This window comes from Pantoea septica (assembly GCF_002095575.1).
GTDB lineage: Bacteria > Pseudomonadota > Gammaproteobacteria > Enterobacterales > Enterobacteriaceae > Pantoea > Pantoea septica.
The window spans coordinates 1-115343 of the sequence record NZ_MLJJ01000003.1 but is presented as its reverse complement, the minus strand read 5'-3'; the positions used below and the strand labels follow the sequence as shown (position 1 = coordinate 115343).

Below are 115343 nucleotides of genomic sequence, written 5' to 3'. Positions count from 1 at the left end.
CCGCGCTTCATAGCGCTGCAGCGCATCTTCAATGCCCAGCGAGTGTGCAGCGAGAGAGGCGGCCAGCACCAGCGCATCCTCCATCGCCGCGCAGCCGCCCTGACCAATGTCTGGCGTGGTGCTGTGCGCCGCATCGCCCAGCAGCGCGACGCGCCCGCTGACGAAGCGGCTAAAGGGGTCGATATCGTGGATTTCGACGCGGTTGGTGGTGGTGGGATCGATAGCGTCGATAAGGCGCTGCACCGGCTGCGCCCAGCCCTGGAAGTAGCGGCGCAGGTCCGCTTTTACCGTGCTGCGGTCTTCCGCGAGGCCTTTCGGCAAAGGCACGTCAAAAAAGAAGTAGAAGCGGTTGCCGCTCACCGGCATCAGCGAGACGCGTTTGCCTTCGCCGACGAAGGTGGTCCACTGATCGGCGGGCGCCAGCGCGGCATCGATTTCCACCAGGCCGTTCCAGTTGACGTAGCCGGCATAGCGGCGTTCGACTTTTTCGCCCAGCACGCTCTGGCGGATAACCGAATGCGCGCCGTCGGCGGCGATCAGCAGATCGCCCTGCGCGGCGGTGCCATCTTCGAAGAGAGCGGTCACGCCGTGCTCATGCTGTTCGACCTGCGCTACGCGTTTGCCGAAGCTGACGCGTTCGCGCCCGTAGCTGTCGATCAGCATCGCCTGCAGTTCGGCGCGCGCCACCGGCGAGGGATATTCCCCGACCTGGCGCACCAGGGGCTCCATACTAAAACGCGTCAGGGTCGCGCCGCTGGCGAAATCCTGATAGGCCATAAAGGCCATATTGCCGCTCAGGGCGCGCAGCTGCGCTTTCAGCCCCAGCGCGTTCAGGCACTTCACGCCGTTCGGCCAGACAGAGATTGCGGCGCCCACCGGCTTCATCTCTTTTACCGCTTCAAACACCGCTGTTTCGATACCCGCTTTTTCCAGCGCGAGCGCCGCGCTCATACCGCCAATGCCGCCGCCAATTACAATTGCTTTCATACCAGTCTCCTTTTCGACAGGAAAAAAGCTGCAACTTTTGTACCAACCCGGCAGCCCCCGTCAGGCGGGATTTTGACAGCGGCAACGGGGCGAGGGCGCGCCAGCATGAGACAGCAGGGCAGCAAAAATGCTTCATTTTGGTGCTTTAAAGGTCAGGTGAATCTTTCGTTTCAGACCGGCCGCTGAAATGTGACCGCCTGGCGCTTTTACGTGCGCGGCGCAGACGTATGTCCGTTCGCCAGCCATACTTAACCGGTATCGAACCCGGGGGAGTGAAAAATGAAAAGTCGTTACATCATACTGTTGCTCACCGCTTTACTGCTGGGACAGAGCGCTACCGCCCAGCCGACGGTGTCGTCAGCGCTGTTTAGCGGGCGGGCGCCCATCGCTCAGCTGACGCCGGTTGCGGCGAAGTGCGACCTCGCCAGCTGCCAGCAGAACTGTTACGTCGAGCGTTCGCACTGCAATACGCGCGGCAACGGCTCCTGCAGCAGCCAGACGCAGATCTGCGTGCAGAACTGCGCCAGCCAGTGCAGATAACGCCCGAAACGGCAAATCGACAGGTTTGCCGTTTATTGATTCAGGTTAAACCGGCCTGCCGCCGTTTCCCTTTCCTGCTGGCCATCACCTAAAATAGCTCTTTTGTGCTGCCTGAACCGGCGCTGCTGCCGGACATTCTCCGCGCCTCTTAGGGATGTTATGACTTACGTTTATCTGTTTATCGCCATCGTGGCGGAAGTGATCGCGACCAGCAGCCTCAAGGCTTCGGAATCCTTTACCCGACTCTGGCCCGCCGTAATGACGCTGGCTGGCTATGCCATCGCTTTCTATTTCCTGACGCTGGTGCTGCGCACCATGCCAACCGGCATCGCCTACGCTATCTGGTCGGGCGTCGGCATCGTGCTGATTTCCGCCGTCGGCTGGGTGGTGTTCAAGCAGAAACTCGATCTGCCCGCTATCATCGGCCTCGGGCTGATCATCGCCGGCGTGCTGGTGGTCAATCTTTTTTCCAAAACGGTGGGGCACTAAGGTAGTCTGTTTCACCTTTATCGACGGGAGATAAACGTGAAAAAACAGCTCACCGAATCGGATATTCATGAGGTGCAGACACTCCTGCAAAACCCCTGGTTTAGCGTGCGTAAAGCGCGTATCGCCCTCAGCGAAGGAGAGCCACGGGATTTCTACGCCGTGCATCATGCGCGTCCTGCGGTCGGCATTGTGGCGATGCAGGAGGAGAAGATCCTGCTGATCCGGCAGTATCGTTATCTGATCGATCGCGTGGTGTGGGCCATTCCCTCCGGCGGCGTCGACGCCGATGAGCCGCCCGCCTGCGCCGCACGGCGCGAGCTGCGGGAAGAGAGCGGCTATTACGCCGGCAGCGTCCGCGAGCTTATCCGCTACAACCCCTCCTATGGCAGCAGCGACCAGCTGTTTATTACGTTTGTCGCCACCGATCTGGAATTCGTCGGCTTGGACGAAGATCAGGATGAGGTAATGACCACCGGCTGGTTTACCCGCACCGAAATCCGGCAGCTGATCGCCGACGGCGAAATACCCGACGGGCTGTCGCTAGTGCCGCTGCTGATGCTGCTGGGAGAGCCCGCGCGCTAAAAGGGCGACCGGCGCGTGCTACTGCGCCGCGCGATACTCCGCGATCAGGGTGTTAACCAGCTCCGCCGCCGCTATTTCCCGCGCGCGCGGTGCGCCCTGGCCCGCCCACTGCGCGCCAAAGCCGTGCTCGCCCTGCGTCGCGGCCGCGGCGGCGAGCGCTTTGCCCAGCGAGTAGGCCAGCGGATAGTCCGGGATCGCGTCCCGCGAGACGTCTCGCGTCGTCCGGCAAAAGGCGTTGCTCAGGCAGCGCGACGGGCGGCCGGAAATCGCGGCGGTCATTTCGGTCTCCTGGGCCGCGTCGCTTTTCAGCGCCGCGCGCCAGGCGGCGTTGGCGGCCGACTCGGGGCAGAGCAGGAAGGCTGTTCCCAGCTGTACGCCTGCGGCGCCGAGCTTCATCATCGCGGCGATGTCGCTGCCGTCCATAATGCCGCCAGCGGCAATGACGGGAAGATCGCACTGATTGCGGATTGTCTGTACCAGCGTCCGGGTGTTCATCTGCGCATCCGCCTGTTCAGGATCGAAAATGCCGCGATGGCCGCCTGCCTCAAAACCCTGCGCCACCACGAAATCGATGCCTGCAGCGGCAATCTGGCGCGCCTCCTCAACGGAGGTGGCGCTGGCCAGGGTCAGAATGCCTTGTTTTTTCAGCCGATCTATCACCCTTTGTTCCGGCAGGCCGAAATGAAAACTTACCGCGGCGGGCGCAGCCTCAAGGATTGGCTCCAGCAGCGGGGAGCCGGCGTCGAACGTCGGGTATATTTCAGTTAGCGCGGGCGGCGGCGGGGCGCCATACTGCGCAAACAGCGGCGCAAAGCGCTCCAGCCAGGCGCGTTCGCGTTCGGCATTGCGCTGCGGTGGGGCATGACAAAAGAGATTCACGTTTATCGGCGCGGCGGTAAGCTGCCGCAGGCGCTCTAGCATGGCGTAGGCCTGAGCCGGGGTAGCGGCGCCGAGGCTGATCGAGCCCAGCGCGCCCGCGTTGCTCACCGCGGCGGCCAGTTCGGGGGTAGAGACGCCCGCCATCGGGGCCTGAATTAAAGGAAAAGCTATCTGTAACGCGCGGCAGAGTGGATTATCCATCTTCGCTCTCCTGCTGGTGGAATCGTTAGCGGGCAGCATCGCGTCGCCGCAAGGGAAACGCAACTCCGGCGCTCAACTCTGCGCGTCAGGCTGCAAAAACCAGACTGCAGCAGCTTCTGCGCCGGCGAGAGACAGCAGATGCCATAGCGAGCATAGAGAGTTTATTAGCGCTTTTAGTTACAGCATACGTAAGGCTCCTGTATAAAACCCATCATTAACCTCCATGCAAAAACCTGTGGTCTTACAGATAAAAGGGCGGTTGGCTTACCCATCCGGAAGCGCAGGGCTCCCGGATGGTTGCCACCTGTCAGACGCCATGCTCCAGCCACGCCGTAATCTGCGTCACCATTGCCTGCGTCGAGATGCCGTAGCGATCGTGCAGCGTCGGCAGCGCGCCCGCGTCGAGAAAGGCGTCGGGCAGGGCGATCTGCCGGAAACGGGGCGTCACGCCGCGGCGCAGCAGCGTCGCCGCGATGGCTTCGCCCAAGCCGCCGGTAATCGAGTGGTTTTCCGCCGTGATCACCAGCCGTCCCGCGCTGACCGCTTCGCCGGCCTCGCGCAGTATCGTCGCCTCATCCAGCGGCTTGATCACCGGGGAGTGCACCACGCCGACCTCAATGCCGCGGCTTTCCAGCTGTTCAGCCGCCTCCAGCGCGCGCATCGTCATTAAGCCGCTGCTGATAATCACCGCATGTTTTCCTGAGCGCAGCCGCTGCGCTTTTCCGTGCTGATAGCGGTAGTCATACTTGTCCAGCACCAGCGGCACCTTGCCGCGCAGCAGGCGCATATAGACCGGCCCCTGATGGTCAGCGATGGCCGGCACCACCTGGCTGATTTCCCGCGCATCGCAGGGATCGATAATCGTCAGGTTAGGCATACCGCGAAATATCGCCAGATCCTCGGTCGCCTGATGGCTTGGACCGTAGCCGGTGGTGAGCCCGGGCAGCGCGCAGGCGATTTTCACGTTCAGGTTCTCTTCGGCGATCGCCATGCAGATGAAGTCATAGGCGCGACGCGAGGCGAACACCGCATAGGTGGTGACGAAGGGCGTAAAGCCTTCGCGCGCCATACCGGCAGCGGCGCTCATCAGCAGCTGCTCCGCCATGCCCATCTGAAAGAAACGGTCGGGGAAGGCGTCGGCAAAGAGGTGCAGATCGGTATATTTGCTCAGATCGGCGGTCAGGCCGACGATATCCTGACGCTGACGCGCCAGCTCGACCAGCGCGTGGCCAAAAGGCGCAGCCTCCGTCGGCTGGCCCTCCGCGGCAATCGAGGCGATCATCGCCGAGGTAGTCAGGCGTTTTTTTAACGTTGAAGTGCTCATCTTATTCTCCCTGTTCCAGCGCAGTAAGGGCTTTATCCCACTCATCGGCGTCGACGCGGATAAAGTGGGTTTTCTCCCGGGTTTCCAGGAAAGGCACGCCTTTGCCCATTCGGGTATCGCAAATAATTACGCGCGGCTGCGCTTGCGGCCAGTCGCGCGCGGCGTCAAAGGCGGCGACCAGCGCATCGATGTCGTTGCCGTCCACCCGCTGCGCATACCAGCCGAACGCCTGCCAGCGTTCGACGATGGGCTCAAACGCCAGAATCTCGCTGCTGTGGCCGTCCGCCTGCTGGTTATTGACGTCGATAATCGCGATCAGATTATCGAGCCGCCAGTGCGACGCCGACATGGCGGCCTCCCAGGTCGAGCCCTCATTCAGTTCACCGTCGGAAAGCAGGTTATAGACCCGCGAGGTTGAGCCCTTACGCTTCAGCCCCAGGCAGGCGCCAACCGCAATGCCCAGACCGTGACCGAGCGAGCCGCCGGTGATCTCCATACCGGGCGTGTAGGCCGCCATGCCCGACATCGGCAGCCGACTCTCGTCGCTGCCGTAGGTTTCGCGTTCCGCTTCGGGAATGACGCCCGCCTCCAGCAGCGCCGCATAGAGGGCGATAGCGTAGTGGCCGATCGAGAGGTAGAAGCGATCGCGGCCTTCCCATTCGGGATCCTCGGCGCGATAGTTCAGCGCGTGGAAATAGCTCACGGCGAGCAGATCGGCGGCGCCCAGCGCCTGGCCGATATAGCCCTGGCCCTGAACCTGGCCCATCAGCAGCGCATGGCGACGAATGCGCGCGGCGCGCTGCCGTAGGGTCAGCGGCGCCGACGAAGTAAGGGTATGCATAGAACCTCCTGATTAACGATTAACGTCCGCTGCCCGAATACGCAGCACGCAGAGCGCGCCGAGCAGCAGAACCGCAGCGATAAAGTACATGCCCGACGCGGGCGAGCCGGTCAGCGTGGTAATCGAGCCGATAAGCCAGGGCGAAAAAAAGCCGGCGAGATTGGCGATGCAGTTCACCGCCGCGATGCCCGCGGCGGCGGAGACGCCGCCCAGCAGATTGGTCGGCAGCATCCAGAACAGCGACGAGGCGGAAAGAATGCCCGCCGCCGCGAGGCAGAGAAAGAACAGGGACAGCGTGACGCTGTGGCCCAGCAGGGTCGCTATCGTCAGGCCTACCATGCCGAGCACCATCGGCACGATAAGGTGCCAGCGCCGCTCGCGATGACGATCGCCGCTGCGGCCCGCCATCAGCATAAACACGATGGCGCACAGATAGGGCAGACTGGTGAGCAATCCGATATGCAGCGGCTCGCGGATGCCGGCATTTCTTACCAGCGTCGGCAGCCAGAAGGTCAGGGCGTACTGACCCATCACCACGCAAAAGTAGATCGCCGCCAGCGTCCAGAGGCGTTTGTCCGCCACAAACTCTTTAATAGTGCCGTGATGCGACTTTTGCTGGTTGTCCTCATCCAGATCGGCGCGCACCATGCGCTTTTCGCCTTCATCGAGCCAGCTCGCCTGTTCGACGCGATCTTTCAGCACCACCAGCACCACAAACCCCATTAGAATGGTCGGGATCGCCTCCAGCATGAACATCCACTGCCAGCCGGCCCAGCCGTGCGATCCGGCGAAGGTTTCCATAATCCAGCCGGATAGCGGCCCACCGATCATACCGGAGAGCGGAATGGCGACGAACCAGAGCACCGTCATGCGCGCCCGACGATGGGCGGGAAACCAGTAGGTGAGATAGAGCAGCAGTCCGGGCGCCAGTCCGGCTTCGGCAACGCCAAGCAGGAAGCGCAGCAGATAGAACTGCCACGCGGTTTCGACAAAGGCGAAGGCGCCGGAGATCAGGCCCCAGGTGATCATAATGCGGGCGATCCAGCGGCGCGCGCCGACGCGATGCAGGATCAGGTTGCTGGGCACCTCAAAGAAAAAGTAACCGAGAAAAAAGATCCCGGCGCCGAGGCCGTAGACCGTTTCGCTCAGCGAGAGATCGTCCATCATCTGCAGCTTAGCGAAGCCGACGTTGACGCGATCCAGATAGGCGCAGAGGTAACACAACATTAAGAACGGCATCAGGCGCCAGGCGATTTTGCGATAGGCGCCGTCGCGCGCAGCGACTGCCGCACCGATATTCAGCGTTGTCATGGTTATCACTCCGGGAGTGAACCAGCAGCCTGGCTGCTGGAGAAAAGGGGGACGATCAGTGGATCAGCATGCCGCCGTTTACGTCTAAGGTGACGCCGGTGAGGTAGCTGGAGAGATCGCTGGCGAGAAACAGCGCGGCGTGCGCCACGTCGTCAGCCGCGCCGAGACGTCCGAGCGGAATCGAATCGATAATGGCGTGACGGCGCTCGTCGTGCAGCAGTCCGCCGGTGATATCGGTCTGGATCAGGCCTGGCGTCAGGGCGTTGACGCGGATCTGATCCGGCCCGAACTCGCGCGCCATCGCTTTGGTCAGGCCCAGGACGCCCGCCTTCGCGGCGCTGTAGTGCGGACCGCCGAAAATGCCGCCGCCGCGCTGCGCCGATACCGACGAGAGGCAGACGATGCTGCCGCCGCCCTGACGCTGCATCGTGGGGATGACCGCCTGCGACATCAACAGCGTGCCGCGCAGGTTGACATCCAGAATGCGGTTGTAGTCTTCGAGGCCGATCTCCAGCGTTTTCACCGGCTGCGTAATGCCGGCGTTATTCACCAGCACGTCGATGCGGCCATACTCCTTCAGGACCTCAGCAACGGCGCGCTGAATCGCCTCGGCGTCGGTGACGTTGGCCGCAAGGCCCAGATGGCCCGATCCCAGCTCCAGCGCGGTGCGCTGCGCTGCCGTTTCATCAAGATCGAGCACCACCACGCGGGCGCCGTGGTGAGCGAAGCAGGCGGCCGTAGCGCGTCCGATACCGCGCTGAGACGCGGCGCCCGTGATAATCGCAACTTTCTCTTTCAGCAACATAACTGACTCCAGATTCTTTTTTTATAGGGTTCGGTATCACTACCGGCAGGGTTCATCCTCAGCATCAGAAATAGCGCGCAAAGTGGCAATGCAAAAAAATTCATTTGATGCTGAATGAAATTGTTGGTTTGATGTAGTTAACATTTTTCAATGTTTGAAACGGACATAAATCACAGAATTGTGAGCGGGAATAGTTATGGAAAAGCCAGTCAGCCAGCTTCCTTCATTAAAATCGCTGCGCGTCTTTGAAGAAGTGGCGCAATCAGGAAACGTGGCGCGCGCGGCGGAAAAATTAAATATCACCCCCTCGGCAGCGAGCCACCAGCTGGCGAAACTGGAAAAAGAGCTGGGCTCGATTCTGTTTCACCGATCGGCGAAAGGGGTAGCGTTAACTCTGGCGGGCGAGCGCTATTTAGCGGAGATTCGGCCGCTGATCCTCAGCCTGACGCAGGCGACGGCGCGGCTGCGCAATGAGAAAGATCGCAGCGCGCTGCGCATTCACTGCGCGCCCAGTTTTGGGCTGTTATGGCTGCTGCCGCGTATTCATCAGTTTCGCGAAGCGCACCCGGACATACAGGTTTCGCTCTCCTGCTCCTATGAGAACTTATCCTTCAGTCGCGATAATATTGATATTGCGGTGCGCCATGGATTTCCGGAATGGAAGGCATTTGAAATAAAGACGATTCGTCATGAAAAAATGTCGGTGCTGGCATCACCCGACTATCTGGATAAATATCCGCTGCGCACGCCGGACGAATTAAATAATCACGCGCTGATCCTTTCTGAATCGCCGTTAATTCAGTGGCCGCAGTGGTTCGCCACGCAGCAATTGCCGCAGCCGACCCAGGAGTGGCTGTTTCGCTTCGACCGATCCTATATGAGCCTGGAGGCGGCGATGCTCGGCCACGGGCTGATCTTCGAAAGCGAACTGCTGGCCGCCGACTATCTTCGCAGCGGCAAACTGATCAGGGTATTTGACGACGCCATGAGTCTGCCGGTCAGCGCCCATCACCTGGTGTATCCGCGCGGCTATGCGCAGTTCCCGCGCGTCAGTTACTTTTTACAGTGGATACAGGCGCAGCTCGACTCCTGACGCGCGGTGCTAGCCGCGATATCGGATTGCCTCGACAAAAGCGGCGAAGGCGGACGAGGTGTTGCGTCGGTTGGGATAGTAAAGGTGATAGCCTTCGAACAGCGGGCTCCAGTCGGCGAGCACTTCAATCAGGCGGCCCGCCTCGATATGGGGACGCGCCATATGCTCCGGCACACAGGCCAGGCCAATACCGTCCAGCGCGCCGTTCAGCACGTGAATAATACTGTTGGACAGCAGCGGACCGTTTACCCGAATCGTTAACTTGCGGCCCGCTTTTTCAAACTCCCACGCGTAGACGCTGCCGCCCGGCGAGTGACGGATATTAATACAGCGGTGCGCCGTGAGATCCTGTGGAACCACCGGAACCGGATGCGCCTGAAAGTAGGCGGGCGTACCAACCACTGCCAGCCGCCAGTCGGGTCCGAGGCGCACCGCAATCATATCGCGGCTGATCGATTCCCCCAGCCGAATGCCGGCATCGAAACGTTCAGTGACGATATTGGTAAAGCCGTAGTCGATGCAGATTTCCACGCTAATATCGGGATAGCTGGCAAAAAAAGCGGGCAGCGCAGGGCGCAACAGGATCTCGGCGGCGTCGTCGGAACAGGTGATGCGTATATTGCCGGCCGGGGTATTGCGTAATTCGCCAATGCGCGCAATTTCGCTGTTGATCTGTTCGAACAGGGGCGCCACGGACTGCAGTAGGCGTTCGCCCGCTTCGGTCGGCGCGACGTTGCGCGTGGTGCGCGCCAGCAGGCGCACGCCGATGCGCTCTTCCAGATTGCGAATGGTATGACTGAGCGCAGACGGACTCACACCCAGGCCAGCCGCTGCTTTGGTAAAGCTCTGCTCGCGCGCCACAGCAATAAATGCCTGAATGTCGTTCATCTTATCCCGTCCTTATTTATGATTTTAATTCACAGCGATCGGAAAATTAGCCTATTCAGGACAGGGAATCCAACGGCATTTCGCTAATCGCACGGATCATTAAAATCCACAATGCGCTGATAAAGGGCGCGGTGCGGGCGTTTTGCTAATTAATGAATTTTATTCAGCAGCATATGCGGCGAGGGCCGGTTAATCATTCCACTCTTCTCTGTAAGGATAGGGCGAAAGCAAACGCCATGAAGACCGGAGCACTATGGACATTCAGATAAATAATAAAACCGTTCAGGTCGATGCCGAAGGGGACACGCCGTTACTCTGGGTAATACGCGACGATCTGGGCATGACGGGAACGAAATATGGCTGCGGTCTGGCGCAGTGCGGCGCCTGTTCGGTCATGATCGACGGACAGGTGGTGCGATCCTGCGTGACGCCAGTCGATAAGGTCGCCGGAAAGCAGATTACCACCATTGAAGCGATCGAGAGCGACGATATGGGCAAGCGCGTCGTGGCGGCCTGGGTGAAGCATCAGGTGCCGCAGTGTGGCTACTGCCAGTCGGGGCAGGTGATGGCGGCGACCGCGCTGCTCAAGCAGAACGCCCATCCCTCAGACCAGGAGATCGCGGCGGCGATGGTGAATCTTTGCCGCTGTGGTACCTATAACGCCATTAGCGCAGCCATCCACGAGGTGGCGGGTCAGGGAGGCGACCAGTGAGAGAACAGCCCGCGTTATCGGAATTTTCCCTCGGCGAAGAGCCCGCCAACCTGTCGCGCCGCCGCTTTTTGCTGGCGTCGGGCAGCGTAGCAGGGGCGCTGGTGCTGGGCATCGGCCTGCCTGTAGGCCAGGCGCGCGCTCAGGCGGCGCAGCAGCCCCTGCCGCCCGGCACGCGCGTCCCCGCCTTTCTTGAAATCCGTCCAGACAGCAGCGTGCGCTTTCTGTCGCCGTTTATCGAAGGCGGACAGGGGATCTTTACTGCCATGGCGCAGATCGTCGGCGAAGAGCTGGATGCCGATCCCGCCACCTTTGTCGTAGAGAACGCGCCGGCCGGCGACGAGTATAAAGTTATGGAAAGCGGCATGCGCATCACCGGCGGCAGTCAGTCGGTGCGTACCAGCTACACCACTATGCGCCGTCTCGGCGCGCTGGCGCGTCATATGCTGCTGCAGGCGGCGGCCACCGCGCTGGCGGTGCCGCTCGCCTCGCTGCGCACCGAGCCGGGGAGGATAGTACACGACGCTTCAGGGCAGACGCTGACCTACGGCGAGCTGGCCAGTCGCGCGCGCGATCTGCCGGTTCCGCCTGCTGACGCAGTCAGCCTGAAAGATCCCGCACAGTTTCGCTGGATCGGCAAGCCCGTCAAGCGCCTCGACGCATGGGAAAAATCAACCGGGCAGGCCGTTTACACCATCGACTGCCGCGTCGACGATATGCTGCATGCGGCGGTGCAGCACGCGCCGCGTTTTGGTATGACGCCGGGCGCATTGCGCAACGAGGCGCAGGTCAGGGCAATGAAGGGCGTGCACTCGGTGCACCGGCTGCCGGACGCGGTGGCAGTGGTCGCAGAGCGTTGGTGGCAGGCGAAACGCGCGGTTGAAGCGATCCAGGTAGAATGGCTGGCGCCTTCCGACGCCGGGCTAATGCCGGCGAATTTCTCCTCCGACGATTTCGCCCGCAGTCTGGCGAACGAACCGGGCGACGGCCAGGAGGCGGAGGTCAAAGGCGACCTGACCGCCGGCATGTCGGCCGCTAAAACCACCCTCAGCGCCACCTACCACAGCCAGTATCTTAACCATGCTCAGCTGGAGCCGCCTTCGGCGCTGGCGCGCTTTAACGCTGACGGCACGCTGGAACTCTGGATCCCTAACCAGGCACCTGAAATGTTTCAGGGCGAGGTGGCGAAGCGCACCGGGCTCGACGCCAGCAAGATCCTGATTCACTCACCGTTACTGGGCGGCTTTTTCGGGCGTCACTTTGTTTATGACGGGGCGATGGCCTGGCCGCAGGCGGTTGAGCTGGCGAAGGCGGTCGGCCGTCCGGTTAAGCTGATCTGGAGCCGCGAAGAGGAGTTTCTGCGCGACACCCATCGCCCAATGGCGGCGGTGCGCTTTCGCGCCGGGCTGGATGACGAGGGCTATCCGCTGGCGCTGGAAGCGGTCAGCATCTGCGAAGGCCCGACCGAAGGCATCTCCGGCAAGCAGGGCGATAAGCTCGATCCCACCGCCACCGAAGGATTAACCGGCAAGTCCTATAACATTCCCCATGTGCGCATTGCGCAGATCTATAAAAAAGGGCCGGTGAAGCTGGGCTACTGGCGCTCGGTCGGCAACTCGATGAACGACTTCCTCTACGAGTGCTTTCTCGACGAGATGGCGGACCACGGCAAGCTGGATCCCTTTGAGCTACGTTTGCGGCTGCTGAAGGGCAATGCACGCCTGACGACGCTGCTGCACGCGGTGGCCGATCTCTCCGGCGGCTGGAATCCGGGCCCCTATACCGCCGAAGATGGCAGTCGGCGCGCCCGCGGCGTGGCGATGGCGTCGCCGTTCGGCACCGAGGCGGCGGCGATAGCGGAAGTCTCGATTGAGAACGGGCAGGTCAGGGTGCATCGCATCTGGGAGGCAATCGATCCCGGCAGCATCGTTAATCCGGCTATCGTCGAGGCGCAGGTCAACGGTGCGGTCGCGCTGGGACTGTCGCAGGTACTGCTGGAAGAGGCACAGTTTGAGAAGGGGCAGCCGGTAGCGCGTAACTTCGATCTCTATCCAATCCTGCCGCCGTCGCGCATGGCGCAGGTCGAGGTGCGCATTATCGAGAGCGGCGCCAAAATGGGTGGCATCGGCGAACCGCCGCTGCCCGCTGTGCCGCCAGCGGTGGCGAATGCGGTCTATCGGCTGACCGGTCAGCGAATCCGCTCTATGCCGCTTTCACGCTACAACTTTACCTGAGCTGCAGGTTCTTAAGGAAAACATCATGACCAGGAAAAGGCTTTGCCTGCTGCTGATTGCAGCGCTCATCATCGTGGCGGGTGCGCTGCTGTGGATGCTGCGCACGCCCGCGTCGCCTTTTGACAATGAAGCAAACGCCGGGGCCGCTGCGCAGCCCGAGCTTATCCAGCGTGGCGAATATGTCGCGCGTCTGAGCGACTGCGTCGCCTGTCACAGCACGCCAGAGAATGCGCCGTTTTCCGGCGGTCTGGCGATGGCGACGCCGGTCGGGAAAATCTATACCACCAATATTACGCCCGACCGGGAGAGCGGTATTGGCCGCTATTCGCTGGCTGACTTCGATCGCGCGGTGCGTCAGGGCATAGCGCAGGACGGACATCGGCTCTATCCGGCAATGCCGTTTCCCTCTTATCAGAAGCTGAGCGATGAGGATATCCGCGCGCTCTATGCTTTTATAATGCACGGCGTGCAGCCCGCCTCGCGGAAAAATCAGCCGTCAGAGATCCCCTGGCCGCTCAATATGCGCTGGCCACTGGCGCTGTGGCGCGCCGCTTTCGCCAGCGGCCAGCCCTGGCAGACGGTGGCGAACCGCGACGCGCTCTGGAACCGCGGCGCCTACCTGGTGGAGGGCCCCGGCCACTGCGGCAGTTGCCATACGCCGCGCGGCCTGGCCTTTAACGAAAAAGCGCTGGATGCGCGCAGCCCGGACTACCTGGCGGGCGCGCTGCTTGACGGCTGGTATGCGCCCAGCCTGCGCGGCGACGCCAGCACTGGGATAAGCCGCTGGAGCGAAGAGGAGGTGGTAACGTTTCTGAAAACCGGACGCAACGCCCACGCCGTGGTGTTCGGCTCGATGACGGATGCGTTCAACAACTCCACCCAGTTTATGCGCGACGACGATCTGCGCGCCATCGCGCACTACCTGAAGTCGCTGCCGCCGGGCAGCAACGATAACGGCACCGCCTGGCATTACGCGACGAGAAGCGAACAGGGCGCGCGCCATCCCGGCGAGCAGACCTTTATCGCGCGCTGCAGCAGCTGCCATGGTGCCGACGGACGCGGACAGGCGCCGTGGATCCCGCCGCTGGCAGGCGCCACCTCGATGCAGGTCGATGCCTCTTCAGCGATCAATATCGTGCTGAACGGCTCCGCCCGTGTGGTTGCCGGTGGCGTGCCGGACGCCTATCGTATGCCGCCATACCGCAAACAGCTTTCCGATCGAGAGACGGCGGAGGTGCTCAACTATATTCGCTCCTCCTGGGGCAACAGCGGCGCGCAGACAGAGGCGAAAACGGTAGCGGAAATGCGGCGGCATACCGATCCCGCCAGCAGTAACCCCATTATTTTGCAGATGCGTTAGGCCTTACCGAGGAGCGCCATTTGGCTTCACAAGGACGCTCCTCGGCTATTAATGAATTTTATTCACAATTACATACAGTTTATCCAGGTTAATTCAGGCTGACAGTTTGGGTAGCATCTTACGGCATTGAAACTCATGGATTAACGTATGACGACTATTACAACGCACTCTGCCTCGCGTTCCCACGCCGCGTGGGGCGCTATCTTCTCTATGGCGCTCGGCGTCGTGGTGCTGATCGCCTCGGAATTTATGCCCGTCAGTCTGCTGACGCCGGTGGCGCAGGATCTGGGCATTAGCCAGGGGCAGGCGGGTCAGGCGATCTCCGTCAGTGGTTTTTTCGCCGTGCTGACCAGCCTGCTCAATACGCCGTTAACCGGCCGCTTCGACCGCAAAAAAGTGCTGATCGCCTTTACGCTTTTACTGACAATTTCCGGTCTGACTGTCACATTTGCGCCAGACGGACTAGTTTTTATTGTCGGACGCGCGCTGCTTGGCGTGGCGATAGGCGGATTCTGGTCGATGTCGACGGCGACCATCATGCGCCTCGCGCCGCCGCATGCCGTGGCGAAAGGACTGGCGCTGATTAACGGTGGCAACGCGCTGGCGGCCACCATCGCCGCGCCGCTGGGCAGTTTTCTCGGTCAGTATATCGGCTGGCGCGGGGCATTTTTTATCGTCGTGCCGCTGGCCGTCGGTGCCTTTATCTGGCAGTGGCGGGCGATTCCGTCGCTGCCTGCGCAGGGCGATAACCACACCGCGAACCCGCTGCGCCTGCTTGGCTTGCCGCACGTCGCGGCGGGCATGGCCGCGCTGCTGACGCTGTTTATGGGGCAGTTTGCGATTTTCACCTATCTGCGCCCGTTTATGGAGTCGGTGACGGGAGCCAGCGTCAGCGAGCTTTCGTTTATTCTGCTGCTGTTGGGCGCAGCGGGACTGGTGGGAACCTGGTCGGTCGACCAGCTGCTGCAGCGACATCTGTTTCGCTGGCTAATCCTGATCCCGCTGGCGATGGCGGCGATGGCGGCGCTGCTGATCTGGCAGGGGCATTCGCTGTTGATCACGGGCGCGCTGTTAGCCGCGTGGGGCCTGATCTCCACGCCTGCGCCGGTCGCATGGGGGTTATGGCTGAGCCGCGCGCTGCCGGAAAACGCGGAGGCGGGCGGCGGCCTGATGGTCGCCGTGATCCAGCTGGCGATCACCCTGGGCGCGGCGCTGGGCGGCGAACTTTTTGACGCAGTGGGTTGGTGGAGTCCCTTCGCCTTTGGCCTGGCGCTGCTGCTCTTTTCGGCGATCTTTGCCGTGCTGGCGAGCCGCCGCGATCGTTACCGACATGCCGTACGCTAAGGCGACATTGTCGACTTTATTACCGCCAGGGCAAGCGCCCTGGCTTAACCGTTGCCGGAGGCACAAGGTCATGCACAACCTTGATATGCAGGTATTAAAAGCAGGATTGCAGTGGGTTGACGCGCATGAAGTATGGCTTTGTACGGTGCTCTCTACCTACGGATCGTCGCCGCGGCCGCCCGGCGCGATGATGATTATCCGTAAAGAGGGGCATCACTGCGGTTCGCTTTCAGGCGGCTGCATTGAAGAGAGTTTTATCGAACGCATCGATCGCAACGCCTTCCCGGACGCCAGCCAGGTGGTGCGCTACGGCGAGGGCGGATTTGAGCCGGACAGGGCGCTGCCGTGTGGCGGCGTACTCGATATTCTGGTGGAAAAGCTGTCGCCCGGCGCTCAGAGTCGCGCCTATTTGCAGAGAATGCACGATGCGCTGGTCGCCGCCACGGCGGTGAAAAAGAAAATTATTCTGCCGCATCCCTGTCATGTGCTGGAGCCAGCCGCCTATACCAACAGCACGCTGACTTACCGCGACGGCGCCGCTATTACCCTGACGCTCTCCACCGCGCCCAGGCTGGTTATCGGCGGACTTTCCAGCGTCGCGGTGTTCTGCGCCAATTTTGCCGTCGCGCTCGGCTTCGAAACCATCGTGTGCGAACACCGGGACGAAGCGCTGGAGAATATGGCCGCTCTGCTGGACGCGAACGTCAGGCTGGTTAAGCAGTTTCCCGCCGTTTATCTGGAGCGGGAAGGTTGCCATGCCGGGACAGCAATCCTGTCGCTTACCCACGATCCGCGCATTGACGATCTCACCATGATGGAAGCGGTCAACCTGCCGGCGTTCTATATCGGCGCGATGGGATCGAAAAAGAACAGCCTGAGAAGAAAAGCGCGGCTGGGAGAGTATGGCGATCTCACGCCGGATCAGATCAATCGCATTCACGCGCCGGTCGGGCTCGATATCGGCAGTAAAACGCCGTCGGAGATTGCGCTGTCGGTGATGGCGGACATCGTGCGCTACAAAAACGGCTGCGTAGAGGCGGTTGAGCCGGCCCTGGCAGAGCCGTGGGAGCAGGGCAGTTTGATATGAGAATCGCCATTCTGGTGATGGCGGCCGGCTTCAGCCGCCGCTTTAAAGCGAGCGGCGGGGAGCATAAGCTGCTCGCCTTGCTGAACGGCAAGCCGGTTTTGCAGCACACGCTGGAGCGTGTTGCCGCCACAGGGCTTGACGTTTTCGTGGTGACGCGGCCGGAAGACAGGGCAATTCATGCGCTGATTCCCGCTGGCTGTGCGGTTATCTGCCGCAGCGCGGGCATCGGCGACTCTATCGCTGCGGGCGTGAAAGCCGCAGCGGAATACGACGGCTGGATGATTACGCTGGGCGATATGCCGTTTTTAACCGTGGAGAGCCTGCTGGCCGTGGCGGATGCGCTGCATCGCGCGCCGCTGGTTCGGGCGGAAGTCGAAGGCGTGCCTGGGCATCCGGTGGGATTTCAGCGCGCGTTCTTTTCCGCGCTCGCCAGTCTGAGCGGTGACAGCGGCGCGCGCGCGGTGCTTAACAGCGCGCCGTGTCAGGCGGTGACGTTAGCGGATAAGGGATGTCTGCTGGATATTGATACCCGTTCAGATCTTCAGCGTAGTGCTGCGCTGTAATCGCTCAGCCAGCGAGTGGAGCGGGGCAAAGAACGATAAGGTTTTTCATGCAATCAATAAGTCTGCAAAACAGATATCGCTCGACAAATGAGAACACTCTCGCAACCTGGGCGAAAAACGCAGGAATTGGGGAGATCCGCGAAGAAAACTACTACGACCCCGTAAAACTCTCGCTTGCAGCAGGAATAAAGCCGCCTGTTTCCCGCTATGTATCACGCCTTATTGATGAATTGAACGACATTACAAAAGACGATCCATTAGCCGATACGCTGCCAGCGCACGGCTTTCATTTTACTTTCCTGCCTTTGACGCTGCCGCTTTATCACCTGAACGAGCAACTACCGACAAAAATAGAGCAATTAACAACTATCTGGGGTGAATTCGATGCGAAAATGATTACTATCAGGCATCTTCGGTTAGTTGCGTTGCCTGGTCAGCTGTTGCTTGCGGGAATTCCTGAGCGGCCTGCAGTCGCTATGCGTCAGACGTTCTGCGAGAGGGTTCTAAATTCTCAATGGAAAAATGAGTTGCTGATGCGTCATGACAACATCTCATTGCCAGCGCCATTCTGGCACAGCACGGTTCTACGCTACGGCGCGTCTTTTTTACCTGAAAGGCTACGTCAGTTTTTTTTGGAACGTCAGGCGATTAATTTTGGCGATGCTGCTGGCGAGCTGATATTGGCAAGGTGCAACTATAACTGGACAACATGCTTTTCATTGGAAAGTTAACCAAGGCAATATGGCGAGGAATGCCCAAAGCAGACAGGATGATTAAGCAACAGGTGTGTTATGGTAAATTAGGCCTCAATGGAGCTATACAGGATAGGATACTCAGGATGAGTAAGCGATCAGATATTATTGATGGTAGAGATGCAAGCGCAGCTAAGTACGGAATAGTTTATACGGAAGTACTTGGCTGGGTGGACTTGGGGCATGCCCAAGGGACAGATATTCGAGAACTTTTGAGATTAATGTTGCAGGGTGAATCATCGAAAAATGAATTTTATGATGTCAGGTATGCACAGGGAATGACGTCTCCCTTTGGATTGCTGCGATCAGGTAAAGTTATGACTTGGCGCATTCGTAAAGGGCGGCCTTACTGGGAACAGAAAAGCATAGCTCTGGCGATGATGATGGCTATGGCTCGCAAGTTTGAGGCATTCCAAGGGGTATTTCCCAATAATTTAGTGACGGATAGTGGCTTCAGCGGTGAGGATTTGGTCTCCGATTTGTTGGGGTTTTATCGTGCAGTATCGATTCAGAATCCTTTCCCTCAGCTCCGGCCTGTTAGCAAGGAGGAAGCCCTTAAGCGCTGGGACTACTATGGTAAAATCGGCAATTGGAAGAATGAGACGTTTCAGCCTCTACTATTTCCTGATCCGGAAAAGTTTCCGCACACTCGCCCCCGTAAAGGAGTATTACCGCCGTTTATGCGAACGGTAGTCCCCTATAACGATTTTTTGTGCGGGAACGTGATTCTGCCGCAGCATGATGGGACGTTTGTGATACTTGGTGCCAACAATGGCAGGATGGGATTATGAGGAAAGCCATCGTCGCCCTAATTAGTGTGGTTGTCATCGCGGGTATTTCGCTAGTTGTCGGCTGGCCGTATGTAAGGATGGAGTTTGCCAGCAGCGCATATTATACCGAGCAAAATAAACGGGCGTATGAATATTACACACCAGAATTATTAAAGAAAATACCAAGAATATCAAAAAATTATAGTTTTGAATTTGGAAGGATTACGGGTACGGAAGCTAATGTTTTTACCGTAAAGTTTTATGGGGCTAGTGAAGCTCGTAGTATTAGGAACTACCTAAAATCAGAGGGGTATGAACTTCAAGCCTCTTGTGACATTGAAGCCGAGTGTTGGAAAAGCCGAGTGACCAATGATGAAGTCACGGTCGGTAATATTCACTCTCAAAAAGGAGTGTTTGTGCAGATATATCGACGTTTATATTCGAGCCAATAATCTGGGTGCAGATAAAGATCCTCCCTGAGCGGTATTGAGGGGAATGGTCAGAAAAATCAGTGCTTTTACTGGTCGGGCTATCCCTGTGCTGGTTTGGATTATTCTGGCATCCGATGTCTCACAAATCGCGTTCTGCACGGTTAAAGATTGCAACCGCATTGCCAAAGGAGATGACAAGATAGGGTAGACATTGTCGAAAAGCGTATTTATGAGCTTGTTAAACCGTGGAATGTTACCGCCTTTTATGCGCACGGTAGTTCCTTATAACGATTTCCTGTCTGGAAACGTCATTCTACGTCCGCACGATAAGACTTTTGTTGTTTTAGGCTCTGGTAACAACAGGATGGGGTTATGAGGCGAAATTTAGTTAGTGTCGAAATTTATCGACGTAAGCATGCTGACTAAATCGATATGCTCATTGAGTCTGCCTGAGCTGGCCGCGGTTGTATGAATGATTCACGCCGGAGGGCTGCTTTTCGCTCTCTGAGCCATTGGTGCACATAATGTATATTATGTTAAATTAGATATTGCTGATGATCAGGATGCTAAGCTCATACGGTTTCTCTCTTCCCTCTTTTCTTCTTATAAGTTAAACACCGCAAATCTGCCACAGCGCCGTTCGTGATGTCGGCTATTGCCCTTGATAATGCGCCTGCAGACCACCGCGTATTTTTGTGAGCCGCCTCGGCTGCTACGCTTTTCTCACTTCCGCACGCCATAGACGACTGTTAAGGTCCGGCAGATAAAAAGCTGGCCGAGACTTCAGGATGAAGCGAACTTGCACGCCGCATGATGCGGTCTTTAAAACCTTTCTGGCGCACCCGAGAACCGCGCGCGACTTTTTAACGCTGCATCTGCCGCCTGAGCTGCTGGCGCTCTGCGACTTGTCGACCTTGAAACTGGAGTCCGGCAGCTTTGTCGAAGATGATTTACGTCCTTACTACAGCGATGTACTTTACTCCCTGAAAACGCGCGCCGGCGATGGCTATCTGCAGGTGGTGATCGAGCATCAAAGCTCTCCGGACAAACATATGGCCTTTCGCCTGATGCGCTACGCTATCGCCGCGATGCAGCGCCATCTTGATGCCGGACATAGCAAATTGCCGCTGGTGATCCCCGTTCTTTTCTATCAGGGCAAACGCAGCCCTTATCCCTACTCTTTGCGCTGGCTCGATCTCTTCTGCGAGGCTGAACAGGCAGCTGCGCTCTATAATGGGCATTTCCCCTTGATTGATGTAACTATTATCCCGGATGAGGAGATTATGCAGCACCGCAGCATGGCGGCGCTGACTCTGCTGCAAAAGCATATTCGCCAGCGCGATTTAACAAGCCTTATCGCGCGTCTGGCCACCCTGATGCAGACCGAATTTATGACCGGACAGCAACTAATGTCGCTGGTAAACTATATGCTTCAGGTCGGCGAAACGCCGGATATGGAACTCACGCTAAGCGAACTGGCGCGTCATGTGCCGCAGCATAAGGAGACATTCGTGACCATTGCAGAACAGCTTGAACAGCGAGGCATGGAGAAAGGACGCCAACTGGGTAAACATGAAGCCTGCCTGGAAATGGCTAGAAAAATGCTAAAAAACAACCTGGATCGCGTTTTGGTGATGAAAATAACCGGCCTCACTGAAGAAGATTTACAGCAAATTCAGCGCCGCTAACCGTTAACAGGAACCGCCGCCTGGGCGGTTCTGCTTATTTGCCCGCTACTGCTTGAAGCTGACGATACTCACCCAGTTTGCCCCCTTGCCGACCGGCGCTTCAGCGACCCTTTGCAGCTCCCCGCTCTCTTTAGCGATGGCATAGCTGCCGATCACCGCGCTCTTCTCGCCGCTGGCTATCAGCCAGCGCCCGTCAGGCGTAATGGCGATGCCGCGCGGCTGCTTTTCAACCGGCCAGCTGTTAATCAGCTGCAGCTTTCCATCCTGCGGGCTGACGCGATAGCCCGTTACCGTGCTGCTGGTCCGCTCCGTCACGTAGAGAAAGCGCCCGTCTGACGTCATTTTGATATCGGCCGCCCAGATGCGCGGCGTGGTGTCGCTGTAGCTGGCGGTGCGCTCCACGCCGTGCTGCAGCTGATATTTCTGCGCGACCGCGCTGGGATAGTCGGCGACCTTTGTCAGCGTGCCATCCGGCTGCCGCGCGAACTGCACGATAGCGCCGCTCATTTCGCCAACGTTATACAGGAAGCGATTATCCGGCGACAGCGCCGAGTGTCGCGGCCCGTTTTTCTCTGCTGTAGCAACGAAACCGTCGCCCAGCGGCGTCAGCTGGCCATCCTGGTGCAGCGCCAGCTGCAGAATGCGATCGGTGCCCAGCACGCCGACGTAGGCGGCGCGATTCGTCGCATCAACAATCACCGAATGCGCAGCGTGACCCGCCTGTACCTCTGACACGAAAGGCGTCGTCACCTTCCCGCCTGACCCGAGGCGATAAACATGCACCAGACCGCTATCATAGGAAGCCGCCAGCAAAAAGCGCCCTTGCCTGTCCAGGCTGATATAGGGATAGCTTGCGGCGGCCGCGCTCTCTGACGCCGGCGTCAGCGCACCGGTTTTGCTGTTGATGGACCAGCTGACCAGCCGCATCGGCCTGCTGCGCACGGCGGCGTAAAGGGTCTGTTTATCCGGGCTTATCGCCATCGGCATCACCTTGCCCCCCGCCGGCGTTTCGCCCAGCGGCTTTAGCGCGCCGGTCCGATCGTTTAAGGCGTAACGCGCGATTTTTCCATCCTCCGCCGCCGAAACGTAAACAAAGGTCTGCGCCAGCAGCGAACCGCTAAAGGCCATGCCCAGCAGGAGAATCGCCCGGCGCAGCGCCAGAGTGTTATTCATGTGTCACCTCAGTAGGTTGAGAGTTGCCGCTTCAGGTATACGCAGCCGGACGCGCCGTGGTTATGTGTAGCTGCCTGAGGCCTGTTGGGAAATTGCCCAAAACGCCAGCGCATTCATATTGTTACATAGTTGTTATGTTTTACCATTTATTCAGAAATGCGCGCTGGCTCACTGCCGGATTGCCCGCTAATCCTCTGAAAGACCTCAGGTTGCCGGGAATGACCAATGCGGTTAAATCTGGCCCTGCCCGAACCTGCTACTCTTAGCCTCCACATCTGGAGGATCCATGAATTCACTAATTGATATTTTTACCAGCCATAAAAGCGAACGCAGTTTTACCGAGCAGCCGATTGACGACGCGATTCTGGATCGCATTATCAGCACCGCCTATCGCGCGCCGACCTCGGTCAACTCGCAGCAGGTTTCTGTCGTTGTAACCCGCGATGCGGCGAAGCGTAAGGAGATCTCCCAGATCGCCGGCGGCCAGCCGTGGATCGCCAAAGCGCCGGTGTTTTTGACCTTCGTGCTGGATATGCATAAATCGCGCGTGGCGATAGAGGCGATCGGCCGCGAGCAGATCGCTCAGCAGAGTATCGAGAGCATCGTTTCCGGCGCCACCGATGTGGGCATCGCGCTGGGCTCCGTGATGGCCTCCGCGCGCGCGGAAGGTCTGGGCATCGTGCCGATCGGCGGTATCCGCCGCGATCCCGACGCGCTGATTAGCCTGCTGGAACTGCCGGAATATACCTTCCCGGTTGCGGGCGTGGTGATTGGCTATGTCGATGAGCCGTCGCATCAGAAACCGCGCCTGCCGCTGGAAACCTTCCGCCATGAAGAGGCCTACCGCACTGCCGGGCTGGAGGAGAAGATCGCCGCCTACAATCAGGAGATGGTGCAGCACTGGCAGAACATCGGCCGTTCCGACGGCGAGAGCTGGAGCGAAAGCGTCAGCGGCTATTATCAGAACATCTACTTCCCGCACGTGCTGGGCGCGCTGAAAAAACAGGGCTTCGGCACCGACAAGTAACATCCGCCGCGCTCAGGCAGCTTGCCTGAGCGTCGCCCTTCTCTTCGCTCACTCTTTTTTGCCCTCCGCCTTTCGCAATCATCAGCATTCTGCTACGGCAGACGCGCGATTCTTAACTACGCTTAATGGTTGCTATATCCCTATTAAAATGGAGAGAACCATGAGCAATGATGAGCGTAAACCGACAACTACGGATGCCGGTATTCCCGTCGCCAGCGACGAGCATTCGCTGTCGGTCGGCCCTGACGGCCCGCTGGTATTGCACGATCACTATCTCATTGAGCAGATGGCGAATTTTAACCGCGAACGCATCCCGGAGCGTCAGCCGCACGCTAAAGGCAGCGGCGCGTTCGGCTACTTTATTGTGACCGATGACGTCAGCAAATATACCAAAGCCGCCGTGTTCCAGCCCGGCACGCGCACCGATGTGCTGCTGCGCTTCTCAACCGTAGCCGGCGAGCGCGGCAGCCCCGACACCTGGCGCGACCCGCGCGGTTTCGCTCTGAAGTTCTACACCACCGAAGGCAACTACGACATGGTGGGCAATAACACGCCGGTCTTCTTTATTCGCGATCCGATGAAGTTCCAGCACTTTATCCGCTCGCAAAAGCGCCGCGCCGATAACAACCTGCGCGATAACGATATGCAGTGGGACTTCTGGACGCTGTCGCCGGAATCGTCGCATCAGGTCGCCTGGCTGATGGGCGACCGCGGCATTCCTAAAACCTGGCGCCATATGAATGGTTACTCCAGCCATACCTATATGTGGGTGAACGCCGAGGGCGAAAAATTCTGGGTGAAATATCATTTTCACACCGACCAGGGCATCGAGTTCCTGACGCAGGAAGAGGCCGATGCCCTTGCCGGGAAAGATATCGACCACCATACGCGCGATCTCTACTTCTCTATCAAGGAAGGCAACTTCCCGAGCTGGACGCTCTATATGCAGATCATGCCGTTCGCCGAGGCGGAAACCTACCGCTATAACCCGTTCGACCTGACCAAAGTGTGGCCGCACGGCGACTATCCGCTGATTAAAGTGGGCAAGCTGGTGCTTGACCGCAACCCGACCGACAACCATGCGCAGATCGAACAGGCAGCCTTCGAGCCAAACAACCTGGTGCCGGGCATCGGTCTTAGCCCGGACAAGATGCTGCTGGGACGCGTCTTCTCCTACGCCGACGCGCACCGTCACCGCCTGGGCGTCAACTATAAGCAGATCCCGGTCAACGCGCCGCAGTCGCCGGTTAACAGCTACAGCAAAGATGGCGCGATGCGTATTCATCCGGTCTCCGATCCTGTCTATGCGCCGAACAGCAAAGGCGGCCCGGCGGCGGACGGCGAACGCTACCCAACCGACTCTACCTGGCAGGCCAGCGGCGAGATGGTGCGCGCGCCCTACACGCTGCGCAAGGATGACGACGATTTCGGCCAGGCGAATACGCTGATCAATAAAGTCATGGACGACGCGGCGCGCGAGCGGCTGGTCAGCAACGTGAGCGGCCATCTGCTTAACGGCGTAGAAGAGCCGGTGCTGTCGCGCGCGTTTGAGTACTGGCGCAATATCGATCAGGCGATTGGCGACAAAATCGCGCTGAAAGTGCTGGAAGAGCGCTCGAAACGGCAGGCTCAGCCATAATCCAGCATAAAAAAAGCGCCCAACTGGGCGCTTTATCTTTTTCTTCGCGAGGTGCAGGCACGCCGTTATTTCAGGCGGAACGCTACCACGCTGTCGCCGCTTTTGGTGCCGAGCGAACCGTGGCCGCCAGCGGCAATCACCACATACTGCTTGCCATCTTTACCCATAAAGGTCGACGGCGTGGCCTGCGCGCCCGCGCTCAGCTCGGTCTGCCACAGCAGCGCGCCGGTGGTGCTGTCATAGGCGCGGAAGAAGTTATCCGCCGTCGCACCGTGGAACACCACGTCGCCTGCCGTCACCAGCGGACCGCCGTGCGCCACCATTCCCATCGGGAAGCCAATCGGGAAACGTCCCGGCAAAAATGAGGTATTGAGGTTTTTGGTGGTGCCGATGCGGCGCAGCCATTCGGTCTTGCCGGTTTTCAGATTGACGCCCACCATACGGCCCCACGGCGGCGCGATACAGGGTATGCCCAGCTCTGACGCGAACTGCTGAATATGGATAGCGTAATCGCCGTGAAAGTTTTCATTCCAGTAAGGCGAACCATCTTTCGTGAACATGCGCTCGGTGGCGGTCGCTGGCGTACGCTTAATCAGGTTGTACTTATAGGCCAGACGCACCGGCGCGGCGATCAGCAGCTGACGTTCAGGATCGACCGCCACCGAGCCCCAGTTAAATACGCCGATATTGCCCGGGAAAATCAGCGAGCCCTTCTCGGTGGCCGGCGTCCACGGGTTGCCGTCATAGCGCAGCTCGCGGAACCCCATGCGGCAGCTCATCTGGTCGAACGGCGAAATGCCCCACATCGCTTTTTCCGTCAGCGGCTGCGGAATGAAGTTCAGGCTGGAGACCGGCTGCGTAGCGGCGAACTTCTCGCCCTCAACGCCGCCTTCGGTCGAGACCTTCACCTGATTAACCGGATAGATCGGCTGACCGGTCAGGCGGTTGAGCACGAACAGGTTGCCGGTTTTGGTCGGCAGGATGACCGCCGGCTGTTGGCTGCCCTGATAATCGATATCCACCAGCGACGGCTGAGACGGGTTATCGCGGTCCCAGAGATCGTGATTGGCGCTCTGATAACGCCATTTAAAGGCGCCGGTTTTCAGATCCAGCGCCACCAGCGCATCGCGGAATTTCTCCGTGTTGCTGTTGGGATCGCGCTCGATGCCCACTTCATCCGGCGAGGCGTTGCCGAACGGCACATAGACCAGGCCGTTTTTCAGGTCGGCGCTCAGCGTCGCCCAGGCCACCGGGGTGTCCTGCGGATAGGTCGCATCCGCCGCAATCGGCTGGGTCGCCTCCGGCTGGGCCGGGTCGAAGTTCCACACCAGACGGCCGGAAACGGCGTCCCAGGCGCGGATCACGCCGGACGGGTTTCCGCGGTTAAAGCCGTTGTCCATTACCGAGCCGCCGACAATCACCAGATTGCCCGCCACCAGCGGCGCAGAGGTTTGCATCAGCGCATGCGGACGCACTTCGCCCATATTGGCATGCAGGTCGACCACGCCGTTTTGGCCGAAATCGGCGCAAGGCTTGCCGCTGTCGGCATCCAGCGCCACCAGCTTCGCATCGGTGGTCGCGTTGAAGATACGCTTGCGGCAGAGCGCAGGCTGCGCTGCGCTGCTGTCCGTCGCCGGGTTGCCGGCGTCATAGAAGCCGACGCCGCGGCAGGTCTGGTGCTGCTGCATATAGGAGCGATCCTGCGGCGGCGCATATTTCCATTTCACCGCGCCGGTTTCCGGATCGAGCGCATGCACCTCGTTATGCGGCGTGCAGAAGTAGAGCATGCCGTTCGCCTTGAGCGGCGTCGCCTCAAAGGTGTATTCGGTCGCGTCGTCGCTCTGACGCAGGTCGCCGGTGTGGTAGGTCCAGGCGACCTCAAGATCTTTCACGTTATCTTTGGTGATCTGATTCAGCGAAGAGAAACGCAGCGCATTGCTGGAGCCGCCGTAGGCCGTCCAGTCGTTGCCGGCGCCGGTCGAGGCGGACGGCGTGCGCGCATTGGTAATGGTTCCCTGCTGCGGCAGCGGATCGTAAAAGCAGAGGCCGATCACCAGGGCGATCATCACCACCACCGTGGTGCCGAGGAAAGGATGGAACTTGCGCTGGGTCAGCGGACGCACCACCCAGGGCAGCGCCAGCCAGACGCCGAACAGACCAAACAGGTCGCCGCGCGGGATCCACTGCCACTTGTCGAAGCCCACTTCCCAGATAGTCCAGAACAGGGTGATCCACATCAGCAGCGCGTACAGCGACAGCGCGCTGCGTTTATTCAGAAACAGCAGTATCGCGGTGAGCAGTAAGCCTACGGCCATCAGCGCATAGAACGCGCTGCCCCCCAGCAGCAATAGCTTCCCGCCCATATACAGCATCGCCACGGCGACAATCGCCATTACGATACTGGTTAGCTTGTTAACCATGATCCTTCTTTTCCTCATTCAAGGGACGAAATAAAATAAATACACATAACTTCAACGTTATTTTAACTTAGGTAAATTTTTCGTAAAAACACAATATCTTGCGAGTGGTTAGCCTGGCTAACGGATTTACGACAGCCAAAAGCAGTGCAGGCTCGCTTTACAGAGCCTCTGGCGGGCATAAAGAGGCATGATGGTACGGTACGGCTAATAGGTTACCCGGCTTTACCGCATCTTTTGTTCAAGCCGCTGACAAAATGCACACATAAATTTAACCCGGCGTGGGTTGATGAGGCGGACTTTCCCCTTCTGTCGCAGCCGACACCGCTTAACTGCACCTAAATGATGCGCAGGCGAACCATTAGGCTGGTAATTTCATGCCTGCCTCGCGCGCAACGCCCGGCCAGCTTGCCCGCTACTCATTCGGCACCGATCTTGCTTCTCCCTTGCAGACCCTATTCACGCAGGAGAGGCACCATGCAGCCGAGTCGCTATCGTTACGTTATCTTTTCCATGTTGTTCTTTGTCGCCTTAATCAATTACATCGATCGCGGCGCGCTGTCCTTTGCCGCTAACGCCATCTCTCAGGAGTATCAGTTCAGCAAAGTTCAGCTGGGCGCGGTGCTGGGCTATTTTGGTTTCGGCTATCTGTTCGGATCGCTGTGCGGCGGATTCCTTGCGGATCGGCTCGGCACGCGCAAGGTCTGGCTAATGGCGGGCGTGCTCTGGTCGCTGCTGGAGATCGCCACCGCCTGGGCTGGCGATCTGGGCATGGCGCTGTTCGGCGGTTCGGCGATTATGGGCTTCGCCGCCCTGCGCATTCTGTTCGGCTTCTCCGAAGGCCCTGCTTACGCGCTGATGAACAAAGCCATCGCCCACTGGGCGCCGGATAACGAGCGCGGTTTCGCGCTGAGCATCGGCCTGCTCTCCACGCAGGTCGGATCGCTGCTGACCGCGCCGATTGCGGTCGGCCTGCTGCTGCTGACCCATGACTGGCGCATGATGTTTATTCTGCTGGGCCTCTTCTCGCTGCTGGCGATGCTGCTGTTTGCGCGCACCTTCAGCGACGCCCCGGAACTGCACCCCGCGGCGAACGCGGCGGAGCGCGCGCTGATCAGCGACGGTCAGCGTCAGGAGGCGCACGCTGATACGCCGCTGCCCTGGTGGCGCTTCTTCACCAGCCGTACCCTGGTGTGCAATGCGCTCGGCTACTTCTCTTTTCTCTATATCACCTTCACGCTGGTGACCTGGCTGCCGAAATATCTGCAGGACAGCTTCCATTACGATCTCCATTCCCTCTGGTACGTGGCGATGATCCCCTGGAGCGGCGCCTGCCTGACCGTGCTGCTCGGCGGCCGACTCGCCGATCGCCTGCTGGCGCGCTTCAATAACCTGCGCGTGGCGCGCAACCTGTTCGCGGCTGTGACGCTGCTGGGCACCGCCTGCTGTTTTATGGCCATTCCGTACGCCGGATCGGCAACGGCGATTATTGCGCTGATGACGCTGGGCAACGCGCTCAACGCCATGGTGAACAACGTTTACTGGTCTGTGGTCATCGACGTGACGCCGAAAGCCTCCGTCGGCGCCTTTAGCGGCATGACGCTGGCAATCGCCAATCTTGCCGCCATCGTCTCGCCGATGCTGTGCGGCTGGCTTGCGGAGTACTACGGCTACAATGCGATGTTTACCGTCACCGCCGTTATTGCGCTGGGCAGCATGCTGGCGATGACGCTGCTGCAGCCGGAGAAACCGCTACAGCCGCACAGCGCCGGCGGCGTAGCGCAGCAGGCGCTGTAACCGGCTGCCAGCGCGCCCTGCAGTCAGCCGTGGCGATCGCAGAAGCGCGCGATGTCGCCGGACTGAAAATCAGCCAGGTTCGCCATCAGCTTCTCCAGCGGCCACTCCCACCAGGCGATCTGCCGCAGGCGCGCGACGATGGCGGGCGTAAAGCGCATGCGGATCGGTTTCGCCGGCACGCCGCCTGTGATGCTGTAGGGCGCAACATCTTTCGTCACGACCGCGCCTGCCGCCAGCACCGCGCCGTCGCCGACCGTTACGCCCGGCAGCACAATCACGCCGTGGCCAATCCAGACGTCGTGGCCGATGTTAACGCGCGCGGCGCGGCGGTCGGCGAAAAAGCCGCTGTCGCGCGCCGCGCTGGCGTCGTAATACTCCGGGCAGTAGGTAAAGCGATGCTGCGAAGCGCGATCCATCGGGTGATTGGGCGCGCCAAGGCGCACCTGGTTGGCGATAGCGGTAAAGCGGCCTATCTGCGTGTCCGCCACGTGGCAGTATTCGCCGATATAGGAGAAGTCGCCCAGGGTGCTGTATTCGAGGTGGCTGCGCGCCAGGATTTCGCACTGCTGCCCGACGATGGTGTCGCGCAGGCGTACGCTGCTGTCGATAAAGGTCTGCTGCAGTCGGGCGGAAGAGAGAGCGTGCAAAGACATAATGGCCTCGTCTGGTCGGATGTCTGGATAAGCAGCGCGTGCGGCGCGGCGGAAACAGCGCTGACGGTAACGGGCGAAGATGACAGGCGAAAGACAGTGTGGTTGCGGCGGGACGGCGCGACGAAAAAGGCGGAGTGGTCAGCTCCGCCTTTATTCAAGTTCCGGCTAGTGAGCCTGGCCGGTCAGTTGCAAAAGGGCAACGATGATCTGCAAGATGACCCGGATAAGATCCAGGAGCAATCTAATCAGTTCCATCACTTTCCTTCTCCTTCAACAGGAGCGCGCTGTTCGGCTACCGAGGCTTTGACTCTACCCGCCGGGCGCCTAAGCACATCTTGTGGAGAGCGCTGAGCGGCACTCGTTGCTAAAGCCACAGGCCAGCACCACCTGATGCCTGCCGGGATTTTCGAAACCGTGCCCCTGGGAGCGGCCAGTCAGCAAGTCGGCTCTGCCTGGCGCTCAACACCTGTATAACCATACAGTATTTTGGCGAAACTTGAAATATTTCTCCGCGCTATTTAGAATCGCAGGTGTGGAGAGTGCTGAGCACCTCGTTCGCAGCGCGGTCACCAGCCGTTAAGCGAACAAAAAAAGAAAGGATTTGGCCGTGACGCCAAATCCTTTTTTTATGCCTGTGAAAAACTACTTCGCGCTGACGCGCCACACCGTGTTGCCGGCGTCATCCGCAATCAGCAGCCCCCCCTGGCGATCGGCGGCCAGCCCGACCGGCAAGCCTCTTACCTGCTTCTGATCGTCGGTCAGGAATCCCGTCACCACCGGCTGCGGCAATCCGACCGGCTTGCCGTTTTCAAATTTCACCCACACCACCTGGTAGCCGTTAAGCGGCGTGCGGTTCCAGCTGCCGTGCTCGCTGACGAAGGCGCCGCCGCGATACTGCGGCATATTGTCCGCCTGGTAGAAGAGCAGCCCCAGCGGCGCGACGTGCGAGCTAAGCGCATAGTCCGGCTTAATCGCCTTCTCTACCAGATCGGGACGCTGCGGCTGCGCGCGCGTATCCACATGCTGACCGAAATAGCTGTAAGGCCAGCCGTAGAAGCCGTTCTCCTGCACCGACGTCATATAGTCAGGCACCAGATCGGAGCCGATCTCGTCGCGCTCGTTGACGATAGCCCACAGCCGGTTGCTCTGCGGCTCCCACTGCAGGCCGGTCGGGTTGCGCAGCCCGGTTGCGTAAAGGCGCGTCGCGCCGCTGGCGGCGTCGACTTCCAGCACCGCGGCGCGATGGTATTCCGCGCCGATGCCGTTCTCGGTGATATTGCTGTTAGAACCGATGCCGACATAGAGTTTGCTGCCGTCCGGGCTGGCGACCAGCGCTTTGGTCCAGTGGTGGTTGATCGGGCCGCCAGGCAGATCGGTCACCAGCTGAGGCGGCGTGCGGATCTCGGTTTGCCCCGCCTGATAGGGAAATTTCACCAGGCTGTCGGCGTTGGCGACGTAAAGGGTATTGCCGATCAGCTGCATGCCGAAGGGCGAAAAGAGATTCTCGATAAAGAGGTGCTGCTCCCATTTGCCGTTCACGTTGCGCAGCAGCGTAATGCGGTTGCCGCCCTCGCCGCCCTTGCCTGAGGCTTTCTGCACGATGCCCATAATCAGCTGCTTAGGCCGCGTGGTGGGTTTGGCCGGACCGTTGGACTCCGCCACCAGCACGTCGCCGTTCGGCAGCGTCAGCACCTGACGCGGATGCTTGAGGTTCTCCGCGATCTTCTCGATTTTCAGCCCCTGCGCCACTTTCGGCATCTCGCCCTGCTTCCACGGCACCCCTTCCGGCACCTGCATCGGCGGCATAAAGAAGTTTTTCGCCTCAGGCAGCTCCGGATTCGGCCCGGTCTGCTTCTGGGGATCGAGCTGCGCGCCGCTGTCGCAGCCTGCCAGCAGCGCGGTCAGCGCCATCGCGATAAGCGTTTGCTTTTTCATCGGTGCTTCTCCTTAAGCCGTGCGCTGACGCAGCGCGAGTTGAACATTGGCGATCAGCATCAGCGCCACCACGAGGGTCGACAGGATGACGCCGGACGGCACCACGGCGTAAGCGTCGCGGCTGTGAACGAAGGCGTTAACGATCGCCAGCAGGATCGCCACCAGCGTGAGCCAGAAATGCACCTTTTCCGCGCGGCGGCTGCCGCGGAACAGATCAATCAGGGCGATAAGACGCGGAAGAATGGCGATGACCAGCCCGATGGCGATTAGCCAGCTGGCGGCGTGCGTCCACTCTACGACGTAACTGTTAAGGTAAATAATGTCGAAGATCCATGCCGCCACGAAAAAGCCGAGCGGCACAGGTTCGAACAGCGTGTAAAGCGCCACGGCGAAAGCCGATCGTCCCGAAGTTCTGGTCATTATCCTCTCCCTATCATTGAGCGTTACGGCGCGCAAAACGCGCCGCGCCTGTAAAATATTAGTAAATATGAAGAAAGATGACGGAAAGATTCAGGCGATAACGCGGCGTCCCTGCCGCGCTGAGGCGATTAGCGCTTGTCGGCAGGCAGGGTTACCCAGTAACCAGGCTGGTAAGGCAGCGGTAAAAATTTCTCATGAAAGGCACGGAACGTCGCGTCCGGATCGATATCGGCGAAGAGATCGGGATGCAGCCACTTCGCCAGCGCCTGAATAGCGACGAACTGATAAGGACTGTCGTAGAACTGATGCCAGATGGCGTGTGCATGGCCGTTGTGCGCCACCGGCAGGGTTTTGAAGGCGTCGCGCATCATCAGCATCTGCAGGCGCTTTTCCGCCTCCTTCACGTCGGCGCCCGGCCCGACCCCGACCCACTTGCCGACGGTGTTGTAGTTTTTCCAGTTCGCGCCGGTCACCACCACCACGTCGGGACGGCTGGCGATGATCTGCTCGGGGTTGAGGGTGCCGAAGGTGCCGGGAATAAGATCTTTCGCGATATTGCTGCCGCCCGCGATCTCCACCATCTGCCCAAAGTTTTCATTGCCGAACGACATGCAGCACTCGTCGGTGTAGCCGCCGGCGCGGTCGATCATTACTTTGGGGCGCGTGCCGTGAAAATCTTTCAGCCGCGCGGTGACGCGCTCAATCTGCTGACGGCGAAAATCGATAATCGCCTGCGCGCGTTCCGGCTTATTCACCAGCTCGCCCATGATGCGAATGCTTTTTTCCGCATTAACCATCGGCGCTTCGCGGAAATCGATAAACACCACCGGGATGCCGACCGCCTGCAGTTTCTCGATCAGCTTGCCTTCGTCGGTCGCCGCTTTCGACTCGAGGTTCATCAACACCAGATCGGGCTTCAGCGTCAGCGCCTGCTCGACGTTAAAGGTGCCGTCTTTGGCGCCGCCGAAGGTCGGCAGCGTCTTAATTTGCGGATAGCGCGCCTCATAGGCCTGATAGCCGTCCCAGTCCGCCTTATGAAAGTCGTCGCGCCAGCCCACCACTCGCTGAAAAGGCGCGTCGGTGTCGAAGGCCGCCAGCAGATAGATCTGCCGCCCCTCGCCCAGAATAATGCGTTTCGACTCGGCGGCGACCTCAACCTGACGGCCCGCCACGTCGGTGATGGTTTTGGCCGTAGCCGTTCCCGCGATGCACAACAACCCCAGCGCTAACATCCATTTTTTCATTGAATTAACCCATTCAAACGATAATGATAATTATTTATGTAAAGCGCCGTTACTATTACGCAAAATGGGTTGCAGGAAAAGAGGCAGAGAGAAATCTTTTACCGGCTGTCGAGCAGGCCCAGCTCGCGCCGGTCATGGCTGCAGAACAGCGTCACCTGCGCGTCGGTTTGCAGGGAGAGCGCGCGCAGCCGCTGCTGGTTGGTGCGCCAGGCGTCGCGATCGCTGCACATCATCCACTGGTAGAAGCGCAGGCCCGGCGTGCAGTGTCGCTCCGGCTGCCGCATCTCCTCGCGGTAAAACCAGGCGTCGCCGCCGTGCAGCAGCCAGCCGTCGCCCTGCCGCACCGCGATGCCCGCGTGCCCCAGCGTGTGGCCGGGCAGCGGCACCAGCAGCACCTCGTCGTTGAGATCGTCGAGCGCCTTCACCGCATCGAAGCCGAACCAGCGTTCGCCACCGGCGGCGTAGCCGCGCCAGCCGCTATGGTTGCCCCACTGCTGCGGCCGGAAGCGCTGTCGCTGCAGCCAGCTCTGGCGCTGCGGCGCGGTATCCAGCTCCCGCTGCAGCAGATGCACGCGCGCCTGTGGAAAGTCGCTGATGCCGCCCGCGTGATCGAAGTCGAGATGCGTCAGGATGATATGACGCACATCCTCCGGCTTAAAGCCGAGATCGACGATCTGCTGCCAGGCGCTGAGCCGGCGATCGAACTGAATATTATTGAAAAGCCGGAAAAAGCCCGACAGCCGGCCAGGGTGCGCCATATCCTGCAGGCCGATGCCGGTATCCACCAGCACCAGTCCGTGCGCGTCGGTTTCCAGCAGCAGACAGTGGCAGCTGAGGTGAGCCAGCGGCGAGCGGCTGAATCCGTCGTAGAGCGCGCCGCCGAAGGGACACATACAGCCGCAGTTGAGGTGATGAACGCGCATGGTTTCCTCCTTGCCTTTCGCCGTAGCGGCCAAAGGGCCGGTTAATGATGAACGGGTTAATTAAACAATAATGGTCAGCTCTGCCGCATCTGCAAGCGTGAGCGGCAGAATCGGCCACGCATTTTCCCAGTGCGTCCTTGCTCACAAAGTGGACAGGCTTCGTGAATCTGTTCACATCACCCTGTGCGGCTGCCCTAATTTACGGCTGCATTTACCTCGCTTTGGCTAATGCGTAAACAATCTGTGAACGCTAGATTACGAAATGAAACATCGTTTTAATTTTATTTCACATCCAGCGAGAGCCGTTGCATAAGGAGCCTGTGCCGTGAAGATCAGCGCAATCGAAGTCACCCAGTTTACTTATCCCAGCAGGCGTCATGCCGACAGCGCCGGACACTCCCATCCCGGCGACGAAACCGAGGCGCAGATGGCGCTGCTGACGCTGACCACCGAGGAAGGCCACAGCGGCTACGCCTTCGCGCCGCCGGAGGTGATCCGACCGCACGTGGTCAACGCCTTCTTCCGCAAGGTGCTGATCGGACAGAACGCCATGGATCGCGAACGGCTGTGGCAGGATCTGGCGCACTGGCAGCGCGGCAGCGCGCATCAGCTCACCGAGCGCGCCCTTTCCGCCGTCGAGCAGGCGCTGTGGGATCTTATCGGCCGCCGGCTGCAGCAGCCGGTGCACAAACTGCTCGGCGGCTATCGCGAACGGGTGCCCGCCTACGGCAGCACCATGTGCGGCGACGAGCTGCCCGGCGGGCTGGCGACGCCGGACGACTATGCGCGCTTCGCCGAAACGCTGGTGGCGCGCGGCTATAAAGCGATCAAGCTGCATACCTGGATGCCGCCGGTGGCGTTCGCCCCCAGCCCGCAGATGGATATCAAGGCCTGCGCCGCGGTGCGCGAAGCGGTCGGCCCGGATATCGCCCTGATGCTGGACGGCTACCACTGGTACAGCCGCAGCGAGGCGCTCACTATCGGCAAGGCGCTGGAGAAGCTCAACTTCAGCTGGTTCGAAGAGCCGATGGAGGAAGAGAGCATGGCCTCCTACGCCTGGCTGGCGGAAAACCTCAGCATCGACGTGCTGGGCCCGGAGAGCCTCGGCGGCAAGCATCACAGCCGCGCCGACTGGGTGCGCGCCGGCGCCTGCGACATCCTGCGCGCCGGCGCCAACGGCGTCGGCGGCATCGCGGCCACCATGAAGGTCGCCAGCCTGGCGGAAGCGTTCGGCATGGACTGCGAGGTGCACGGCAACGGCGCGGCCAGCCTGGCGGTGGTCGGGGCGATCCGCAACTGCCGCTGGTACGAGCGCGGCCTGCTGCACCCCTTTCTCGACTATGAGCAGCCGCCGGCTTACCTCAACAGCCTGATCGATCCGATGGACGATGAGGGTTATGTGCAGCTGCCGACCCGGCCCGGCCTGGGCGAAGACATCAACTTCAGCTGGATTGAGACCCATACGCTCAACCGCTGGTAACGCTGAGAGAGAAGTACAGCAAACGACGCTAAACCTCTGACCTGCTGGACTTACTTTATGACTATCCGCACCCGCTGCGGCGCGTGGCTCGCCACGCTGCTGCTGCTGGCGGGCAGCGCGTCGCTTCAGGCGAATACGCCTGACGACCAGCTGATCGTCGGCATGAATATGAACAATCTGCTCACGCTCGATCCCGCCGCCATGACCGGCAACGAAGTGGTCGGCATCGTGGTTAACCTCTATGACGGGCTGGTGGAGCTCGATCCGCAGCAGCTGACGCGCGTGCGCCCGGCGCTGGCGGAGAGCTGGCGCATCAGCCCGGACAACAGCACGCTGACCTTTCGGCTGCGCGACGACGTGCGCTTCCACTCCGGCAACGCCCTGACCAGCGCCGACGCCGTCTGGTCGATGCGCCGCGTGCTGCATCTCAACCTGGCGCAGGCGTCGGTGTGGAAATCCTACGGCTTCAGCAAGGCCAACGTCGACGAGATGATCGCCGCCCCCGACGCGCGCACCCTGGTTATCCGCCTGCCGAAGCCCAACGATCCCTCGCTGGTGCTCTACTCGCTCGCCGCGCTCGGCAGCATGGTGGTGCTCGACAGCAAAACGGTGCAGGCGCACGCCGTCAATAACGACTGGGGCAACCGCTGGCTCACCACCCATGCGGCCGGTTCCGGCCCGTTTAGGCTCGACGGCTGGCAGGCGAAAGATGTGCTGACCATGAGCCGCGCGCCAGACTACTGGCGCGGCGCGGCGAAGATGCAGCGCGTGGTGTTTCGCCACCTGCAGGAGTCGCAGACCCTGCGCCTGATGATGGAGAAAGGCGATCTCGATATCGCCAGCAATATGGCGATCCCGGACGTGCGCGCCCTGCGCAACGATCCCGATCTCAGCATCGACAGCGTGCAGCGCGGCACGATCTACTACCTGGCGATGAGCATGAAAGACGCCCATTTCGCCAACCCGAAGGTGCGCGAGGCGCTGCGCTATCTGGTGGACTATCAGGGGATCAATAAAACGCTGATGGCGGGTTACGGCGTGCTGCATCAGCGGCCTATCCAGGCCGGCATGCCTGCGACGCTGCCCGATCCCGGCTACCGGCTGGACATTGCGCGCGCCCGCGCGCTGCTGGCGGAGGCGGGGTATCCCTACGGCTTCGACACCACGCTGCGCGTGCTGGCGGATCAGCCCTTTCTCAACGTCGCCATCGCCATCCAGTCGACGCTGATGCAGGCGGGGATCCGCGCGCGCATTATCACCGGCACCGGTAACCAGATCTATGGCGCGATGCGCGACCGGCAGTTCGGGCTGCTGGTCGGGCGCGGCGGCAGCGGCGTCGAGCCGCATCCCCACTCCAGCCTGCGCTCGCTGGTCTACAACCCGGACAACGCCGACAGCGCGCGGCTGACCAACTTCCAGGGCTGGCGCACCAGCTTCTACGACGCCCGGCTCAACAGCATGATCGATCGGGCGCTGACGGAGCGCGACCCCGCAAAGCAGCAGCAGGCCTATTTCGCCATCCAGCAGCGCTATGACCAGCTGATCCCGGCGCTGATGCCCATTTCCCAGATGGTCGATTCGGTGGTGGTTAACAACCGCGTACAGGCCTATCAGCCGCATCCGTCCGCCACCACCTTTTTACGCGACGTCTGGAAAACGCCAGAGAGCCTGGCAGGAGGCACGCCATGATCGCCGCCCTTCCGCAGCTGCGCCGCGTCAGCAAACGCGCGACGCAGGTATTTATCACCCTGTTCGGCCTGCTGCTGCTGACTTTCTTTATCGGCCGCGTCATGCCGCTCGATCCGGTGCTGGCGATCGTCGGCCCGGACGCCGATCACGCGACCTATCAGCAGGTTTACCACCAGCTCGGCTTCGACAAGCCGCTGTGGACGCAGTTCGGCATCTATCTGAACGGGCTGCTGCACGGCGATCTCGGTCATGCGCTGCTTACCGGCCAGCCCGTCAGCCAGGATATTCTGCGCGTCTTTCCCGCCACGCTGGAGCTGGCGACGCTGGCGATCGTTATCGGCGCCGGGCTCGGCGTGCCCCTTGGCGTGCTCGCCGCGGCGCGGCGCAACGGCGCGATCGATTATGCCGTGCGCGTGGTGAGCCTCGCGGGCTACTCCACGCCGATCTTCTGGGTCGGCATGATGGGTCTGCTGCTCTTCTATGCCCATCTGGGCTGGGTCGGCGGCGCGGGCCGAGTCGATTTCAGCCTCGATGGCGTGGTGCCGCGCCGCACCGGCCTGATGCTGGTGGATGCGCTGCTGGCGGGCAACGCCACGGTCTTCTGGAACGCGCTAAACCACCTGGTGCTGCCCGCGTCGCTGCTCGGCTTTCACTCCCTCGCCTATATCAGCCGCATGACGCGCAGCTTTATGCTGGCGCAGCTGTCGCAGGAGTTTATCCTCACGGCCCGCGTCAAAGGACTGACGGAGTGGCAGGTGATCTGGCAGCACGCCTTTCGCAATATTCTGGTGCAGCTGCTGACGGTGGTGGCGCTCGCCTACGGTTCGCTGCTGGAGGGCGCCGTGCTGATCGAGACGGTCTTCTCCTGGCCGGGCTTCGGCTCCTACCTGACCGGCAGCATGATGCTGGGCGATATGAACGCGGTGATGGGCTGCGTGCTGGTGGTCGGGCTGATTTTCGTGCTGCTCAATCTGCTCTCCGACCTGCTTTATCAGGTGTTTGATCCGAGGACAAAAGTATGACGCTATCGATCGATACGCCACCGGTCGGCGCAGCGCGCGAACGGCTGGCGCGCTGTCGGCGCTTTGCCGCGCGCGCCAGCCATTTCCTTCTACGCATGGCCTGCAATCCCCTGACCGCCATCGGCGGCGGCATTGTGCTGCTGCTCTGCCTGACGGCGCTGTTCGCGCCCTGGATCGCCCCTTATCATCCGCTGGTGCAGGATCTCGACAACGCCCTCAGCCCGCCGGGGGCGCAGCACTGGTTCGGCACCGACGAGTTTGGCCGCGATATCTTTAGCCGCCTGGTGTGGGGCGCGCGCATCACACTCTATATCGTGCTGCTGGTGTCGGTCACCGTCGGCCCGCTCGGGCTGCTGCTGGGCGTCGCCGCCGGCTATTTCGGCGGCAAGGTGGATGCGGCGCTGATGCGCATCACCGATATCTTTATCTCTTTTCCCAGCCTGGTGCTGGCGCTGGCGTTCGTCGCCGCGCTTGGCCCCGGCCTGGAGCATGTGGTGATCGCCATTACCCTTACCGCCTGGCCGCCCATCGCGCGGCTGGCGCGCGCCGAAACCCTGTCTCTGCGCCAGGCGGACTTTATCTCCGCCGTGCGGCTGCAGGGCGCGTCGCCGCTGCGCGTGCTGTGGCGGCATATCGTGCCGCTCTGTCTGCCGTCGGTGATTATCCGCATCACCATGAATATGGCGGGCATTATCCTCACCGCCGCCGGGCTCGGCTTTCTCGGCCTCGGCTCGCAGCCGCCTGCGCCGGAATGGGGCGCGATGATCGCCAGCGGACGCACCTACATGCTGGAGTGCTGGTGGGTGGTGACCGTGCCGGGCCTGGCGATCCTGATCAACAGCCTGGCGTTCAACTTCTTAGGAGATGGCCTACTTGACCTGCTCGATCCCCGCAGTGAGTAACGGCGCGCCGTTGCTGGACGTGCACGATCTGCGCGTCGATTTTGTTAACGGACGTCACAGCACCCCGGCGGTGCGCGGCGTCTCCTTTCAGCTCGGCCAGGAAAAACTGGCGATCGTCGGCGAGTCCGGCTCAGGCAAATCCACCGTGGGCCGCGCCCTGCTGCAGCTCCATCCGGCGAAGGCGCGCATTGAGGCGGCGCGCATGCAGTTCGGCGAGATCGATCTGCTGCGCGCCAGCCCGGCGCAGATGCGCGCCATCCGCGGCAGGCGCATCTCGATGATTATGCAGGACCCGAAATATTCCCTTAATCCGGTGGTGCGCGTCGGCGAGCAGATCGCCGAGGCCTGGCGCAGCCACCATCGCGGCCAGCACGCCGCCGCGAAAAAACGCGCGCTGGAGATGCTGGAGGTGGTGCGCATTCGCGAGCCTGAGCGCCTTTATCAGCGCTACCCCCATGAGATCTCCGGCGGCCAGGGCCAGCGCGTGATGATCGCCATGATGCTGATCACCGAGCCGGAGCTGGTCATCGCCGATGAGCCGACCTCGGCGCTCGACGTCTCGGTTCGCCTGCAAATTCTGGCGCTGCTGGATGAGCTGGTGAAGGCTCGCGGGCTGGGGCTGATCTTTATCAGCCACGACATCAGCCTGGTGCGCAGCTTCTGCGACCGCGTGCTGGTGATGTATGCCGGGCGCGTGGTGGAGTCGCTGGCGGCGAGCGATCTCGACCGCGCGCGCCATCCCTATACGCAGGGCCTGTTGGCAGCCCTGCCGGATATCGACCAGCGTCGCAGCCGTCTGCCGGTGCTGCAGCGTCAGTCCAGCTGGCTGAACGATTAAGGAGCGCGCATGATCGCTGTTGAGAATCTCAACCTGAGTTTCGGCGAAGAGCCGGCTCGAACCCAGGTGCTGTTCGACGTCTCCCTGAAGGTTAATGAAGGGGAAATCTTCGGCCTGGTGGGCGAATCCGGCTCGGGTAAAACCACGGTGCTGAAGTGCCTCGCGGGGCTGATTACCCACTGGCATGGCGAGCTGGCCATCGGCGGATCGCCTCTCGGGCGCCGCATCGACCGCGTACGGTGCAGACAGGTGCAGATGGTATTTCAGGATCCTTACGGTTCGCTGCATCCGCGCCACACCCTCGGCGCTATTCTGGAGGAGCCGCTGCTTATCCACGGCATCAGCCAGCGGCAGGCGCGCGTGGTGGCGATGCTGGAGAAAGTCGGGCTTAACCGCGCCTGGCTGACGCGCTATCCGCATCAGCTTTCCGGCGGTCAGCGCCAGCGCGTCGCCATCGCGCGCGCTGATTCTGGAGCCGCGCGTGCTGCTGCTGGATGAGCCGACCTCGGCGCTCGACGTCTCGGTGCAGGCAGAAATTCTTAACCTGCTGAGCGATCTGCAGCAGCAGGCGAATCTTACCTACCTGATGGTGACGCATGATTTAGGCGTGGTGGCGCATCTCTGCCATCGCGTGGCGGTCATGCAGCAAGGGCGCGTGCTGGAGACGCTCGACGTGCCGACGCTGGTGGCCGATCGCGCGGCGATGCCCTATACGCGCATGCTGGTAGAGGCGAGCCGTCACTACAATCCGGCGCTGGCGAGCGAGATGTAGAGGAAAAAGCGAGGCGCGCGGCGAAGGCTGCGCGCCAGGAAGGCGTTACTGCGTAATCTGACGCACGAAATCGGCGATTTCCGGCACCTGGCCATGCTCGAACAGGCAGTGCTGCAGACGCGGGCCGCTGAGCGCGGTGCGCACCAGCGCCGGATCGAGCGCACGCAGCGTATCGAGATAGTTCTCTTTCAGCATCGCCGCTTTTACCTGATTCAGGATGCCCGCATTACGCACCTGCGGCTCTTTACGCTCGGGCGGATAGCCCAGCCCTTTTTCGCCGGTGAAGGCTTTTTCAAAGATAAAGCGCAAATTCAGCTCTGCGCCCCAGCCGAAGCCTTTGGCGAACGGCAGCGACAGCGCGTTGCCGTTGTTGATCTGGGCAAACAGATAGGCGTCCGCCGGATCGATGCAGTAGCCGCAGACTACGCCCGGATGCAGGTTGAGGGACATTAAAGCGCCCTGTCCGGTACCGCAGCCGGCAATAACGAAATCGACCGCTTTGCTGTTGAGCAGCACGCTGGCCATGATGCCGAGGTGAATGTAGGTCAGATGGTGATCCTGTTCGTCGCTCATGCCGACGTTAAAGACCTGATGGCCCAACGGCTGCGCGACGTTTTCCAGCTCCTTGCGCACGACGGCGTTTTTAGCGGCCTGGCTGTTTTCCATCATTAATGCGATTTTCATGATCTGCCCTTAAGTATTAATGAAACACCGTTTCATTTTAATCAAAAGCGGCTAAAGTGCATGGATTAATCGCGCACTGTGGCGTGAGGCATATCACAAAAACGGCAGTCAGAGGCCGATCCCAATGAGGAGACAAAATGTTTGTATATCGATCGCAGACGCAGCCTGAGGCTGCAGGCAATGGCGTGACGCGGCGCGTACTGGCGCACGGCGGCGGCATGATGGCGGTGGAAGTGACCTTTGAACAGGGGGCGGTCGGCCCCCTGCATCATCATCCTCATGAGCAGCTGACCTGGGTGCTCAGCGGACGTTTCGCCTTTACCATCGACGGCGTCACCCAGGAGGTCGGCGCAGGCGACACGCTCTATAAAGGGCCCAACGTGGTACACGGCTGCGTCTGCCTGGAGGCAGGCACGCTGCTGGATACCTTTACCCCGCAGCGTGAAGATTTCCTGCCGCCGGGCTAAGCGCTTCAGGCATGCAGGAAACGTCCCGGAAAATCAGACGGAACGGGATGCTGCTTTTCGTAGCGGCCAAACAGCCGGTAGCGGTTTAGCGCAATGCGGTTGTAGAAAAAGTCGCTGATAAAATGGGGGATCAGCAGGCCCGGCAGCGACAGCACGCCCCAGGGAAAAGGCAGCAGCCGCATCACGCGTAAAATGGCCTGAGCGCGGATCCAGTGGCGATAGCCGTCAATTAGCACGATAGTCCGGATATTTTCATCGGGCAGGCCGGCGAAACGCAGCAGCGCCTTGCCCTCTTCGCTCTGTACTGCCGCAAACCGGACGCGTCGGGAAAGCTTCAGGCGCAGCAGGAGATTGACCCAGCTATTACAAATTTTGCAGACGCCGTCATAGAGCACGACCTTTTCGCCGGGCTTGAGAAAGGGTGGCTGTGGCATAATTGTCTCCTTAATTTAATGACGGATACGATAGTTAAGTACGGTCATTAATTGCGCAGGCGTCAAGCCAAAAGCGGATATAAAAAAACCGGCCAGGCGGCCGGTTCAGGTTTAATTCTGCTGATACAGCGAGTTAATCGCTAAAAAGATAGCAGAAAAGCTGCGAATTATTTTGCGTAAGCTTCGGTTGAAATCGTCAGCGTCACGTCGTCGCCGACGGCCGGCACATATTTATCCAGCTTAAAGTCAGAACGCTTAATGGTGCCGGTGGCATCAAAGCCGATCGCCTGCTTCTTCACCATCGGATGCTCGCCCTGCTTGTTCAGCGTGGCGTGAAGCGTAACCGGTTTGGTGATGCCTTTCAGCGTCAGGTTGCCTTCCACGTCGAACTTATTATCGCCCTTCGCGGTCACTTTGGTGCTGTGGAAAGTCGCGGTCGGATATTTCGCCGTATCAAAGTACTCGGCGCCCTTGAACTCTTTGGTCAGCGCAGGCACATGGCTGTCGATGCCGGTAATCGGCAGGGTCACGTTAACGCGCGAAGCGGCTGGATTTTCACTGTCAAACACCAGCGTTCCTTTCGCGTCAGGAATGTCGGCGGTGGGATGAGAAAAACCGAAGTGGGTCCAGGTCACAATCACTGAAGTATGCGCCGGGTCAAGCTCATACTGTTGAGCGGCAGCCTGAGAAAGAGGTACATAGAGAGCAGTAGCGGCCAGCAGCGGCAGCGCAAGACGTTTGATATTTTTCACTTTAGGTTCCTTTTAAAACAGCCGAATCCATTTGAGTGTCGCCTAAACGCCCGCGCAGATATAGTGAAGAGTTTTGGTCTTAATTTTCAAATAAATTCAGCAATATCCTGGCGTGATTATTGCGAATCAAGGTGACGCGACTCCACGACGACGCCGTACGGCCAGCGGCAGAGAAGCTGCGCGTGCGCCTGTCGCAGCTGCGTCGGCGTCAGCGCGGCAAGCGACGCCCGGTCGAGATCGCGCAGACCGCCCTCCTGCCGCAGCCCGCGCTGCAGCGCCGCCGTCGCGTCGGGCACGGCGTCAAGCTGAGCGCACAGGCGCGTGCGCAACGCGTCCAGCGCGGCGGCCTTATCGGGGATCTGCAGCTGCTGCACGAAAAGGCGGCACGCCGCCAGCAGCGCGGCGGGCGCAACGTCCGGCGACTGCAGGACGAACAGCACGCCGTCGCGATCGACGCAGCGGTGATAGCGGCAGCTGACGACGTAGCCGATCTGCTGCTCAACGCGCAGGCGCTGGAAAAAACGCGGCTCCATCAGCAGCGCCAGCGCGCGCAGCGCCGCCAGCGAGATCGCGGGCGGGCAAGGCAAAAACAGCAGCAGCGCGCCGTCGCGGCTCTGGTGCGCCACCGTCAGCCGTTTGCCCTGCTCTGGCTCTGCGCCCTCTCCCTGGTCCGCGCCCGCCAGCGGCGCCAGCCATCGCGCGATAACGGCATGCTGCTGCGGCAAACCGCCGTAGAGCGCCGCGCGCCAGCCGCCGCTCGAGGCAGAAGCGGCAACCGCCTGCGGCAGCCGACGCAGCAGCTCGCGGATCGCCACATCATCCGGCGGCGGCTCCTCTTGCGGGCTTTCGTCGAGGCGTAACGCGTCCGGCAGCGTCGCCAGCCAGGCCTCGCCGCCCGGCGGCAGCTGCGCCTCCAGCAGCCAGACGCCCTGACTCTCCCGCCAGCTTGCCGCGCCGCCCTGATGACGCAGCAGCGCGAACAGCGGGCGCAGACGGCGGTCGATAGCTGCCGCCTGCGCGAGGGTGAGCGTGGTGAAAAAGGCCGGGCGCAGCATCAGGGTGGCCGGCTGCTCGCCGGGCGCCAGATGCAGCAGCGGCGCGGACGCCGCAGGCGGCGGCAGGTCGGCAAGCGGCTGCGCCAGCGGGTAAAACTGCAGGGTCGGCAGCGGCTCGTCAACGCGCGCGGGCGTCCAGGGCTGCAGCTCCAGGCTGAACCCTTGCGTCTCGGTCGGCGTGCCCTGCACGTCGGCCGCGCTCCACAGCCGCGCCTGCTGCGCCTCTGCAAGCTGGTGCAGCAGCGGCGTAAAACCGGCTGTATCTGCGGGCGGCAGGAATCCAAACGCCCGCTCGCGCAGCTGATCTAGCGGCGTCAGCGCGTTAAAGCGGCGCTGCGCCAGGCGCAGATAGTGCTGCTGCTGTTCCGGCGAGCTGTGCGCCAGCGCGCGCAGCACCTGCGGATACCAGGCGCAGACGGCGTCGGGCCGCTCCGTTTCAATCTGCAGCGCCAGCCAGCCGCCTGCGCTGTCAAGATTCAGCCATGCAAACTCAAGCCGCTGCGCCCAGCCGCGCTGGCGCAGGCTGTGCATCACGCCGCCCGGCACCTCATCCTGAAGAAATTCGCGGATTAACGTGACGTTGTCACGAATAGCCGCCATCTCGCCGCGCAGCGCGGCAGCGATCCACAATTCTCCTGCGCCCTGCGTCTTCAGGGCGATATCCGCTTCCGCCGCAAAACGCATTTCGCCGGGCGGCCGCTCGCTTTCGCCGGCGGGCAAAGGGTCGCCGAAGGCGCGCGCGATCTGCTCCAGCGTCTCCAGCGGCTGCGGCCCCTGCAGCCATAGCTGCATCTGGCTCGCCAGAAAGAAACGCTGATGGAACTGATGCAGCGCCTGCTTGAGCGCGCCGACGTCATCGCCGAAGGCGTCGCGGCTGCCGATATGAAAACGCTGACAGGCGGCGGGCGCGCTGACGCGCGTATTGAGCGCCGCTTCCCGCCTGGAGGGGGTATGCAGCTGGATCAGCCGATATTCGGCATCAATAACCGCCGATTCCTGAGCGATAGCCGCTGGCGCGAACTGCGGAGTGGCCAGCATATCTGCCAGCCGCGCCGTGCCTTCACCGAGCAGATCCGGCTCGGTTTCGAAAAAACCAGGCGCTGCTGCGCGCCAGCGTGGTGGCGTTGAGCCGCCCGCCTGCGGCCTGCACCCAGGGCATCAGGCGCGCATCGCCCTGGAACCGGGCGCTGTCGCTGAACAGCAGATGCTCCAGCAGGTGCGCCAGCCCCGGCCAGGCGTCGGGCTCGTCGTGGCTGCCCGCCGCCACCTGCGCCAGCGCGGCGGCCTGCCGCGCGTCGGGCTGATGGATCAGCGTGACGCGCAGGCCGTTCCGCAGCCGCAGCTGACGCGTCTCCACCATGATTAAAAGGTCCGGGTTTTGTAGATAAGCTGCGAGTTAACGCGGTTGCGAAACTGCAGCTGGCCGATTTTCACGTCGCTGCAGGCCGCTTCGCGTCTCGCCTCGAGGATCACCTCGTGGTGCGGCGACTTGCTGCACACCGGATCCGTATTATCGGCGTTGCCGGTCAGCATAAAGGCCTGACAGCGGCAGCCGCCGAAGTCCTTCTCTTTCTCGTCGCACGATCGGCAGGGTTCCGGCATCCAGTCGAAGCCGCGATAGCGGTTGAAGCCGAAAGAGCGATACCAGATATCTTCCAGCGACTGTTCCAGCACCGACGGGAATTGCACCGGCAGCTGGCGCGCGCTGTGGCACGGCAGCGCGGTGCCCTCTGGCGTCACGCTAAGGAAAATCGATCCCCAGCCGCCCATACAGGGTTTGGGGCGCTCTTCATAGTAGTCCGGCGTCACAAACAGCAGGTTGGTGAGATTACCGCTGGTGCCCATTTGCTCGCGGTAGCGGCTGACAACCGCTTCCGCCTGGGCGATCTGCTCGCGCGTCGGCAGCAGGCCCTGGCGGTTAAGCTGCGCCCAGCCGTAGAACTGGCAGGTGGCCAGCTCGACGTCGTCCGCTTCCAGCTCGATACAGAGGTCGATAATCTTGTCGATCTGATCGATGTTGTGACGGTGTAACACAAAGTTGAGCACCATCGGGTAGCCGTGCTTCTTCACCGCGCGCGCCATCTCCAGCTTCTGCTGGAAGGCCTTTTTCGAGCCCGCCAGCGCGGCGTTGAGCGTTTCGTCGCTCGCCTGGAAGCTGATCTGGATATGGTCCAGCCCCGCCTCGGCGAAGGCGTCGAGCTTTTTCTCGGTCAGGCCAATGCCCGAGGTGATCAGGTTGGTGTAGAAGCCGAGATCGCGCGCGGCGCGGATCAGCTCCGGCAGGTCTTTACGCGTCAGCGGTTCGCCGCCCGAAAAGCCGAGCTGGACGCTGCCCATGGCGCGCGCCTGGCGGAACACCTCAATCCACTGCTCCGTGGTCAGCTCTTTCTCCTGCTGGGCAAAGTCGAGCGGATTGGAGCAGTAAGGGCACTGCAGCGGGCAACGGTAGGTTAGCTCCGCCAGCAGCCAGAGCGGCGGATTGACGGCGGGATTATTCTGGGTCACGAAACATTATCCACTTTTGTTCATACGCCGCGCGCAGAAACTCTCTGACATCGTCGCCGACACCGCCCGCTTCGGGGAAGCGCGCGTCGAGCCCGGCGATAATCGCGCTTACGCTCTCTTTGCCGTTGACCTGTTCGAGGATCGCGGCGGCGGTTTCATTCAGCTTCGCCATGCCTTCCGGATAGAGCACCACGTGACTATCCTGCGCGGCTTCCCACTGCATGCGATAGCCGCGGCGAAACGCGGGAATTGAGTTGTCGTTCATGGGGTTATACCAGCCTTGTCGTGTGCCAGGCCGCCCTGTCGGTGACCGTATGGTAAGGCGGACGCTTCAGCTCGTAGGCCATGGTCATGGCGTCCAGCATCGTCCAGAGAATGTCGAGTTTGAACTGCAGGATCTCCAGCATCCGGTTCTGTTTCTCGACCGTATCGCAAAACTCCAGCGCCAGCGCCAGGCCGTGCTCGACGTCGCGGTTCGCCTGGCTCAAACGGCTGCGGAAATAGAAATAACCCTCTTCCTTAATCCATGGATAGTGCTGCGGCCAGCTGTCGAGGCGCGACTGATGGATCTGCGGCGCGAAAAGCTCGGTAAGCGAGCTGCAGGCCGCTTCCTGCCAGCTGGCGCGGCGCGCGAAGTTGAGATAGGCGTCGACCGCAAAGCGTACGCCCGGCAGCACATGGCGCTCAGACAGCAGCGCCTCGCGCGTCAGCCCAACCGCCTCGCCCAGCTGCAGCCAGGCTTCGATGCCCCCTTCGTGGCCGTTGCTGCCGTCGTGGTCGAGAATACGCTGTACCCACTTGCGGCGCGTGGCGGGATCGGGGCAGTTGGCCATGATCGCCGCGTCTTTTAGCGGAATGCTGGTCTGATAATAGAAGCGGTTCGCCACCCAGCCCTGGATCTGCTCGCGCGTCGCGTCGCCGTTGTGCATCGCGATATGGTAAGGATGATGAATATGGTAGTAAGCGCCCTTATCGCGCAGCGCCTGTTCGAACGCCTGCGGCGTCAGCGTCTCGGTGATCTGCATCACTCACTCCTGAAGATGAATCGCCATACCGTCCCAGCTCACTTCAATGCCCTGCTGCGTCAGAAACTGACGCTGCGGCGACTGTTCGTTGAGGATCGGATTGGTGTTGTTAATGTGAATAAGGATCTTGCGTTTCGCCGGCAGCGAGGCGAGCAGCGCCATCAGCCCCTGCTCTTCAGAGAGCGCCAGGTGGCCCATCGCCTTGCCGGTGTTGGTGCCGACGCCGGCGGCCTGCAGCTCGTCATCTTTCCAGACGGTGCCGTCGATCAGCAGGCAATCCGCCTTCTGCAGCCAGGGCATAATCACCGCATCCGGCTCGCCGAGGCCCGGCGCATAGAGCAGCGTCTGTTTGCTGGCGAGGTTTTCAATAAACAGCGCCACGTTGTGTCCCGGCAGCGGGCGGTCGCGGTATGGCGAGTAAGGCGGCGCGTTGCTAAGGATCGGGATAGCGGTAAAACGCAGGTTCGGACAGACGTCGACGCTAAACGGCTCGAGCGGCGCGATGGGACGATGCTGCAGCCCGCCGTTCCAGTGTTTCAGCATGGTGAATACCGGGAAGCCGCTGGTGAGATCGGCGTGCACTTCCGGCGTGCACCACACCTGATGCGGGCAGCCTTCGCGCAGGCTGAGCAGCCCGGTGGTGTGATCGATCTGGCTGTCGGTAAGAATAATGGCGCCGATGGCGGTGCCGCGCAGCACGCCCTTTTTTATCAGTTCTGGCGTATGGGCGATCTGCTGGCTGATGTCCGGCGAGGCGTTGCATAACACCCAGTTTTCGCCGTCGTCGCTGAGAATAATCGAGGACTGCGTACGCGGGCTGGCCTGAATGGTGCCGTCGCGCACGCCCTGACAGTTGGCGCAGTTACAGTTCCACTGAGGAAAACCGCCGCCAGCGGCGGATCCAAGGACTTTGATGAACATAGGAGAAACCCGGCGTTGAAACAAAATGCCCGCGCAGCTGGCGGGCATGGATATTAACGGTTGGAGATGTACAGGGTAACTTCCAGACCGAGACGTAAATCAACAAATTCAGGTTTTTTCCACATAATAGTCTTCCTCTAAGGTGAATGAACAAAGCGATACCCGTCAGGTATCATTACGTAAACAATCCAGTGATTATGCACGCAATTTTGAGCCGGCTGATGGTGCGCTAACGGCGCACCGAGATCAACCTGCAAATGTTAAGAAAATGAATCAGCCCTGCCAGACCTGGCGCAGCACGCGCAGCCAGTTATCCGAGGCGAGCTTTTCCAGCCGATCCTGATCATAGCCCGCATCGCGGAATGCCGCGAACAGGCGCGGCAGTCCCGCCACGTCTTTTAACGCGTCCGGCACGGAGATGCCGTCAAAATCGGAGCCGAGTCCCACACGATCGCTGCCCATTATCATTATGAGCCGTTCGTAGTGTCTGACGATGTCGCTCAGCGGCGTGTCACTGTCGCGCTTGCCGTCGGCGCGCAGAAACGCATTGCCGAAGTTGATGCCGACCATGCCGCCGCTGTCGCGTATGGCGGCGAGCTGCGCATCGGTCAGGTTGCGCGGCTGGGCGCAGAGCGCATGGGCGTTGGAGTGGGTCGCCACCAGCGGCGAACTGGAGAGCGCGGCGGTATCCCAGAACGCTTTTTCGTTCATATGCGACACGTCGATCAGCATATTCAGCGCGTTGGCCTGTTTAATCAGCGTCTTGCCGGCGTCAGTCAGACCAGGCCCGCTGTCCGGCGAGCCGGGAAACGCGCCGGTCACGCCGACGCCGAAGCGGTTAGGCAGATTCCAGAAAGGCCCGATGCTGCGCACGCCGGCCGCGTAAAAGGCCTGCAGCTGTTCGCCCTCTTCATCCAGCGCGTCCGCGCCTTCGATATGGGCCACCAGCGCCAGCACGCCCGCGTCGCGGCAGGCGGCAATCTCGGCCGCGCTGCGGCACAGCCGCGCGCGCCCCTGCGACTGCTCGGCGATCTGCGTGAGGATAGCCAGCTGCTGCCACATGATTTCCAGCGGCTGATAAGGCGCTTCCGCCAGGTGCGGCGCCGCCTGGGCGATATAGGCCTGCGGCGGCACGAAGAGAGCGAACAGGCCGCCGAAAAAGCCGCCCTGGCGCATGCGCGGAAAATCGAGCTGGCCGCGTTCGATGCCGTTAAAGAAGGCGTCGACCGGCGCGTCGCGATGATTCAGCCACAGATTGAGCAGCAGATCGTTATGGCCATCAAAAGTTAACATCGGAGAAATAAGCGTTTAAAAAACTCAACATCGCGCTATGTTACGCGGCCGCAGGATAAACGCCAAATCAGAGGGCACGAATGGTTACTCTGCCTGCGGCGTAACCGAGAACTGGTCAAATATCTTGTAGGTGGCGACATCAAACAGCGAAACCGCCTCGACCTCCGCCATCGGGATCAGATGACGAAAATGCTGCAGGTTGAGCGGCGCGGAATCGGGGGTGATATTTTGCGCCAGGTAGAGCTGATAGTAGCGGTGCTGCTCGCAGAAGCGCAGCGTCTCTTTATCGCGGTAGCCGCTGATATAGGGGATAAGCGCCAGATGCTGGGTTTGCGTATGTTCGATGCGCGGCGCGGCGACGTAGCCGATATAGACCTTGCGTGACTTCAGCGTGACAAACACCAGCTTCTCCTCTTCGATCGCCTGCAGCAGCAGCGACTCCATGCCATCCTCCTTTCGCCACTTTTCGGTATTCCGCCATGCTGCTTTTGCTGTCTCGCATCGCCCGTCGGGCCGCCTCGCCCGCGCGCCAGGCGCGCAGACAGGCGAGCGCCAGCGACAGCTCGAAAAAGAGCGGATAATTCATCAGCGTGGTGTGGGTCAGCCAGGAGTAGTAATCCTGCACGGCATAATCAGCGAAAAAAAGATGGGGAGTGGAGAACAGCAGGCTGACAAGAAAGAGGGCCAGGTAGAGCAGCGCAATGCCGAAGAACCCCTGGAGGGCGAATTTGGCGCCGTGCATCGCCACGTAAAAATAGGCGATCCAGCCGTTAGACCGGGCCTGACGCGTGCGTGAGGGATAGTAGTTTTCCGTGTACCAGTAGCCGCACACCAGCACGACCATGATGACCAGCGGTCCCATCGCGCGTCCTCAGTTTTTTTGCGCCAGCTCTTCCATACGGGCGCGCATCGCTCTGCCTACGTCCGGGTTATCCATATTCAGCCGGGCGTTGCCGTTAACGTCAAGGATCAGCTTGTCCTGGCTGGTATAGGGCAAATCTTCATTGGTTAAGCCGCGCATAAACTTATCCGGCTCGGCGAACCATTTACCCATCAGGGTTTTCAGCCTGTTCATTTCTGCTCCTCGCTTTTCCGGTGCGGTCATCTATGCGGTTGCGCTCAGGTGAGTATACGCCAGGCGCAGCGAACATTCCTTGTTCAGTTTTCTACGCTATTTTGTCTTTGCGTGCAACCGCGCACGGCGTTAACTGCCCTGCGCCACCGTCAGGCCGCGATAGAAGGTCGGCTTCACATCGAGCGACCGCTGGATCAGGCCATATTTCTGGTAAAAGTCGGCGGTCTCCTGCTGCTGCCGCACCGTCTGGTCGTCAATGCTCTGCCAGTGCGACTGGCGACGCGAGAACGCTTTTTCCGCCGCCGCGGGCGGAAAGCCGATAATTTTCGCCAGCGTCTGCGCGTAGTCGGCGACGTGGCTGTTGGCCCAGCGATCCGCCGCCGCCAGCCGGTTGACGTAGTCCTGGAGCGCGGCGCGCTTTTCGGGGTCGTTGATGGCGGCGTCGGTGGCGGCCAGAAAGCTGTTGCCGGTCGAGAGCCCCACGCCGTTGACCAGTATGCGGCCGCTCTGCGTCACTTCCGCCAGCGCGGTATAGGGATCCCATGTCGCCCAGGCGTCTACCGCGCCGTTAGAAAGCGCGATGCGCGCATCGGCAGGCTGTAAAAAGCGCCAGCTGACATCTTTATCGTTCAGCCCCGCCCGCTCCAGGGTTTTCAGCGCCTGAAAATGGCCGATAGAGCCGCGTCCGGTGGCGATGCTTTTTCCTTTGAGATCGGCGGCGGTTTTGATGGGCGAATCCGGCCGCACCAGCACCGCCAGCCCGGCAGGCACCGACTTGCTGACCGCCACCGCTTTCACCTGCGAGCCGGCGGCCAGCGAAAAGAGCAGCGGCGCGTCGCCGATAATGCCCGCGTCCACCGCGCCCGCATTAAGCGCCTCCGCCAGCGGCGCGGCGGCGGGAAATTCCGCCCACTCGATAGCGTAGCTTAGCTTGTCGAGCTGATGCGCCGCCGTCATCTCGGCGCGCATATTGCCTTTCTGATCGGCGATGCGCAGCGTGACGGCCTGCGCGGAGGAGGCGCTGGCCAGCGCAAGCGCGATATAAAGAGCGTGGTATTTCATCCTGTTTTCTCCTGGCGCAAAAAAACCAGCATAAACCGGACGTTGAGAAACGCCGATGCCGATTCCGCATGAGGTTTGCCAACGGCCGCATAAGGCTGTCGCTTTTGCGTTATCGGTTGTCATTTTTGCGCGCGCGGCGGCGCGGCGCGGTGCGGCAGACTGCGCTGACACCCTAAGGAGGCTTTATGTTGACGCAACCCGCAGAGAAGTACCGTGCTTTTCCCGTTATCGCCCTGCCCGATCGGCAGTGGCCAGATCGCCAGCTAACAAAGGCGCCGCGCTGGCTTTCCACCGACTTACGCGACGGTAATCAGGCGCTGGCTGAACCGATGGATGCAGAGCGCAAGCTGGCGTTTTGGGCGCTGCTGCTGGCCTGCGGCTTTAAAGAGATAGAAGTCGCCTTTCCCGCCGCATCGCAAACCGATTTTCAATTTGTGCGCGATCTGATTGAGCAGCGCCGCATTCCCGAAGCGGTCACTATTCAGGTGCTGACGCAGGCGCGCGAAGCGCTTATCGCCCGCACCTTCGAGGCGTTGCAGGACGCGCCGCGCGCTATTCTGCATCTGTATAACGCCACTGCGCCGCTGTTTCGCGAACGGGTGTTTGGCCAGAGCCGGGCGGAGATCGTTGCGCTGGCCTGCGCGGGGGCGCGTCAGATCCGCGACGGCTGCGACGCCCGGCCTGAAACGCACTGGACGTTTGAATACTCCCCGGAAACCTTCTGTTTTACCGAACCGGAATTCGCGCTGGCGATCTGCGAGGCGGTAGCGGATATCTGGCAGCCCTGCGCCGCCCGTCCGATGATCGTCAATCTGCCCGCAACCGTAGAGGTCAATACCCCGAACGTTTATGCCGATCAGATTGAATATTTTTGCCGTCACTTCAGCCGCCGCGATGCCGTTTGCATTAGCGTGCATCCCCATAACGATCGCGGCACCGGCACCGCCTGCGCGGAGCTGGCGCTGCTGGCGGGCGCGGATCGCGTTGAGGGCTGCCTGTTCGGCAACGGCGAGCGCACCGGCAACGTCAATCTCGTCACGCTGGCGCTGAATCTCTACAGCCAGGGGATCGCGCCTCAGCTTGACTTCAGCGATATCAACCAGGTGACGGAGGTGGTGACGCGCTGCAACCAGCTGCCGGTGCATCCGCGTCATCCTTATGCGGGCGAGCTGGTGTTCACCGCTTTTTCCGGCTCGCATCAGGATGCGATCCGCAAAGGTTTCGCCCTCCGTCAGCAGCGGCAGGAGACAAACTGGCAGATGCCTTACCTGACGATCGATCCGGCCGATATCGGCTGCAGCTATGAGGCAGTGATCCGCGTCAACAGCCAGTCGGGCAAGAGCGGCGCCGCCTGGCTGCTGGAGCAGAACCATGGCCTGACGCTACCGCGCGCGCTGATGCAGGATTTCAGCCAGCGGGTACAGCAAGAGACGGACCTGCACGGCAAGGAGATGACGCAGCGCGCCATCTGGCGCTGCTTCTGCCTGCACTACGGCGTAGAGCAGGCGACGCTGACGCTGCTGGAGGCGGAAAGCCGAAGCGACGGCGATATTACCCGGCTTGAGGCGAGCCTGGGGATAAACGGCGGCACTCGTCGCCTGCGCGGCAGCGGTAACGGCCTGCTGTCGGCCGCGGTGGATGCGCTGCGTCGCGCGCTGGGACTGGAGCTGACGATTGCGGATTACCACGAGCATACGCTGGGCAAACGCAGCGACAGCCGTTCGGTCGCCTACGTCTGCTGCCTGAATAGCCTGGGCGAGCGCGCCTGGGGCGTCAGCATCGACAGCGATATCGCCCGCGCCTCCCTACAGGCGCTGCTTAACGCGGCGACGGCCTCTCTGCCTGTGGAAAATAGGCTGCAGGCGCCACCCCCATCAGGCGACGAAACATCGCGCTGAAGGCGCTGGGGCTGTTGTAGCCGAGATCCAGCGCCACGCCCAGCACCGACTCGCCCTGCGCCAGCCGGGTCAGGGCGATGAGCAGGCGCGCGCGACGCACCCAGTCGCTGAAGTGCAGCCCCGTCTCCCGCTGAAAGTGGCGCGCAAGGGTGCGGCTGGAAAGGTTTAGCCGCCGCGCCCCCTCCTCCAGCGTCCAGCGATCCCCCGGCGCCTGCTGGATGGCGCGGCAGAGCCTTTGCAGCCGCGCGCTCTGCGGCTCCGGCAGATTGAACGGCAGCACGTCCAGGCCGCGCAGCTCATCCAGAATCAACTCATAGATATGCTCGCTGCGGCTGCCGGGCGCGTAGACCTCCGGCAGGGGCAGCGCGCTGACGATCAGCTCGCGCAGCAGCGGCGATACCGGCACCACCTGACAGCTGGCGGGCAGGTCGGCGCGCGCCAGCGGATCGACGAATAAGGTGCGCGCGGCGACGGGGCCGGTAATCTGCAGCGCATGGCGGGTGTAGGCGGACAGCCAGACGCCGCGGCCCGGCGGCACGATCCAGCTGCCCTGCGCGGTATCGACGCGCACCACGCCGCTCAGCGTATGAATGAGCTGCGCGCAGCTGTGATGGTGCCAGGGCTCGCTGTCGCCGTGCGCGTAGTCATGGGCGTACGAGACCAGCGGACGAGAGGTGAAATCGAACGACAGCCGCGCCGTCACGATTACTTCTTCAGATAGCGATGGATCGACGCCAGATCCTGCTCGCCGTAGCCGGCGTCCACTGCCTGCTGCCAGAGTGCGGCGATCTGCTCCAGCGCGGGCAGCTTCGCGTCGCCCTTCGCTTCTAACGCCAGCTTCGCATCTTTCAGCGCCCACACCAGGCTCATCTGCGGAGTGAAATCGTTGCTGGCGATCATCGCAAGCTTCGCTTTGGCGTAAGGCGCCGCCAGCGGGCCGCCGTCGAGCACCTTCCAGAAATCGTCGGTCGTAAAGCCAAACGTTTCCGCCAGGCGCGTGCTCTCCGCCAGGCTCTGCATCAGGCCGATCAGCCAGCTGTTGACCACCAGCTTCATGCGCGACGATTTGCCCGCCTCGCCCAGCCACTGCGTGCCTTTGCCAATCGCGGCGAAGACCGTTTCCGCCGCCTGGGCACGCGTCCGATCGCCGCTGGCCATCACCAGGATCTGCGCATTTTCCGCCGGCGCTTTGGTACCGGAAACCGGCGCGTCGATAAAGATTACGTCCGGGCGCTCGCTGGCGAACCAGGCGATCAGGGCATCGGTTTTCTCAACGCCGATGGTGCCCATCTGCGCGAGTGTCGCGCCCTGCTTCAGCGCCTCCTTGACCTGATGCAGCGTCTTTTCCGTGGTGTCGCCGTCGGAGAGCATGGCGATAACCACGTCAGCGTCGCGCACCGCCTCTTCCGGGCTGTCGCTCAGCGTCAGGCCGGAGGCGATCAGATCTTCGCCGCGCGCCCGCGTGCGGTTCCAGCCATAGACGGTAAATCCCTTTTTCAGCAGGTTGGCGGCAAACGCGTGCCCCATGGCGCCTAAACCTAATACGGCGACGGCGGGTTGTTGACTCATAGTGACTCCTCGGGTTGTCCGTAAACTAAGCATTTAACACTGAAGGGAAAGTCACGAAAAATCCAGTCGGGAAAAACATTTTTCGACGCTGAATTTCGCATAAAACGACCTTATTATTTACGCTTTTCAAATAATCGTAAAAACCCGTAACATACGCGCACAATGTTCCGTTTGGTTCATTTCATCTCTTAATGACGGTCTTTCATTCATGAAAATTGCATCACTGCGACAGGTCAGCGCGCTGCTGCCCGCTATGCTGCCGCTGCCCCTGCTGGCGGCGGACGATACCGGCAGCGCGACCATGGTGGTCAGCGCCGCGCCGGCGCAAACCGGCCTCTCCGAACTCGATACGCCCGCCGCGGTCAGCGTGGTGAACGGCGAGGATATGCGCCAGGCCGCGCCGCGCGTCAATCTCTCGGAAAACCTCGGCAGCGTGCCGGGCCTGCAAATCCAGAACCGCCAGAACTACGCCCAGGATCTGCAGCTTTCGGTGCGCGGGTTTGGTTCGCGCTCGACCTATGGCGTGCGCGGACTGCGCCTGTATGTCGACGGCATTCCTGCCACCATGCCCGACGGTCAGGGACAAACCTCCAATATCGATATCGGCTCTATCGACCATATCGAGGTGCTGCGCGGCCCCTTTTCCGCGCTCTACGGCAACGCCTCGGGCGGCGTGATTAACGTCGATACCCAGACGGGCCAGCAGCCGACGACGCTGGAAGCAGGCAGCTGGTACGGCAGCTACGGCAGCTGGCGCAACAGCGTCAAGGCGAGCGGCGCGACCGGCGATGGCACGCAGGCGGGCGACGTCAACTACACCGTGTCCGCCTCGCGCTTCACCACGCACGGCTACCGCGACCACAGCGAGGCGCAGAAGAACCTCGGCAACGCGAAGCTGGGGGTGCGCATCGACGACGTCAGCACCCTGACGCTGCTGTTTAACAGCGTGCACATCGAGGCGCAGGATCCCGGCGGCCTGACGCCGGATCAGTGGCGCGCCAACCCGCGCCAGGTGGTCAGCAACGTCACGCTCTACAACACGCGCAAAACCGTGGATCAGACCCAGGGCGGCCTGCACTATCAGCGCCAGATGGGCGAAAATGACGATCTCAGCGTGATGATGTACGCCGGGATCCGCGAAACCACTCAGTATCAGTCGATCCTGAAAAACGTGCAGCTCCGCCCGAAACATCCTGGCGGCGTTATCGATCTGACGCGCCACTACCAGGGCATCGACACGCGCTGGACCCACCGCGACAGCCTGTTCAGCGTGCCGGTGACGCTGACCGGCGGCCTCGACTATGAAACCATGACCGAGCGCCGCAAGGGTTTCGAGAACTTCAACGGCGACGACCTCGGCGTGAAGGGCAACATTCGCCGCAACGAGCGCAACCTGATGTGGAACCTGGATCCCTACCTGCAGACCGCCTGGCAGCTCACCGACAAATGGTCGCTGGACGCCGGGCTGCGCTACAGCACGGTTAATTTCGACTCCAACGACAACTATATTACCGCCGGCAACGGCGACGACAGCGGCGACGCGCGCTACCACAAATGGCTGCCCGCCGCGTCGCTGAAGTACGCTATCGACAGCAGCTGGAACGCCTATCTCTCGGCGGGCCGCGGCTTTGAAACCCCGACCATTAACGAGCTCTCCTATCGCGGCGACGGCGAAACCGGCCTGAATACCGGCCTGAAACCGGCGACCAGCGACACGGTCGAGCTGGGGACGAAAAAACGCATCGGCAACGGCCTGATCACCGCCGCGCTGTTCCAGACCGACACCCAAAACGAAATCGTCACCGATACCAGCCTCGGCGGCCGCACCACCTATAAAAACGCCGGGCAAACCCGCCGGCGCGGCCTGGAGCTGGGCGTGGATCAGCCGTTCGCCGCCGACTGGCGCGCGAAGGCGGCCTGGACGCTGCTCGACGCGCGCTATCGCAGCAACGCCTGCGGCGACGCGAGCTGCGACGGCAACCGCATTCCCGGCATTGCGCGCAATATGCTCTACGCCAGTCTGGCCTACGCGCCGGAACAGGGCTTTTATGCGGGCGCGGAGATGCGCTATATGAGCGATATCGCCGCCGACGACGAAAACGACGTGAAGGCGCCCGCCTATACCGTCGCGGCGCTTAACAGCGGCTACAAATGGCTGGTGCAGAACTGGACGCTCGATCTCTTCGGCCGCGTCGATAACCTCTTCGATCGCAACTACGTCGGTTCGGTCATCGTCAATGAAGGCAACGGGCGCTACTTCGAACCGGCGCCGGGTCGCAATTACAGCGTCGGGCTGACGCTAAGCTACGCTTTTCAGTAAGCCCTGTCGCCCCGGCCAGAAACCGGGGCTTTTTTATGGCGCGCGCCGCGCCATCCAGTTGGCAATCCAGCGCGACAGAATGGGGCCGGTGAACATCACCACGATAAAGCGCCCGGTCTGCATCGCCATCACAAAGGGCATATCGACGTTGCTCGACGCGGCGATAATCGCCACCGAATCGGCGCCGCCCGGACTGGTCGCCAGATAGGCGGTCAGCGGATCGATCCCGGCAAACTTCACCAGCAGAAAAGCGAACAGCCCGCAGATGGCGATCAGCGTCAGCACCGACAGCAGCACGCGCGGCAAGGCGTGCGCCGCGTAGCGCAGAATATCGGCGCTGAAGCGCAGGCCGATGCCCCAGCCGACAAAGGCGTATGCCAGCGCCAGCAGCCACTTCGGCAGCGTGATATCGAGGCCGCCGATATCCTGCGCCAGCGAGGCGACAATCAGCGTCATCAGCATCGGACCGGCGGGAATGCGCAGCAGACGCGCCGCCAGCAGGCCGGCGGCAATGGTCAGCAGCGTCAAGAGAAAGGCGCCCGGCGCGAAAGGCGCGAAGAGATCGAGCGCCGGGGAGGCGGCGGGCGCGCTGCTCCCGTGAGTCCAGAGGCGCGTCACCAGCGTGGCGACCAGCGCCACCATCATCACGCGCAAATACTGCATAAAGGCGACGAGGCGCACGTCGGCGCCGAAACTCTCCGCCATCAGGGTCATGGCGGTCGCCGCGCCGGGCGACGAGCCCCAGATGGCGGTCGAGCCCGGCAGCACGCGGAAGCGCGCCAGCAGGCCGCCCAGCGCCAGGCTGGCGAGGATCACCGAGCCGACGCACAGCACAAACAGCGGCCAGTCATCCGCAATTTCATGAAATATCGTGGCGGGGATCGCCGCGGCGATCATCGCGCCCACCGTCGCCTGCGCGCCGTTAAACAGCGGCCGCGCGATTTTCAGCGCGCGGCCGGAGGCGGCGAAGCCGATGGCGGCAAACATCGGGCCAAGCAGCAGCGCGGCCGGAATATGCAGCCACTCCAGCACCCCGACCAGCGCCGCCGAACAGAGGATCAGTCCGGCCCAGCGCGTCAGGCTCGCCTGCGCCGTCGCCATGTTAGCGCGCGTCAACCAGCGCCAGCACCTCGTCGCTGGTGCCGGTTTCGCCAAGGCGCGGGAAAATCAGCTTAACGCTGTTGTGATGGGTATCGAGATTGAGATCGGTCATGGCGTCGGTGGCTAAAGTGACGTTGTAACCTAACGCATACGCCTGGCGTGCGGTGGATTCGACGCCGATGCTGGTGGCGATGCCGCAGATCACCACCTGAGTGACGGCGCGCGCCTGCAATTCGGCATGCAGATCGGTGTGATGAAAGGCGCCCCAGGTTTTCTTGGTGACGGTGATATCACCGGGCTGCGGCGTCATCTCCGGCACCAGCGTCGCCCAGTCGGCCGGCAGTTCGCCGCTGTGGCTGCCCTGCTCGTTACGGCCCGGCGCGCCGCCGGCGACGTTTACCAGCACTACCGGCAGCTGGCGGGCGCGGAAACCCGCGGCGAGCTGCGCGCAGCGGTCGATGACCGGCTGCGGCTCATGCACCACCGGCAGGCGAACGATGCCGTGCTGCAGGTCGATGATAATCAGTGCGGTGTGGGTATCAAGGGTAGTCAGAGCCATGAAAAGTCCTCTCAGGATGCGTTGTCGGCGAGTCGTTGCAGTAAGGGGATCGCGGCGATCAGCAGCTGGCGCTCGTCGGCGCTGAGTCGGGTGTCGATGGCGCACACCAGCCAGTCGTCGCGCATCGCGCGGTTGGCGGCGATCAGCGCGCAGGCGCTCGGCGTCGCCGAGTAGCGGGTTTTGCGGCCGTCGAGCGGATCCGCCTCGCCCTGCACCATGCCCGCGGCCAGCAGGCTGGCGACGGTCGCGCCCATCGACTGGGTGCGCACCCCTTCCGCAGCAGCCAGCTCGGTAATGGTCATCGCGCCGTCGCGTACCAGGTAACCCAGCACCGATACCTGCGACCAGGTGAGGTCGCCCGGCGGCGCGGATTCGCGCAGCCGGCGGCTAAGCTTGCCTGTCAGCATACGCAGCGCTGCGGCGGCTTCAGTGAGTTCGCTCATCGCCTTTCTCCTTACGTTAGCGTCAGTATAGAGATACGAAGGCAAACTGTGTAGTTTACCTTCGTATCAATTTGTAAGGTCAGGACGCTGCAAATAGTGGATCAGACTGTGAAAGCGCAGCGGCGTGGCGAGCGGATTGCGATAGCTGTGCGCAATGTCGGCGGCGAACTGCAGCGCCTCGCCCGCCTGCAGCCGACGCCAGACGCCCTCCGTGCCGAGCAGCAGTTCGCCCTCGATCACCACCACCTGCTCTACGCAGCCTTGCTCGTGCGGCGAGGAGTCGCTCTGCGCGCCCGCCGCCAGCTCGACCGCCAGCAGATCGAAGCGCAGCCGCGCGTCGTAAGGCAGCAGCGGCCGCACCGTCATCTGCGCGTTGGGTTGGCTGAAGCGCGCGCTATCGCCGCTCTGCAGCCCGTTGCCCTGAATGAAAAAAGAGAAAGGAACGTTAAAACCGGTGGCGATTTTCCACAGCGTCGCCACCGTTGGGCTGGACTCGCCGCGCTCGATCTGGCCGAGCATCGCCTTGCTGACGCCGGTGCGTTCCGCCGCCAGCGTCAGGCTCCAGCCGTTGGCCTGACGCAGCTGTTTCAGCGCCTCGCTAAGATGCTGATGCAGATTTTCCATGAGGTTCTCCTGAAATCATGGCGGCAGTGTAGCACTTGAGCGCTATAGCGCACACTGATACCATGTGCGTTATAGCGCACACTGATACCATGTGCGTTATAGCGCACAGTGGAGGTTTTATGCAGAGCATAACGGCGCGATCCGCCTTTTCTTTTCCCATGCTGGTGTCGGGTTTCGTTGCCGTGCTGGTCGGCTACAGCAGCTCCGCGGCCATTATTTTTCAGGCGGCGCAGGCGGCTGGCGCTTCGTCGAAGATGATCGGCGGCTGGCTGTCGATGCTGGGCATCGCGATGGGCCTCTGTTCGCTGGGCCTGTCACTCTGGACGCGCATGCCGATCCTCTGCGCCTGGTCCACGCCTGGCGCGGCGCTGCTGGCGACCAGCCTGCACGGCCTCTCCATCAATGAGGCGATCGGCGTGTTTATCTTCGCCAACGCGCTGATTGCGCTGAGCGGCGTGACCGGCCTGTTTGCGCGCCTGATGAACGTTATTCCGCCCGCGCTGGCCTCCGCCATGCTCGCCGGGATCCTGCTGCGCTTCGGGCTGGAAGCCTTTACCGGCCTGCAGAGCGATATTGCGCTGTGCGGCGCGATGCTGCTGAGCTGGCTGCTGGCGCGGCGCTGGCTGGCGCGCTACGCCATTCTGGCCGCGCTGGCGGTGGGCGTCGCGGTGGCGCTCGCCCGGCACGCAATCCATTTCCCGGCGCAGATGGCGAGCTTCGCGCTGCCGCAGGGCATCATGCCGCACTTTAGCCTGACCGCGTTGCTCGGCGTCGGCCTGCCCTTTTTTCTCGTTACCATGGCGTCGCAAAACGCGCCGGGCATCGCCACGCTGCAGGCGCACGGCTACCGGCCGCCGGTCTCCGCGCTAATGAGCTGGACCGGGCTGGCGACCCTGCTGCTGTCGCCCTTCGGCGGCTTTTCCGTTTGCATCGCCGCCATCACCGCCGCTATCTGCATGGGCGACGAGGTGGACGCTGACCCGCGCCGCCGCTGGATGGCCGCCGCGCTGGCCGGGCTGTTTTATCTGCTGGCCGGTCTCTCGGGCGCGCTTATCGCCGCCCTGTTCGTGGCGCTGCCGTCGCCGCTGATCGCCACCCTCGCCGGCCTGGCGCTGCTGTCCACCTTCAGCGCCAGCCTGACGCGCGCGCTGGCGGAGCCGGATACGCGCGACACGGCCGCCATCACCTTTCTGATTACCGCCTCTGGCCTTTCGCTGTTCGGCATCGGCGCCGCGTTCTGGGGGCTGGTCGGCGGCCTTGCGGCGCATGCCGTGCTGACGCGTCGCGGCGCTTAAGCGACTGGGCGCGCTGCGCATTTTTTATCGCAGCGCGCGAAAAACGCCCTTAATTATCGTTTTTTCCGGCGTTTGATTTGCCGTTGTTCGGCGTAAAATCACTCCAATCGCCGATATCACACGATTTTCTGCCTCACACTTCGACCGATAAGGGCCCAACAGGTGGCAAAAACTTTTCTGCGCAGCGGCAATCTTGACGCGGTGCTGGCGCTGGGTGAAAACGGCCAGCCGGTCTACGCATCCGCCCTGCAAATTCGTGAAACGCTGCGGCTGCGCCGTCAGACCGCGCTGGCCAACTGCCTGGCCGTTCCTCAGCCCAACGCGCGCGGCGACCGTCTCGACTGGTACGCGCCCTTCAGCGGCAAGGTTAAATCCTGGCTGGGCGCCAGCGATCGCGAGCGCCGGCAGGCGCTGGAGCAGCTGACGGCAACGCAGCAGGAGATGCAGGCTCTCAGCGCGCGCGCGCGCGAGGCCGACAATCCGGCGATGCGCCTGTTCGGCGCGCTGCTGAGCAAAGCGCTGCAGTTTCCCGATCAGCAGTATGTCTACCTGGTGGACGGCAAGCCGGTGATCACCTTCTGGGGCTTTGTCGACGCGCAGGCGCGCACGCGCGACGATGCGCTCGCCTGCCTGCGCGATACGCTGGAGGCGTCGCTGCCGCCGCTGCTGCCGGAGTTGACTGTCGTCGAGCCGCAGCCGGCGATAGCGGAAATGCCGCCGACGATCGCTGAGCCTGAGCCGCTGCCGGAACCCGTTGTCGACGTCTCTCAGGTCGTCGAGCCGCCCGCGGCTGCATCAGCCGCCCCGCCCGCCATCGCGCCCACCACGTCGCGCCGCGCCTTCCGCCTCTGGTATCTTGCGCCGGTGGCGCTGGCCGTTGCCGGCGCCGCCGCCTTCTGGCTGCATCAGCCGACGCCGGTCGCTGCGCCTGCCGCCGCGCCGGCGGCCACCGCTATCGCGCCGCCTGCCGCGCTGATCGCCGCGCAAAAAGCTCGCCGCCACCCTGCCGCAGACCCCCGCCAGCGTCGACGCACCGGCCGCGGCGCCTGCGCCTTCCGCAACGCTTGCCAGCGTCGTGACGCCCGCCGTTCCCGCCGCGGGCGACGCGCTAAAAATGAGCGTAGAGGATGTCCGCGCCGGCGCGATTGGCGTCGTCGACGGCCGCTGGCGCGTGGTGATGCAGAACTCCCTGCCAGGCGGCGCGTCGCCGGTGCTGCACTATGAGATCAGCGGCGGCAAAGGCAGCGCCACCGTCACCCAGGGCAATAACCTGCGCTGCAGCGCCGACGAGGTCACTGCGGCCATGCTCGGCAGCGGCCAGCTCTCGGTGCGCAGCCGCTATACTGCCAAATGCAGCGACGGCTCGCGCTACCGCATGCCGCAGCTGATGTGTAAGCCGGGAGACGGCGCCGCCGTGTGCGAAGCGCTGTTCAGCGATAACAAATCCTTCCCGATGACGATTAAGCGTGAGAGTAAGTAACCATGTTGGCTCCCCTGATCGATGACAAACAAAAAATCACGCTGATTGAAGAGAGCGGCGTACAGTTTCTGGATTTTGGCCTGCGCATCGCCGCAGGTCAGGCGCGCCGCCAGTTCGTCCGCCAGACGGCGAACGGCCCGCTGCTGCGTCTCAACGTCGACGGCAACAGCGGCAAGTTTCTGCTCTATCCGGATGACGGCGGCACGCCGGAAGTGGTGCGCCCGGAATCGGACGTGGCGCTGGCCGACTCCCTGACGCTGCTGGCGGACTGCTGGCTGCCGCTGCCGATGCTGCGCTGCGCCAGCGGCCGCCGCTTTATCGGCGGCCCGGAGAACTGGGCGCGCGTGCGCCTCACCGCGCTGGCGCAGCCGGACGCGGCGGGCAATACCCACCGCGTCACCCTGGCGTTCGATACCCGCTGCGTGGCGCAGGAGGATGGCGGCGAACAGCTCGGCCTGACCGCCGCCGACGCGCAGAACGGCGTCACCTTCTCGCTCGCCTGGCACAACTACGAGCTGGGCGAGTTCCTCGATCATATCTGGGTCGACGGCTGGCTGCGCGAGACGTTCAGCGACCGCGTCGGCGACCGCCGCGAGCAGGCGATCGCGCAGGCGCTGCGCGAGTTCGAATATCAGGCGCACTACCTGAACCTGCTGGAGCTGCTCGGCGAGCAGCTCAACCTGAGCGATATCCACCTTCAGGCCGCCACCCAGCAGACGCCGGCGGTGAACGTCGACATTATTCTCGACGTCGGCAATTCGCACACCTGCGGCATTCTGGTGGAGGATCACCCTGAAGAGAGCAACGGCCTGAAGCAGACCTACGAATTACAGCTGCGCGACCTTTCGCAGCCGCATCAGGTCTATAACGAACTGTTCGACAGCCGCCTGGAGTTCGCTGAAACGGACTTCGGCAAGGCGAGCTTTTCACTGCAGAGCGGCCGAGAAAACGCCTTTATGTGGCCGTCGCTGACGCGCGTCGGCCGCGAAGCGAGCCGTCTGGCGCTGCAGCGCGCTGGCCTTGAGGGCAGCACGGGCATCTCCAGCCCGCGCCGCTATCTGTGGGACGAGGCGCGCTATCAGCCAGGCTGGCGTTTTAATCAGCCGCAGGGATCGAACGAGCCGCAGGCCAACGCCGCGCCCTTTACCTTTCTGCTGAATGACGAAGGGGAGCCGCTGCACGCGCTCGCCGACGACGACCGCCTGCCGGTCTTTTCCGCTCACTACAGCCGCAGCTCGCTGATGACCTTTATGCTGTGCGAACTGCTGGCGCAGGCGCTGATGCAGATGAACAGCGCCGCGCAGCGCCAGCGCATGCCGCAGAGCCACGCGCCGCGCCAGCTGCGCCACGTCATCCTCACCCTGCCGTCCGCCATGCCTAAGCCGGAGCGCGAAATTTTCCGCCGCCGCATGCAGCAGGCGATCGCGCTGGTGTGGAAAGCCGAGGGCTGGCACGCGGCCGACGAGCCGTTCGACGCCGCCGCGCCGCCGACCTGCCGCAAGCCGGTGCCGGACGTGCAGATGGAGTGGGACGAAGCCACCTGCGGCCAGATGGTGTGGCTGTTCAACGAAACCCAGGTCAACTTCGCCGGTCGCGCGCAGGATTTCTTTAGCAGCACCGCGCGCCCCGATCGTCCGCGCGAAGCCGATGAAGTGCCGGGCAAAAGCCTGCGCATCGCCTCGATCGATATCGGCGGCGGCACCACCGATCTGGCTATTACCCACTACCGCCTCGACGACGGCCAGGGCAATAACGTCAAAATTACCCCGCGTCTGCTGTTCCGCGAAGGCTTCAAAGTCGCGGGCGACGATATTCTGCTGGACGTGATCCAGCTCTGGATCCTGCCCGCGCTGCAGCAGAGCCTGCAGAAAGCGGGCCTGACGCTGGCCGAGCCGCTGCTGAACAAGCTGTTCGGCCACGACGGCCGCCTCGACGGCCAGGCGACGCTGCGCCAGCAGGCGACGCTGCAGCTGTTTATTCCGCTGGCGCAGGCGGTGCTGGAGCGCTACGAGAACTGGGATCCGCTGGAGAGCCACGCGGAGATCAACGCCCTGTTCGGCGAGCTGGTGGAGAGCCGCCCGGCCGACGCGGTGCTCGCCTTTATCAACGGCGAAATCAGGCGCGCGCTGGGCGCCGACAGCGGTTTCGATCTGCTGGAGGTGCCGCTGATCGTCAGTCTCGCGCAGCTGCACGCCGAGTTTATGCAGCACCGCATGGCGATCATTCCGGCGCTGCGCTCGATGTGCGAGGTGGTGTCGCTCTATCAGTGCGACGTGCTGCTGCTCACCGGACGCCCGTCGCGCTTCCCGGGCATCCAGGCGCTGGTGCGCCATCTCCAGCCGCTGCCGGGCAGCCGCATTCTGTCGCTGGAGGGCTATCACACCAGCGACTGGTATCCGTTCAACAAACATGGCCGCATCGACAACCCGAAATCCACGGCGGCGGTCGGCGCGATGCTCTGCCTGCTAGCGCTGGATCTGCGCCTGAACAGCTTCTGGTTCCGCGCGGGCGATTTTGAGCCCTATTCGACCATCCGCTATCTGGGCGTGCTCGACGAGAACCAGGCGCTGACCGACGATAATCTCTGCTACAGCGATATCGATCTCGACGACCGGGGCTTCGCGCTGGACCGCAAAAGCAGCTTCCGTATTCGCGGCAACGTCTGCCTCGGTTTCCGTCAGCTCGACAACGATCGCTGGCCCGCGTCGCCGCTCTACAGCCTGACGCTGAACGACGCCCAGCTGGCGCGCAAGGTCGCCGGAGAGAGCGTGCTGCGCGTGAAGCTGGCGGTGGCGCCAGGCCCGACGCTGCCCGGCCCCGAGCGCCTGGTGCTGAGCGACGCGCGCCTCGATGACGGCACCCGCGTGCCGCTCGAGCAGCTGAGCCTGAAACTCAATACTCTCTCGCCGACGGGCAACGCCAACGCCCAGTACTGGATTGACAGCGGAAGCCTTTGCAAACGATGAGAACTGTAAAACCGCGCCAGCCGCAGACGCTGGCAAAACGACTCGGCCTGCTGCAGGAGGCGTTGAACGCCAGCCTGGGCTGGATCGCCGACCACCGCGAGGCGTCGCCGCGCCTGGCGCTGGAAGCGGAAACCTTTACGCGCCAGCTGCGCCGCGCCCGCGCGCAGAGCGATGCGCTCGCCCAGCAGGTCGCTCGTCCGGTGACGCTGGCGCTGTTCGGCCAGTCGCAGGCGGGCAAAGCCTGGCTGCTGAGCGAAATGGTCGCCGACGCCCAGGGCCAGCTGCTGACGCGTCTGGGCGAAAAGAGCCTTAACGTTTTTCAGCAGATCAATCCCGGCAATCTCGACTTCGCCGCGGCGACCCGCTACTGCCATCAGCGCGAGCCGCTCTCCGGCGAATGGCCGGTAGAGCTGACGCTGCTGAGCGAGGCGGAAATTTTACGTCTGGTGCTGAGCTGCCGCCATGCGGCGCCGCAGCCGGAAAGCGCCCAGCTCGATCAGCAGCTGCAGCGCCTGCAGCGCCAGCGCCTCAGCGCGCCGATCGGCGGGCTCGACAGCGACGCGCTGGTCACGCTCTGGGCCTGGAGCCGTCGTCACCGCTGTCACGAGGCGCGGCTCGACCGCCATTTCTGGCCGCAGGCGGTAGAGCTGGCGCCCGCGCTCAGCGTCGACGACCGGGTGCAGCTTTTCGCCCTGCTGTGGCCGACGCAGCCGGAGCTGAGCGAAGCGCTGCGCGCGCTGCTGCATCTGCGCCATCAGCTGCGCAGCGCCAGCCGCGTGCTCGCGCCGCTCAGCCTGCTGGCGGACGACGCGCTGCTGCCGAGCGAACAGCTGATCGCACCCGCCAGCGAGCAGGATCAGCAGATGAAGGTGGAAGTTTGTCCGCTGAACGGCAACCGCATCGGCAAGCCGCAGCAGGCGCCGCTCGGCTGGCTGGCGCTGTTGACGCTGGAGCTGGTCATCCCCCTGAGCTCGACGCCGCGCACCGCCCTGTTTGACGACGCCGATATGCTCGATCTGCCCGCCCCAGGCGCGCCGGCCGATGCGACGGCGCTGGAGGAGCGTCAGCGTCTGGAGCAGCTGGATCCGCTGCGCGCCCGACTGCTGGAGCAGAAACGCGCCCTGCTGCCCGGCTTCTACGCTACGCGCCAGGGGATCGATTTAATGCTGGTCTGCACCGCCGCCAGCCAGCGTCAGGATGTCGATGTCGCCAGCCGCGCGCTGCGCGAGTGGCAATTGCATCAGCCGCCGCGCGAAAACGGCGAAAAACCGCGCCTGATTTGGGCGATCACCCCTTACGACGCGCGCCATCAGCAGATCAACGTCGATGAGGCGGTACAGCGCCAGATTGGCCAGCCCGGCCAGCGCTGGGGCTCGATGCTGGCGCTCGATCGCGCCGGCGTCGATCGCATGGCGGAGTGGCTGCAGGAAGAGATGCAGCCCGATGCGCGCCGCGATCGGCTGCTGGCCGAGCTGCGCGCCCTACAGCACAGCGTGCTGGAGCGTCGTCTGCTGCCCTGGATCGACGCCGAGGCGAGCGTCGAACAGGCCGCGCGCAGGCAGACCATCGCCGACACGCTGCTGAAATGCCTGCAGCACCGTACCGGCCTGCACGGCGAACTGCTCGAGCGGCTGCAGCCGCCGCGCGAAACGCTGCGTCAGCTCTGGCTCAGCCAGCATGACGCGCCGGCCGCCGCCGCGGCGATCCGCGCTGAGGCGCCCGCGCAGCATTTCGGCGTCGGATTTGAATTCGATCTTTTTAGCGATACGCCGCTGGTTGAGCCTGCGGCCGCGCAGCAACACGTCAGCGCCGCGGGACAGAGCTTCGCGCGCCAGGTGATGGCGCTGTGGCTCGATCATCTGCGCGAACTGCCGGAGAACCGCAGCCTGCTGACGCTGCTGAATGTGGATCGCGGCACGCTGGAGTGGCTGGTCGAAGAGCTGATCGTTGCCAGCTTCCGCCTCGATATGCTGACGTCGCTGGAGCAGGCGCTGCACGAGCCGGATAACCCTTCCGTCACCCATGAGTCGCGCGCCGATCGTCAGGTTTCCCGCGCCATGACGGTGCTGGGAGATTTTGTCGCCTGGCTGGGCTTTTTACAGCGTGACGAAGCTGAGCGGCCGCCAAGCCGCGTCAATCGCGGCCAGCCGATTTTCGCGCGTCCGCCCGCGCCGAGCGTTAACTTCTCTGCCGGACAGCGGCTGACGCGCCTTTCCGCCGCGCCCGCCAACCATACCGCCTACTACATTTACGACTGGCTGGTCGGGCTCAATTCGGTGATTCTGGAGAACAACGGCTACGCCGGCGGACGCGACGTCACGCCTGCCGCGCGCGCCGCGCTGGCCGCCATCCTCGCGCCGCTGCGCAGCTAATCCCGCTTCAGGCGCAGGTCGCCCTCCAGCGCCTGCGCCGCCTCTTCCAGCAGCGCCAGCACGGCGGCGAACTCGTCGCGCTGTGCCGCCTCCGCCGCATGACGCAGATGAATGCGCGCCGGCAGCGCCATGCCGCCGGTCAGCCAGTCCCACAGCGCGTCCAGATTATTGCCGAAGGCGAACGGACAATGGCTCTGCTGCGCCAGCGTCTGATAGAGCGCGTCGCGATCCGCCAGGCGACGAAAGTCGAGCGTAATGGTCAGCATTTTCAGGGCACCTGTTTAAAGCTGCGATAGTGATCGGTGGTGATATAGACCAGACCGTCGGAGGAGTAGACCAGCCGATCCGCCTCGCGATGGCCGCAGCGATAGTTGACGTCCGCCTCATACCATAAGCGCCCGCTGCGCTGCGGCAGGCGCTTTTCGCGGTTGCCGAAACGGTCGCCGCCTATCGCCTTGCCCGGCAGCACCTCGCACAGATTGCCTTTGGCGGGATCCCAGCCGCGGCGGCGCGCGTCGTTTTTGGTGATGTAATAGGTCGGCAGCTGCTGGTGCTGCAGCAGGTAACGCGCTACGGTGCGCGCATCGGTCAGCGAGCTGATGTCGCCGGATTCAGGCGTGGGTGAAACATTCAGATGGGGTTTAAAACCGGCCCAGGCGGCCGCAAGCACGACAATCAGTGCAATCCAGAGTTTTTTCGACATGATGGCATCCCAGACAACAGGACGCTGATGATACCAGCTTTAGCGGGCAGATACAGCGCGGGCCAGCGAAGCTGGCCCTGCGGGGATCACTGCATGGCTTGCATCTGCGCCCCGTGGCGACGCCAGGCGCCTGGCGCAACGCCGTACTGGCGTTTAAAGCTGCGGTTGAAAGACTGCTGCGAGTCAAAGCCCAGCGAAATCGCGACGTTGAGTATCGGCTCATTGGTGGTAGTCAGCCGATCCGCGGATTTCTTCAGCTTCTTGATGCGGATGTACTCACCCAGCGGATAGCCGGTGTGCTCTTTGAACATACGCTGCAGGTGCCATTTAGAATAGCCTGCGCGCTCCGATACGGTGTCCAGATCCAGACGTGTTTCGATGTTGTTATCGATCCAGTCGATTAGATCGTGAATAAATGCGTCGCTCATCATCCCATTTTCTCCCGTCGCCGTTGCGAACAGTATCAGTATCAGTTGCAATTACACTTTAAGGGTGACTGACTTTGCCATTTAATGCAAGTTGGATTGATACATTAAATGCCGCACTCGCCGTAAGGACATTCTCCGCCCCGCCCTGACTCAGTCAAAACCGCACATAAAGTGTATCAGATATTCTTGCAGTTGCTGGATGCCCAAGCCTACACTCCTCGCGATTAATTGCAATCTTAAAAGTTGCAAATATTGGCCCGCCCTTGTGGGCTCTTTTTTAACGCTATGCGGAATAACAATAATGAACAGACAAACGAAGTGGGTTCGTCAGGGTTCAACCCTTCTGGGCGCGGTGCTGCTCAGCAGCATACTCAGCGGATGTGACAAAGGCGTGGCGCAAAACGCCCCGCCGCCGCCCCCTCAGGTCAGCGTCGCCGACGTGGTAGTGAAGCCCGTCAGCCAGTGGGACAGTTTTAACGGCCGCATCGAAGCGGTGCAGAGCGTGCAGCTGCGCCCGCGCGTCTCCGGCTATATCGATTCGGTGAACTACCGCGAAGGCGACGAAGTGAAAAAAGGCCAGGTGCTGTTCACCATCGACGACCGCACCTACCGCGCCGCGCTGGAGCAGGCGAAGGCCGAACTGGCGCGCGCCCGCAGCCAGGCGGCGCTGGCGCGCAGCGAGTCGGCGCGCACGGAGAAGCTGATCGGCACGCAGGCGGTGTCGCGCGAGCAGTGGGAGCAGCGGCGCTCCGCCGCCAGCCAGGCGCAGGCGGACGTACTCTCCGCCGAGGCGGCCGTAGATATGGCGCAGCTCAATCTCGATTTTACCCGCGTGACCGCGCCGATCGACGGACGCGCCAGCCGCGCCATGATCACCACCGGCAACCTGGTGACCGCCGGCGACAGCGCCAGCGTGCTCACTTCGCTGGTGTCGCAGGATCGCATGTATGTTTACTTCGACGTCGATGAAACCACCTTCCTCCACTACCAGGCGATGGCGCGCCAGGGCCAGCAGCGCGGCTCGCTGCCGGTCGAAATCGGTCTGGCGGGCGAAAGCGGCTATCCGCACCGCGGCATGGTCGACTTTACCGACAACCAGCTCACCGCCAGCACCGGCACGATCCGCATGCGCGCCCTGCTTGATAACCGGCAGCGTCAGTTCACGCCCGGCCTCTTCTCCCGCGTCCGCCTGCCGGGCAGCGCGGAGTATCAGGCGCTGTTGATAGACGATAAGGCCGTGCTGACCGATCAGGACCGCAAGTATGTCTATGTCGTGGACAAAGAGGGCAAGGCGCAGCGCCGCGACATTCAGCCCGGCGCGATGGCCGAGGGGTTGCGCATTGTGAAAAGCGGGCTGCAGTCGGGCGATCGCGTGATCGTCGACGGGCTGCAAAAAGTGTTTATGCCCGGAATGCCGGTAACGGCCCAGCAGGTCGCGATGCGCGCGGCTAACGCCAACTAACTGAGGCTACTGCCGCTATGGACTTTTCCCGCTTTTTTATCGACCGGCCGATATTCGCCGCCGTTTTGTCGATTTTGATTTTCGTCACCGGCCTGATCGCCATTCCGCTGCTGCCGATCAGCGAATACCCGGACGTGGTGCCGCCCAGCGTGCAGGTGCGCGCCGAATACCCTGGCGCCAACCCGAAAGTGATTGCCGACTCGGTGGCGACGCCGCTGGAAGAGGCGATCAACGGCGTTGAAAATATGATGTATATGAAATCGGTGGCCGGTTCCGACGGCGTGCTGGTGACCACCGTCACCTTCCGCCCCGGCACCGATCCCGATCAGGCGCAGGTGCAGGTGCAGAACCGCGTTGCCCAGGCGGAAGCGCGCCTGCCGGAAGATGTGCGCCGCCTCGGCATCACCACCCAGAAGATGTCGCCGACGCTGACGCTGGTGGTGCATATGTTCTCGCCGCACGGCAAGTACGACTCGCTCTACCTGCGCAACTACGCCACGCTGAAGGTCAAGGATGAGCTGGCGCGCCTGCCGGGCGTGGGCCAGATTCAGATCTTCGGCGCGGGCGAATATGCGATGCGCGTCTGGCTCGATCCCAACAAGGTAGCCGCGCGCGGCCTGACCGCCGCCGACGTGATCGCGGCGATGCAGGAGCAGAACGTGCAGGTGTCGGCCGGCCAGCTCGGCGCTGAACCGCTGAAGAAGCAATCCGATTTCCTGCTCTCCATCAACACCGCAGGCCGCCTCGAAAACGAGCAGCAGTTCGGCAATATCATCCTGAAAACCTCGGACGACGGCTCGCTGGTGCGCTTGCGCGACGTGGCGCGTATCGAGATGGGCTCCGGCAGCTATGCGCTGCGCTCGCAGCTCAACAATAAGGACGCGGTCGGCATCGGCATTTTCCAGGCGCCGGGCGCCAACGCCATCGATCTCTCTAACGCGGTGCGTGCCAAAATGGCCGAACTGGCGACGCGCTTCCCGGACGACGTGCAGTGGGCCGCCCCTTACGACCCTACCGTGTTCGTGCGCGACTCCATCAGCGCGGTGGTGCATACGCTGCTGGAAGCGGTCGCTCTGGTGGTGCTGGTGGTCATCCTGTTCCTGCAAACCTGGCGCGCCTCGATCATTCCGCTGCTGGCGGTGCCGGTTTCGGTGGTCGGCACCTTTAGCGTGCTCTACCTGCTCGGCTTCTCGCTCAATACCCTGAGCCTGTTTGGGCTGGTGCTGGCGATCGGCATCGTGGTGGATGACGCCATCGTGGTGGTGGAGAACGTCGAGCGTAATATCGAGCTGGGCCTCTCGCCGCAGGCGGCGGCGCATCAGGCGATGCGCGAGGTCTCCGGGCCGATTGTCGCCATCGCGCTGGTGCTGTGCGCCGTGTTCGTGCCGATGGCGTTTCTCTCCGGCGTGACCGGCCAGTTCTATAAGCAGTTCGCGGTCACCATCGCCATTTCCACGGTGATCTCCGCCGTCAACTCGCTGACGCTCTCGCCTGCGCTGGCGGCGAAGCTGCTGAAGGATCACCATGCGCCGAAAGATATCCCGACGCGCATTATCGATCGCCTGCTCGGCTGGCTGTTCCGTCCGTTCAACCGCTTCTTTAACAGCAGCGCGCACGGCTACGAAGGGCTGGTCGGCAAAACGCTGCGCCGTCGCGGCGCGGTGTTTGGCGTCTACGTGCTGCTGCTGGCGGGCGCGGGCTTTATGTTCCACGCCGTGCCGGGCGGCTTTATCCCGACGCAGGATAAGCTCTATCTGATTGGCGGCGTGAAGATGCCGGAGGGCTCGTCGCTGGAGCGTACCGACGAAATGATCCGCAAGATGAGCGAGATCGGCATGAACACCGAAGGCGTGGCCTATTCCGTCGCCTTCCCCGGCCTGAACGCGCTGCAGTTCACCAACACGCCGAATACCGGCACGGTGTTCTTCGGCCTGAAGCCGTTCAGCGAGCGTACCCACAGCGCGGCGGAGATTAACGCGGAAATCAACGCGAAGATCGCCCAGCTGCAGCAGGGATTCGGCTTTTCGATTATGCCGCCGCCGATTCTGGGCCTCGGCCAGGGGTCGGGCTACTCGCTCTACGTGCAGGATCGCGCGGGGCTGGGCTACGGCGCGCTGCAAACGGCGATCAATACCCTCTCCGGCGCGGTGATGCAGACGCCGGGCATGCATTATCCCATCTCCTCTTATCAGGCGAACGTGCCGCAGCTTGACGTGCAGGTCGACCGCGATAAAGCCAAGGCGCAGGGGGTGTCGCTGACCGATCTTTTCAGCACGTTGCAGACCTATCTCGGCTCTTCGTACGTCAACGACTTCAACCGCTTCGGCCGCACCTGGCGCGTGATGGCGCAGGCGGACGGCGAGTTCCGCGACAGCGTGGAGGATATCGCTAACCTGCGTACCCGCAACGATCGCGGCGAGATGGTGCCTATCGGCAGCATGGTGCATATCACCACCACCTACGGGCCCGACCCGGTGATCCGCTATAACGGCTACCCGGCGGCAGACCTGATTGGCGACGCCGATCCGCGCATCCTCTCTTCCGCACAGGCGATGACCCAGCTGGAAACGATGTCCAGCCAGCTGCTGCCGAACGGCATGAATATCGAGTGGACCGATCTCAGCTATCAGCAGGCGACGCAGGGCAATACCGCCTTTATCGTCTTCCCGGTGGCGGTGCTGCTGGCGTTCCTGGTGCTGGCCGCGCTCTATGAGAGCTGGACGCTGCCGCTGGCGGTGATCCTGATCGTGCCGGTGACGATGCTGTCGGCGCTGGTCGGCGTCTGGCTGACGGGCGGCGACAACAACGTCTTCGTGCAGGTCGGTCTGGTGGTGCTGATGGGGCTGGCATGTAAGAACGCCATTCTTATCGTGGAGTTCGCTCGCGAGCTGGAGATGCAGGGCAAAGGCATCGTGGAAGCGGCGCTGGAGGCTTGTCGTCTGCGTCTGCGTCCGATCGTGATGACCTCTATCGCCTTTATCGCCGGTACCGTGCCGCTGATTCTGGGCGAAGGCGCGGGCGCGGAAGTGCGCGGCGTTACCGGCATCACCGTGTTCGCCGGGATGCTGGGCGTTACCCTGTTCGGGTTGTTCCTGACGCCGGTGTTCTACGTCACGCTGCGTAAGCTGGTGACGCGCAAGGCGCCGAAAGAGGCGATGCAGACAGCGTAAAGAGTATGGGCGGTCAGCGACCGCCCGGTATTTGTCAAAGCCGCGTTTAGCGGCTTTTTTATTATCACCACGCGTTGCGGAAAGGGATATCAGGCTTTGGGACGCGTCAGAAAAACCAGCGTGCCGATAATGATATCGCCCACGACCCAGAGGATCCCCAGCATCATCGCACCCATGCCCGCGCCTAACGCCGCGCCAGCGCGTTCTGCATCGGAAGCCGCGTTATTGATCACGTCTCCGCTCGCGCCCATGCCGGCGAAAATGGAATAGATCATCAGCAGGTTAAACAGGATGAACACGATCTTAACGATTTTCCCAAACAGCGTTCGCTTCGGTTTTTTTACCTGATGTCCGCATGAGGGACATTTAAAAGCGGAATCGCTGACGTCCGATTTGCATTCCGGACAGTTGATTAAGGCCATTTCTCTCTCCATAGATATAAAATAATCAGACAGAAAAATACGCTTTTCCTGATTTATCAATCGGATAAAAACAGCGTCATTTAGCCGGGTGCTTTTGCTATAGCGAGAATTCGTCTGCTATGGCTGGAGAGAAAAACCGTATGGAGGGCGTTGGACACGCCGCGCTGCGGGGCATAAAAAAAGCCGCTTTTAGCGGCTTTTTTTGCACAGGTCTTCGATGGCATCCGGTTCCAGCACCGGCGCGCACTCGGTTTCGTTGCCTTTCTTCAGCTCTTCGAGCGCGTCGGCGACGGTGCGTTTTGCCAGCACGTCCAGCGAAGCCTGCTCGGCTTCATCGGCGATCGATTTGAAGTACCAGCAGAGATTGGCGCTGACCAGGCAGCGAGGCGCGACGTCCGGACGCGACGCCCAGAGCTTTTTGTCCTCAATCACCGAGGTATAAATATCGCGCAGCGTGATTTCGCTGGCCGGGCGCCCCAGATGAATCGAACCGGTGCGGCCAAGCGTCGAGACGATAATGCCGTCGCGGGTGAGCGGAACCATCAGCTTACGGATGAAACTGGGATTCGCCTCAAGGCCGTATGCCAGAATGGCGCTGGTCGAGCGTTTACCCATCTGCTCCGCCATCGCTACGCTAAGAACCATTTGCAAAGCTGTCGGGAAGCGGTAATCAAGCATTTCATTATCCTGAGTTGCGGTGCATCTTATTGTTTTATTGCCGCGTAAGTGAACATTCAGTGAGCAATAAATATAACAAACACTGTTGCTTTTTAGAAGCAAGGCGACGGCGCCAGGGCACGTATTCATTAAAACCCGGCAGCCGAAAGCACAAGCTGTTCAGCCCGCGCCGCGCAAGCCTCCGCCCTGCCCTTAACGCGCCGCCGGGGGCGCCGACGGCAGCCGGTTTTTCAGCAGCATCACCAGCGCCACGTTAAGCAGCGCCAGCGCGCAAAGCGTCCACAGCGTAGCGGACGCGCCGAAGGTTTCAAACAGATACCCGCCCGCCAGAGGCGTCAGCGCCTGACCGATAAGCGCCGGACGCGCCATCCTGCCAACGACGACGGCATACGCCTCCGGTTTGACCATCGCCAGCGGTAAAGTTCCCCGCACGATGGCGCGCAGGCCATTTCCCGCACCGTAAAGCACCATGCTGAGCAGCGCAAGCCGCGGGAATAGCGCCAGCGACAGCAGACCGAGCGCCACCAGCCCCACCGAGAACAAGGCGGTCCAGACGGGATGGCCGCGTTTAAACAAAATATCGACGATGCGCGATCCCACCTGGCACGGCCCCAGAATGGCGCTGAGTCCCAGCGCGGCAGCCAGCGTATAGCCGCTCGCCTGCAGCAAAGCGATCAGCTGTACCGAGATTGCCGTCATGATCACCGAAGCGAGCGTAAAAATGGCGCACAGCAGCCAGAACAGCGACGGCGCGATATCGCTCTGCGGCGCAGGCGCCGTCGGTGTCGCTGCTTTCGGCTTGAGGGGCGCCGCTTTATCCGGCAGCGCGTAAAAATAGGCGGGCAGCACCAGCAGCAGCAGCATCGCGGCGATAGCGAAACAAGCGCCGCGCCAGCCAAGCAGATGAATCAGCAACGCGATGCCGGGCCACACCAGCGAGGTGCAGAAGCCGGAGATTAGCGTAATGCTGGTAATGGCGCTGCGCGCCTGGCTGCCGTAGCGCGTGCCCAGGGTGGCAAACAGCGCGTCGTAGAGTCCCATCGCCATACCGACGCCGATCGCCACCCAGGCGCCAAGAAACAGCGGCAGCGAATGGCTTAAGCCCATCACCGCGAGCCCGACCGCCATCACCGCCCCGCTCAGCGCCAGCAGCATCCGGCCGCCGGTGCGCGCGATAATGCGTCCGCTCAGCGGCGCCAGCAGGCCGGAAACCAGAATGCCGAGCGACAGCGCGCCGTAGACCCACTGCTGCGACCAGCCGGTTTCCGCGACGATCGGGGCCGCCATGACCGCCATCAGATAAAACGAGCCGCCCCAGGAGAGTATCTGCACCAGCCCCAGCACGACTACCGCCAGCACGCCGGGTTTATTCCGTTGATTCACATTCGCCACCCTTTTGCACAGATAGCGTCTTTTATAACATGTTATGAGATAAGGAAAAAACCGAAACGGCGCCGCTCGCCTCGCTTTGCCTGTTTAGCCGTCAGGCCGCACGGTTTCATGGTTGGCTCTCATTAGTATGCTGTAACTAATAGAACAGATTGCATGCAGCGCCGCTCTCTGTCAGAGTAAGGCATGTTGTAACTATGGGGACCGCTAATGCGTTACGATCTGATTTCCGACCTTCATGACTGCGCCAACCGCCTCGAGGCGTCGCTGGGCGAGTTGCGCGAGATGATCATGGCGCAGCCGCTGCTGATCGCGCGGGTGTTCTCGCTGCCGCCGATAGAAAAAGGGCACGAACATGACGCTGTGACCGAAATCGCCGTTGAGCAGCATCTGGGCGAAGCCGCACGCGAGATGGCGCTGGCGCACTTCTGCCGGCTTTTTATGCAGCACCAGTCAGAAAAGCTGAGCACCAAAGCGGCCGTGCGCCTGCCCGGCGCGCTCTGCATTGAAGCCGACGGCGAACGCGAAACCGCCCTTATCGACCAGATCGCGCAGGTAAATCAATACAAGGCGCGGCTGGAGCAGATCATCACGGTGGAATCGGGCCTGCCGAGCGAGGCGCGTTTTGAGTTCGTGCACCAGCATCTGCGCGGCCTGATTACCCTTAACGCCTATCGCACTATTACCCTGCTGCAGGCGCCGGACAGCTTGCGTTTCGGCTGGGCCAACAAGCATGTGATCAAAAACGTGAAGCGCGAAGAGATTATCGCGCAGCTCGAAAAGAGCCTCAGCGCGAACCGCGCGCAGGCGCCCTGGACGCGCGAGCAGTGGGCGGAAAAAGTGCAGGATGAGCTGGAGAGCGTGCGCGCCCTGCCCGCCACCGCGCGGCTGAAGATCAAGCGCCCGGTGAAGGTGCAGCCGATCGCGCGCGTCTGGCGCGCCGACGAAAAAAAACAGACGCAGCTCGCCTGCCCGTCGCCGATCGTCGTGCTGTGTCGCGACCGCAGCCAGGTGCCGGTGCTGGGTGAACTGCTGAACTATAACGCGGATAACGTGCAGCACCGCTATAAGCCGGCGGCCCAGCCGCTCAACCTGCTGATCCCGCGGCTGCACCTGTGGGTCGACTGCCCGATATAACGTAAAAAGGCCGGCAGCGCCGGCCTTTTATCACGACGGCGGCTTACGCCTTCATGCTGCCGACCATCTCTTCCGGACGCACCCAGGCGTCAAACTCCTCTTCGGTGAGATAGCCCAGCTTCAGCGCAGAGCCTTTCAGCGTCAGCCCCTCTTTATGTGCCTTCTTCGCAATTTCGGCCGCTTTGTCGTAGCCGATATGGGTATTCAGCGCGGTCACCAGCATCAGTGATTCATTGAGCAGCTGCGAAATGCGGTCGCGGTTCGGCTCGATGCCGACGGCGCAGTGGTGGTTGAAGCTGTCCATGCCGTCAGCCAGCAGGCGTACCGACTGCAGGAAATTGTGGATCACCATCGGCCGGAAGACGTTCAGCTCGAAGTTGCCCGACGCGCCGCCGATATTGATCGCCACATCGTTGCCCATGACCTGGCAGCAGAGCATGGTCATCGCTTCGCACTGGGTCGGGTTGACCTTGCCCGGCATGATTGAGCTGCCCGGCTCGTTTTCCGGAATAGAGAGTTCGCCGATGCCGCAGCGCGGGCCTGACGCCAGCCAGCGCACGTCGTTGGCGATTTTCATCAGCGAGGCCGCCAGCCCTTTCAGCGCGCCGTGCGCATGCACCAGCGCATCGGTGGTCGCCAGCGCCTCGAATTTATTCGGCGCGGTGACGAACGGCTGCCCGGTCAGCTCGGCCAGCGCTTTCGCCACGCGCACCGCATATTCCGGATGGGTATTCAGCCCGGTGCCGACGGCGGTCCCGCCCAGCGCCAGTTCGGCGACGTGAGGAATGCTCTGCTCAATGTGCCGAAGGTTATGCTCCAGCATCGCCACCCAGCCGGAGATCTCCTGGCCCAGGGTCAGCGGCGTGGCATCCTGCAGATGGGTGCGGCCGATCTTGACGATATCCTGAAAGGCGCTGGACTTGTCGCTCAGGGTTTTCTTCAGCGTTTCAATCTGCGGGATCAGCTTTTCGCGCAGCGCGATCACGGCCGCCACGTGCATTGCGGTCGGGAAGACGTCGTTTGAGCTCTGGCTTTTGTTGACGTCGTCGTTGGGGTGCACCAGGCGCGACATGCCGCGTTCGCCGCCGAGGATCTCGCTGGCGCGGTTGGCCAGCACCTCGTTCATGTTCATATTGGTCTGGGTTCCGGAGCCGGTTTGCCAGATCGCCAGCGGGAACTCGCCGCTGTGCCGATCGGCCAGCACCTCGTCGGCGGCTTTGATAATAGCGTCCGCGCGTTCAGCCGGCAGCAGGCCGAGATCGCGGTTGACGGTGGCGGCGGCGCGCTTGGTCTGCGCCAGCGCGTAGACCAGCTCGGTCGGCATTTTTTCTGTCGAGATACGGAAGTGTTCCAGCGAGCGCTGCGTTTGCGCGCCCCATAACTTGTCTGCGGGTACATCAATGGGCCCCATTGAATCTTTTTCAATGCGCGTGGCTGCCATGTCTACGTCTCCTTTAGCACAGGTTGTGGTGATTGTTCGCCCAGCGCGGGAAGAACACTGGACGCGCAAGAATTCTTACATACAAGAATTTAACATTATGCGAGTCTGTCGCGCTGTTTGCACTTCATATGTATTAACCCCATCATTTTCTGCTTTAATAGGCGCAATAACTTCCCGTGATTAAAGGGTTAATTATGCAAAAAATGGTCAATTCGCTGCAAAATTACGCGTGGGGTAGCAGAACCGCCTTAACGGAACTCTACGGCATCGCCAATCCCAGCGGCGCGCCGATGGCGGAGCTGTGGATGGGCGCGCATCCCAAAAGTCCTTCTCAGGTTGAGGTCAAGGGCGAGCGTCGCTCGCTGCGCGACGTCATCGACGCCGCGCCCGAGGAGACGCTGGGCTATGCGGTGGCGAAACGCTTTGGCGAACTGCCTTTCCTGTTTAAGGTGCTGTGCGCCGATCGGCCGCTGTCGATTCAGGTCCACCCCAGCAAAAGCGCGGCGGAAGAGGGTTTCGCACGCGAGAACGCGGCGGGCGTCCCGCTCAACGCGGCGGAGCGCAACTATAAAGACGCCAACCATAAGCCGGAGCTGGTCTACGCGCTGACCCCTTTTCAGGCGATGAACGGCTTTCGCGAGCTGCGGGAGATCGCCTCGCTGCTGCAGCCGGTGGCGGGCGCGCATCCGCAGATCGCCCACTTTTTGCAGCATCCCGACAGCGACAATCTGGCGACGCTGTTCACCACCCTGCTGTCGCTGCAGGGCGAGGCGAAGTCGCTGGCGCTGGGCGTGCTGAAAGCCGCGCTCAACGCGCGCGACGGCCAGCCGTGGGAGACCATCAAGGCGATCGCGGCCGATTACCCGGACGACAGCGGACTGTTTTCGCCGCTGCTGCTGAACGTGATTACGCTGCAGCCGGGTGAAGCGATGTTTCTTTACGCCGAGACGCCGCACGCCTACCTCAACGGCGTGGCGCTGGAGGTGATGGCCAACTCCGATAACGTGCTGCGCGCCGGCCTGACGCCGAAATATATCGATATTCCCGAGCTGCTCGCCAACGTCAAGTTTCAGTCAAAACCGGCGTCGCAGCTGCTGACCCAGCCGCAACAGCAGGATCGCGCCCTGAACTTCCCGATTCCGGTGGAGGATTTCGCTTTCGCCATTCACGCGCTGGACAGCGAACCGCAGACCCTCTCGCAGGAGAGCGCGGCGATCCTGTTTTGCATCGAAGGCGAGGCGACGCTGACGCTGGGCCAGCAGCAGCTGACGCTGCGGCCGGGAGAATCCTGCTTTGTCCCCGCCAGCGACGGCGCGCTGAAAGCCGTTGGTAGCGGTCGCCTGGCGCGCGTTTTTAACGCATTGCGCTGATTCGGCTGACGAAACTGGCCCTAACTGCTATTATTTCAATCTATTAGCGAAAAACGCCTGCGGGCGTTTTTCTTCCCTCGCCGGACGTCGGACAGCGGCGTAAGCGGACACAAGGATAAGGACGACTCAGCAATGAAAAAGACCAACGTTGCCGTAGGTGTGATTATCGCCCTGGGCGTAATCTGGACCGGCGCGGCATGGTTTACCGGTAAGCAGCTGGAAAGCCATATGGATGAACTGGTGCAGAACGCCAATACGCAGCTCAACGCCCTGGCGCCCAACAGCCGCCTCAAGCTCAGCTATCAGGATTACCAGCGCGGCGTATTCAGCAGCACAGCGAAGCTGGTGCTGCAGGCCAACTCGCAGACCGAAGATAACGCGTTCCTGAAGCCTGGCCAGAGCATCGTCTTTAACGAAACCATCGACCATGGCCCCTTCCCGTTCGCCCAGCTGCGTCGCTTTACGCTGATCCCGAGCATGGCGTCGGTGCACACCGAGCTGGAAAACACCGATGCGCTGAAAAACCTGTTCGCCCTGACCGACAATAAATCGCCGGCGAATGCGGATACGCGCATCGGCTATAGCGGCGCGACCGACACCGCCCTGCACTTTTTGCCGGTTAATTATCAGAATGCGCAGACCGGCCAGCGCGTGGCGACCAACGGCGGCACGCTGAACGTCAGCGCAGACAGCAAAGGCGATAAAGTCTCAGTAGACAGCGATATCGACAGCATCGCCATCACCAGCAAAAACGAGATGGGCATGCCGGTGCTGTTTACCGCTAACGGCGTGAAGGTGAGCGGCAATACCCACCTGACGCCGGAAGGCGTGCGCATCGGCGATCAGAAAGTCGAGCTGGAGAAATTCAACGCCAGCGTCAACGGCAAGGATGCGCTGACGCTGCAAAAGCTCAACGGCACCTCGTCGTTTGACAACAAAGCGGGCAAAATCAGCGGCAACATCGACTATCGCGTCGACAACGTGCACCTGCAGAACAACGATTTCGGCGAAGCGAAGCTGAGCATGAAGCTGGCGCAGTTCGACGCCCAGGCGGTGAAAACCTTCTCCGATAACTATCACGCGCAGATGCAGGACCTGCTGAATCAGCCGGGCCTCGCGAACGATCCGATTCGCTATCAGGCCGGCGTCAACACTATTCTGATGAATAATCTGCCGACGCTGCTGAAAGGCGCGCCGATGATAAGCATCGCGCCGCTGAGCTGGAAAAACGAGAAAGGCGAAAGCACCTTTAACCTCACTGCTAACTTCAACGATCCCGCGACCGTTACCGGACAGCCGCAAAATCTCTCCGGCATGGTGGATCGCGTGCTGAAGAGCTTATCGGCCAAACTGGTTATCAATATGCCGATGGCGACCGAAGTGATGCGCAACGTCGGCCTGGCAGAGGGGTATACCGGCGACGACGCGCAGAAGCTGGCGGATCAGCAGGTGAAAGGCCTGGCGGCGATGGGCCAGATGTTCCGTCTGACCCAGCAGCAGGATAACAATATCGTCACCAGCCTGCAGTACAACGGCGGCCAGGTGAACATGAACGGCGACACCATGACGCTGGAGCAGTTTATGTCGCGCTATATGCTCGGCCTGCCCACCAGCGAAGGCATGCCGCAGTAAGCAATCGCGCCTCGCGATGAAAAGGCTGGTCACCTCGCGTGACCAGCCTTACCACCTTCTGCACTTCCCTGCGCTGATCATCTACGCCTCGTTACGCGCGGTGTTCGCCGCAGGCAGCGGCGCGCCCGTGAGCTGCTCCTCCAGTTTCTCCAGCGTGACGCCGCGGGTTTCCGGCACCTTTTTCACGACGAACAGAAAACCTGCGGCGCAAATCAGGCCATAGAGCAGGAAACTGCCCGCTGCGCCCAGCCCGGCGTTGAGCAGCGGAAAGGTGTAGGTCAGGATAAAGCAGGCGATCCAGAGCGCCAGGGTGCCCACCGACATCGCCAGCCCGCGCACCCGGTTCGGGAAGATTTCCGCCAGCAGCACCCAGGTCACCGGCGCAAGCGTGAGCGCGTAGATGGCGATAGCGGCCAGCACCAGAATCAGCACTGGCCATCCCAGCATGCCCAACATATAGGCGGAGGCGATAAGGCCGTAACAGAGCGTTAAGCCGCCCGCGCCCAGCAGCATGAGTTTGCGTCGGCCCAGACGATCCACTAGCGGCAGCGCAAGCAGCGTCGCCAGCAGATTGATCAGGCCGGTGGCGACGATCGATTTCAACGTCCCGTTGATATCGAAGCCTGCGGAGGCGAAAATCTCCTGCGCATAGTTGAAAATGACGTTGATGCCGCACCACTGCTGGAACACCGCCAGTACGATGCCGATCGCCATCACCGGCGCGATGCGGGGCTCGAAAAGCGTGCCGACAGAGGCGCGCGTCGCGCTTTTATCCTTTTCAACCGCCAGCGAAATTTCCGACAGGGTTTGCAGCGCATAGGGCTCCGGACCGATTTTTCTCAGCATGGCATGGGCGCGCTCCTTTTTGCCCGCCATCACCAGCCAGCGCGGCGATTCGGGGACGAAAAACATCAGCACCAGGAAGAGCGTCGAGGGGATCGCGGCGGAGGCGAACATCCAGCGCCAGCCATATTCGCCGTTCCAGCTTTGACGCAGCATCTCCTGCGTAGCCTGACTGGCGACCGGCTCGGCGATCAGCAGGTTCACCAGCTGCGCAGCCAGCACGCCGATGACAATCGTCAGCTGATTAACCGCAACGAACTTGCCGCGCTTGTCCGCCGGGCTGATCTCCGCGATATACATAGGGCTGAGCGCCGAGGCGATGCCGATGCCGACGCCGCCCAAAATGCGGCACCAGACAAAGAATTCGAAGCTGCTGGCCAGCGCGGTGCCGATCGAGGTGGTAACGAAGAGCAGCGCAGCGATCATCAGCGGGATTTTGCGGCCGAACCGGTCCGCCGACCAGCCAGACACCACGGCGCCGGCCACGCAGCCGACCAGCGCCGAGCTCATCGCCCAGCCGGAGGTCGCCGGATCGGTAATGCCGAACCAGGCTTCATAAAAGGGTTTGGCGCCGCCGATCACCACCCAGTCATAGCCGAAGAGCAAGCCGCCGCACGCCGCCACGAGGCAGATTCCCCACACATAACGCATAAAAAGCTGTTGTTGTTGTTTCACGTCGCTACTCCGCAGGAGGGTCAAGGTGCGGCTATATGACCACCCTTCACGCAGAGTGAAAGTTCAGAGGCTCACAGATTTTAGTTAAAGGAGTTTACTAAGTCAGGCGGTCACGCTGTTTTCAACGTAGAGATAACCGATGCCCAGCAGCTGGCTTGCCCGATCCAGCTGGCCGAAATGGATATTGGTCGCCCTGTTTTTCACGCTGTCGCGCGGATCGAAAGGATTGAAATCGATCTGCCGCACAATGGTTTGTCGCCAGCTTTCGCCGAAGGCGCAACTGCGGCCATAGAGCCATATCTGGTTGATATTCAGCGTATTCAGGAAGTTATACAGGCTCATACCGATCGCTTCGGCCGCCTGATTCACCCAGTCGATAATCCAGGCGTCGCCGCGCTGCCAGAGCGCGAAGAGTTCGCGATTCGTCAGCGGCGGCGCCGCGCTGTCAATAGATCGGGCCGCCTGCTTCATAGCGCTCAGCGACGCCACCGTTTCCAGACAGCCCCGACGACCGCAGCTGCAGCGGCGGCCCAGCGGATCGACGATGGTGTGGCCGATCTGCCCGCTGCCATAAAGATTGCCGCGAAAAATCTCGCCGTTGATGACGAAAGAGGAGCCGATGCCGTAGTCGACGTTGATGACGCAGAATTCGCTCTGCTGATTGCGGTTCAGCCACTTTTCCGCCAGCGCCAGCATGATGCAGTCATTGTCTACCCTGACCTCAATGCCCAGCCGCTCCTCCAGCAAATATTTCAGCTCGACCGGCGCCTTCCAGGCGGCCTGGGGCATATGCTGCGAGACGCCGGTGACGGGATCGACCTGGCCATGCACCGCCAGCGCCAGATTGATTTTTTTCTTTGGCCACTGCTGGCAGACCTGTCGCCATAACGCCTCTGTCTCCTTTAGCAGCGCGTCGGGGGTCGCAGCGTCGATCGCCTTCTGCCGGCAGTCGCCCTGCGCGACCAGCTGCGCATCCGCCAGCTGGTACTCGATACGCGTCGGCGTAATGCACATGCAGAGCGTCCAGGGGCCGACGGTGGGCAGTTGATAGCTGCCCCCGTTGACGCCGCGATGGCTCAGCGCCACGTCGGAATGAACGATTTTCCCCTCGCCGATAAGCTCGTCCAGTATTTTGGTGGTGGCGGGGATCGTTAGCCCGCTTAGCTGCGCCAGCTGCGATTTGCTGACCTGTTTATGCCGCCACATCAGGCTCATAAACAGCGTTTTATTGTGTTTGCGCACCTGAAAATTGTTTAAGCCGATCTGCTTCATTGCGTTTGCGCCTCAGAGGGTAAGACAGACAGTATCGCCTGAATCAGTAAACAGCGTTAACTAACTTCTGTGACCTTCCCTCCAGCCTCTGCTATTCGCTTGTTTTAGAGTGCGGGTTCCTTTAGCCCGGAGAAGAAACCATGGCCTTTGCTCTTCGCGACCCGCATCAGCTGGCGGCAGAACTCACCGCCACGCAGGTGCCCTGCCATGCGCTGGCCGTCTGGAGTCTGGGACAGGCCGGCATGATGATTAAAAATCACGCCGGCGATCTGGTGGCGATCGATCCCTACTTAAGCGACGCCATCGAACGCCGACATCCCGACACGGAGTTCGTGCGCCGCTTCCCGCCGGTGCTGCCGCCAGAGGCGCTGGCGGTGTGCGATGCGGTATTGATTACCCATTTTCACGATGACCATCTCGATCTGGCGACGCTTGAGCCGCTGGCGGAACAAGCGCCGCAGCTGCCTATCTGGATCCCGGCGCCTGACGGCCGACGTTTACAGGCGGAAAAACCTCGCCTGGGCGGTCAGGTGCGGCTGGCGAAAACCGGCAGCCTGATTGAGGTGGGCGAGTTTCAAATTTTGCCGGTGGCCGCGGCGCACAGCGACTACGAACGCGATGACGAGGGCAACGACCGTTATTTAGGATATTACCTCCGCAGCGGCGCGCTCAGCCTGTGGCACAGCGGCGATACGCTGGTGACCGAGGCGCTGCAGAGTCAGATGGCGCAGCTCAGACCGCATATCTGCGTGCTGCCCATCAACGGCGGCGATGTTGCCCGCGGCCGGCGCGGCATTATGCCGAATATGAGTTTTCGCGATGCGGCGGATCTCCACCACGCCATCGGCGCCGATCTGCTGTTGCCCTGTCATTACGATCTTTTTAGCTGCAACAGCGATAACCCCGCCTGGTTCGTCGACGACATGCTTACCCGCTATCCCGGAAAGAAATTTCATTTGCTGATGCCAGGCGAGCGATTCCTCTATCTCGCCTGAAACCACACCCTACTCATGGAATCATCTGCTATGACAAAAATAACCTCCGCGGCCCCTTCGCCTGTGCTGCGCCGCCTTGGCATCCCGCCGGCGCTCGCCTGGGGATATATTGCGGTGCTGCTTTTTATGATCGGCGACGGCGTGGAATCCAACTATCTGGCGCCCTACCTGAGCCATCACGGTTTTACCCTCGATATCGCCGCCGCGGTGATCGCCTTTTACGGCGTAACGGTGACGCTGGGCTCCTGGTTAGCCGGTTCGCTTTCGACCCTGATCGGGCCGCGCCGGGTCATGCTGCTCGGCGGCGTGATTTGGGTGGTGTTTGAGCTGCTGTTTCTCGCCTTCGCGCTGCCCGCGCAAAGCGTGGTGGGCATCGCGCTGACCTACGGCCTGCGCGGCATCGCCTACCCAATGTTCGCCTATGCGTTTTTAGTCTGGATCCAGTCCGCCGCGCCGCTGGAGATGCGCGGTTCCGCTACCGGCTGGTTCTGGCTCGCCTTACCGGCGGCCTGCCGACGCTCGGTTCGCTGGTGGCGATTTTTTCCATCAGGATGATCGGCGAATACGCCACCTTCTGGCTCTCGCTGGTGCTGGTGGCGTCAGGCATCGTTGTGATGCTGGTCGCCGTTAAAGAGCGCACCGGCTATGGCCCGCTGCTGGATGAAGAGCAGCGTCGTCAGGGCGTCTGGCGGACGCTGATGGGCGGTATCGATATTCTCTGGCGCGAACCGCGCATCGCCGCCGCCGCCGTGGTGCGCATTATCAATACCACCCCCTACTTTGGCTTCTTCATCTTTCTGCCGGGCTTCTTTACCGAGCGTATCGGCTTCTCGCAAACGGAATATTTAAGCCTGATCACCATCATGGGGCTGGTCGGCATGAGCTTTAATCCCATCGTCGGCAAAATGAGCGACCGCATCGGCTGGCGCAAGGTGCTGACCTTCTTCGGCGGCCTCGGCTCCTGCATCTCGATGCTGCTGATGTACTTCGTGCCGCAGTGGAGCGGCGGCAGCTTCGCCCTCAGCGTGCTCTTCGCCTGCCTGTACGGCATCACGCTGTGCGGCTATGTGCCCGCCGCCGCGCTCTTCTCGTCGCTGTGCGAAAAGAAAGACAAAGGTAACGCCATGGCGATTTACTGTTTCGCCGCGGGGCTCTCCACCTTCTTTGGCCCCGCGCTCTATAGCGGCCTGAACGCCCTGTTCGGCACCGAAGGCGTCATCTGGTGCTACGCCCTGCTTTATCTCGTCAGCGCGGTCACCTCCTGGTGCTTTTTACTCACTCCGCTCGACCCTGGCGAGCAGAACAACCCCGCCGCCAGGCGGTTACGCAAGCTGAACTCGGCGCTATCGGAATAAAGGTAACAAGATGAAAGGTTTTGACTACATCGTAGTAGGCGGCGGCAGCGCGGGCTGTATCGTGGCGGCACGCCTGGTAAAAGAGAGCAACGCCCGGGTGCTGCTGTTAGAGGCCGGCAGCGGCGACTATCATCCGGTGCTGAAGATGCCGGCAGGCTATATGAAATATCTCGCCAGCGATAAATACCTGACCATGCATCAGACCCAGCCGCAGCCGCAGCTCGACGGGCGCGGCGTCATCGTGCCGCAGGCGAAAGTATTAGGTGGCGGTTCGACGGTGAACGCCATGGTCTATATGCGCGGACACCGGCAGGACTACGCAGAGTGGAACCGTGCGCTGCGCCATACCGGCGTCGACTGGTCCTGGGAGGCGCTGCTGCCCCATTTTACCGCCATTGAAGACAACGACCATCTCGGCGCGCCCAGTCACGGCGTCGGCGGGCCGCTAAAAGTATCGCATCTCGGCCATTTCAGTCCGCTCAGCCGGGCCTGGGTAAAAACGATGCAGGCGCTGGGCATCCCCTATACGCCCGACTTCAACACCGGCAATCCGTTCGGCGTCGGCTTTATGCAGCACACCATCGACTGGCGCACCCGCAAGCGCTGCAGCGTGGTCGACGCCTTTATCGCGCCGCTGCGCGATGACAGCCGGCTGGTGATTGAAACCGAGGCGCAGGTTGAGGAGATTCTGTTCGAGGGAACGGAAGCCAGAGGCGTACGCTACCGACGTCATGGCGTCACCCACCATGCCGAGGCGAGCAAAGAGACGATTCTGGCGGCCGGCGCCTATCAGACGCCGAAGCTGCTGATGCTGTCGGGCGTCGGGCCGCAGGATCACCTGGCGGAACGGGGCATTGCCCTGCGTCACCACCTGCCCGGCGTAGGCCGCAACCTGCAGGATCATTATGAGGTGCCGGTGGTGGCCACCACGCGCGGCGCCTTCGGCTATTACGGCCAGGATCGCGGCTGGCCGATGATCAAAGCGGGCATCGAGTATCTGCTGTTCAAAACCGGCCCGGTGACGACCACCGGCGTGGAAACCTGCGCCTTTTTCGATCCGCTCGATTTCAGCGCGACGCCGACCATACAGATGTTCTGCGTGCCCACCGTTTATCTCGATCGCGACGTCATGGGCCGGGATCCGGGCCATGGCGTGACGATCAACTCGCTGCTGCTGCGGCCGAAAGCGACCGGCCGCGTCACGCTGCGCGACGCGCATCCCGCCTCCCTGCCCGTTATCGATACGCAAATCTTCGGTCATCCCGACGATCTGGCCCGCACGCTGGCCGGCTTCCATTTTGCGCGCGGCGTGATAGCGGCATCGCCGATCGCCGACATGATCGAGCAAGAAATCTTTCCCGGCGCCGAGGTAACAGGCGATGAGGCGATCGCAGCGCACTGCAAGCGAATGGTGAAAACGGGTTACCATCCGGTCGGCACCTGTCGCATGGGCCATGAGCAGGATCCCATGGCGGTGGTCACTGCCGACCTGCGGGTGCGAGGCTTAGAAAAACTCCGGGTGGTCGATGCCTCAATTATGCCGAATATCATTAGCGGCAACACCAATGCGGCCGTTATGGCGGTGGCGCACCGCGCTGCCGACCTGATTGCGGGGCGCGAACGCGTCGTTGAAGAAACGCCCTGCGTGGAAGTAGCGTTATGAGCGAAAGGCTAGAAACCCTGCAGCGCGCCCTTGCCGAATGGCAGCTGGATGCGCTGCTGCTCACCCGCCGTGACAACATCGCCTGGCTCACCCAGGGCGCCAGCTACTATGTGGTGGAGCGGGCGGAGATCGGCGTTGGCAGCCTGCTGATTTTTCCCGATCGGGTATGGCTGCTGGCGCCGGAGAACGAAATGCCCCGCATTCTGGCGGAAGAGCCGCTGCCGTTCGCCTGCGAGATCGGCCGCTATCCCTGGTATGGCTCGCTGGAAACGGCGCTGGCCGCCTGCCGTCCGGCGCGGCTGGGCAGCGACGCGCCGCTCGCCTCGACGCTGAATATGGAACCTCGGCTTCCCCGGCTGCGCCAGGGACTAAATGAGGATGAAAAACAGCGCTTCCGGCAGCTGGGCCGGGAAGCCGCCAGCATCGTCGAAGAGGTGGCGCGCACGCTCCGTCCGGGCATCAGCGAGCGCGACGTCGAAGCGGCAATCGTCGGGCGCTGTCTGGCGCGCGGCATCAGGCCCGTCTGCACCCTGGTGGCGGCTGACGAGCGCATCGCTCTGTATAAACATCCGGTGCCGGGCACGAAACGCCTGGCCAGAAAGATGCTGATCACTCTGGGCGCGGAGCGGCTGGGCCTTAACGTCAGCCTGACCCGGATGGTGCATATTGGCGACCCCGATGAGGCGCTGAAGCAGCGTATCGGCGCGCTTGCCAGCATCCATGCCGATATGCTTCAGGCGATCGCGATTAACCGGCGCTGGCAGGATTTCTTTGCGCAGATTCAACAGGCCTACCGGCGCCACGGCTGGCCGGAGGGCTGGCGCGAGCACCATCAGGGCGGCCCGGCAGGCTACGGCTGCCGCGACTGGATTGTCACGCCGGACACCCCGGGCAGCATTGCGGCCGATACCGCGCATGCCTGGAATCCCACGCTGAGCGGCGTCAAGAGTGAAGATACGCTGCTGGTCACTGAAGAAGGCGTCGAATGGCTGACCCGCAGCGGCGACTGGCCTTTGATCGAGATCGCTCGCGACGGCCAGCGCTGGCAGCTTGCCGACTGGCTGATTTTACCGTTGTCATCATAAGGAAGCGAAAATGTCAGAACGTTTAAAACAGAAGACCGCCGTGGTAACGGGCGCGGGCAGCGGCATCGGCAGCGCCATCGCCTCGCTCTTCGCCCGGCAAGGCGCGCGCGTCGCGCTGCTTGATTTGACGGCGGAGACGACGGAGCCGCTGGCGGCGCAGCTGCGGCAGCAAACAGGCCAGCCTTGCATCGCCTGCGTAGCGGATGTGACGCAGCCGGAACAGGTTGCGGCGGGCGTCCGCCAGGTTGAGGACGCCTTCGGCCATATCGATATTCTGATCAACTGTGCGGGCGTAAATGTCTTTCGCGACGCGCTCGCCCTGACGGAAGACGAGTGGCAGCGCTGTATCAACGTCAATTTACAGGGCCCCTACAACCTGATACGCAGCGTGCTGCCCGGCATGCTAAAGCGCCAGTACGGCAATATCGTCAACGTCGCGTCGGTGCACGGACATAAAATCATTCCCGGCGCCTTTCCCTATCCCGTGGCGAAACATGGCCTGATCGGCCTGACCCGCTCGCTGGGCGTGGAGTACGCCAGCCAGGGCATCCGCATCAACAGCATTTCGCCCGGACTGATCATGACGCCCGCGGCGGAAGCCTGGCTGGCCAGCTGCCCGGACCCGGCTGCGGAACGGCAAAGACAGCAAAATCTGCTGCCCTGCAAAAGGATCGGCGAACCCGACGAGGTCGCCTACACCGCGCTGTTTTTAGCCTCTGACGAAGCGCGTTTTATTAATGCGACCGACATTGTGATCGACGGCGGCCGGAGCCAGGTCTATCACGACTAAAGGCGCCGACGCGCTTATCGCACTCTGTCGCCGCCGATAAGGCTCGGCGTCAAAATCATGTGCTGGCTGGCGGTCTCCGGCGCGCTCAGCCGCAGCAGGATGCGCGCCGCCGCGGCGCGTCCCATCTCCCGCGCCGGGCTGCAGACAAAGGTGAGCGGCGGATCGCTCAGGTTCGCCTGGGGCTCGTCGCTGAAACCCACCAGCGCCATCTGCTGGGCGTAATAGCTGTCAACCGCGCCCTGACCCAGCGTGCGCCCGCTGCGCAGCAGCGCGAAGTAGCCGCCCAGCGCGGTGGCGGCGTTGGCGGCGATAATGGCCGTCAGCCGCGGATGGCGCTGCAGCAGCTGCGTGGTTGCCTCGGCCGCCGCCTTCTGGCTCTCTTCGCACTCGATAATCCACTCCGGCTTAAAAGGCAGGCCGTACTGCAGCAGCGTGGCGCAGTAGCCGCCGATACGCTCGGCGCGCGTCAGCGACGCGCCGCTGCCGCCCAGCCAGGCGATATGCTGATGTCCCTGACGGATGAGATATTCCGTCGCCATGCGCGCGCCCAGCGCGTTGTCGGGCCGCAGGCTGTCCGTCCCCTCCAGATAGCTGGCGCGCGAGGCGCAGATCAGCGGCAGCCCGATCTCGGCGGCGCGCGTCGCCAGCGCCGCGCCGTTGCCCGCATCGCCGCCCAGCACCACGCCGTCGACGCCCTGCGCCACCAGCGCCTCGAAGCAGCGTGCCAGATGCCGCCCCTGCGCGCCGCTCTGGGCCAGCACCAGCATCTTGTCCTGCGCCTCCAGCGCCTCGCTGAGCCCGGCCGTCATCTCAGCATAAAACCGCTGGCTCAAATCCCTGACGATCAGGCCGATTACGCCGCTGGCGCCGCCGCGCAGCGCGGCCGCCGTGCGGTTACGCACATAGCCTGACTGCTCGATCGCCTCATTGACCCGCGCCGCCGTGGCGGGAGAGATGCGGCCTTTGCCGGACAGCACCAGCGAAACGGTGGTGACGGAGACGCCAGCCGCCTCGGCGACGTCGTTAATGGTGATTTTTTGCTGCGACATGTTGCACGCCTGCGGAAAGCTCTTACATGGCCGTATCATATAGGTAAAACGTTAAACCTGCCGAATAAACTTAACCTTTCCGCGCGAGCGCACAATGTGACAGGCCGCTCAAAACCATGTGATAAAACGTTTTATCATCTTTTCACCTCATTCTGCCGCCACTTTCTTTCCAGGAGAAAATATGTCCGCTCCACTTCCGCGCCTGTCGCTCTGGGAGTTTTTTCAGAGTCTGGGCAAGACCTTCATGCTGCCTGTCGCCCTGCTGTCGTTTTGCGGCATTATGCTTGGCATCGGCAGCTCGCTCAGCAGCCGCGACGTGCTGACGCTCATCCCGCTGCTGGACCAGCCGCTGCTGCAGCATCTGTTTGTCTGGATGGCGGCTACCGGCGCCTTCGCCTTCCGCTTTCTGCCGGTGATGTTCGCCATTGCCATCCCGCTCGGCATGGCGCGGGAGAATAAAGGCGTTGCCGCCTTCGCCGGCTTTGTCGGCTATACGGTGATGAATCTCAGCACCAACTTCTGGCTCACGATAAAAGGCATTTTACCCACCAGCGACGCCGCGCTGCTGAAGGCGAACAACGTGCAGTCGGTGCTGGGCATCCAGGCGATCGACACCGGCATCCTCGGCGCGGTGATTGTCGGCGTGGTGGTCTTCTGGCTGCATGAGCGTTTCCACACCATCCGGCTGCCGGACGCGCTGGCCTTTTTCGGCGGCACGCGCTTCGTTCCCATCATTACCCTGCTGGTTACCGGCCTGCTCGGCCTGGCGGTGCCGCTTATCTGGCCTTTCTTCGCGCGCGGCATCGCCGGTCTCGGCTGGATGATCAACGGCGCGGGCGACTTTGGCCCGATGCTGTTCGGCACCGGCGAACGCCTGCTGCTGCCGTTTGGTTTGCAGCATATTCTGGTGGCGATTATTCGCTTTACCGACGCGGGCGGCACCATGGAGGTGTGCGGCAAAACCGTCAGCGGCGCGCTGACCATTTTCCAGGCGCAGCTCGCCTGCCCGGAAGTGCATGGCTTTTCGGAAAGCGCCACTCGCTTTCTCTCGCAGGGAAAAATGCCCGCGTTTCTCGGCGGCTTGCCGGGCGCGGCGCTCGCCATCTACCACTGCGCCAGGCCGGAGAATCGCCATAAGATCAAGGGCCTGCTGATTTCCGGCGTGGTGGCCTGCGTGGTCGGCGGCACCACCGAGCCGATCGAGTTCCTGTTTCTGTTCGTCGCGCCGGCGCTCTATCTGCTGCACGCGCTGCTCACCGGGCTCGGCTTTACGCTGATGGCGGTGCTCGGCGTCACCATCGGCAATACCGACGGCAATATCATCGATTTTGTGGTGTTCGGCATCCTGCACGGCCTCGCCACCAAATGGTACTGGGTGCCGGTCGCGGCCGCGCTGTGGTTCGCGGGCTACTATGCGCTGTTCCGCTTCGCCATCATCCGCTTCAATATCGCCACGCCTGGGCGTGAAAAAGAGAGCGGCGTCGAGCGACAGGTGAGCCGCGCCGGCGCGGGCAAATCGGGCTATAACGCCCCCGCTATCCTCGACGCGCTGGGCGGCGTGGAGAATATCAGTTCGCTGGATAACTGCCTGACCCGCCTGCGCCTGCGCATCGTCGATATGAGCAAGGTCGATGACGCCGCGCTCAAGGCCAACGGCGCCATCGGCGTGGTGCACCTCAGCCCGGTTACGCTGCAGGTGGTGATCGGACCTCAAGTGCAGTCCGTTAAGGACGAGCTGGCGTCGCTGATGAATGTGACGGTGTAACGAATATGACGAAACCTTTTGATTTCGGCCAGGCGATCGACCGGCGCGGCAGCTACTGCACGCAGTGGGATTTTGTCGCCGATCGCTTCGGCGCGCCGGATCTGCTGCCCTTCACCATTTCGGATATGGATTTCGCCGTCGCGCCCGCTATTCGTGATACCTTGCAGCAGCGGCTCGACCACGGCGTGTTCGGCTACAGCCGCTGGCAGCATAGCGACTTTCTCTCGGCGATCTGCCACTGGATGCAGACGCGATTCAGCGCGACGCCGGATGAGAGCGCGCTGGTCTACGCGCCGTCGGTGATCTACATGGTGGCGCAGATGGTACGCCGCTGGACCGCGCCAGGCGACGAAGTGCTAATCCATACGCCCGCCTATGACGCCTTTTACGCCTTGTTGACTGCCAGTCAACGGCAGATTCTGGCGCAGCCGCTGCAGCGCGATGCCCGGGGCTGGCGCTGCGATATGCAGGCGCTGGAGCAGAAACTTGCCCGGCCGGGCTGCAAAGTGATGCTGCTCTGCAGCCCGCACAACCCCACCGGCAAGGTCTGGACGCGCGACGAACTGACGCAGATGGCGACGCTGTGCGAGCGTTATCAGGTGCGGGTGATCAGCGATGAAATCCATATGGATATGGTAATGGCTGACGTTGTGCATTTGCCCTGGAGCGAAGTGGCGCGCAGCGACTGGGCGCTGTTCACCTCGGCATCGAAAAGTTTCAACGTGCCGGCGCTGACCGGCGCATGGGGAATCATTCCCGACCCTGCCGAGCGCCAGGCGTTTCTGCGCCAGATGAAGGCGGCAGACGGCCTCTCGTCCCCTGCGGTTCTCGCCGTCGCGGCGCACATCGCCGCCTATCGTCACGGCGCGCCCTGGCTCGACGCGCTGCGCGACTATCTGCGGGCGAATATGCAGTGGCTCGCGCAGCGGCTCAACGGCGCGTTTCCGCAGCTTGGCTGGCAGCCGCCGCAGGCGACCTATCTGGCGTGGATCGATCTCAACCCGCTCGGCGTCGACGAGGCGGCGCTACAGCAGCAGCTTATCCAGCGGCAAAAGGTGGCGATAATGCCCGGCTCGACCTACGGCGACGCAAGCCGGGGCTTTCTGCGCCTTAACGCCGGCTGTCCGCGCAGCAAGCTGGAGGATGGCGCGGACCGCCTGATCGCGGCGCTGCACGCGCTCGGGGTTTGATTACGGGCGGCTGAACAGCCGCCCTTTCGCCTACTATCCCAGCAGTTGCGGCGCGGGTTGCGCAAAGGGCTCGCTATGTTGCGCAAGTTGTTTCTATAATGGTCTGCACTTTTATTCCTGTCAGAGAGTGCAGCATGTTCGATTCCAGCCTTCCCGTTACCGATATTCATCGCCATCTTGACGGCAACATCCGCGCGCAAACCATTCTGGATTTAGGCCGCCAGTTCAACCTCGCCCTGCCCGCCGCCACGCTGGAAGCGCTGCGTCCCCACGTTCAGGTAGTGGAAAACCAGCCCGATCTGGTGAGCTTCCTGAATAAGCTCGACTGGGGCGTTAAGGTGCTGGGCGATCTCGACGCCTGCCGCCGCATCGCGCTGGAAAATGTGGAAGATGCGGCGCGCGCCGGCATCCACTACGCCGAGCTGCGCTTCTCCCCGGGCTACATGGCGATGAACCATAACCTGCCGGTGGCGGGCGTGGTGGAAGCCGTCATCGACGGAGTTAAAGCGGGCTGCCAGAAATATAACGTCGACGTGCGCCTGATCGGCATCATGAGCCGCACCTTCGGCGACGAAGCCTGCCTGCGCGAGCTGGAAGGCCTGCTGGCGCACCGCGATCATATTACCGCCGTCGATCTGGCTGGCGACGAGCTGGGCTTTCCCGGCAGCGAGTTTCTGAGCCACTTCACTCAGGCGCGCGACGCCGGTTTCCGCGTCACGGTGCATGCGGGCGAAGCGGCCGGTCCGGAGAGCATCTGGCAGGCGATCCGCGAGCTGGGCGCCGAGCGTATCGGCCACGGCGTGAAGGCGATTGAAGACCGCGCGCTGATGGATTTTCTCGCCGAGCACCGCATCGGCATCGAGTCCTGCCTGACCTCCAATATCCAGACCAGCACCGTCTCCTCGCTGGCGCACCATCCGCTGAAACAGTTCCTGGAGCACGGCATCCTGGCGACCATCAACACCGACGATCCGGCGGTTCAGGGGATTGAACTGGCGCACGAGTATCAGCACGCCGCGCCCGCTGCCGGGCTGAGCGCCGCGCAGATCCGCCAGGCGCAGGAGAACGGTTTGACCATCGCCTTCCTGAGCGACGCCGAGAAAATCGCTATCCGCAATAAAGTGCCGGCGTAAAAAAAAGGCCGCGGATGCGGCCTTAGTTTGTCGGTAAGGTGCTGACGCGGGTGATATCGCCCGCGTTTTAAGTTTCCCGCTGTCTGAGATCCGGCCACGGCTTTATATATGCAGCCCGATGCGCAGTTAACCTTTGCCTGTTACTTCAGCGAGAGCGTCTGGCGCTTCTCCGCCGACTGCAGTCCCAGCTCGATCAGCTCCATCACCTGGATCGCCTCTTCCGCCGTCACCGGGTTATTGCCGCGCCCGCTAATCGCATCGCGCACCGCCGCGTAATAGGCAGGATAGTTGCCCGGCTGCGTCATCAGCGTCTCTTCCTTGACGCCTTCGCCGTCGGCCAGCGTCAGGACGCCGTCGCGCATATCGTAGCCCCAGTCCTCGGCCGGCGGGAAATCGCCCGCCTTCAGCCGATCCTCCTGCGGATCCAGGCCGTATTTGACGTAGCTGCCGCGCGTGCCGTGCACCACGTAACGCGGCGACTCGGCCGCCACCAGCATGCTGGCGTGCAGCACCACGCGACGCTGCGGATAGGTCAGCGTGGCGTGGAAGTAGTCGGTGGTCTGCGCGCCGGGACGCATCTCCGCCATATCGACGTTGATGGCGACCGGCGCGCCGAACAGCTGCAGCGCCTGATCGAGCAGATGCGGCCCCAGGTCGTACCAGATGCCGCTGCCGGCGCCTTTCATCTCGCGCCAGCGCTGACGCACTTCAGGGCGGAAGCGATCGAAATGCGATTCAAAATAGCGCACTTCGCCCAGCGTGCCCTCTTTCAGCAGCTGTTTCAGGGTCAGGAAATCGCTGTCCCAGCGGCGGTTGTGGAATACGGAAAGCAGCAGGCCTTTGGCCTTCGCCAGCGCTTCCAGCTCGCGCGCCTGTGACAACGTCACGGTAAAGGGCTTATCCACCACCACATGCTTGCCGGCGTTCAGCGCAGCCTTGGCCAGCGGGAAGTGGGTATCGTTGGGCGTAGGGATCACAATCAGCTGCAGCGACGGGTCCTCTAACAGCGCCTGAGGATCGGCCACCACTTTTACCTGCGGCCAGTCAGCGTGCACTTTCCCTTCGTCGCTACTGGAGATGGCGGCCAGCTCGACGTCCGCCGTGCCCGCAATCAGCGGCGCGTGAAAGGTCTTGCTCGCGAAGCCGTACCCTATCAGTCCAACACGAAGTTTGTCGCTCATTATCACTCCTCTTATTCGCATACCCGACTGATTTAAGACCATAGCGTCGGTTAGAACAAGCAGGAATCCCCCGAAAAATCAGGAGATAGCACTCTGCGCCATCGGCCAGGGCGTTTCCGCGAGCAGGGTATCCTGCGCATCCTGATTGCGACGGCGAAAATCGCTGGGGCTGACGCCGACCCGTTTGCGAAACACGCGTGAAAAGTAGAGCTGGTCGTCGTAGCCCACTTCGCGCCCGACGCTGGCGATCGGCTCCTGGGTGGTTTGCAGCAGCAGTTTGGCGCGGATTACGCGCTGGTCTTCGCGCCAGCGCAGCAGATTGACGCCCATCTGTTCGCGGAACAGGTGGGCCAGGCGCGACGGCGACAGGCAGACGTGGCGCGCCACCTCTTCGATCTTCACTTCGCTGGCCAGATGGTTGGTGACGTACTGGCAGGCCTCGATGATGCGCGGATCGCGCACCTGCTGATGGCTGCGCGGATCTTCCTCTACCGCGCGCAGCAGCAGGCGCTCCAGCAGGTTCATCGCCAGCTCTTCGGCGAAGCGGCGGCCGGAATTATGGGTTTGCTCGATGCTGGCGAACAGGCGGTCGAATTCGGCGCGCAGCGTTTCGTTGAGATGCAGCCGCCCGACGCCTTCACGCGCGTCCTGCCACTGCAGCCAGTCGTTCCAGTAGGCGCGAGGACGGAAGTAGACCCAGCGGTGGTGCCACTCCGGGCTGTCAGAGGCGCGCCCGTAGTAGTGCGGCGTTTTCGGCTGAAACAGCAGCATATCGCCCGGCAGGCAGTCAAAGCCGTTTTCGCCGTCGAACACCCGGCCCTTGCCTTTGATCGTGAGGTTAAGAATGAAGCCTTTCATGCCGTGCGGACGGTCAATAAAAAAATCGAGCGGACCGTCGGCCGCAATCGGCGTCAGCCCGGCGACCAGCCAGGCGTTGAAGGGATAACCGGGCAACAGAGGATTTTGCTGCGCCGCTGTGGATTCACGGTGGTACATAACGTCCTCACTCAGTCAGGGTTAAACAGAGCGCGGCGCCTGGGCGCCGCCTCCTTTTGCCGTCAGGCTTTATGCTTTTGTTTATAGCGGTCGAAAATCACCGCCGCTAACAATATCAGACCACGCACCACGTACTGTGAGAATGGCGAGATATTGAGTAAATTCATCGCATTTTCAACGGTGCCGAGGATCAGCACGCCTGCAACCACATAGGAAATTTTGCCGATGCCGCCCTTCAGCGAGACGCCGCCCAGCACGCAGGCGGAGATCACCACCAGCTCATACCCCAGCGAGGTCATCGGCTGGCCGCTGGTCATGCGCGAGGCAAGAATAATGCCCGCCGCCGCCGACACCAGACCGGAGAGAATAAAGATGATGATGCGCGTGCGCACCACCGGCACGCCCGCCAGCCGCGCCGCCTCTTCGTTGCCGCCGATCGCCAGCGTGTTCCGGCCGAAGGTGGTTTTGTTGAGCAGGAAGCCGAAAATCAGCATGGTGCCGATAGTGAGCCAGATCGGCGCAGGCACGCCGAGCCAGTTTGCAAAGCCGAGGGTGAAGAAGCGCTCATCTTCGATGCCGACCGCCTTGCCGTCGGAGAAGATATAGGCCAGGCCGCGAACGATCTGCATGGTCGCCAGCGTCGTGATCAGGGCGTTGATCTTCAAACGCGCAATCACAAAGCCGTTGACAAAGCCGGTGGCGACGCCAATCAGCAGGCCAGCAAAGACGCCGATCCACAGGCTTTCGGTCATGTTGATCACCACCGCGGTGACGACGCCCGCGCAGGCGATCACCGAGGCGACCGACAGGTCGAAATCGCCGGAGGCGAGGCAGAACAGCATGCCGCATGCCACCATGCCCGACATCGACATCGCCAGCCCCAGCCCTTTCATATTGATAAAGGAGCCGAAATTAGGCACGAAGACGGCGCAGGCGACGAACAGCAGCGCGAACACCACCAGCATGCCGAAGTTATCCCAGATACGCCCGAAGCGCATGCCGCTGCGCTGCTGCACCGGCGGCGTACCTGAAGTTGCGGATGAAGACATAATATTTTCCTCTGTCAGGCCACAGCGGCCGCTTGGGTGGTTTTAGGCATCGCCAGGCTCAGCGTCTGCTGCTCCGTGGCGGCGTCATGCAGCAGCTCGCCGGCGATGGCGCCTTCGCGCATCACCACGATGCGGTCGGCCAGGCCCATCACTTCCGGCAAATCGCTGGAGGCGAACAGCACCGCGATGCCTTTGCTCGCCAGCTGATAGATCAGGTTATAGATTTCATGCCTGGCGCCGACGTCGATGCCGCGCGTCGGCTCGTCCAGCAGGATCACTTTCATCTCTTCCGACAGCCAGCGGCCGAGAATGGCCTTCTGCTGGTTGCCGCCGGAAAGATTCATGATCAGCTGCTCGGCGTGAGGCGTTTTAATATTGAGCGAGCGAATATGGCTGTCGGCGTTGCGGGTCTCCCACTGATTTTTGATCAGGCAGCCGGCGGTCAGGTTGTGACGTCGCGCGCTGATATTGATGTTGTCGCGCACCGAGTGCACCGGGATGATTCCTTCGGCTTTGCGGTCTTCCGGGCAGAGCATCACGCCGGCGCGGATCGCGTCGATCGGCTCGCGCAACTTCAGCACCTCGCCGTCCAGCAGAATGCGCCCGCCGCGCAGCCGGGTCGCGCCGAAGATGCCCTTCATCAGCTCGCTGCGTCCAGCGCCCACCAGCCCGAACAGGCCGACGATTTCACCGGCGCGCACCTCGAGCGAGATGGGCTCGCGCACGCCCTTCGCCTCGACCTTCTCCAGCACCAGGCGCACCGGTCCGTGCGGACGCGGCGTATAGCCGTAGATATCGCCAAGATTGCGTCCCACCATCGCCTGCACCAGATCGTCGTGATGGGTGTTGGCCATGTCGGTAAAGGTGCGCACGTAGCGGCCATCCTTAAAGACGGTAATGGCGTCGCTGAGGGCGAAGATCTCCTCCATGCGGTGCGACACGTAGAGCACCACGCGTCCTTCCGCGCGCAGCTGGCGGATCACGCGGAAAAGATTTTCGATTTCGCGCGCCGACAGCGAGCTGGTTGGCTCGTCAAAGGCGATAATGCGCGCGTTGCGCGCCAGCGCCTTGGCGATCTCCACCATCTGCCACTGGCCGAGTGAAAGATATTTCAGCGGCATATCGGGATCGATATCCATGCCGAGGTTTTTCAGCTGCAGGCCCGCTTCGTAGCGAAGCACCTTGCGGTTCACCAGGCCGCGTTTGTGCGGAATCTGCCCGAGGTAGATATTCTCCGCCACGCTCATCTCCGGCACCAGATGCAGCTCCTGGTAGATAATGGCGACGCCGGCATCCAGCGCCTCGCTGGTATGCTGAAAACTGACCGGCTGGCCTTTAATGCGGATTTCGCCGCCGCTGGGCTGATAGCTGCCGCTGAGAATTTTCAGCAGCGTCGATTTGCCTGCGCCGTTCTCGCCCATCAGGGCGTGCACTTCGCCGCCGCGACAGTCGAACGAGATATCCTGCAGCGCCTTAACGCCGGGAAAAGTCTTGCTGATGCCATGAAACGACAGAAAGGTTGGCTCGCTATTCATGGTAACTCCTCTGGTTTACCGTAAAGGTGCCGCCGACGGGCGGCGGCACGGTACGCGGGTTTACATCAACCCTTTCTTCGCCAGTTCGGTTTTGAAGTTGTCGCGGGTAATCAGCACGACGTCGGTGACTTCGGTGAATTTCGGCGGCTCGGCTCCTTTGCTCACCCACTCATAAAGCATCTGGCTGCTCTTGTAGCCGTGCACGTCCGGGCTGGGCAGCAGCGAGCCGTAGAAGCCGGTCGCTTTGTCTTTCGACAGCTCGCTGATGGCGTCGACGCCGTTGATGCCGATGCCGATCACGTCCGCCGCCTTAAAGCCCTGGCCTTCGGTGGCGCGCACGCCGCCCAGCACGGTGTTGTCGTTCATGCCGACGATCAGCCAGTGTTTCACTTCCGGATGCTGCACCAGCAGCGAGTTGCCGGCGTCAAACGCGCCAGGGATATCGTTGGATTTGGTGGGCACCTGATAGATCTGCGCCGCCGGGAAGCCGGCCGCTTTCAGCGCGTCCATCGAACCGCCGGTGCGGCGGCGCGCGGTATCGAGCTCGTTGGCGGTAATCGCCATTACGCCGGTCTCTTTGGCGTTCCAGCCGCGCTTCTGCATCTCTTTATAGAGTTCCTGCCCCTGACGCTCGCCGATTTTGGTGGCGGCCATCATCACCAGCGGCACGCTGTCCATCGGCTTGCCTTTGGCGTTGACGAACTGGTCGTCGACGGCGATCACCTTCAGATCGTAGCCGCGCGCCTTGGCGACGATAGCGGAGCCGAGTTTGGGATCGGGCGTACAAATAACAAAACCCTTCGCGCCGCTGGCGGCCAGGCTGTCAATGGCGTTAAGGGTCTTCTCGCCGTCGGGAATGGCGATTTTGATCACTTCGAAGCCTAAATCCTTACCGGCTTTGTCCGCGAATTTCCATTCGGTCTGGAACCAGGGTTCTTCGGGCTGCTTAACGAGAAAACCCAGCTTCATGGTTTCGGCGATAGCGGAATGTGACATAACCGCTGCCAGGCCGATGGCCGCGAACGCTTTAGTGAATTTATGCATGATGCTCTCCGGAGCCAGGGTGTTTTTCCCTGCTGTTAACGAATCGGTGTAAACGCTACCAGTCAATTTTCTTTTTTGGGTACAGATGAAAATCAGCGCGTTAGACAAGAGAATGCGTAAAGCCTGTGCAAACGCTGGGCTAGTTGTAGCGGGAAAGTGGATGAAAAATGTAGAGCGGTATCACACCCTGAAATCACGGCAAAATGTTCCATATATTCAGCAATTTTAACCGACCGGTAACTTTTGTCGGCGATCACAAAATCGCTGCCCATGACAGAAAAGTGCATATTCTCAGCCATCGGTGAATAACGTTTCCTGCGCCGCCGCCACAGGATAAGAGACGATTATTCATAACAGGAGATTTCCGATGCGTGCTGGAGCCATCACTCTGGGCCTCGACTTTGGCAGTGATTCGGTGCGTGCGCTGGCGGTAGACTGCGACAGCGGCAGCGAGCTGAAAACCGCCGTCGTGAACTACTCGCGCTGGCAGCAGGGACTGTACAGCGATCCTCACACCAACCGCTTCCGCCACCATCCGCTGGACTATATCGAAGCGATGGAAAAGGCGCTGTTGGGCGTGCTTGACGCGCTTACGCCAGAACAACGTGACAGCGTCACTGGAATCGGCGTCGATACCACCGGTTCGACGCCCGCTCCCATCGACCGCGACGGCAACGTGCTGGCGCTGCGTCCCGACTTTGCCGACAACCCCAACGCCATGTTCGTGCTGTGGAAAGATCACACGGCGATTGAAGAGGCGGAAGCGATTAACCAGCTCTGCCGTAGCGGGCGCTTTACCGACTACAGCCGCTATATTGGCGGCATCTACTCGTCTGAGTGGTTCTGGGCGAAAATTCTGCACGTCTCGCGCGCCGACGCCGCGGTGCGCGACGCCGCCGTATCATGGGTTGAGCTGTGCGACTGGGTGCCGGCGCTGCTGAGCGGCACCACCGCCCCGGCCAGCCTGCGCCGCAGCCGCTGCGCCGCCGGGCATAAGGCGCTGTGGCATCCCGACTGGCAGGGGCTGCCCGACCCCGACTTTCTTAACGCGCTCGACCCGCTGCTGACCCAGCAGCTCGACTCGCCGCTGTTCCACGATACCTGGACCGCCGATATTCCGGTCGGCACGCTGAGCGCCGACTGGGCGCAGCGGCTCGGCCTGAAGCAAAGCGTCACCATCGCCGGCGGCGCGTTCGACTGCCATATGGGCGCCGTCGGCGCAGGCGCACAGCCCTATACGCTGGTGAAAGTGATCGGCACCTCTACCTGCGACATCCTGATCGCCGATGCAGAACAGGTCGGCGAACGCGCGATTAAAGGCATCTGCGGCCAGGTCGACGGCAGCGTCATGCCGGGCGCCATCGGCTGCGAAGCGGGCCAGTCGGCGTTCGGCGATATCTACGCCTGGTTTAGCCGCCTGCTCGGCTGGCCGCTGCAGCAGGCGGCGGCGCAGCATCCTGAACTTCAGCCGCAGCTGGCTGAGCTGCAGCGCAACCTGATCCGCCAGCTGACCGAAGCCTGGGCTGCCGATCCGCAGCTGGATCATCTGCCTGTGGTGCTCGACTGGTTCAACGGCCGCCGCACCCCCAACGCCAACCAGCGCCTGAAAGGGGTCATCACCGATCTCAATCTCGGCACTGATGCCCCCGCGCTGTTCGGCGGCCTGATCGCCGCCACCGCCTTCGGCGCGCGCGCCATTATGGAGTGCTTCGAACAGCAGCAGATCCCGGTCGAGAACATCCTGACGCTGGGCGGCATCGCGCGCAAATCGCCCGCCATCATGCAGGCGTGCTGCGACGTGATGAACCGTCCGCTGGATATCGTCGCCTCCGACGAGTGCTGCGCGCTGGGCGCGGCGATCTTCGCCGCCGTCGCCGCGGGCGTTTACGCCTCGGTGCCCGAGGCGCAGAAAGCGATGGCCAGCCCGATTGCCGTCACGCTACAGCCCGACGCCGCGCGAGTCGTACGCTATCAGCAGCTTTACGAACGTTATCAACTCTGGTGCGCGGCGGCTGAGCCGCAGTATGCGTCGCGCCCCGCCAACGCTAATTAAGGAGTGGTTTTATGGATCAGTACAACGCGCACAGCGTATGGTTTGTGATTGGCACCCAGCACCTTTACGGCGCGGAAACCCTCCGTCAGGTGGAAGAGCACGCGCGCCAGGTGGTCGACGGCCTGAACGCCTCTTCGGCCTTGCCGTTAAAGCTTATCGCCAAACCGCTGGTGAAGTCGCCGGATGAAGCGCTGGCGCTCTGCCGCGACGCCAGCCACGACGACAGCTGCGTCGGCATCATCACCTGGCTGCACACCTTCTCCCCCGCCAAAATGTGGATCGGCGGGCTCAGGGTGCTGAACAAGCCGCTGCTGCAGTTTCATACCCAGTTCAACGCGGAGATCCCGTGGGACAGCATGGATATGGACTTTATGAACCTGAACCAGACCGCGCACGGCGGCCGCGAGTTCGGCTTTATCGGCGCGCGCATGGGGCTGCAGCACAGCGTGATCACCGGCCACTGGCAGGATACGGCGAGCCAGCAGCGCATCGGCAACTGGATGCGCGCCGCCTTCGCGAAGCAGAGCAGCCAGCAGCTGAAAGTGGCGCGCTTTGGCGACAATATGCGCGAAGTGGCGGTTACCGAAGGGGATAAAGTCGCGGCGCAGATCCAGTTCGGCTACGCGGTCAACGGCTGGGGCGTCGGCGATCTGGTCGAGGTGATTAATCAGGTTAGCGACGGTGAGGTTAACGCGTTGATCGACGAGTATGAAAGCCTCTATCGCTTTAGCGACGTGGCGGCCAGCGGCGGCGAGAAGCGTCAGAACGTGCTCGACGCGGCGCGTATCGAGATCGGCATTAAGCGCTTCCTCGACGACGAGGGCTGCAAAGCCTTCACCACCAACTTCCAGACGCTGCACGGCATGACGCAGCTTCCCGGTCTGGCGGTGCAGCGCCTGATGGGACAGGGCTACGGTTTCGCCGGCGAAGGCGACTGGAAAACCGCCGCGCTGCTGCGCATTTTTAAAGTGCTGGCGGGCGATCGCCCCGGCGGCACCTCCTTCATGGAGGATTACACCTATCACTTCTCGCCCGGCAACGATCTGGTGCTGGGCTCGCATATGCTGGAAGTCTGTCCCTCTATCGCCAAAGAGGAGAAGCCGCTGATCGACGTGCAGTTCCTCGGCATCGGCGGCAAAGCCGATCCGGCGCGCCTGATCTTCTCAACCCCGGCCGGCCGCGCGGTCAATGCCAGCGTAATCGATATGGGCGACCGTTTCCGCCTGCTGGTGAACGTGGTGGATGCGATTGAGCAGCCGAAGCCGCTGCCGAAGCTGCCGGTCGCGCGCGCCCTGTGGCGCGCCCAGCCGTCGCTGGCCACCGCGTCGGAGGCCTGGATTCTGGGCGGCGGCGCGCACCATACGGTGTTTAGCCAGGCGCTGACGCTGGAGGATATGTATCTCTACGGCGAGATGAACGACATCGAAGTGCTGGTGATCGACGAGCACACGCGCCTGCCGGCGTTTAAAGACGCGCTGCGCTGGAATGAGGTGTATTACCGTTCGAAACGCTAAGCTGCGGGTTGAGAAAAATCAGCGCCGACTTTTAAAGTCGGCGTTTTCTTTTATCAGGCCTGAGCTGATCGGTCGGGAAGATGGGCAGTTCCGTGAAGACGGCGTAAATCCATCCCTGGAGCCTCGGCCTCGCCTTACTCGCCCCATCCCTGGGGCTCGCCCGCAAGCGGGCCAACGCTATGCGTTGTTCAAAAACGCTCCCGGCGTTTTTGTCCATGGCTCGGACGCTTCACTCCACTGCCCATCCTCCCTCCTTTATGAAACTCTGTGCGATAGTTTTAAACAGCCATAAAAATGCTCAACCGTGGAAGGGGGTTCTGCCCGAAGAGCAAAGCGTCCAAGCCAGGATGGCGAGGCCGATCCGCATGGATGCGGGAATCCTTTGCGATCGGGCAGAACCCCCTTTCACGTCGCACATTCTCACCGCTACGCCACCACGCCGCACATTCTCGCCGCCAATCTTAAAACAAAAAGCCGCCCGCAGGCGGCTTAACTCACATCCGACCGGTCAGGTCGCTATCCGCTTCACCGGCGCATTCTTCTGCCGATCCCACATCACCGTCAGCAGACGCTGCAGCGCGATAAACGCGAACAGCAAAATACCGATGGCGATCTTGGTCCACCAGGAGCTCAGCGTGCCGTCAAAATTAATCCAGGTCTGAATCAGCCCCTGAATCAACACGCCGAACAGCGTGCCCAGCACCGTCCCGACGCCGCCGGAGAGCAACGTCCCGCCGATCACCACCGAAGCGATAGCGTCCAGCTCGACGCCCAGCCCCGCCAGCGCATAGCCCGCTGAGGTATAAATCGAGAAAACGATGCCCGCCAGCGTCGCCAGCGTGGTCGACAACATATAGATGCGGATCGTGGTTGCGCGCGTGGAGATGCCCATCAGCTGCGCCGAGGTCACACTGCCGCCGACCGCGTAAACCTGATTGCCGAAGCGCGTACGGTGCGCCAGCAAAATGCCGCCCACCACCACCAGCAGCATCACCAGCGCCAGCAAACTCAGGCGACCGCCGCCCGGCACCTTCCACGCCAGGCTGGAGAGCGTGGCGTAGAGCGGATGATCGATGGGAATCGAATTTTCCGAAACCAGATAGCTACAGCCGCGCAGAAAAAACATCCCCGCCAGCGTAATAATAAACGCCGGAATCTTCAGCGCGTCGATCAGCCAGCCCATCATGGCGCCGAACAGCGCGCCCGCGGCCAGAATAATGGCGAACGCCAGCAGCGGATGAATATGCAAATCGCCGATGGCGCGCGCCAGAAACACGCCGGTAAAGGCGATCACCGCCCCCACCGACAGATCGATGCCGCCGGAGAGGATCACAAAGGTCATGCCGACGGCGATAATACCCAAAAAAGCGTTATCGGTGAGGATATTGCAGATCACGCGCGTCGAGGCGAAGCCGGGAAACTGGCTCAGACAGAACAGATAGCCGGCGACAAACACCAGCAGCGTAATCATCAGGGGAAGATGACGTTTAATCATTGAGGCCGTCTCCGTTTCAACATCGCCAGAAAGCGCGGCGACTGCAGCAGCAGCACGCCCATCACCACCACCGCCTTCACCACCTGATTCAGCTCCGGCGGAAAGCCCGAAAGCAGAATGCCGGTGTTCATCGCCTGAATAATCAGCGCGCCGATCAGCGACAGCATCAGATTAAAACGGCCGCCCATCAGCGAAGCGCCGCCGATCACCACCGCGAGGATTGCATCCAGCTCCAGCCACAGGCCGGCGTTATTGGCATCCGCGCCGCGAATATCGGCGGTCACGATCAGGCCCGCCACCGCTGCGCACAGCCCGCTGATCACATAGGTGGACATCACCACCAGCCAGCCGGTCACGCCCGCGTTGCGCGCGGCGCGCAGATTAATCCCCACCGCCTCGATAAACAGCCCGAGCGCGGTCTTGCGCGTCAGCAGCCACACCAGCGCCGCCGCCGCCAGGGTAATCCAGACCGGCACCGGCAGCAGCCACAGCGACCCGCTGCCCAGCCACCCGAGCGTCGCGCTGTCGAATGTCACGATCTGCCCCTGGGTAATCAGCTGCGCGATGCCGCGCCCCGCCACCATCAAAATCAGCGTGGCGACAAAAGGCTGAATGCGCAGCAGCGCCACCAGCACGCCGTTCCAGAGACCGCACAGCAGCCCGGCGCCCAGCGCGGAAAAAATCACCGCCGCGAGGCTATGGCCCGACACCGTCAGGGTAGCGGCGGTCGCGCCCGCAATCGCCATTACCGCGCCTACCGAAAGATCGATGCCGCCGGTCGCGATCACCAGCGTCATGCCGATCGCCAGCAGCGCCACCGGCGCGGCGCGGTTAAGAATATCGATCGGGCTGCCGAACAGACGGCCGTCCTGCAGATGCACGGCGAAAAAATTATTCGCCACCAGGCTATCCACCAGCAGCACCAGAATCAGCGCGGCGATTTGCGGCAGGCCCGGCGGCAGGCGAAACTTACGGCGTTCTGGCTTCGTCATATGGGATTCAAGCATGTTGTGCCCCTCCGTCCGCGATGGCGTTAACAATCGACGCCACCGAAAGCTGCTCAAGCGGGATCTCCGCCACCTGTTTCAGGTCGCGCATAATCACTACGCGATCGGCGTAGCCCACCAGCTCCTCCAGCTCGGAAGAGATCACCAGCAGCGCCAGGCCATCGGCGCACAGGGATTCGATCAGGCGAATAATCTCGGCGTGGGCGCCGACGTCGATGCCGCGCGTGGGTTCGTCCAGGATCAGAAACTGCGGTTTGGTCACCAGCCAACGCGACAGCAGCACCTTCTGCTGATTGCCGCCGGAAAGCAGCTCCACCGGCTGATCGGCGTGCGGCGTGCGAATGCCCAGGCTCTTGATAAAGCGCTCGGCGATCGCCTGCTGCTCGCGCCGCTTGATCGGCCGCAGCCAGCCGCGCTGCGCCTGCAGCGCCAGGATAATATTTTCGCGCACCGAGGCGGCGCCGATAATGCCGTCGGTCTTGCGATCCTCCGGACAAAAACCGATGCCGAGACGCGACGCCTGCGCCGGCGAGCGGATCGTCTGGGGTTTGCCTTTAATGGTGGCGACACCGCGATCGGGCCGGCGAATGCCGAACAGCACCTCGGCGGTCTCGGTGCGGCCGGAGCCGAGCAGCCCAGCCAGGCCCACCACTTCTCCTGGGCGCACCTCAAGGTCGAATGGCTCGATAACGCCTTTCTTGCCGTAGTCGCGAAACGACGCCACCGGCTGGTTGCTGCGCAGCGTGTTGCCCTGGCGCTGTAGCGCGGTCTCCAGCAGTTCGCGCCCCAGCATCAGCTTGATTAGCTCGACCTGCGGCAGCGTGGCGGTATCGCGCGTGGCGATAAACTGGCCGTTGCGCAGCACCGTAATGCGGTCGGTGATGCGGTAAACCTGATCGAGAAAGTGAGTAACGAAAATCAGGCTCATTCCTTTGGCCTTCAGCTGCGCCATCAGGGTAAAAAGCATCTCCACTTCGCTGGCGTCGAGGCTGGCGGTCGGCTCGTCGAGGATCAGCACCTGCGCCGAGAGATCGACCGCGCGGCAGATGGCGATAATCTGCTGCATCGCCACCGAGTAGTGCCCCAGCGGACGCGTCACGTCGAGAATAAAACCGTAATTGCGCATCAGCGCGTCGGCATCGCGCACCATCCTGCGTCGATCGACCATGCCGAAACGGCGCGGCTCGCGCCCGATAAACAGATTGTCTGCCACCGACATATTCGGCAGCAGATTGACCTCCTGATAAACGGTGCCGATGCCCATCTTTTGCGCATCGGCGGTGCTGCGCGGCGCAATGGTCTGCCCGTTCAGCGTCAGCGTGCCCGCGTCGCGGCTGTAAACCCCGGTGAGCACCTTAATCAGCGTCGACTTGCCCGCGCCGTTTTCGCCCAGCAGCGCCATAATCTCGCCTTTGCGCACGCTAAACGACACGTTATCCAGCGCCTTCACGCCGGGAAACCCTTTGCTGACGCCGCTGATGGTGAGCAGCGCATCGTCATTGTGCCTAATCATCTTGTCAGCCCCGCCTCAACAGATAAAAAGCCGCTCCGGAGAGCGGCTCGCGGCTCAGTAACCCATGCCTTTTTTCAAATCCAGCTGCGCCTGCGCATCGGCTGGCAGAAAGAGCCGGGTTTCGGTTTTGGTGATCTTCGGCGGCAGCGTGCCGTCTTTTTTGAACTTCTCCAGCGCGTCGAACGCCGGGCCTGCCATATTCGGCGTCAGCTCGACGTTGGCGTTGGCCTCACCCGCCAGCATCGCCTTATAGATATCGGGCACGCCGTCGATTGAGCCGGTAAGAATATCTTTGCCGGGCTTAAGCCCCGCCTCTTTGATTGCCTGAATCGCGCCGATCGCCATATCGTCGTTATGGGCGTAAACCATGCAGATGTTCTTGCCGTTGTTTTCCGCCTTGATAAAGCTCTCCATGACCTCTTTACCCTTGCTGCGGGTAAAGTCGCCTGACTGCGAGCGCACCAGCTTGATATTGGGATGCCCGGCGATCGCCTCGGCAAACCCTTTCTTGCGGTCGATGGCGACGCTGGCGCCCACGGTGCCCTGCAGTTCAACCACGTTGCACGGCTTGTCGCCGACGGTTTTCACCAGCCAGTCGCCAATCAGCTTGCCTTCCAGCACGTTGTCGGCGGTGACCACCGTCATATAGAGCGATTTATCTTTCACCACGATGGCGCGGTCGAGCAGGAAGACCGGGATTTTGGCGTCTTTAGCTTCTTCCAGCACCGGTTCCCAGCCGGTCTGCACCACCGGCGCGATAAAAATCGCGTCGACGCCCTGAGCGATGAACGAACGTACCGCCTTGATCTGGTTCTCTTGTTTCTGCTGACCGTCGGCAATTTTCAGCGTGATGCCGCGTTTCGCCGCTTCGCTTTTCGCCACGCTGGTTTCCGCTGCGCGCCAGCCCGATTCGGAGCCGACCTGAGAGAAGCCGACCGTCAGGTCTGCCGCCATTGCCGGCGCAGCTAGCGCGGCGCTGACCAGCGTGGTCAAAAGTAAACGTTTCCACATAGTTTGCATTCCTCTGAAGGGCTTTTGCGAATAAGGGTAAAGAGCCCGTTTAGCCTGGCGTAAATCAGCGTGAATAAGGGCGACGCGCTTCACAAATTAGTTCAAATTAAAGGGCTTACGTGCAGGTATGGCAGTCTGGCGCGGCGTCGCTCATGGACAAAACGACTGAGTTGATAGAACGTGCTGGTTAAATAAATGTAATAAACAGAATCGCTTATGAAATCTTCCTCTGAAAGCGATTACAATAATACGTAAACTTTGGTCACCGGCCGTAGCGCAGGCGAGATAACGATTTTGTGATTTCTCGCACAGTGCCGCGCTTTAAGCGGCTTAGCGCCCCGCTCCTGGCGCTGCGGATAGCGCCCCCCTGAAAAAAGAGAAAATATGACCTGCCTGAATCCAGCCAGCGCATCGGGCCGCGTAATTCATCCTGCTTTCATGCCTCAGACGAAGCGGATTTAGTCTGAAAAAGCGGTGGTAACGCGCGCGCGCTCTGCCCTGGCGCCGGTTAGCGCAACGGCGCGGCGCGCCAGCTTTTTACCGCTTCGTTTTATGGATGCATGCCTGATAAAAAGTGGCTTTTTTGACGCATTGATAAATAGAAATTAAGAATTTGCCTTTTTTCCAGAATAAGTCGCTGGACAGCCCGCGCCTGCTCCCTATACTGACCGCTTCTCTGTTCTCTCTCATTATGGCAATCATGACTGCACAAGATTACCTGCTCAAATTCCGCAAAGTGAATAATCTGGAAAGTCTGGAAAAGCTCTACGATCACCTTAACTACTCGCTGACCGATGACAGCGAAATTATCAGCATGTACCGCGCGGCGGATCATCGACGCGCTGAGCTGGCGTCCGGTGGGCGACTCTACGACCTGTGCCGCGTGCCGAAAACGGTGTGGCGCTACGTCGTCTGATTAAGGGTTATCAGGCCTGCCGGCGAGACGCCGCTTCTGCGCAGGCAGGCCCTGACTGAACGTGTTATCCTCTCCCGCTTTCCTTGTTGCAACAGGAACTCCTCCATGAATGAATCGGTAACCGCGCCGCGTCTGGGCGGCTGGCTGCTTGTGCCGCTCGCCTGGCTGATTATGATGATGCTCACCAGCGCGATGGTGCTGGCGATGTACCTTAGCCCCCTGTTTAATCCGGTATGGCGCGCCACGCTGTTTTCGCACGGCGGCATGCTGGTGACCAACTGGGCGATCTCCCTGCTTACCGCGCTCGCCGTCTGGCTGTACAGCCTGTGGGTCTGCTGGATTTTCTGCAAACGCTCGCGCCGTCTGCCGCGTCACTACATTATCTGGCTGCTGGTCACGCTGCTGCTGGCGCTGAAGACCTTCGCTTTTACGCCCGTCGCCGACGGCAAGGCCGCCCAGACGCTGCTGCTGGCGCTGCTTGCCGCGGCGGTGTTCGTGCCCTATTTCAAACGCTCTCGGCGGGTGAAATCGACCTTTATCCAGCCGTAACGCCGTGAGTTTCGTCAACAATTTAATTCTGAGTGCGAATCAGGGCGCTGCGTTTCGCGCAGTGGTTGAGATAGCGTCACAGATCACAGATAATGGGCCGCTTTCCGAATCAATGGCGAAAAAATGACCGATTATCTGCTGCTGTTTGTAGGCACTGTGCTGGTGAACAACTTCGTTCTGGTGAAATTCCTTGGCCTCTGCCCCTTTATGGGCGTTTCCAAAAAACTGGAAACGGCGATCGGCATGGGCCTGGCGACCACGTTCGTCATTACCCTGGCGTCGATTTGCGCCTGGCTGGTGAACCATCTGATCCTGGTGCCGCTCGATCTCGTCTACCTGCGCACGATGGCCTATATCCTGGTGATCGCCGTCGTGGTGCAGTTCACCGAAATGGTGGTGCGTAAAACCAGCCCGTCGCTCTACCGCCTGCTCGGCATCTTTCTGCCGCTGATCACCACCAACTGCGCGGTGCTCGGCGTGCCGCTGCTCAGCGTCAACCTGAATCATACCTTTCTGCAGGCGGCGCTTTACGGCTTCAGCGCCTCGCTCGGCTTTTCGCTGGTGATGGTGCTGTTCGCCGGCATGCGCGAACGTCTGGTGCTGGCAAACGTGCCTGCGCCCTTCAAAGGCTCCTCTATCGCGCTGGTGACCGCCGGCCTGATGGCGCTGGCGTTTATGGGCTTTACCGGGCTGGTGAAATTCTGATGAGCGCGATCTGGATTGCCATTATCGTTCTGAGCGCGCTGAGCCTGGTGTTTGGCGCCCTGCTGGGCTATGCCTCGCGCCGCTTCGAAGTCGAAGAAGATCCTATCGTCGAGCAGATCGACGAGCTGCTGCCGCAAAGCCAGTGCGGCCAGTGCGGCTACCCCGGCTGTCGTCCCTATGCGGACGCGGTGGGCAATAACGGCGAGGCGATCAATAAGTGTGCGCCGGGCGGCGAGCAGACCATGCTCAAGCTGGCGGCGCTGCTGAACGTGGACCCGCAGCCGATTGACGGCGACGAAACGGCGAAAGAGCCGGTGCGCACCGTCGCCTGGATTGATGAAGCGAACTGTATCGGCTGCACCAAGTGCATCCAGGCCTGTCCGGTCGACGCCATTGTCGGCGCAACGCGCGCCATGCATACCGTGCTGAGCGACGTCTGCACCGGCTGCGATCTCTGCGTTGCGCCCTGTCCCACCGACTGCATCGAGATGCGTCCCGTGGCGACCACCACCGCTAACTGGAAATGGGATCTTGAGACCATTCCTGTACGGGTGATTCCGGTAGAAAGTCATGCTTAATCTGTTGAATATTTTTCGTAAAGAGAAACTGTGGGATTTCGAGGGCGGCATTCATCCTCCGGAAATGAAAACCCAGTCGAACGGCACGCCGCTGAGCCAGCTGCCGCTGCCGGACCGCTTTATTATCCCGCTGAAGCAGCATATCGGCCATGAGGGCGAGATCTGCGTCGCGCCGGGCGATCGCGTGCTGCGCGGCCAGCCGCTGACTTTCGGCAGCGGCCGGATGCTGCCGGTGCACGCGCCGACCTCCGGCACCATCGACGCCATTGGCCAGCATATGACCGCGCACCCCTCGGGGCTGTCGGAGCTGTGTATTTTTATGTCGCCGGACGGCGAGGACCGCTGGACGCTGCTCGAGCCGATGGCGGACTACCGCCAGCGCGAGCGTGCCGCCATTGTGCAGCGCATTCATGACGCCGGCGTTGCCGGTCTTGGCGGCGCAGGCTTTCCCACCGGCACCAAGCTGCGCGGTGGCCTGCGCGGGGTGAAAACCCTGATTATCAACGCCGCCGAGTGCGAGCCCTATATCACCGCCGACGATCGCCTGATGCAGGATTATGCCGCCGAAGTGCTGGAAGGCAGCCGCATCCTCGCCTGGGTGCTGCAGGCCGAGCGCGTGCTAATCGGCATCGAAGACAATAAGCCGGAAGCGATTGCCGCGCTGAAGCAGGCGCTGGGTGGCGAGCGCGATCTGCACATCCGCGTCATTCCGACCAAATATCCCTCCGGCGGCGCGAAGCAGCTCACCAAAATTCTTACCGGACTGGAAGTGCCGCACGGCGGACGCTCTACCGATATCGGCGTGCTGATGCAGAACGTCGGCACCGCCTGGGCGGTGAAGCGCGCGGTGATCGACGGCGAGCCGCTGACCGAGCGCGTGGTGACCCTGACCGGCGAGGCGATTGCGCAGCCGCGCAACGTCTGGAGCCGCATCGGCACCCCCATCAGTCATCTGCTGCATCAGGTCGGCTTTACCCCCGCGCCGCGTCAGATGGTGATTATGGGCGGCCCGCTGATGGGCTTTACCCTGCCGTCGCTTGACGTGCCGGTGGTGAAAATCACCAACTGTATTCTCGCGCCTTCCGCCAGCGAAATGGGCAATAACGAGGAAGAACAGTCCTGTATTCGCTGCTCCGCCTGCGCCGACGCCTGCCCGGCGAAACTGCTGCCGCAGCAGCTTTACTGGTATAGCCAGGGCGGCGATCACGATAAAGCGCGCGCCCACCATATCGACGACTGCATCGAGTGCGGTGCCTGCGCCTATGTCTGCCCGAGCAATATTCCGCTGGTGCAGTACTACCGGCAGGAGAAGGCGGAACTGCGCGCTATCGATCTTGAGGCGAAGCGCACCGCCGAGGCGAAAGCGCGCTTCGAGGCGCGTCAGGCGCGTCTGGAGCGTGAGAAGCTGGCGCGCGAAGCGAAACATGAGCAGGCGAAGCAGCGCGTGGCGCGCAGCGATGAAGGCGAGCTGGCCGCCGCCCGCGAACGCGTGATGGCGAAACGGCAGGCGGCGGGCTTAGTGGATCCGGCGGTAGAGGAAGCGCAACGTCAGGCGCGTCATGCGCAGGCGCATCTGCGCCAGGCGGAAGCGCAGGCGGAAACCCAGCCGGTGACGCGTCAGACCGCAGATCCGCGTAAGGCGGCGGTGGACGCCGCTATCGCCCGTGCCAAAGCGAAGAAAGCCGCGCAGCCGGAAGCGGCGGAAGCACCCCAGACTGAGGCGGTCGATCCACGCAAGGCGGCGGTCGAAGCCGCCATCGCCCGCGCTAAAGCGAAAAAAGCGGAAGCGGCCCAGGCCGCCGCCGGCACCCCGACCGACGAGGTGCAGCCGGTCGAGGATA

At 61.8% G+C, this 115343-nt stretch carries 103 protein-coding genes and 3 pseudogenes (1 of these 106 running past the window's edge); 53 read left to right on the top strand and 53 right to left on the bottom strand.

Going from position 1 to position 115343, the window contains the following annotated elements; all coding sequences use genetic code 11:
- Positions 1-987 carry the 5' portion of an FAD-dependent urate hydroxylase HpxO gene (gene hpxO, locus HA46_RS02565; RefSeq protein ID WP_033790047.1) on the bottom strand. Its footprint begins 171 nt before the window's first position, so only the first 987 of its 1158 coding nucleotides appear in the window; the start codon lies at positions 985-987; its stop codon lies off the left edge, out of view.
- Between the two features lie 279 nt (positions 988-1266).
- Between hpxO and HA46_RS02560 the strand changes: the two genes are divergently transcribed.
- From HA46_RS02560 to HA46_RS02550, 3 genes are all read left to right on the top strand, one after another.
- Positions 1267-1527: a hypothetical protein gene (locus HA46_RS02560; RefSeq protein WP_084882085.1), complete on the top strand. Its 261-nt coding sequence runs from the start codon at positions 1267-1269 to the stop codon at positions 1525-1527.
- A gap of 159 nt (positions 1528-1686) precedes the next feature.
- Positions 1687-2016, top strand: a complete 330-nt coding sequence (locus HA46_RS02555) for an SMR family transporter (protein ID WP_033790043.1) — start codon at positions 1687-1689, stop codon at positions 2014-2016.
- 36 nt (positions 2017-2052) lie between these two features.
- On the top strand, positions 2053-2598 hold the full coding sequence (locus HA46_RS02550; protein WP_084882084.1) for an NUDIX domain-containing protein: 546 nt from the start codon (positions 2053-2055) through the stop codon (positions 2596-2598).
- An 18-nt stretch (positions 2599-2616) separates the two neighbouring features.
- Here the strand turns inward: HA46_RS02550 and HA46_RS02545 are convergent, their stop codons facing one another.
- The 5 genes from HA46_RS02545 to HA46_RS02525 all read right to left on the bottom strand — a co-directional run bounded on the left by HA46_RS02545 (position 2617) and on the right by HA46_RS02525 (position 7959).
- Positions 2617-3678, bottom strand: coding sequence for an NAD(P)H-dependent flavin oxidoreductase (locus HA46_RS02545; protein ID WP_084882083.1), 1062 nt, complete (start codon positions 3676-3678; stop codon positions 2617-2619).
- 307 nt (positions 3679-3985) lie between these two features.
- Entirely contained in the window at positions 3986-5002 is a 1017-nt protein-coding gene (locus HA46_RS02540) for a transketolase family protein (protein ID WP_084882082.1), read from the bottom strand.
- 1 nt (position 5003) lies between these two features.
- The gene (locus tag HA46_RS02535) at positions 5004-5843 is read right to left on the bottom strand and encodes a transketolase (RefSeq protein WP_084882081.1); all 840 of its coding nucleotides are present in this window, start codon (positions 5841-5843) and stop codon (positions 5004-5006) included.
- Between the two features lie 12 nt (positions 5844-5855).
- Complete coding sequence (locus HA46_RS02530; RefSeq protein WP_084882080.1) at positions 5856-7154, bottom strand: MFS transporter; 1299 nt, start codon at positions 7152-7154, stop codon at positions 5856-5858.
- Positions 7155-7209: 55 nt separating this feature from the next.
- Positions 7210-7959, bottom strand: a complete 750-nt coding sequence (locus tag HA46_RS02525; RefSeq protein ID WP_084882079.1) for an SDR family NAD(P)-dependent oxidoreductase — start codon at positions 7957-7959, stop codon at positions 7210-7212.
- Between the two features lie 196 nt (positions 7960-8155).
- On the opposite strand from HA46_RS02525, the gene HA46_RS02520 reads away from it, so the two are divergent.
- On the top strand, positions 8156-9052 hold the full coding sequence (locus tag HA46_RS02520) for a LysR substrate-binding domain-containing protein (RefSeq protein ID WP_084882078.1): 897 nt from the start codon (positions 8156-8158) through the stop codon (positions 9050-9052).
- A 9-nt stretch (positions 9053-9061) separates the two neighbouring features.
- On the opposite strand, the gene HA46_RS02515 is transcribed toward HA46_RS02520, so the two are convergent.
- Positions 9062-9940, bottom strand: a complete 879-nt coding sequence (locus HA46_RS02515) for a LysR family transcriptional regulator (RefSeq protein ID WP_033790027.1) — start codon at positions 9938-9940, stop codon at positions 9062-9064.
- 253 nt (positions 9941-10193) lie between these two features.
- Here HA46_RS02515 and HA46_RS02510 point away from each other — a divergent pair, with 253 nt between their 5' ends.
- The 11 genes and pseudogenes from HA46_RS02510 to HA46_RS02465 all read left to right on the top strand — a co-directional run bounded on the left by HA46_RS02510 (position 10194) and on the right by HA46_RS02465 (position 20878).
- The gene (locus tag HA46_RS02510) at positions 10194-10652 is read left to right on the top strand and encodes a (2Fe-2S)-binding protein (RefSeq protein WP_084882077.1); all 459 of its coding nucleotides are present in this window, start codon (positions 10194-10196) and stop codon (positions 10650-10652) included.
- Positions 10649-12883, top strand: a complete 2235-nt coding sequence (locus HA46_RS02505) for a xanthine dehydrogenase family protein molybdopterin-binding subunit (protein ID WP_084882076.1) — start codon at positions 10649-10651, stop codon at positions 12881-12883. Before HA46_RS02510 ends, HA46_RS02505 begins: the two co-directional genes overlap by 4 nt.
- A 25-nt stretch (positions 12884-12908) precedes the next feature.
- Entirely contained in the window at positions 12909-14243 is a 1335-nt protein-coding gene (locus HA46_RS02500; RefSeq protein WP_084882075.1) for a cytochrome c, read from the top strand.
- A gap of 147 nt (positions 14244-14390) precedes the next feature.
- Positions 14391-15587, top strand: a complete 1197-nt coding sequence (locus HA46_RS02495; RefSeq protein ID WP_208857388.1) for an MFS transporter — start codon at positions 14391-14393, stop codon at positions 15585-15587.
- A gap of 70 nt (positions 15588-15657) precedes the next feature.
- On the top strand, positions 15658-16674 hold the full coding sequence (locus HA46_RS02490; RefSeq protein ID WP_084882074.1) for an XdhC family protein: 1017 nt from the start codon (positions 15658-15660) through the stop codon (positions 16672-16674).
- A complete protein-coding gene (locus tag HA46_RS02485; protein ID WP_084882073.1) occupies positions 16671-17237 on the top strand; it encodes a nucleotidyltransferase family protein in 567 nt (188 codons plus the stop codon). Before HA46_RS02490 ends, HA46_RS02485 begins: the two co-directional genes overlap by 4 nt.
- 47 nt (positions 17238-17284) lie before the next feature.
- Positions 17285-17968: a hypothetical protein gene (locus HA46_RS02480; protein WP_084882072.1), complete on the top strand. Its 684-nt coding sequence runs from the start codon at positions 17285-17287 to the stop codon at positions 17966-17968.
- A 107-nt stretch (positions 17969-18075) separates the two neighbouring features.
- Positions 18076-18780, top strand: a complete 705-nt coding sequence (locus HA46_RS02475) for a hypothetical protein (protein ID WP_084882121.1) — start codon at positions 18076-18078, stop codon at positions 18778-18780.
- Positions 18777-19211: a hypothetical protein gene (locus HA46_RS02470; protein ID WP_084882071.1), complete on the top strand. Its 435-nt coding sequence runs from the start codon at positions 18777-18779 to the stop codon at positions 19209-19211. Before HA46_RS02475 ends, HA46_RS02470 begins: the two co-directional genes overlap by 4 nt.
- Positions 19212-19254: 43 nt before the next feature.
- Positions 19255-19398: pseudogene (locus tag HA46_RS21515) on the top strand (STM2901 family protein); the annotation flags it as partial.
- Between the two features lie 580 nt (positions 19399-19978).
- Positions 19979-20878 carry an Rpn family recombination-promoting nuclease/putative transposase gene (locus HA46_RS02465; protein WP_084882070.1) on the top strand — a complete coding sequence of 300 codons (900 nt, stop codon included), beginning with the start codon at positions 19979-19981 and terminating at the stop codon, positions 20876-20878.
- A 45-nt stretch (positions 20879-20923) separates the two neighbouring features.
- Here HA46_RS02465 and HA46_RS02460 read toward each other — a convergent pair whose 3' ends face one another.
- Positions 20924-22051 (bottom strand): lactonase family protein, encoded by a 1128-nt coding sequence (locus tag HA46_RS02460; protein WP_084882069.1) that lies wholly within the window; start codon positions 22049-22051, stop codon positions 20924-20926.
- Positions 22052-22337: 286 nt separating this feature from the next.
- On the opposite strand from HA46_RS02460, the gene HA46_RS02455 reads away from it, so the two are divergent.
- Together HA46_RS02455 and HA46_RS02450 are read left to right on the top strand one after the other, a co-directional pair.
- On the top strand, positions 22338-23078 hold the full coding sequence (locus HA46_RS02455) for a nitroreductase family protein (RefSeq protein WP_084882068.1): 741 nt from the start codon (positions 22338-22340) through the stop codon (positions 23076-23078).
- A gap of 160 nt (positions 23079-23238) precedes the next feature.
- On the top strand, positions 23239-24717 hold the full coding sequence (locus HA46_RS02450; protein ID WP_033790013.1) for a catalase: 1479 nt from the start codon (positions 23239-23241) through the stop codon (positions 24715-24717).
- A gap of 65 nt (positions 24718-24782) precedes the next feature.
- On the opposite strand, the gene HA46_RS02445 is transcribed toward HA46_RS02450, so the two are convergent.
- The gene (locus tag HA46_RS02445; protein WP_084882067.1) at positions 24783-27137 is read right to left on the bottom strand and encodes a membrane-bound PQQ-dependent dehydrogenase, glucose/quinate/shikimate family; all 2355 of its coding nucleotides are present in this window, start codon (positions 27135-27137) and stop codon (positions 24783-24785) included.
- Between the two features lie 474 nt (positions 27138-27611).
- Between HA46_RS02445 and HA46_RS02440 the strand changes: the two genes are divergently transcribed.
- A complete protein-coding gene (locus tag HA46_RS02440; RefSeq protein ID WP_084882066.1) occupies positions 27612-28931 on the top strand; it encodes an MFS transporter in 1320 nt (439 codons plus the stop codon).
- Between the two features lie 23 nt (positions 28932-28954).
- On the opposite strand, the gene HA46_RS02435 is transcribed toward HA46_RS02440, so the two are convergent.
- The 5 genes from HA46_RS02435 to HA46_RS02410 form a co-directional block, all read right to left on the bottom strand.
- Positions 28955-29584 carry a DapH/DapD/GlmU-related protein gene (locus tag HA46_RS02435; protein ID WP_084882065.1) on the bottom strand — a complete coding sequence of 210 codons (630 nt, stop codon included), beginning with the start codon at positions 29582-29584 and terminating at the stop codon, positions 28955-28957.
- 642 nt (positions 29585-30226) lie between these two features.
- Positions 30227-31519, bottom strand: coding sequence for a PQQ-dependent sugar dehydrogenase (locus HA46_RS02425; protein WP_033790006.1), 1293 nt, complete (start codon positions 31517-31519; stop codon positions 30227-30229).
- A 12-nt stretch (positions 31520-31531) separates the two neighbouring features.
- Positions 31532-31939, bottom strand: a complete 408-nt coding sequence (locus tag HA46_RS02420) for a DUF2231 domain-containing protein (RefSeq protein WP_048786879.1) — start codon at positions 31937-31939, stop codon at positions 31532-31534.
- 128 nt (positions 31940-32067) lie between these two features.
- Entirely contained in the window at positions 32068-33183 is a 1116-nt protein-coding gene (locus HA46_RS02415) for an ABC transporter substrate-binding protein (protein ID WP_084882064.1), read from the bottom strand.
- 98 nt (positions 33184-33281) lie between these two features.
- Entirely contained in the window at positions 33282-34106 is an 825-nt protein-coding gene (locus tag HA46_RS02410) for an MBL fold metallo-hydrolase (protein ID WP_084882063.1), read from the bottom strand.
- Between the two features lie 325 nt (positions 34107-34431).
- Between HA46_RS02410 and HA46_RS02405 the strand changes: the two genes are divergently transcribed.
- The 6 genes and pseudogenes from HA46_RS02405 to HA46_RS02380 all read left to right on the top strand — a co-directional run bounded on the left by HA46_RS02405 (position 34432) and on the right by HA46_RS02380 (position 40809).
- Entirely contained in the window at positions 34432-35586 is a 1155-nt protein-coding gene (locus HA46_RS02405; protein WP_084882062.1) for a mandelate racemase family protein, read from the top strand.
- Positions 35587-35643: 57 nt separating this feature from the next.
- Positions 35644-37275 carry an ABC transporter substrate-binding protein gene (locus tag HA46_RS02400; RefSeq protein WP_084882061.1) on the top strand — a complete coding sequence of 544 codons (1632 nt, stop codon included), beginning with the start codon at positions 35644-35646 and terminating at the stop codon, positions 37273-37275.
- Positions 37272-38297: an ABC transporter permease gene (locus HA46_RS02395; protein WP_084882060.1), complete on the top strand. Its 1026-nt coding sequence runs from the start codon at positions 37272-37274 to the stop codon at positions 38295-38297. Before HA46_RS02400 ends, HA46_RS02395 begins: the two co-directional genes overlap by 4 nt.
- On the top strand, positions 38294-39199 hold the full coding sequence (locus tag HA46_RS02390) for an ABC transporter permease (protein WP_084882059.1): 906 nt from the start codon (positions 38294-38296) through the stop codon (positions 39197-39199). Before HA46_RS02395 ends, HA46_RS02390 begins: the two co-directional genes overlap by 4 nt.
- Positions 39171-40037, top strand: a complete 867-nt coding sequence (locus HA46_RS02385; protein WP_084882120.1) for an ABC transporter ATP-binding protein — start codon at positions 39171-39173, stop codon at positions 40035-40037. The genes HA46_RS02390 and HA46_RS02385 overlap by 29 nt, the downstream gene beginning before the upstream one ends.
- A 9-nt stretch (positions 40038-40046) precedes the next feature.
- Positions 40047-40809: pseudogene (locus tag HA46_RS02380) on the top strand (ABC transporter ATP-binding protein).
- Between the two features lie 45 nt (positions 40810-40854).
- Here HA46_RS02380 and HA46_RS02375 read toward each other — a convergent pair.
- Positions 40855-41493, bottom strand: a complete 639-nt coding sequence (locus HA46_RS02375; protein WP_033789992.1) for an RpiB/LacA/LacB family sugar-phosphate isomerase — start codon at positions 41491-41493, stop codon at positions 40855-40857.
- Between the two features lie 137 nt (positions 41494-41630).
- Here HA46_RS02375 and HA46_RS02370 point away from each other — a divergent pair, with 137 nt between their 5' ends.
- Positions 41631-41960: a cupin domain-containing protein gene (locus HA46_RS02370; protein WP_033789990.1), complete on the top strand. Its 330-nt coding sequence runs from the start codon at positions 41631-41633 to the stop codon at positions 41958-41960.
- A 5-nt stretch (positions 41961-41965) separates the two neighbouring features.
- Here the strand turns inward: HA46_RS02370 and HA46_RS02365 are convergent, their stop codons facing one another.
- From HA46_RS02365 to HA46_RS21255, 11 genes are all read right to left on the bottom strand, one after another.
- On the bottom strand, positions 41966-42394 hold the full coding sequence (locus HA46_RS02365; protein ID WP_084882058.1) for a thiol-disulfide oxidoreductase DCC family protein: 429 nt from the start codon (positions 42392-42394) through the stop codon (positions 41966-41968).
- Between the two features lie 167 nt (positions 42395-42561).
- On the bottom strand, positions 42562-43146 hold the full coding sequence (locus HA46_RS02360) for a YceI family protein (protein WP_084882057.1): 585 nt from the start codon (positions 43144-43146) through the stop codon (positions 42562-42564).
- A 116-nt stretch (positions 43147-43262) separates the two neighbouring features.
- Positions 43263-45239, bottom strand: a complete 1977-nt coding sequence (pqqF, locus tag HA46_RS02355; RefSeq protein WP_244277493.1) for a pyrroloquinoline quinone biosynthesis protein PqqF — start codon at positions 45237-45239, stop codon at positions 43263-43265.
- Between the two features lie 22 nt (positions 45240-45261).
- Positions 45262-45561 (bottom strand): insulinase family protein, encoded by a 300-nt coding sequence (locus HA46_RS02350; protein ID WP_084882055.1) that lies wholly within the window; start codon positions 45559-45561, stop codon positions 45262-45264.
- 2 nt (positions 45562-45563) lie between these two features.
- Complete coding sequence (pqqE, locus tag HA46_RS02345) at positions 45564-46706, bottom strand: pyrroloquinoline quinone biosynthesis protein PqqE (protein ID WP_084882054.1); 1143 nt, start codon at positions 46704-46706, stop codon at positions 45564-45566.
- On the bottom strand, positions 46693-46971 hold the full coding sequence (pqqD, locus tag HA46_RS02340; protein WP_084882053.1) for a pyrroloquinoline quinone biosynthesis peptide chaperone PqqD: 279 nt from the start codon (positions 46969-46971) through the stop codon (positions 46693-46695). The genes pqqE and pqqD overlap by 14 nt, the downstream gene beginning before the upstream one ends.
- A 4-nt stretch (positions 46972-46975) precedes the next feature.
- Positions 46976-47731, bottom strand: coding sequence for a pyrroloquinoline-quinone synthase PqqC (gene pqqC, locus HA46_RS02335; RefSeq protein ID WP_084882052.1), 756 nt, complete (start codon positions 47729-47731; stop codon positions 46976-46978).
- Between the two features lie 3 nt (positions 47732-47734).
- Positions 47735-48652 (bottom strand): pyrroloquinoline quinone biosynthesis protein PqqB, encoded by a 918-nt coding sequence (pqqB, locus tag HA46_RS02330; protein ID WP_033747281.1) that lies wholly within the window; start codon positions 48650-48652, stop codon positions 47735-47737.
- Between the two features lie 53 nt (positions 48653-48705).
- Entirely contained in the window at positions 48706-48777 is a 72-nt protein-coding gene (gene pqqA / locus HA46_RS02325) for a pyrroloquinoline quinone precursor peptide PqqA (RefSeq protein WP_010617686.1), read from the bottom strand.
- A gap of 148 nt (positions 48778-48925) precedes the next feature.
- A complete protein-coding gene (locus HA46_RS02320; RefSeq protein WP_033789979.1) occupies positions 48926-49945 on the bottom strand; it encodes a dipeptidase in 1020 nt (339 codons plus the stop codon).
- Positions 49946-50029: 84 nt separating this feature from the next.
- Entirely contained in the window at positions 50030-50389 is a 360-nt protein-coding gene (locus HA46_RS21255; RefSeq protein WP_244277492.1) for a hypothetical protein, read from the bottom strand.
- On the opposite strand from HA46_RS21255, the gene HA46_RS21250 reads away from it, so the two are divergent.
- The gene (locus HA46_RS21250) at positions 50388-50741 is read left to right on the top strand and encodes a hypothetical protein (protein ID WP_244277491.1); all 354 of its coding nucleotides are present in this window, start codon (positions 50388-50390) and stop codon (positions 50739-50741) included. The genes HA46_RS21255 and HA46_RS21250 overlap by 2 nt on opposite strands.
- A 75-nt stretch (positions 50742-50816) precedes the next feature.
- Here the strand turns inward: HA46_RS21250 and HA46_RS02310 are convergent, their stop codons facing one another.
- Together HA46_RS02310 and HA46_RS02305 are read right to left on the bottom strand one after the other, a co-directional pair.
- Positions 50817-51020 (bottom strand): hypothetical protein, encoded by a 204-nt coding sequence (locus tag HA46_RS02310; protein WP_033789976.1) that lies wholly within the window; start codon positions 51018-51020, stop codon positions 50817-50819.
- 129 nt (positions 51021-51149) lie between these two features.
- Positions 51150-52082, bottom strand: coding sequence for an ABC transporter substrate-binding protein (locus HA46_RS02305; protein ID WP_084882051.1), 933 nt, complete (start codon positions 52080-52082; stop codon positions 51150-51152).
- A 185-nt stretch (positions 52083-52267) separates the two neighbouring features.
- On the opposite strand from HA46_RS02305, the gene leuA reads away from it, so the two are divergent.
- A complete protein-coding gene (leuA, locus tag HA46_RS02300) occupies positions 52268-53980 on the top strand; it encodes a 2-isopropylmalate synthase (RefSeq protein ID WP_084882050.1) in 1713 nt (570 codons plus the stop codon).
- Here the strand turns inward: leuA and HA46_RS02295 are convergent.
- Complete coding sequence (locus HA46_RS02295; RefSeq protein WP_084882049.1) at positions 53901-54683, bottom strand: AraC family transcriptional regulator; 783 nt, start codon at positions 54681-54683, stop codon at positions 53901-53903. The genes leuA and HA46_RS02295 overlap by 80 nt on opposite strands.
- A 2-nt stretch (positions 54684-54685) precedes the next feature.
- Positions 54686-55549: an NAD(P)-dependent oxidoreductase gene (locus HA46_RS02290; RefSeq protein WP_084882048.1), complete on the bottom strand. Its 864-nt coding sequence runs from the start codon at positions 55547-55549 to the stop codon at positions 54686-54688.
- Positions 55550-55757: 208 nt separating this feature from the next.
- Here HA46_RS02290 and pqqU point away from each other — a divergent pair, with 208 nt between their 5' ends.
- On the top strand, positions 55758-57869 hold the full coding sequence (gene pqqU / locus HA46_RS02285) for a TonB-dependent receptor PqqU (protein WP_208857387.1): 2112 nt from the start codon (positions 55758-55760) through the stop codon (positions 57867-57869).
- Between the two features lie 33 nt (positions 57870-57902).
- Here pqqU and HA46_RS02280 read toward each other — a convergent pair whose 3' ends face one another.
- The 4 genes from HA46_RS02280 to HA46_RS02265 all read right to left on the bottom strand — a co-directional run bounded on the left by HA46_RS02280 (position 57903) and on the right by HA46_RS02265 (position 60596).
- Positions 57903-58985, bottom strand: a complete 1083-nt coding sequence (locus HA46_RS02280; protein ID WP_244277490.1) for an AbrB family transcriptional regulator — start codon at positions 58983-58985, stop codon at positions 57903-57905.
- Positions 58972-59529, bottom strand: a complete 558-nt coding sequence (locus tag HA46_RS02275; RefSeq protein ID WP_084882046.1) for an isochorismatase family protein — start codon at positions 59527-59529, stop codon at positions 58972-58974. The genes HA46_RS02280 and HA46_RS02275 overlap by 14 nt, the downstream gene beginning before the upstream one ends.
- Before the next feature lie 11 nt (positions 59530-59540).
- Complete coding sequence (locus HA46_RS02270; protein ID WP_033789961.1) at positions 59541-59972, bottom strand: MarR family winged helix-turn-helix transcriptional regulator; 432 nt, start codon at positions 59970-59972, stop codon at positions 59541-59543.
- 66 nt (positions 59973-60038) lie between these two features.
- Positions 60039-60596: a helix-turn-helix domain-containing protein gene (locus tag HA46_RS02265; RefSeq protein ID WP_033789960.1), complete on the bottom strand. Its 558-nt coding sequence runs from the start codon at positions 60594-60596 to the stop codon at positions 60039-60041.
- 119 nt (positions 60597-60715) lie between these two features.
- Between HA46_RS02265 and HA46_RS02260 the strand changes: the two genes are divergently transcribed.
- The 4 genes and pseudogenes from HA46_RS02260 (at position 60716) to HA46_RS02245 (ending at position 68709) form a co-directional block, all read left to right on the top strand.
- On the top strand, positions 60716-61891 hold the full coding sequence (locus HA46_RS02260) for a benzoate/H(+) symporter BenE family transporter (RefSeq protein WP_084882045.1): 1176 nt from the start codon (positions 60716-60718) through the stop codon (positions 61889-61891).
- Between the two features lie 162 nt (positions 61892-62053).
- Positions 62054-63371, top strand: a pseudogene (locus HA46_RS02255) (SrfA family protein).
- A 2-nt stretch (positions 63372-63373) separates the two neighbouring features.
- Entirely contained in the window at positions 63374-66337 is a 2964-nt protein-coding gene (locus HA46_RS02250; protein ID WP_033789956.1) for a virulence factor SrfB, read from the top strand.
- Positions 66334-68709, top strand: a complete 2376-nt coding sequence (locus HA46_RS02245; protein ID WP_084882044.1) for a virulence factor SrfC family protein — start codon at positions 66334-66336, stop codon at positions 68707-68709. Before HA46_RS02250 ends, HA46_RS02245 begins: the two co-directional genes overlap by 4 nt.
- On the opposite strand, the gene HA46_RS02240 is transcribed toward HA46_RS02245, so the two are convergent.
- The 3 genes from HA46_RS02240 to HA46_RS02230 form a co-directional block, all read right to left on the bottom strand.
- Positions 68706-68975: a barstar family protein gene (locus tag HA46_RS02240; RefSeq protein ID WP_033789952.1), complete on the bottom strand. Its 270-nt coding sequence runs from the start codon at positions 68973-68975 to the stop codon at positions 68706-68708. The two genes, HA46_RS02245 and HA46_RS02240, sit on opposite strands and share 4 nt — an antisense overlap.
- A 2-nt stretch (positions 68976-68977) precedes the next feature.
- On the bottom strand, positions 68978-69412 hold the full coding sequence (locus HA46_RS02235; protein ID WP_033789950.1) for a ribonuclease domain-containing protein: 435 nt from the start codon (positions 69410-69412) through the stop codon (positions 68978-68980).
- Between the two features lie 86 nt (positions 69413-69498).
- Positions 69499-69843: a helix-turn-helix domain-containing protein gene (locus HA46_RS02230; protein ID WP_084882043.1), complete on the bottom strand. Its 345-nt coding sequence runs from the start codon at positions 69841-69843 to the stop codon at positions 69499-69501.
- Between the two features lie 298 nt (positions 69844-70141).
- On the opposite strand from HA46_RS02230, the gene HA46_RS02225 reads away from it, so the two are divergent.
- Positions 70142-71302, top strand: a complete 1161-nt coding sequence (locus HA46_RS02225) for an efflux RND transporter periplasmic adaptor subunit (protein ID WP_084882042.1) — start codon at positions 70142-70144, stop codon at positions 71300-71302.
- 17 nt (positions 71303-71319) lie between these two features.
- Positions 71320-74472, top strand: a complete 3153-nt coding sequence (gene oqxB, locus HA46_RS02220; RefSeq protein ID WP_084882041.1) for a multidrug efflux RND transporter permease subunit OqxB — start codon at positions 71320-71322, stop codon at positions 74470-74472.
- Between the two features lie 89 nt (positions 74473-74561).
- Here the strand turns inward: oqxB and HA46_RS02215 are convergent, their stop codons facing one another.
- The 3 genes from HA46_RS02215 to HA46_RS02205 all read right to left on the bottom strand — a co-directional run bounded on the left by HA46_RS02215 (position 74562) and on the right by HA46_RS02205 (position 76955).
- Positions 74562-74894: a TFIIB-type zinc ribbon-containing protein gene (locus tag HA46_RS02215; protein ID WP_033789944.1), complete on the bottom strand. Its 333-nt coding sequence runs from the start codon at positions 74892-74894 to the stop codon at positions 74562-74564.
- A gap of 189 nt (positions 74895-75083) precedes the next feature.
- Entirely contained in the window at positions 75084-75572 is a 489-nt protein-coding gene (locus HA46_RS02210; RefSeq protein WP_033789942.1) for an RrF2 family transcriptional regulator, read from the bottom strand.
- A gap of 192 nt (positions 75573-75764) precedes the next feature.
- Positions 75765-76955, bottom strand: a complete 1191-nt coding sequence (locus tag HA46_RS02205) for an MFS transporter (RefSeq protein WP_084882040.1) — start codon at positions 76953-76955, stop codon at positions 75765-75767.
- A gap of 216 nt (positions 76956-77171) precedes the next feature.
- Between HA46_RS02205 and tus the strand changes: the two genes are divergently transcribed.
- On the top strand, positions 77172-78098 hold the full coding sequence (gene tus / locus HA46_RS02200; protein WP_033789938.1) for a DNA replication terminus site-binding protein: 927 nt from the start codon (positions 77172-77174) through the stop codon (positions 78096-78098).
- A gap of 43 nt (positions 78099-78141) precedes the next feature.
- On the opposite strand, the gene fumC is transcribed toward tus, so the two are convergent.
- Positions 78142-79539: a class II fumarate hydratase gene (fumC, locus tag HA46_RS02195; RefSeq protein WP_084882039.1), complete on the bottom strand. Its 1398-nt coding sequence runs from the start codon at positions 79537-79539 to the stop codon at positions 78142-78144.
- A gap of 194 nt (positions 79540-79733) precedes the next feature.
- Here fumC and manA point away from each other — a divergent pair, with 194 nt between their 5' ends.
- Both manA and HA46_RS02185 read left to right on the top strand, forming a co-directional pair.
- On the top strand, positions 79734-80909 hold the full coding sequence (gene manA / locus HA46_RS02190; protein ID WP_084882038.1) for a mannose-6-phosphate isomerase: 1176 nt from the start codon (positions 79734-79736) through the stop codon (positions 80907-80909).
- A 132-nt stretch (positions 80910-81041) separates the two neighbouring features.
- The gene (locus HA46_RS02185; protein ID WP_033789933.1) at positions 81042-82541 is read left to right on the top strand and encodes a YdgA family protein; all 1500 of its coding nucleotides are present in this window, start codon (positions 81042-81044) and stop codon (positions 82539-82541) included.
- 81 nt (positions 82542-82622) lie between these two features.
- Here HA46_RS02185 and HA46_RS02180 read toward each other — a convergent pair whose 3' ends face one another.
- Both HA46_RS02180 and HA46_RS02175 read right to left on the bottom strand, forming a co-directional pair.
- Positions 82623-84059 (bottom strand): sugar porter family MFS transporter, encoded by a 1437-nt coding sequence (locus HA46_RS02180; protein ID WP_033789931.1) that lies wholly within the window; start codon positions 84057-84059, stop codon positions 82623-82625.
- Positions 84060-84161: 102 nt separating this feature from the next.
- Positions 84162-85331 carry an ROK family protein gene (locus tag HA46_RS02175; protein ID WP_084882037.1) on the bottom strand — a complete coding sequence of 390 codons (1170 nt, stop codon included), beginning with the start codon at positions 85329-85331 and terminating at the stop codon, positions 84162-84164.
- Between the two features lie 140 nt (positions 85332-85471).
- Between HA46_RS02175 and HA46_RS02170 the strand changes: the two genes are divergently transcribed.
- The 6 genes from HA46_RS02170 to HA46_RS02145 are packed head-to-tail and all read left to right on the top strand — an operon-like array spanning position 85472 to position 91219.
- Positions 85472-86326 (top strand): MBL fold metallo-hydrolase, encoded by an 855-nt coding sequence (locus HA46_RS02170; RefSeq protein WP_084882036.1) that lies wholly within the window; start codon positions 85472-85474, stop codon positions 86324-86326.
- A 30-nt stretch (positions 86327-86356) separates the two neighbouring features.
- The gene (locus HA46_RS02165; protein WP_084882035.1) at positions 86357-86881 is read left to right on the top strand and encodes an MFS transporter; all 525 of its coding nucleotides are present in this window, start codon (positions 86357-86359) and stop codon (positions 86879-86881) included.
- Positions 86857-87681 (top strand): MFS transporter, encoded by an 825-nt coding sequence (locus tag HA46_RS02160; RefSeq protein ID WP_143807571.1) that lies wholly within the window; start codon positions 86857-86859, stop codon positions 87679-87681. Before HA46_RS02165 ends, HA46_RS02160 begins: the two co-directional genes overlap by 25 nt.
- 10 nt (positions 87682-87691) lie before the next feature.
- Positions 87692-89344, top strand: coding sequence for a GMC family oxidoreductase (locus HA46_RS02155; protein WP_084882033.1), 1653 nt, complete (start codon positions 87692-87694; stop codon positions 89342-89344).
- On the top strand, positions 89341-90429 hold the full coding sequence (locus HA46_RS02150; RefSeq protein ID WP_084882032.1) for a M24 family metallopeptidase: 1089 nt from the start codon (positions 89341-89343) through the stop codon (positions 90427-90429). The genes HA46_RS02155 and HA46_RS02150 overlap by 4 nt, the downstream gene beginning before the upstream one ends.
- A gap of 10 nt (positions 90430-90439) precedes the next feature.
- A complete protein-coding gene (locus HA46_RS02145) occupies positions 90440-91219 on the top strand; it encodes an SDR family oxidoreductase (RefSeq protein ID WP_084882031.1) in 780 nt (259 codons plus the stop codon).
- Between the two features lie 14 nt (positions 91220-91233).
- On the opposite strand, the gene malI is transcribed toward HA46_RS02145, so the two are convergent.
- Positions 91234-92268: a Mal regulon transcriptional regulator MalI gene (gene malI, locus HA46_RS02140; protein ID WP_084882030.1), complete on the bottom strand. Its 1035-nt coding sequence runs from the start codon at positions 92266-92268 to the stop codon at positions 91234-91236.
- A 181-nt stretch (positions 92269-92449) separates the two neighbouring features.
- Here malI and malX point away from each other — a divergent pair, with 181 nt between their 5' ends.
- The 3 genes from malX to add all read left to right on the top strand — a co-directional run bounded on the left by malX (position 92450) and on the right by add (position 96356).
- A complete protein-coding gene (malX, locus tag HA46_RS02135; RefSeq protein WP_033789923.1) occupies positions 92450-94033 on the top strand; it encodes a maltose/glucose-specific PTS transporter subunit IIBC in 1584 nt (527 codons plus the stop codon).
- A 5-nt stretch (positions 94034-94038) separates the two neighbouring features.
- Entirely contained in the window at positions 94039-95223 is a 1185-nt protein-coding gene (locus HA46_RS02130) for a MalY/PatB family protein (protein WP_084882029.1), read from the top strand.
- 134 nt (positions 95224-95357) lie between these two features.
- Positions 95358-96356, top strand: a complete 999-nt coding sequence (add, locus tag HA46_RS02125) for an adenosine deaminase (RefSeq protein ID WP_033789921.1) — start codon at positions 95358-95360, stop codon at positions 96354-96356.
- Positions 96357-96496: 140 nt separating this feature from the next.
- Here add and HA46_RS02120 read toward each other — a convergent pair whose 3' ends face one another.
- The 5 genes from HA46_RS02120 to HA46_RS02100 form a co-directional block, all read right to left on the bottom strand.
- Positions 96497-97537, bottom strand: a complete 1041-nt coding sequence (locus HA46_RS02120) for an oxidoreductase (RefSeq protein ID WP_033789920.1) — start codon at positions 97535-97537, stop codon at positions 96497-96499.
- A gap of 78 nt (positions 97538-97615) precedes the next feature.
- Entirely contained in the window at positions 97616-98533 is a 918-nt protein-coding gene (araC, locus tag HA46_RS02115) for an arabinose operon transcriptional regulator AraC (RefSeq protein WP_033789919.1), read from the bottom strand.
- Positions 98534-98595: 62 nt separating this feature from the next.
- Positions 98596-99582, bottom strand: coding sequence for an L-arabinose ABC transporter permease AraH (gene araH / locus HA46_RS02110; RefSeq protein ID WP_033789918.1), 987 nt, complete (start codon positions 99580-99582; stop codon positions 98596-98598).
- Between the two features lie 14 nt (positions 99583-99596).
- Positions 99597-101117, bottom strand: coding sequence for an L-arabinose ABC transporter ATP-binding protein AraG (gene araG, locus HA46_RS02105; RefSeq protein ID WP_084882028.1), 1521 nt, complete (start codon positions 101115-101117; stop codon positions 99597-99599).
- A 60-nt stretch (positions 101118-101177) separates the two neighbouring features.
- Complete coding sequence (locus HA46_RS02100) at positions 101178-102161, bottom strand: arabinose ABC transporter substrate-binding protein (RefSeq protein WP_033747366.1); 984 nt, start codon at positions 102159-102161, stop codon at positions 101178-101180.
- Positions 102162-102528: 367 nt separating this feature from the next.
- On the opposite strand from HA46_RS02100, the gene HA46_RS02095 reads away from it, so the two are divergent.
- A complete protein-coding gene (locus HA46_RS02095; protein ID WP_084882027.1) occupies positions 102529-104214 on the top strand; it encodes a ribulokinase in 1686 nt (561 codons plus the stop codon).
- Between the two features lie 11 nt (positions 104215-104225).
- Positions 104226-105728 carry an L-arabinose isomerase gene (gene araA, locus HA46_RS02090; protein WP_084882026.1) on the top strand — a complete coding sequence of 501 codons (1503 nt, stop codon included), beginning with the start codon at positions 104226-104228 and terminating at the stop codon, positions 105726-105728.
- Positions 105729-106236: 508 nt separating this feature from the next.
- Here the strand turns inward: araA and yjfF are convergent.
- Genes yjfF through ytfQ form a run of 4 tightly spaced genes read right to left on the bottom strand, consistent with a single transcriptional unit; the run spans position 106237 to position 110754 of the window.
- Entirely contained in the window at positions 106237-107223 is a 987-nt protein-coding gene (gene yjfF / locus HA46_RS02080) for a galactofuranose ABC transporter, permease protein YjfF (protein WP_033789913.1), read from the bottom strand.
- Positions 107220-108230, bottom strand: coding sequence for a galactofuranose ABC transporter, ATP-binding protein YtfT (gene ytfT / locus HA46_RS02075; protein ID WP_033789912.1), 1011 nt, complete (start codon positions 108228-108230; stop codon positions 107220-107222). Before ytfT ends, yjfF begins: the two co-directional genes overlap by 4 nt.
- Positions 108223-109743, bottom strand: coding sequence for a sugar ABC transporter ATP-binding protein (locus tag HA46_RS02070; protein ID WP_084882024.1), 1521 nt, complete (start codon positions 109741-109743; stop codon positions 108223-108225). The genes ytfT and HA46_RS02070 overlap by 8 nt, the downstream gene beginning before the upstream one ends.
- A gap of 54 nt (positions 109744-109797) precedes the next feature.
- The gene (gene ytfQ, locus HA46_RS02065; RefSeq protein ID WP_033789909.1) at positions 109798-110754 is read right to left on the bottom strand and encodes a galactofuranose ABC transporter, galactofuranose-binding protein YtfQ; all 957 of its coding nucleotides are present in this window, start codon (positions 110752-110754) and stop codon (positions 109798-109800) included.
- 700 nt (positions 110755-111454) lie between these two features.
- On the opposite strand from ytfQ, the gene ydgT reads away from it, so the two are divergent.
- The 5 genes from ydgT to rsxC all read left to right on the top strand — a co-directional run.
- Positions 111455-111670: a transcription modulator YdgT gene (gene ydgT, locus HA46_RS02060; protein ID WP_033790228.1), complete on the top strand. Its 216-nt coding sequence runs from the start codon at positions 111455-111457 to the stop codon at positions 111668-111670.
- A gap of 105 nt (positions 111671-111775) precedes the next feature.
- The gene (locus HA46_RS02055; protein WP_033789907.1) at positions 111776-112219 is read left to right on the top strand and encodes a DUF2569 domain-containing protein; all 444 of its coding nucleotides are present in this window, start codon (positions 111776-111778) and stop codon (positions 112217-112219) included.
- Positions 112220-112342: 123 nt separating this feature from the next.
- Entirely contained in the window at positions 112343-112924 is a 582-nt protein-coding gene (gene rsxA, locus HA46_RS02050) for an electron transport complex subunit RsxA (protein WP_033747388.1), read from the top strand.
- Complete coding sequence (gene rsxB / locus HA46_RS02045) at positions 112924-113502, top strand: electron transport complex subunit RsxB (RefSeq protein ID WP_033747391.1); 579 nt, start codon at positions 112924-112926, stop codon at positions 113500-113502. Before rsxA ends, rsxB begins: the two co-directional genes overlap by 1 nt.
- On the top strand, positions 113495-115343 hold a 1849-nt coding region (gene rsxC / locus HA46_RS02040; protein ID WP_143807570.1), incomplete at its 3' end, for an electron transport complex subunit RsxC. The genes rsxB and rsxC, both read left to right, overlap by 8 nt.

What these genes read in the sequence shown, in the direction of transcription:
- HA46_RS02560 (WP_084882085.1), top strand. Translation starts at nt 1,267, where the DNA reads ATGAAAAGTCGTTACATCATACTGTTGCTCACCGCTTTACTGCTGGGA.
- HA46_RS02555 (WP_033790043.1), top strand. Translation starts at nt 1,687, where the DNA reads ATGACTTACGTTTATCTGTTTATCGCCATCGTGGCGGAAGTGATCGCG.
- HA46_RS02545 (WP_084882083.1), bottom strand. Translation starts at nt 3,678, where the DNA reads ATGGATAATCCACTCTGCCGCGCGTTACAGATAGCTTTTCCTTTAATT.
- HA46_RS02540 (WP_084882082.1), bottom strand. Translation starts at nt 5,002, where the DNA reads ATGAGCACTTCAACGTTAAAAAAACGCCTGACTACCTCGGCGATGATC.
- HA46_RS02535 (WP_084882081.1), bottom strand. Translation starts at nt 5,843, where the DNA reads ATGCATACCCTTACTTCGTCGGCGCCGCTGACCCTACGGCAGCGCGCC.
- HA46_RS02530 (WP_084882080.1), bottom strand. Translation starts at nt 7,154, where the DNA reads ATGACAACGCTGAATATCGGTGCGGCAGTCGCTGCGCGCGACGGCGCC.
- HA46_RS02525 (WP_084882079.1), bottom strand. Translation starts at nt 7,959, where the DNA reads ATGTTGCTGAAAGAGAAAGTTGCGATTATCACGGGCGCCGCGTCTCAG.
- HA46_RS02520 (WP_084882078.1), top strand. Translation starts at nt 8,156, where the DNA reads ATGGAAAAGCCAGTCAGCCAGCTTCCTTCATTAAAATCGCTGCGCGTC.
- HA46_RS02515 (WP_033790027.1), bottom strand. Translation starts at nt 9,940, where the DNA reads ATGAACGACATTCAGGCATTTATTGCTGTGGCGCGCGAGCAGAGCTTT.
- HA46_RS02510 (WP_084882077.1), top strand. Translation starts at nt 10,194, where the DNA reads ATGGACATTCAGATAAATAATAAAACCGTTCAGGTCGATGCCGAAGGG.
- HA46_RS02500 (WP_084882075.1), top strand. Translation starts at nt 12,909, where the DNA reads ATGACCAGGAAAAGGCTTTGCCTGCTGCTGATTGCAGCGCTCATCATC.
- HA46_RS02495 (WP_208857388.1), top strand. Translation starts at nt 14,391, where the DNA reads ATGACGACTATTACAACGCACTCTGCCTCGCGTTCCCACGCCGCGTGG.
- HA46_RS02490 (WP_084882074.1), top strand. Translation starts at nt 15,658, where the DNA reads ATGCACAACCTTGATATGCAGGTATTAAAAGCAGGATTGCAGTGGGTT.
- HA46_RS02485 (WP_084882073.1), top strand. Translation starts at nt 16,671, where the DNA reads ATGAGAATCGCCATTCTGGTGATGGCGGCCGGCTTCAGCCGCCGCTTT.
- HA46_RS02480 (WP_084882072.1), top strand. Translation starts at nt 17,285, where the DNA reads ATGCAATCAATAAGTCTGCAAAACAGATATCGCTCGACAAATGAGAAC.
- HA46_RS02475 (WP_084882121.1), top strand. Translation starts at nt 18,076, where the DNA reads ATGAGTAAGCGATCAGATATTATTGATGGTAGAGATGCAAGCGCAGCT.
- HA46_RS02470 (WP_084882071.1), top strand. Translation starts at nt 18,777, where the DNA reads ATGAGGAAAGCCATCGTCGCCCTAATTAGTGTGGTTGTCATCGCGGGT.
- HA46_RS02465 (WP_084882070.1), top strand. Translation starts at nt 19,979, where the DNA reads ATGAAGCGAACTTGCACGCCGCATGATGCGGTCTTTAAAACCTTTCTG.
- HA46_RS02460 (WP_084882069.1), bottom strand. Translation starts at nt 22,051, where the DNA reads ATGAATAACACTCTGGCGCTGCGCCGGGCGATTCTCCTGCTGGGCATG.
- HA46_RS02455 (WP_084882068.1), top strand. Translation starts at nt 22,338, where the DNA reads ATGAATTCACTAATTGATATTTTTACCAGCCATAAAAGCGAACGCAGT.
- HA46_RS02450 (WP_033790013.1), top strand. Translation starts at nt 23,239, where the DNA reads ATGAGCAATGATGAGCGTAAACCGACAACTACGGATGCCGGTATTCCC.
- HA46_RS02445 (WP_084882067.1), bottom strand. Translation starts at nt 27,137, where the DNA reads ATGGTTAACAAGCTAACCAGTATCGTAATGGCGATTGTCGCCGTGGCG.
- HA46_RS02440 (WP_084882066.1), top strand. Translation starts at nt 27,612, where the DNA reads ATGCAGCCGAGTCGCTATCGTTACGTTATCTTTTCCATGTTGTTCTTT.
- HA46_RS02435 (WP_084882065.1), bottom strand. Translation starts at nt 29,584, where the DNA reads ATGTCTTTGCACGCTCTCTCTTCCGCCCGACTGCAGCAGACCTTTATC.
- HA46_RS02425 (WP_033790006.1), bottom strand. Translation starts at nt 31,519, where the DNA reads ATGAAAAAGCAAACGCTTATCGCGATGGCGCTGACCGCGCTGCTGGCA.
- HA46_RS02420 (WP_048786879.1), bottom strand. Translation starts at nt 31,939, where the DNA reads ATGACCAGAACTTCGGGACGATCGGCTTTCGCCGTGGCGCTTTACACG.
- HA46_RS02415 (WP_084882064.1), bottom strand. Translation starts at nt 33,183, where the DNA reads ATGAAAAAATGGATGTTAGCGCTGGGGTTGTTGTGCATCGCGGGAACG.
- HA46_RS02410 (WP_084882063.1), bottom strand. Translation starts at nt 34,106, where the DNA reads ATGCGCGTTCATCACCTCAACTGCGGCTGTATGTGTCCCTTCGGCGGC.
- HA46_RS02400 (WP_084882061.1), top strand. Translation starts at nt 35,644, where the DNA reads ATGACTATCCGCACCCGCTGCGGCGCGTGGCTCGCCACGCTGCTGCTG.
- HA46_RS02395 (WP_084882060.1), top strand. Translation starts at nt 37,272, where the DNA reads ATGATCGCCGCCCTTCCGCAGCTGCGCCGCGTCAGCAAACGCGCGACG.
- HA46_RS02390 (WP_084882059.1), top strand. Translation starts at nt 38,294, where the DNA reads ATGACGCTATCGATCGATACGCCACCGGTCGGCGCAGCGCGCGAACGG.
- HA46_RS02375 (WP_033789992.1), bottom strand. Translation starts at nt 41,493, where the DNA reads ATGAAAATCGCATTAATGATGGAAAACAGCCAGGCCGCTAAAAACGCC.
- HA46_RS02370 (WP_033789990.1), top strand. Translation starts at nt 41,631, where the DNA reads ATGTTTGTATATCGATCGCAGACGCAGCCTGAGGCTGCAGGCAATGGC.
- HA46_RS02365 (WP_084882058.1), bottom strand. Translation starts at nt 42,394, where the DNA reads ATGCCACAGCCACCCTTTCTCAAGCCCGGCGAAAAGGTCGTGCTCTAT.
- pqqF (WP_244277493.1), bottom strand. Translation starts at nt 45,239, where the DNA reads ATGCTGGCCACTCCGCAGTTCGCGCCAGCGGCTATCGCTCAGGAATCG.
- HA46_RS02350 (WP_084882055.1), bottom strand. Translation starts at nt 45,561, where the DNA reads ATGGTGGAGACGCGTCAGCTGCGGCTGCGGAACGGCCTGCGCGTCACG.
- pqqD (WP_084882053.1), bottom strand. Translation starts at nt 46,971, where the DNA reads ATGAACGACAACTCAATTCCCGCGTTTCGCCGCGGCTATCGCATGCAG.
- pqqC (WP_084882052.1), bottom strand. Translation starts at nt 47,731, where the DNA reads ATGCAGATCACCGAGACGCTGACGCCGCAGGCGTTCGAACAGGCGCTG.
- pqqB (WP_033747281.1), bottom strand. Translation starts at nt 48,652, where the DNA reads ATGTTCATCAAAGTCCTTGGATCCGCCGCTGGCGGCGGTTTTCCTCAG.
- HA46_RS02320 (WP_033789979.1), bottom strand. Translation starts at nt 49,945, where the DNA reads ATGTTAACTTTTGATGGCCATAACGATCTGCTGCTCAATCTGTGGCTG.
- HA46_RS21250 (WP_244277491.1), top strand. Translation starts at nt 50,388, where the DNA reads ATGCCATCCTCCTTTCGCCACTTTTCGGTATTCCGCCATGCTGCTTTT.
- HA46_RS21255 (WP_244277492.1), bottom strand. Translation starts at nt 50,389, where the DNA reads ATGGAGTCGCTGCTGCTGCAGGCGATCGAAGAGGAGAAGCTGGTGTTT.
- HA46_RS02310 (WP_033789976.1), bottom strand. Translation starts at nt 51,020, where the DNA reads ATGAACAGGCTGAAAACCCTGATGGGTAAATGGTTCGCCGAGCCGGAT.
- HA46_RS02305 (WP_084882051.1), bottom strand. Translation starts at nt 52,082, where the DNA reads ATGAAATACCACGCTCTTTATATCGCGCTTGCGCTGGCCAGCGCCTCC.
- leuA (WP_084882050.1), top strand. Translation starts at nt 52,268, where the DNA reads ATGTTGACGCAACCCGCAGAGAAGTACCGTGCTTTTCCCGTTATCGCC.
- HA46_RS02290 (WP_084882048.1), bottom strand. Translation starts at nt 55,549, where the DNA reads ATGAGTCAACAACCCGCCGTCGCCGTATTAGGTTTAGGCGCCATGGGG.
- pqqU (WP_208857387.1), top strand. Translation starts at nt 55,758, where the DNA reads ATGAAAATTGCATCACTGCGACAGGTCAGCGCGCTGCTGCCCGCTATG.
- HA46_RS02275 (WP_084882046.1), bottom strand. Translation starts at nt 59,529, where the DNA reads ATGGCTCTGACTACCCTTGATACCCACACCGCACTGATTATCATCGAC.
- HA46_RS02270 (WP_033789961.1), bottom strand. Translation starts at nt 59,972, where the DNA reads ATGAGCGAACTCACTGAAGCCGCCGCAGCGCTGCGTATGCTGACAGGC.
- HA46_RS02265 (WP_033789960.1), bottom strand. Translation starts at nt 60,596, where the DNA reads ATGGAAAATCTGCATCAGCATCTTAGCGAGGCGCTGAAACAGCTGCGT.
- HA46_RS02260 (WP_084882045.1), top strand. Translation starts at nt 60,716, where the DNA reads ATGCAGAGCATAACGGCGCGATCCGCCTTTTCTTTTCCCATGCTGGTG.
- HA46_RS02250 (WP_033789956.1), top strand. Translation starts at nt 63,374, where the DNA reads ATGTTGGCTCCCCTGATCGATGACAAACAAAAAATCACGCTGATTGAA.
- HA46_RS02245 (WP_084882044.1), top strand. Translation starts at nt 66,334, where the DNA reads ATGAGAACTGTAAAACCGCGCCAGCCGCAGACGCTGGCAAAACGACTC.
- HA46_RS02240 (WP_033789952.1), bottom strand. Translation starts at nt 68,975, where the DNA reads ATGCTGACCATTACGCTCGACTTTCGTCGCCTGGCGGATCGCGACGCG.
- HA46_RS02235 (WP_033789950.1), bottom strand. Translation starts at nt 69,412, where the DNA reads ATGTCGAAAAAACTCTGGATTGCACTGATTGTCGTGCTTGCGGCCGCC.
- HA46_RS02230 (WP_084882043.1), bottom strand. Translation starts at nt 69,843, where the DNA reads ATGATGAGCGACGCATTTATTCACGATCTAATCGACTGGATCGATAAC.
- HA46_RS02225 (WP_084882042.1), top strand. Translation starts at nt 70,142, where the DNA reads ATGAACAGACAAACGAAGTGGGTTCGTCAGGGTTCAACCCTTCTGGGC.
- oqxB (WP_084882041.1), top strand. Translation starts at nt 71,320, where the DNA reads ATGGACTTTTCCCGCTTTTTTATCGACCGGCCGATATTCGCCGCCGTT.
- HA46_RS02215 (WP_033789944.1), bottom strand. Translation starts at nt 74,894, where the DNA reads ATGGCCTTAATCAACTGTCCGGAATGCAAATCGGACGTCAGCGATTCC.
- HA46_RS02210 (WP_033789942.1), bottom strand. Translation starts at nt 75,572, where the DNA reads ATGCTTGATTACCGCTTCCCGACAGCTTTGCAAATGGTTCTTAGCGTA.
- tus (WP_033789938.1), top strand. Translation starts at nt 77,172, where the DNA reads ATGCGTTACGATCTGATTTCCGACCTTCATGACTGCGCCAACCGCCTC.
- fumC (WP_084882039.1), bottom strand. Translation starts at nt 79,539, where the DNA reads ATGGCAGCCACGCGCATTGAAAAAGATTCAATGGGGCCCATTGATGTA.
- manA (WP_084882038.1), top strand. Translation starts at nt 79,734, where the DNA reads ATGCAAAAAATGGTCAATTCGCTGCAAAATTACGCGTGGGGTAGCAGA.
- HA46_RS02185 (WP_033789933.1), top strand. Translation starts at nt 81,042, where the DNA reads ATGAAAAAGACCAACGTTGCCGTAGGTGTGATTATCGCCCTGGGCGTA.
- HA46_RS02175 (WP_084882037.1), bottom strand. Translation starts at nt 85,331, where the DNA reads ATGAAGCAGATCGGCTTAAACAATTTTCAGGTGCGCAAACACAATAAA.
- HA46_RS02170 (WP_084882036.1), top strand. Translation starts at nt 85,472, where the DNA reads ATGGCCTTTGCTCTTCGCGACCCGCATCAGCTGGCGGCAGAACTCACC.
- HA46_RS02165 (WP_084882035.1), top strand. Translation starts at nt 86,357, where the DNA reads ATGACAAAAATAACCTCCGCGGCCCCTTCGCCTGTGCTGCGCCGCCTT.
- HA46_RS02155 (WP_084882033.1), top strand. Translation starts at nt 87,692, where the DNA reads ATGAAAGGTTTTGACTACATCGTAGTAGGCGGCGGCAGCGCGGGCTGT.
- HA46_RS02150 (WP_084882032.1), top strand. Translation starts at nt 89,341, where the DNA reads ATGAGCGAAAGGCTAGAAACCCTGCAGCGCGCCCTTGCCGAATGGCAG.
- HA46_RS02145 (WP_084882031.1), top strand. Translation starts at nt 90,440, where the DNA reads ATGTCAGAACGTTTAAAACAGAAGACCGCCGTGGTAACGGGCGCGGGC.
- malI (WP_084882030.1), bottom strand. Translation starts at nt 92,268, where the DNA reads ATGTCGCAGCAAAAAATCACCATTAACGACGTCGCCGAGGCGGCTGGC.
- malX (WP_033789923.1), top strand. Translation starts at nt 92,450, where the DNA reads ATGTCCGCTCCACTTCCGCGCCTGTCGCTCTGGGAGTTTTTTCAGAGT.
- HA46_RS02130 (WP_084882029.1), top strand. Translation starts at nt 94,039, where the DNA reads ATGACGAAACCTTTTGATTTCGGCCAGGCGATCGACCGGCGCGGCAGC.
- add (WP_033789921.1), top strand. Translation starts at nt 95,358, where the DNA reads ATGTTCGATTCCAGCCTTCCCGTTACCGATATTCATCGCCATCTTGAC.
- HA46_RS02120 (WP_033789920.1), bottom strand. Translation starts at nt 97,537, where the DNA reads ATGAGCGACAAACTTCGTGTTGGACTGATAGGGTACGGCTTCGCGAGC.
- araC (WP_033789919.1), bottom strand. Translation starts at nt 98,533, where the DNA reads ATGTACCACCGTGAATCCACAGCGGCGCAGCAAAATCCTCTGTTGCCC.
- araH (WP_033789918.1), bottom strand. Translation starts at nt 99,582, where the DNA reads ATGTCTTCATCCGCAACTTCAGGTACGCCGCCGGTGCAGCAGCGCAGC.
- araG (WP_084882028.1), bottom strand. Translation starts at nt 101,117, where the DNA reads ATGAATAGCGAGCCAACCTTTCTGTCGTTTCATGGCATCAGCAAGACT.
- HA46_RS02100 (WP_033747366.1), bottom strand. Translation starts at nt 102,161, where the DNA reads ATGCATAAATTCACTAAAGCGTTCGCGGCCATCGGCCTGGCAGCGGTT.
- HA46_RS02095 (WP_084882027.1), top strand. Translation starts at nt 102,529, where the DNA reads ATGCGTGCTGGAGCCATCACTCTGGGCCTCGACTTTGGCAGTGATTCG.
- araA (WP_084882026.1), top strand. Translation starts at nt 104,226, where the DNA reads ATGGATCAGTACAACGCGCACAGCGTATGGTTTGTGATTGGCACCCAG.
- yjfF (WP_033789913.1), bottom strand. Translation starts at nt 107,223, where the DNA reads ATGATTAAACGTCATCTTCCCCTGATGATTACGCTGCTGGTGTTTGTC.
- ytfT (WP_033789912.1), bottom strand. Translation starts at nt 108,230, where the DNA reads ATGCTTGAATCCCATATGACGAAGCCAGAACGCCGTAAGTTTCGCCTG.
- HA46_RS02070 (WP_084882024.1), bottom strand. Translation starts at nt 109,743, where the DNA reads ATGATTAGGCACAATGACGATGCGCTGCTCACCATCAGCGGCGTCAGC.
- ytfQ (WP_033789909.1), bottom strand. Translation starts at nt 110,754, where the DNA reads ATGTGGAAACGTTTACTTTTGACCACGCTGGTCAGCGCCGCGCTAGCT.
- ydgT (WP_033790228.1), top strand. Translation starts at nt 111,455, where the DNA reads ATGACTGCACAAGATTACCTGCTCAAATTCCGCAAAGTGAATAATCTG.
- HA46_RS02055 (WP_033789907.1), top strand. Translation starts at nt 111,776, where the DNA reads ATGAATGAATCGGTAACCGCGCCGCGTCTGGGCGGCTGGCTGCTTGTG.
- rsxA (WP_033747388.1), top strand. Translation starts at nt 112,343, where the DNA reads ATGACCGATTATCTGCTGCTGTTTGTAGGCACTGTGCTGGTGAACAAC.
- rsxB (WP_033747391.1), top strand. Translation starts at nt 112,924, where the DNA reads ATGAGCGCGATCTGGATTGCCATTATCGTTCTGAGCGCGCTGAGCCTG.